The following is a 115343-nucleotide window of genomic DNA, read 5'->3' on the forward strand; positions in this document are numbered from 1 at the left end:
TCCCAAAATCATATTCAATAGAATAAGTTTGATAGGTTGGTGTCAATGTGATGTTAGGAGATTTTGTAAAGTTTGTCCAAAATTTGTCTTCTGATATTTTTTGCGAAAATACCAGCGGTTTGATTGATAATAAAATCAGTAAAATCAAAGTGGTTCTTTTGTTACATAAAAATTTTTTTATTGTTTTCATAAATTAAATTTTTGAAGATTATTGAATACCATTAAGACAGATGCCCCTAGTTTTAAATAGAAGAGAATTTTGAGTAATAAAGATGGAAAATATAGGTGGGTTAAAGTCTATTGGAAGATATATCAAACAATAGTTTTGACTCCTGTACTTATGAAAGCAAGGAAGGAGGAGAAGTCGAAAGGTCTATTTGAAAAACTTATGGTGGGGGAGTAACTTAGAACTAAGATAAGTTATAAGAAGCTATAAGTCAATAATTTAATAAAGAAAATGCCTCTAATAAGCATTTCTTATGCTTATTAGAGGCACAACTGCACTTAAAAGGTTTTACTTACAGCACTCCTTGCAGAACCTCCCAAACGTTATTCGCCAGGATTTTCTGCCCGGCCGAGGTGGGGTGGACGCCATCGGGTTGGTTAAGGGACCGGATGCCGGCTACGCCTTCCAGCAGGAAAGGAATGAGGGCCATGTTATTTTCCTCGGCCAACTGCCGGAAGATCACCCGGAACTCGCTGGCGTATTTGCCGCCCATGTTGGGTGGTACCTCCATGCCTGCCATCACCAGTTTAGCCTCTGGGTACTTGGCTTTCACTTTGTCTACAATGGCCTGCAGGTTTTTCTTCGTCTCTGACGGCGGAATGCCACGCAGTCCGTCGTTGGCGCCTAGTTCAAGCACAAACACATCTACCGGCTGCCGCAGGAGCCAGTCAATCCGGTTTTTGCCCCCCGCCGAGGTTTCTCCGCTCAAGCCCGCGTTAATGGCTTTGTAGCCCAGGTCCAGCGAATCTATTTTCTTCTGGATAAGCGCCGGGAACGACTCTGAAGGATTGAGGCCGTATCCGGCGGTGAGGCTATTGCCAAAAAAGAGAATGTTTTTCATAGGTTGGGGGGCCTTGTTAGCTGCTTCTTTGTCTTTTCCGGGGGAAGCTTCGTCTTTACCGCCGTTTCCGGAGCAGCCGGAAATGAGCCAAACAAAGAGCAACAGGTAAATGAATGATTGCTTATACATACGGGTTAGGTTTCTTTTTCACCTGCAAAGAAAGTACTTATACCTTGTTTAGGGCGTTTGGGGTTTAAACAATGGAATTTAAATCCTGTTCTGTAATTTACCGTTTGCTAATACGGCACCAGCACCAAACCTTCCTTATCTAACCAAGCGCCTTGACACCAATTCTGCACATCCAGGATCTTACCAAAACATACCAAAGTACCGGCCAAACCCTTACGGTGCTGGACAACATCAACTTCACCCTAGAGGAAGGCTCCACCAATGCCATCATCGGTCCCTCAGGAAGCGGGAAAACCACGCTGCTGGGCCTTTGCGCCGGTCTGGACCGCTCCAGTTCCGGGTTGGTGGAGCTGAACGGCATCAGGCTGGATACCCTTAATGAGGATGCCCGGGCCCAGGTAAGAAACCAATACGTGGGATTTATCTTCCAGAACTTTCAGCTCCTGCCCACGCTCACGGCTCTGGAGAACGTGATGGTGCCCCTGGAGCTCCGGGGCGAGAGACACATCAAACAACAGGCAATGGAACTGCTGGACAAAGTAGGCCTCGCCGATCGGTCGCACCATTACCCCACGCAGTTATCAGGGGGTGAGCAGCAGCGCGTGTCCCTGGCCCGCGCCTTCTCTAACCGACCCAAAATCCTGTTCGCTGATGAACCCACCGGAAACCTGGATGCCGAAACAAGCGAGAAAGTAGTCAAACTCATCTTCGACCTGAACCGTGAGGCGGGCACTACCCTGGTCCTGGTCACCCACGATGCTGAATTAGCCGGGAAGACCCAGCGCATCATCAGGATGAAAGGCGGCAAAATCATCGGAGATGATGTAATGTGCTAATTGTTTAATGTGCTAATGTGTCAATGTGCTGATGTGCTAATGTTTTTTAGGGATGGATGTCGGGGTTATAGCAACGATTAGCATCACCCAGTTCTTGAGGTTTTTGTTATTGATCAAAAAAAGCATTTACACATTAAGCCATTAATGTACTCGCGCATCAACCAATTAGCACCTTACCGCATTTGCACTTTAAAACCAGCACATTAACACATTAGCACATTAAAAAATGGATAAACTCAACTTCCCGTGGTTGGTGCAGATGGCGTGGCGAGACAGCCGCCGGAACCGCTCGCGGTTGTTTCTTTTCATTTCCTCCATTATCCTGGGGATTGCGGCGCTGGTGGCCATCTTCTCTTTTGGGTACAACCTGCGGCAGGACATTGACGGGCAGGCTATGGAACTGATCGGGGCTGATCTGGTGATCACCAGTAACCGGCCGGTGGAGCCTAAGATGCTGCCGCTGCTGGATTCTCTGGGTAATCGGCGGTCAAAGGAGCGGAGTTTTGCCTCCATGATCCTGTTTCCCAAAAGCCAGGGCACCCGATTGGTGCAGATCCGGGCGCTGGAAGGGCAGTTCCCTTACTACGGTGCCCTGGAAACTGTACCTAAAGCGGCGGCGCAAGGCTTCAGGGATGGTCAGCAGGCGCTGGTAGACAAAACCCTCATGCTGCAGTTCGATGCCCGGGTAGGTGATTCCATAAAAGTAGGGGAGGTCACTTTTCAGATTGCGGGGATTCTGAACAAAGCGCCCGGGCAGACGGGTATCTCGGCCACGGTGGCGCCAGCGGTGTACATCCCGCTCCGATTTCTGCCGCAAACCGGCCTGGAAAAGAAGGGAAGCCGCATCAATTACCTCTTCTATTACAAGTTCAATCAGAAAACCGATGTAAAAAAGCTGGTGGAGCGTTTAGAGCCCCGTTTGGAAAAAGAGGCCCTAAACACCGAGACCATTGAGACACAGCGCGAGGACATGGGCCGGTCTTTCAAGGATCTGACCAGTTTCCTGGCGTTGGTGGGCTTCATTGCCTTGCTGTTGGGCAGTATTGGGGTGGCCAGTGCCATTCATGTGTACATCAGGGAGAAGCTGCGTTCCATTGCCATTCTGCGCTGCCTGGGCGTGAGTGCCACGCAGGCCTTTCTCATTTACGTTATTCAGATCTTGGGCATCGGGTTGCTGGGTTCTATCATCGGGGCAGCTTTGGGCACGGTGGTGCAGCAGTTGCTGCCGCAGGTCTTTGAGGATTTGCTGCCCGTGGAGATTACCGTGGGCATCTCCTGGCTGGCCATTTTCCAGGGTATTGGTTTGGGGCTGATTATCTCCCTGCTGTTCGCGCTGTTGCCGCTGGTGAGTATCCGGAACGTCTCTCCGCTTAATACCCTGCGCATTTCCTTGGAAAGCACCAGCCTGTTTAGAGATCCGTTGAAATGGGGGGTGTACGCGCTCATTCTGCTGTTCATCTTCGGGTTCACTTATCTGCAGACCGAAAAATGGAAAGAAGCGGCTTATTTCACATTAGGCGTTCTGGTAGGCTTTCTGGTGCTGGCCGGCATAGCCTGGGCCCTGATGTGGGCTGTGCGGCGTTTCTTCCCCGATACGCTAGGATATGTCTGGCGCCAGGGACTGGCAAACCTTTTCCGGCCCAATAACCAGACGCTCATCCTCATCGTCTCCATAGGGCTGGGAACGGCTTTCATCTCCACGCTCTACTTTGTGCAGACCATTCTGCTGAACCAGGTGACCCTTTCGGCAAGCGAGAACCAGCCCAACATGGTCTTGTTCGACATCCAGGAAGGGCAGCGGCAGGCAGTGGCCCAACTCACGAAACAGCAAGGTTTACCTGTGATCCAGCAGGTGCCTATTGTGACTATGCGCATAGAGGAAATCAACGGGAGAACCGCTGAGGACGTGAAGGAAGACAGTACTCTGGGCGTTTCTCCCCGAGCGTTCCAGCGCGAGATCCGGTCTACGTTCAGAAGCGCTTTGTCAGATTCCGAGAAGATTATTGAAGGCACCTGGCAAGGGAAAGTGGCCTCGCCCAGTGATACGGTATATGTCTCGTTGGATGATCGTTACGCCGAGTGGATTAAAGTGAAGGTAGGCGATGAGATCGTGTTCAACGTGCAGGGCGCGCTCATCCCCACGGTGGTGGGTAGCCTGCGGGAAGTAGACTGGAACCGCATCCAGACGAACTTCAGGGTAGTGTTCCCGGAAGGGGTGTTGGAGGCGGCGCCGCAGTTCCATGTGTTATTGACCAGGGTAGAAGCAGCCCAGACCTCGGCCAGATTCCAGCAGGCTGTGGTACGGCAGTTCCCCAACATCTCCATCATTGACCTGGAACTGATCTTGAGCGTGATGGACGAGCTTTTGGACAAGATTGGGTTTGTAATCAGGTTCATGGCAGCCTTCAGCATCATTACGGGGCTCGTGGTGCTCATTTCCTCAGTGCTCATCAGCAAGTACCAGCGCATGCAGGAAAGCGTATTGCTGAGAACATTAGGCGCCAACCGCAAACAGATTTATGCCATCACGGCCCTGGAGTATTTCTTCCTGGGTGCTTTGGCCGCCGGCACTGGCATTGTCTTGTCACTGGCAGGTAGCTGGGCCTTGGCCAAGTACTCCTTTGAAACCAAATTCACACCGCAGCTTCTGCCTGTTCTGGTGCTCTTTATCATCATCTCTTCACTCACCGTGGTCATAGGCTTGTTCAACAGCCGGGCCGTGGTGAACCAATCACCGCTGGAAGTATTGCGGGCAGAAGGGTAGAAGTCTGTTATAAAAGCAATGCGAACGTCGTTACGGTGTAACGACGCTACAGACAAATATGTAGCGTCGTTGCATTGCAACGACGTCAACCGGCAGGTTGAAAGGGTGCGGTCCTCCAAAGTGAATATGGTGCAAAAACACCTTCTAGACGTGGGAATTCTTTACTCAAAAATCACCTTTCCCTAATTAGGGCCTGTTTGCTTGAAAACAGGCCCTAAACAATTAACCAAAGTCGTTTCCTTCAAGGCAAGGCTTACAACGCTTTCTTAGCAGAAGTTTCCACCACTTTATACCAGACCTCGCTTTTCTTGCCCTGCTTCTGCGTATAGGCCACCAGGATTTTAGACGAACCAAGTCCCATCACCACCGGATGGGTAGCGCTGGTAGAGTCTGAGGTAAGATACGTTTGCTGCACGGTTTTCCCCGAGGCATCCCTCACCTGTAACCCAATCCGGCTGTTGAATAGCTTGGAGTTAGGCACCTGCTCATCCCACACCAACGCCAGTTGGTTCTCTCCGAAACTGGTGAGCTGCGGATGTTTGGCCGAGGGGAGCTGACTTACCTGCTCTCTGGGCGCAAAGGTGTTCTCTGAAGTTTTATGGCTATAGAACACACCGCTGCCACCGCCCATGGTGTACCAGGCTGCGTGCAGTCCGCTTTGGTTCCAGGCCAGGGTAGGACCGGTGTGCGGACAGCCTTTGATGGCCCAATTGTCTACGCTGATGCGTTCTCGGGGAGCGAAAGTTTGTCCGTTATCCGCGGAAACCAGGTGCATCATGTCCCGGATGCTGTCGTTCAGGATTGCCCGGTAAGCGGCGTGGAGTTTTCCGGTACCGTCCACAAACAGATCGGTGCGGCAGCACTGGCAGAGCTGCTGGTCAATGACTTTCTCGTAGGTGAACCCGTTTCGGCCGGAGGTACTGGAAAAGTAGAGGCTGGAACCTTCCTTGGGCGTGTTCTTGCGGGAATCGAGCCAAATGGCGGCAATTTCGCCGGTGGGCAGCAACGCGATATCAAAGTACCGCTCGTCAATGCTGTTTTCGGCATCCTGCGCAAGTTGTTTGGGCCCGGTCCAGGTTTTCCCGCCGTCAAACGATTGGCTGTATTTCACCAGACCGGCGTAGCTGTTTTCGGGGTTAGGGTTCTGCACGGCAAACATGGCCAGAATGTCGCCGTTTTTCTTGAACAGGATCTTGGACAGGTTTTCATCGTGCGGGTAAACGCCCTGGGAGGTAGAGACCGTTACGGGTTCTCCAAACGTTTTGCCGCCATCCTTTGAACGGGCGTACATCAGCAGGTAATTGCCCATTGTGTCCTGTGCCTGTACCCAACACAGCACCGGATTGCCTTGTTGGTCCTGGGTGAGGTAAGGGCAGGAGGCTTTCAGGTTTGCCAGGGAAATCCGGTTTTCTGGCGGTACCTCCTGCGCGGCTTTGGACTGACAACCTATCAGCCAAAGGAAGCACAAAATGGATAAAAGGGTAGTGAAGCGGTATGGGTATTTCATAAAGTCCATGCGAATAAAATATGTAAATGCGGATGCTTGATTATTGCTTACTTACTGTAAAACAGCTGTAAAACAAGCTTCAAATAAATTAAACTGGTAAGTAGGCTAGACTTGTTTTCAGCCTCCTTTTCCAATGAATTGATATCCCACGCCCACGTTGAAGGTGCGCGGCACGCCTTGCCGGTAACTCTTGCCATAGGAGTATTTATCTACCGTGGTGGCATAAAGTTTATCAGTGAGGTTAATGGCGTTGATCCAGGCTTCAAAGCCTTTGAAGGCGTAGCCCACACGCGCGTTGAACAGGTGATACCCGCCGTAATACTCAGAATTGACGGGGTCCATGTAGTATTTGCCTACGCGCTGCCACTCCAAACCTAGACGCAAACCTTTCAGGAAAGTCGGACGGTAGGTGACCTCGGCGTTGCCGATAAATCGGGGCGCAGTAGCCATTTCGTTGCCGGAATAATCTGCGCCGCGCTCCACGTAGGTGAGAAACCAGTGCCGGGCGTTGGTGCCGCTCACTCTAAAGGAGAGTGCCTCAGAAGGGGCATAGTTCAGGGTGTATTCAATGCCGCGGTGGCGGGTACGGCCGGCGTTCTGGTTCTGGTAGGAGCCATCTTCCAGCCGCACGGAGATGATTTCGTCTGTCCCGTCCATCTGGTACAAACTCACGTCCAGGTAGGCTTTGTGCTGCAGGAAACTCCACCAGCCGCCCACTTCGTAGCTTTTGAAATCAGAGGGTTGCAAGGTGGGTACTTTCACGCCGCGGTACAGCTCAGTGATCTGCGGCGGCGCGAAACCCAGGCTGTAGTTAGCGTAAATTCCCTGGCTTTTCCCAAAGTCATAGGTCAGCCCCAACTTGGGCGAGAATTGCCGGTAGCCGTTTTTATCATCGGGTGCGCCCGTGAACGCAGAGGGCGGCAGGTAATTGTCAAAGGTGTAGTCCATGCGGTCGTAACGCAGGGCGGCCACCAGTTTAAGGCGCTCCAGCGGGGAGATCTCGGTGTGGGCGTAAACGGCGGTGTTGAGCAGATCCACGGAGTAGTGGGTAAGAAGCGAATCTGAGGAGGTGTAGCCGGTGTACAGGCCTTTCTCGTCCCGATCTATGTCAATGAACCGGGCGGTGTAGGTGGCGGGGCTGTAATCGGCACTCACGCCGGCAATGAGGCTGGCGTTCAGGAACGAGAAAGACTTGCGATGCTGGGCAATGAGGCCGTAGCTGGAGAAGGCGTCTTCGTTGATCTCGCCCTTGGCTTTGCGGGCATTGCCCTGCACGTTCCCGATGGCATAGAACGGGTTCTGCCCGATGGCGTTGTTCCGGAAGAACAGGGTGGCCTGGGTTTGGTTGGAGGCATCCCAGGCATGTTCCAGGGTGCTCCTGAGGCGTAGGGCATTGACTTTGCGGTAGGTGAAGGTGTGTAGACTGCTGTATTCTTTCCGGAAGAATCGGGTGCTGTCCAAGCCGCCGGTCTGGTCGGTTTTATAGTCCACCAGGCTGCCCGAGGTGATCAGTTTGCTGCGGTCACTAATGCGGTAATCGGCCCGAAGAGTGAACGCCAACTTGTCAAAATCGCTGTGGCTGATAATGCCGTCCCGCTGCGCCGCGTAGTACCCCCCGGCAAAGATGCCCACCTTCCCGAAGGTATTAGACACGCTGAAATCGGTTCTGCGGTAGCCTTGGGTGCTGCCTTCCACTTGTAATTTGGCGGTGGGCACCGGAGCCGGAGCTTGCGTAATGAAATTGACCGCCCCGCCAATGGCTTCGCTCCCGTACAGCGAGGAGGCCGGACCTCTGATCACCTCGATGTTCTTCAAGGCCGCCATGTTGATCTCAATGAGCGCGTTGTGGTTGAAATCACCGGAGGTCCGGATAGGAATGCCGTCTTCCAGGTACAGGAAAAGGCTTTTGTAGCCAATGGGCTGCCGAATGGCCATGGTGTGCTGCTCATTGCCCAGGTTCACCATATACACGCCACTCACCTTGTTCAGGACCTGGTCCAGGGTGGTGGCTTTGGTTTCCTGCAGTACCCGGCTGGAGATCGTGCTGATGGCCACGGGCGCCTCGGTTCTGGTCTGGGCTTGCCGGCTAGCCGAGACAATGACCTGGTTTAGTTGGTTAGAGGTAGGAGCCAGCGACACCAGCATAAAATCGTCTTGGAAGGGTACCTGCCGGGCATTGTACCCTAGGTAGGAAACCAGCAGAGAGGTAGGTTTCTGCCCCGTTTGCAGGGTGAAACTGCCATCGCGCTCCGTGATGGTGCCCGTAGTACTCTGGGCCATTTGGATAGAAGCGCCCACCAGCGCCTCTTTGGTATACGCATCCAACACCCGACCTTTTACGGTGAATTGGGCACGGGCAAAGGGTGCCAGCATCAGGAGAAAGCAGATGCCGGCCAAACATATTTTTTGCATGGAAATTCAGTTACAGTCAGAAAAACGGTGATAGCAGCAACGCCGGGGAAGATTCCGGGTACGGGTATCCGCTTCGGTCAGTAAGACCGAAGTATTCTTAATCAGGCTGTGAACTTGGGTGGATGGAAGACGGAGACATGAACCCCAATCGGCCTTCCTACAGGAGCAGAAGTTGGCGAAAGTGTGGGTTGGAGGGTCTGGGTGGTGGTAGAAGCCACAATTGGCTGGTAATACAGGGTGATATCCTGCTTCTGTTTCTGGGTTTTGTTGTTGCCCTGGTTCTGGGTCTGCTCAGCCTTCTTGAGCTTTTTCATGAGGTAGCATTTCCCGTTACAGTGCATCTGGGGCTTCTCGCGGTTAATGCAAAGCACTTTGGAAATAAAGTCTTTGTTGGCCTCATAGTCCAGAACAATGAAAAACTTGCTGAATGCCTGGGTAAGCATCACCGATAGAAGCAATATGGCGGCAAGGTTTTTCAAGACGTGCAAATCGGGGCAAAGGTAAGGAAGCATCTGAAAACTTCTTGAACCAAGACGACCGAAATAACCGAATGGTGGCCTTGTCTTTAGAAGAAATTCGTTTTCAGGCAAAATCTTCTAAACAGGCCTTAAATCTACCCCAGCAGAGGTTAAAAACCACCGGCAGCACAGGCGTTTAGTACCTCAAACCTAACTTCTGGTAGATGAAGCTCAGGAGCCACACCGGCCCGATAAGCAGGAACTGAACGTCTTTCAGAAAAGAAGGCTTTTTGCCCTCTATCTTATGCCCGATGAATTGCCCTACCCATGCCACCGCGAAAATGATGAGGCACAGGGCCCAAAGCGGAAGACGTTGCACCTGGTCCAGTTGGTACACAATCCAGAGGAAAAACGAGGTTACTAACACCATACCCAAGGCCAGGCTGGGCGAGAGCATGAAGTAGTAGACCATACAAAGGAGCACAAAGAGAATACCCCAGTTGAAGAGGAAAGGCAGGTTCTCCAGAAAACCAGGGACGGGGATTGCCCAGATCAAACCCAACAAACTGATCATAATGGCCGGGACGCAGATCCAATGGATGAGTTTGTTTGTGCCATTACGGTGGCTCTCGGCGTACTCGTCTAACAGTTGGTGGATGGCAGCCATAGCGTTTTTTTACTTCAATGTACAAAATCTGCCCTAAGAAGTAAAGCTTTTATAGTGCCGCATATTGCGCTGCACCATAGGGATTATGGTATATTTTGCCTTCTTAAATGGTGCGATTATGTAAACCAATTAACAGTAGAAAAGCTCTGTGCGGTTTTTTACTGACCTATGGGACAGACCCTGTTGGCAAGGTTAGTTGTTTCAGGCCCTGATCGCCGTACAAGGTGGGGCAGGAGGTTAAAGGCTCTAACCTGAATTGCTTGAAAAATGAGGAAGGTGGCCGGTGACGCATCAACCAGGCGCGGTTGAAGATGGGGGCCTCAGGAGAATAATCCGTAAAGATAGGTTGCCGCTGTTGGCGAGCCTGGTTGATGGCCTTTGAAAGAATTTCAGGCGAAGCCCAACTTTCAAAAGCGTATGAATAGGACTGGCCCGTTTGGTAAAAGTAAAAGGAGGCAAAGGCATTCTTGTCCTGCAGCAGGAGCAAAGCCCGGGGATGCTTCTGTACTTCCTGGTAAACGCAGGTTTGGTTTGTGTAGGTGAAGGTGTGATTAGGCAGAACGCCATAGGCCATGTTCCAGAGGAAAAGCGCAGAACCAGCCAGCCACAGAGGCCAAGAAGTACTCAACCTATAGCAACCAATAAGGATAGCCACCAGGAAAGGCATCATGACCATAAACTCGGCATTGCCCACCGCATACCCGGCAAACAGCAACTGCAGCCCCAGAATGAGAAGGTGAACCCGGAAAATGGCTCTTTGGTGTAGCTGTGTCTTCTTGCGGAAGAGAACAACTCTTCTGGTAAGAACTGTTGCAATAATAAAGGTTATTATTGCAGGTATTATGTAAAATAATTTTGCCTTAGCCAAAAAGTACAGTCGGCCGTGCACCTCCAGAAAGGTCCTGATGAAAGAGATGAAGGTGAGGAGAAAGTTCTGGGAGGAAACTGAGGTATCTACGCTGCTTTTGTAGAAGTCCTGGAAAACGAAGCGGTGGGCCTGGGGGAAGGGGATGTCCTGCTGGTACATCACTATAGCGTATGCTAGCGGGACCACCAGGGCCGGAACCAGGTACGTCAGAACCATTTGTCCTCGTTTAGGCCCCGAAATCAGAAAACCGAGCCCTAAACCCAGCCACCAGAAGAAATGTACCTGGTGGTACAGGCAGGCAAAAGCCGCCCAGAAACTGCTCCAGGCAACATCCACCCATTTGCCTTGGTTTTGGTACCGCAGCCAGATATAAGAACCCAACAGCGAGAAGAAGATGGGCAGGAGGTAGGTTTCGTTCTCAGTGGCGTACCGCATGGTACCAAAAGAAGCGCCTGCGAGCAAGATCAATCCGGCCTGTACTTTGGTATCTTCCTGCAGGCGTGCCAGAATACGCCAGAGCACCAGCAGACATCCTGCCGCCGCCAGGCTGTTCAGAAACTTCAATGCTTCCAGCGGCTGTCCTTTAAATCCCAGAGCTTGGCAGAGGGTGTAAAATCCCGAGCCAGTCATGTTATAGAGCAGATGGTGCGGTCGCCAGAGATCAACCTGCCATTTCACGCTTGCGGCGTAGTCATAGGCGTCTGAGGTGGAGTTCTGGGTAGGAAACACGGCATACACCAGGAACAACGCCACTACCAAAAAGAAAGGAAGAAAACGGCTTTGCAAGAAAGAGGTAGTCCGGGGCTCCATGCAGATGATTGGGGCAGAAGGTGTGGCTCCTGCCGGTTCCTTTTGGCTTTAAAGGTATTTCTTTCTGCCGGTTTTTTAATGCACGCTGCTGCTATGTTACCCTGACAAAGCGCATATCCGGCAGAAAAGAAAATCGTTTTAAGGCCGTTTTCCGGAAAATAGGGCCTAAACTAGGAAAAGGCAACTTTGAACGGCCTAACGGACCGGTTTTTGCCTGCCAGTTCCTAATTCCTTACTTTTAAAGGATCAAACCCCAGAAAATAACATGAAGAAAACACCTATAGCCGTATCTGCGTTGCTGCTGGCCTCTTTGCTGGCCGGCAGCTGCGGCAAGAAAACCACAGCTACCTCTTCGCCGGCCATGATGCCGGGAGAGGCCAGCGTGGTTAAAAACCAGGAAATTGGCCCTATCTCCCGCACTTCGCCGCCGCAGGTCATCGTGGAGGATTCCGCCTTCAAATACGTCTCAGAGCAATTCGCTGACCTGCGCATCCTGCGGTACCGGGTACCGGGTTTCGAGAACCTGACTGCTAAGCAGAAGGAGTTGCTGTATTACCTCTACGAAGCCGCCTTATCCGGCAGGGACATCATCTATGACCAGAACTACAAGCACAACCTGCGCATCCGGCGCACACTGGATGCCCTGGTGCAGAACAAGCGCGACCGCTCCACTTCGCCTGATTGGGAGAAGTTAATGGAATACACCAAGCGCGTGTGGTTCTCCAACGGTATCCACCACCATTACTCGGCCAACAAGATCATGCCTGAGTTCAGCCAGGAGTTCCTAGCCGCCTCCATCCGGAAGGTACCGGCAAACCAATTGCCACTGCAGCCCGGCGAGAACGTGGAGACCTTCATCAAATGGCTTACCCCCATCTTGTTCGACCCGAACCTGGATGCGAAGCAAGTAAACAAAGCCGCCGGTCAGGACCTGATCAAGACCTCGGCGGTGAATTTCTATGAGGGTCTCACTCAGAAAGAAGTGGAGGCTTTCTATGCCAAAAAGGACAACAAGAACGATCCGCGCCCGGTGTCACATGGCCTCAACTCCAAGGTGGTGAAAGAGAACGGCCAGGTGGTGGAGAAACCTTGGAAAGTGGGCGGCATGTACGGCCCGGCCATTGAGCGCATCGTGTTCTGGTTGGATAAGGCCGTGACCGTGGCCGAGAATGACAAGCAGCGTCTGGCCTTGCAGAAACTGTCCGAGTTCTACCGAACCGGTGACCTGAAGGTGTTTGACGAGTACAACATTGCCTGGGTCAAAGATGTGGATTCGCAGATTGACGTGGTAAACGGATTCATTGAGGTGTACGACGACCCATTGGGCATCAAAGGCTCCTATGAATCAGTGGTGTCTTTTAAAGATGTGGAGGCAACCAAACGCATTAAAGCCATAGGTGACCAGGCCCAGTGGTTTGAAGACAACTCGCCGCTTTTGCCGCAGCACAAGAAAAAGAACGTGGTGGGCATCACGGCCAAAGTCATCACCACGGTGGTGGAAGGCGGTGACGCGGCCCCGGCCACGCCCATCGGGATCAACCTGCCCAACGCCAACTGGATCAGAAAAGAGCACGGCTCCAAATCGGTGAACCTAGGCAATATTGTACATGCTTACACCGAGTCAGCTAACACGGGCGGAAGCGCCTTGAGTGAGTTCGCCTTCAGCCAGGAAGAGATTGACCGCGGTAAAAAATACGCCTCCCTGGCCGGCGACCTCCATACCGATATGCACGAGGTGATCGGGCATGCCTCCGGGCAGATCAACCCGGGAGTGGGCACGCCCAAGCAGACCCTGAAGAACTACGCCAGCACCATGGAAGAAGGCCGAGCCGACTTGGTGGCCCTGTACTACGTGATGGATCCCAAACTGGTGGAGATTGGCGTGATGCCTTCTTTGGAGGTGGGTAAAGCCGAGTATGATGCCTACATCCGTAACGGCCTCATGACGCAGCTCTCGCGTCTGGCACCCGGCGAGAAGATTGAGGAAGACCACATGCGCAACCGCCAGATGGTGGCCGCCTGGGCTTTTGAGAAAGGGAAAAAGGACAATGTGATTGAGCGCGTGAGCCGCCAGGGCAAAACCTACTTCAAGATCAATGACTACCAGAAATTGCGGGACCTGTTTGGCCAACTGCTGCGCGAGACCCAACGCATCACCTCCGAGGGTGATTTCAAAGCCGCCCAGAAACTGGTGGAGACCTACGGCGTGCAGGTAGACAAAGCCCTCCACCAGGAAGTACTGCAGCGTTACGGCAAGCTGAACATTTCCCCTTACCAAGGCTTTATCCAGCCTAAACTAACCCCGGTGGTGAAGGACGGTAAGATTGTGGACGTGCTATTGGTGTACCCAGACAATTTCACGCAGCAGATGCTGGAATACGGCGAGGTGTACAACATTCTGCCTAACTACAACTAATCTGCGTTGTGAACTTTTTTATAATTAATACAGCCCCTAAACAGAAAATGCCTGACTCAGTTCAGGCATTTTCTGTTTTAAGACTAGGGTAGCGGGAAGCGTATGTCATTGCCTTTACCTGAGCACCCCGGCCTGCAGGATTCTGGCGGTGACCAGCAGTTGGCCCACGTGCCGTTGGGTGTGCTCCGCGGCATGAAAGAGCAGTCCACCCACGGTGGAGGGAAGCTGCGCGCGGCCAACGCCTCTGAACTGGGTGAGGGTCTCCGGATCAGTTTGCTTTATCTGTTGCAGGGTGTTTTCTACCTGTTTCTCAAAAAGGAGTCGCAAATCCTCTGCGGTGGTGCCTTCTGCCGGGGGAGTTCCTTCTGCTTTCAGGTACGCGAGTCCAGCCTCAGATAAGGCTTCACCGCGGGCGTAGGTACAGAGGCGGTCCAGAACCCCAGTGAGGTGCTGCAGGTGAAAGCCCACTGAGGCCAGCCCTGCGGGTCTTTCCCACAGCAGATGATCGGGGAACCCGTGGAGGTATCTCTGCACTTCCTCCCGAGCCTGGAGCAGGGCATGGGCCACCGGTTGCAGCAAGGCTGGAACCTCTGGCAGGGGGCCGCACAGCCAGACTTCTGGTTTCTGTTCTTTTTCCATTGTTTTCAGAAATTTAGGCCTAAAATAAAAATGCCCAGCCAAACGGCTGGGCATTTTCTAGCTTTTAATTAAGCCAATCTTCCATTACTGGATGAAGAGGCGGAACTCAGCGCGGCGGTTTCTGGCACGGCCGGCGTTGGTGGTGTTTGGTGCTACTGGACGCTCTTCGCCGAATCCTTCGGTGATGATACGATCAGAGGCTACTCCTTTTTGGTTCGTCAGGTAAGACTTAGCGGCGTCTGCTCTGCGAACAGAAAGCTCTTGGTTGTACTCGTTTGAACCAATGTGGTCAGCGTGGCCAGAGATACGCAGGTTGTAGTGCGGATATTTAGCCAGCATGCTTGACATTCTGTCCAGGGTTGGGTAAGAAGTTCTCTTCAGTACAGCTCTGTTGAACTCAAACTCAATCTTAGGAACACGGGCCATGTAGGTGCTGTCTTCCACATCTAAGCCTGGGCAACCCATGTTAGCGGCAGAACCGGCAACATCTGGGCAACGGTCAACATCATCGTTTACACCGTCATTGTCACGGTCAACTACCACTGGGCAACCACTGGCGTCTACACGAGTACCGGCTGGGGTGTTAGGGCAAGTATCGTTTTTGTCAGCTACACCGTCACCGTCTGCATCTGGGCAACCTCTGGTTGCAGCAGGACCAGCTTGGTCTGGGCACTCATCTTCTGAGTCACGCACACCGTCACCGTCTTTGTCTGGGCAGCCTTCCAAAGCGGCAGTACCGGCTTCAGTAGGACATTTATCCTGGTAATCTGGAACACCGTCAGCGTCGCCGTCAAGTGGGCAACCGGTTTTGTCTACCTGTACACCAGCTGGAGTGTCTGGGCACTTATCGCGGCGGTCAGAAACACCGTCACCGTCTGTGTCAGTGGCTTTTCCTAAACCAAAGGTAAGACCGAATTGGTGCTGCAGATAACGGTCGTTCAACTCATCTGAGTTGGCAGGAGAGATACCATCCAGCAGGTTAGTGGTTGGGTAGTTGAGGGTAGACTGGGCAAACAAGCTGATACCCTCAGTGATTCTGAACCCGATACCGGCACCACCCATGTAGTTCATGCGCAGCAGACCTTCATCGTACTTGAACTCGTTTGTTCCGCCTGGTCTGGCTACTGGCAGGTAGGCTTCCACGCTGGCGTACTGAGCACCGATACCGGCAATCAGGTAAGGCTGCAGGAAAGCAGTCTCGCTCAGGATCTTGCCGTTGTTCAGCTTCAGTTTCAAGCCAAGGTTAGCGGTTCCAACCTCGTCATCAAATCTGCCCGGTCCAAAACCAGTTACGTTGTAGGTAACGTTGTTGGCATCTTGCTTCAAGTTGAAATAGTTCAACTGCAAGGCCACATCAAAGGACGGAGACAGATACCGGTTAATGCCTAGACCACCACCCCATGAGGAATTGCTCATATCCCAGATATCATTTCTCATGTTGGTCCGGGCCTGGTTGGCGCTACCGTAGAGCGATAAGCCCCAAGGTCTGTCGGCAGACTGCGCTATTGTTTCTGATGGAGCAACCATAGACAGCAGCCACGCGCCGAGTACAGAAGCTTTAAGTAAGGTTTTTTTCATAGTTTTAGAGAGTTGTAATATAGTATTCTGCACATATTTACAGGATTTACGCCAAAATGTTTCCTTTTATCAATAAAAAGGAATTCTAATATTTAGTAAGTCCCATATAATGAGACGATTAATTTTTATAAAAGTTATTTTTATTCTAATTCTTATACTAAAAGCAAACCAATAATCGTTGCAGGGAGCATTTGGAAGGGAGAAGATTATAAAGAAAAAATGTATAAAAAAAGGGGAGCAGTCTGCTCCCCTTTTTTTATACATTACTGGATATCAATTAAACATTGAATCTGAAGTGCATGATGTCGCCGTCCTGTACCACGTAGTCTTTCCCTTCCAGCGCCATTTTGCCGGCCTCCTTGATCTTGGCTTCGGTCTTATACTCTGTATAATCCTTGAGTTTGATCACCTCTGCGCGAATAAAGCCTTTCTCGAAGTCAGTGTGGATGACACCGGCCGCCTGCGGGGCTTTCCAGCCTTTTCTAATGGTCCAGGCTCTCACTTCTTTTGGTCCGGCGGTAAAATAAGTAACCAGGTCCAATAGGGCATAAGAAGCTCTGATTAACTGGTTAAGGCCAGATTCCTTCAAGCCGTACTCAGCCAGGAACATCTCTTTTTCCTCGGGCTCGGTGAAATCTGCGATCTGGGCTTCAATACCGGCGGAGATCACTACTACCTGGGCCTTCTCGTCTTTTACGTGCTCTTTCAAAGCCTCCAGGAACTTGTTACCGGTCTGGATGGAGTCCTCGTCCACGTTGGCCACGTAGATCACCGGCTTAATGGTGAGCAGTTGCAGGTCTTCTACCGCCTCCAGGTCCTCTGGGGTATAATCTAAGGAGCGGGCGTTTTTGCCGCTTTCCAGGTGCTCTTTGAAGCGCTGCAAGCTGGCGAATTCCTTTTTGGCCTTGGCATCACCGGATTTAGCGGTGCGTTCTACCTTGGCTATTTTCTTGTCAATGGACTCCAGGTCTTTGATCTGCAGCTCGGTGTCAATCACGTCTTTGTCAAACACGGGATCCACGCCGCCGGCCACGTGCACAATGTTGGGATCGTCAAAGCAGCGCACCACATGGATAATGGCGTCTACTTCGCGGATGTTGGCCAGGAACTTGTTTCCCAAACCCTCGCCTTTGCTGGCGCCTTTCACCAGACCGGCAATGTCCACAAATTCCATCACGGTAGGCAGTACCCGCTCTGGGTGCACCAGTTCTTCCAGAACCTGCAGGCGCTCATCTGGCACCGTGATCACGCCCACGTTGGGCTCAATGGTACAGAAAGGGTAGTTAGCCGATTCGGCTTTGGCGTTTGACAAGGCATTGAACAGCGTAGATTTACCCACGTTTGGCAAACCCACTATTCCACAACGAAGTCCCATAAAGATAGATTGGTCTTAAATCAAAGTTGATGTATGTGCCTCCGGCCAAAGGACTTAAAACTGTTTTAAGGCTCATTTTCAGAAGCGGGTGCAAATATACGCATTCCTTTGGGGACTACCGTTAAAATAGTAAACGCCTTGGTTTTCAGTAAAAACACTAACCGCTGTAATACGACTCTTTATATAGAGCCTTTCCGATTCTCTAGTGCTGCAAAAATTTAATCAGTGTGTCACATATCTGCCGGCAGGTTGGGCTCTCTGTTTGTAGGCCGATTTCCTGATTCCGGGTTAATACCAATAATAGATTTCAGGCAGAGGGTACCCCATTCCAGAATGCCTCGTAAAGTAAAAGCTAATCATGGTTTAAAGTTTAACCAAAGTTTGAGGTTGATCAGGCTACTCCTTTATGACACCAGAGACAAGCAATGCAGTATTAAGTGGCAAACGGATTTTAGTCACCGGCGGCTCTACCGGGCTGGGGTTCGCCATGGCCAAAGCCTTAGCGGAGGCCGGAGCGAGCGTGCTGATTACAGCCCGTTCTGAGGAAAACATCTCCAAAGCGGTAAAACAACTTCAGGGCTTGCCGGGCGAAGTATTCGGGATTGCCATGGATGTGCGCGATGAGGATTCCATTGCCCAGGCGGTGTCCTGGGTCCAGAATCAGTGGGGTACCTTAGATGTACTGGTGAACAATGCCGGCATTGGCATGCGCACCGTGAACCCAGATTTCCTTTCTCAGCCCAGGCCCTTCTATGAAGTCACCGCCCAAGGTTTCCGGGATCTGATTGACACCAACCTGACAGGGTACTTTCTGGTGGCCAAAGCGTTTGTGCCTTTGTTTCTGCAAAACGGGAGAGGAAAGATCGTGAATATCTCCATGAACCATGAAACCATGAAGCGGAAAGGTTTTGTGCCTTATGGTCCTTCCCGGGCCGGAGCAGAATCCCTTTCCTACATCATGGCCGAGGACCTGATGGAAAGCCGGATTGACGTGAATATGCTGCTGCCCGGCGGCGCCACAGAGACGGAGATGATTCCAGACCATTATAAAAGCAATTTAAAAGAGAAAGGCTTTCTGCTGAGCCCCGAGGTCATGGGAGAGCCCATCGTGTTCCTGGCCTCAGACCAAAGCTCCGGCCTGACCGGGCAGCGGATTGTGGCCAAGGATTTTACAACCTGGAAACAGAAGTATCTACAGAAGTAAAAACAACTGCACTATGGAAAAAAGAAAATTAGGAAACCAAGGGTTAAGCGTCTCGGCACTAGGGCTGGGGTGCATGGGCATGTCAGACTTTTACAGCAACCGCGATGACAACGAGTCTATTGCCACCATCCATTACGCACTGGACCTCGGCATTGACTTCCTGGACACCGCCGATATGTACGGCGTGGGCGCGAACGAAGAACTAGTGGGCCGGGCCATCAAAGACAGGAGAGACCAGGTGATTCTTGCCACCAAATTCGGGAACGTGCGCGATGAGCAGGGCAATTTCCTGGGCATCAACGGCTCACCCGAGTACGTGCGCAAAGCCTGCGAGGCCAGCCTGAAGCGCTTGGGTACCGACTATATTGACCTTTACTACCAGCACCGGGTAGACAAACAGACACCCATTGAGGAAACTGTTGGTGCCATGGCCGAGCTGGTGAAAGAAGGAAAGGTGCGGTACCTGGGCTTGTCAGAGGCCTCTGCGGCCACCCTTAGAAAAGCTAGCAGTGTGCACCCCATCAGCGCCCTGCAAACGGAGTACTCGCTCTGGAGCCGCGATGTGGAAGATGAGATTCTGCCCGCCTGCCGTGAATTGGGGATCGGGTTTGTACCGTACAGTCCGCTGGGCCGGGGATTCTTAACCGGGCAGTTTAAAACCCTGGAAGACATTCCGGAAGATGATTACCGGCGGCATTCGCCAAGGTTCCAGGGCGAGAACTTCCAGAAAAACCTGGACCTGGTGCAGAAAATAGAGGAGATGGCTAGCAAGAAAGGCTGCTCCGCAAGTCAGTTGGCTTTGGCGTGGCTCTTGGCGCAAGGCGAGGACATCGTACCTATTCCCGGCACCAAAAGAAGAAAGTACCTGGAGGAAAACGTAGGGGCACTTCAGGTTTCTTTAACCATGGAGGAGCTGGAGGAGATTGAGTTTATTGCGCCTAAAGGAGTGGCTGCCGGTCAGCGCTACGCCGCCCCGCAAATGGGCAACCTGAACGTGTAACATTATCCACCTGAAATCCCTGTTGCCATTTATAAGCAGCAGGGATTTTCTATACCCAAAGCCTATGCCCGAAGGACCCGAAATGGTCTTCCTTAAAGAACAGACCGAACAATTCATCGGTCAGGTTGTAGTGGAGGTGAAAGGAAAAACCAGGAACATCCCGTTTGAATTGGTGAAAGGGCAGGAGCTAACCCAGATCAGGACATTCGGCAAGGAGATCCTGTTTTGCTTTCAAGACAACGTGGTACGCGTTCACCTGATGTTTTTCGGGAAATACGCCATAAATGGGGAAGTCAACAGACCCCTGGAGTTGGGGCTTTCCTTTGAAGACGGCGACCTTAACTTCTACGCCTGCGATTGCCGGTTCCTGCAGGAACCCCAGGAACTCCTGGAAGCCGTGTATGACTGGAGTGCCGATGTGATGAGTGAATCCTTTGACCAGGAGCAAGCCCTGCAGAAACTTCTGCGCCAACCCACCCAACTTATCTGTGACGCGCTGCTGGACCAGAGCATATTGGCCGGGGTAGGCAACGGAATCAAGAATGAAGTGCTGTTCAGGGCCCGGTTGCACCCGGAAAGCCAGGTAGATCAGATCCCCATAGCTATCCTCAAAAACCTTATCCAGGAATGCGTTACACAGAGCTTCCGTTACTTGGACAGCAAACGGGAGGGCACCGTGAAAGAACACTGGCTTGTGTATCAGCAAAAGGAATGTCCCCGGGACCACATTCCCTTATGCAAGGAGAAAGTAGGGAAGGGGCAAAGGTCTGGGTACTTCTGCGAGAAGTGCCAGGTCTTGTTTCATCCGGTTACTGGGTAGTAAATCCAAGCAGAAACCTTTAGTTGGAATTCCAAAGGCAGTACTTTTTAGACAAACTGCAATAGTCTCAAGCCTTGTTATTTCAGCGATTTGAAGTGTTTGGAGGAGGAACCTTCGCTTAGAAAACAGGACAAGGATTTCAAGGCAGTTTTAAGTAAAACGGCTTGGAAACGAGCGTAAGCATAAAAAAAGCTCACGCGAGGCATGAGCTTGAGGAGAATTAAGTGGAAGCTATTCCCACTTCAGTTCTTCATCCACCGCAGCTTCTGATTGAGCGTGGTCTAAACGCTCAAGTTCCGCCAGTGCCTCTTCAGACAATAACTCACCTTTTACATGGTTAACGGTATCCTGCAACGCTTCCATGAACTTGGCAAAGTCTTCTTTGTACAAGAAAATCTTGTGCTTCTCGTAAGAGTAGTTGTCGTCCTTGAATTTCCGCTTGCTCTCTGTGATTGTCAGATAATAATCATTTGAGCGGGTTGATTTCACATCAAAGAAATAGGTGCGCTTTCCTGCCCTTACTCTCTGCGAGTAGATTTCTGCTTTGTCGTTGTTCTCTTCCACCATAACTTGAAGGTTCCTTATTTATTTGAAGTAGCCAATTTAAAGCAACAGATTCACATCTAAAAATTTTTAAGATTAATTTTAATAGGTAAATTCGAATGTACTAATGTTTGTAAGAAACAAAACTACATGAGAATAAAGCAATTCTGTCTTTTCCTCTGCCTGCTGCCATGGACAAGTTTCGCCGAAACCTCGCCGCAGAAAGGGAATGCCGCCTTCTACGCTTCCTCTCATTCAGGGCACAGAACCACCAGCGGAGAACGCTACAACCCGCAGGAACTCACCGCCGCCCACGCTACCTTGCCTATCCATTCTTACGTACAGGTTCATAATCTGGAGAACAGCCGCAGCGTTGTAGTAAGGATTAATGACCGCATGAGCCGCAAGTCACGTTTAGTGATTGGCCTTTCCCGCAAAGCCGCCGTGCAACTGGGCATCATTGGGGCCGGAAGGGGAAAGGTGAAGCTCATTAAAATAGATAAGGAAACCGCCCTGGTCCTTGGCCAAAAGGAGAACAAAGCCGCATGAGTAGAATAAACGTTGATTTAGACAGTGTCCGGAACATCCAGAACCTTGAGTTTCTGGCAAAGCGGTTGGTAGAAGGGTTTATCACGGGCCTGCATAAATCACCGTACCACGGCTTCTCGGTGGAGTTCTCTGAGCACCGGCTCTACAATTCCGGCGAGAGCACCCGGCACATGGACTGGAAAGTCTTCGCGCGCACCGAGAAGCTCTTCGTGAAGCGCTACGAGGAGGAAACCAACCTGCGCTGCCAGCTCCTCCTGGATGTGTCCGGGTCTATGTATTACCCCACCAACAATTACGGCAAACTTTCCTACGCAGTGCTGAGCGCCGCTGCGCTGGCTACGCTCCTGCAAAGACAGCGCGATGCGGTGGGCCTTACTACTTTCGCTGACGGGATTGAGCTGCAGACACCCATTAAATCCACCGGGGCTCACCTGCACACGCTCTTGCTGGCGCTGCAACAGCAACTGCAGAAACCGGCGCCGCCGCAGAAGGAAACCCGGGTAGCGGCCATGCTACACCACGTGGCCCAGCAGTTGCCCAAACGCTCCCTGGTAATTCTGTTCAGCGACTTACTGAGCCAGTACGAACAGCTGGACGAGATTTTCCTGGCCCTGCAGCACCTTAGGCACCAGCAGCATGAAGTCTTGCTGTTCCATATCACTCACGCCGAAACCGAAGAGGAATTCCATTTCCCCGATAAGCCTTTCATGTTTCAGGGACTAGAGAACGGCGAGAAAATCAAAGTGCAGCCCGCAGAGATCAGAGACGCCTACGTGAAGGCCATGAAGCAATTCAAGAACGAACTGAAGCTGCGCTGCGGCCAGTACCGTATTGACCTGGTCTCCGTGGACCTCAGCGAGCCCATCGACAAAGTCCTGCAGGCCTACCTGGTCAAGCGCCAGAAAGTGCGTTAAACTGTTTGGAGCTGAATTTTCAAAAGCAGCCTCAAAACAACTCAGGACTCAGAACTCAAAATTCAGAACTTTATTTCTGGGACTCAGAACTCACCTCCGGCATATTGTTCAGCGACTGCCACAGGTACCGGCAAGCCAGCGTACGGTGCGGTCGCCAGGAAAGGGAGAGTTCCAGCATTCTGGCTCGGGCTTGTTTGTGGGGGGGCTCCAGGCCGTACAGACGTTTCATGGCGTTATAAATTCCCAAGTCATCCACTGGCATGACATCAGGCCGATGCAGCGCGAACATCAGGATCATCTCTGCCGTCCAGCGTCCTATTCCCTTGATGTGCACCAGTTGGGTAATCAGTTCCTCATCCGGCAGGTGTGCCAGTTGGTCATCTTCCAGTTTTCCGGCAGCCTTGTGCTCCGCGATGTTCTGCAGATAGCCAATCTTCTGCCGTGACAAACCCACCGCCCGCATCTGCTCCACGGGCAGCGAAAGTACCAGGGCTGGATCGGGGTAATTTTTCGGAAATAAGGCCAGAAACCGCGCTTTAATGGTAGCCGCCGCCTTCACTGATAGTTGCTGAGAAATGACTGAGCTGAACAGGGCATCGTAAATAGGCCGGGGTTCACCGGAAACTACGATCTCAGGTGTCTGCAGCACCAGTCTGTACAGGAGTTCGTCTTGCTGGAAAAGGGAGGCGTGAGCGTTGGCCATGGTATCAGGAGGTAGGTTTCAGGCGGGCTGTCATCGGCACCGCCGGTGCAAAATAAGCGTTGTGCCCGGTTATCCGTATGCAAGGGCAAATATTCTAGAGCAAAGCTGTCGCCAAACCGCGCCACATTGACTAAACTTGTTCCATGAAAATAATTGAGTGTCCCCGTGATGCCATGCAGGGCTTGTCCCAGTTTGTGCCTACCCAGCAAAAGGTAAAGTATCTGCAAATCCTGCTGGAGGTGGGCTTCGATTCCCTTGATTTCGGGTCTTTTGTCTCACCCAAGGCCATCCCGCAGATGGCCGATACCGCCGAGGTGCTGGCCCAACTGGATATCTCTGTTTCGAAAACCAAACTGCTGGCCATTGTGGCTAACCTGCGCGGAGCCCAGCAGGCGGTAGAGCAGGCGCAGATTCGGTACATCGGGTTTCCTTTGTCTTTGTCTGAGGAATTCCAGCGGCGCAACACCAATAAGAGCATCGCTGAGGCTCTGGAAGAAGTGGCGCAGATGCAGGAACTGTGCGTAAAGTATGGCAAAGAACTGGTGCTGTACCTGTCCATGGGTTTCGGGAACCCCTACGGGGAACCCTGGGAGCCTGCTCTGGCGGGGGAGATGATCCAGAAACTGGCGGCCATGGATATCAGGATTATCTCGCTGTCAGACACCATTGGGGTCTCTGATCCGGGTACCATTCAGGATTTATTTTCTACGCTTATTCCGGCCTTCCCGCAGATTGAGTTCGGGGCGCACCTGCATACGAGTCCCACTACCTGGCGCGAGAAAGTGGAAGCCGCCTACGCCAGCGGCTGCCGCCGCATGGACGGCGCATTGCTGGGATACGGCGGTTGCCCGATGGCCAAAGATGATCTGGTAGGCAACATGCCCACCGAGAAAATGCTCTCTTATTTACAGGAGAAAGACGTACCTTTGAACTTGAACCAAGCGGCGCTGGACCGGTCTCTGGCCCAAGCGTCCCACGTATTCCAATTGCATTAATCCAGATGGCACAGCCGGTAGTTGATATATTTATTCCCTGTTTCATAGACCAACTGTTTCCGCAGACGGCTTGGAATATGGTGAAACTGTTAGAGTCTTTGGGGTGTACTGTGCGTTACAACACCAACCAGACCTGCTGCGGCCAACCCGCCTACAACGCTGGTTTCCAGAAAGAGTGCCGCCAGGTGGCCGACAAGTTCCTGGAGGATTTCTCCTCAGAAGACAGCGACTACATTGTGGCTCCTTCGGCCTCCTGCGTGGGCATGATCCGGAACGCCTACGCCAACATCTTCATGACCTCCTCTAACTTCGTGCGGTACCGTGCCATGGAGCGCAAAGTTCTGGAGTTAACTGAGTTCCTCACAGATGTGCTGCAAGTACAGGAAATCCCGGGCGCCCGGCTGGATGCCAAAGTTACTTACCATGATTCCTGCAGTGCCCTCCGCGAGTGTGGCATCAAAGAAGGCCCGCGCCGGTTGCTGGGCATGGTACAAGGCCTGGAATTGACTGAGATGCAAGAGACCGAAACCTGCTGCGGCTTCGGGGGGACTTTCGCGGCTAAGTTTGAGTCCATCTCCGTGGCCATGGCCGAGCAGAAAGTGGAAAACGCCCTCAGCACCGGCGCCGAGTACATCGTGTCTACAGATACCAGCTGTCTCATGCACCTGGATGCCTACAGCCGCAAACAAGGCAAACCCATCAAAGTCCTCCACATCGCTGATGTTTTGACGATTGGGTGGTAGATAGACCCCTAATCCCTCAAATTTGTCATCCTGAAAGGATTTTGTGGGCGAATTAGGTCTGCTTTGCCTAAACCGAAGGCCCCAAAATAATCTGTCCGTTTAGGGGTTGTTTTGATCAAAACAACCCCTAAACGGACAGATTATTTTATAGCGAAATTGCAGCTATATAGCGGCTTTTAATTCGGCAGGTAAAACCCACCCCAACCCCTCCCAGGAGGAGATTTCCTTTATTACAGATTGCTACTGGCGATTCTTTGATTCTGCGCTGCGGGGAAACTTTAAAACGTTTGCTTCAATAAGGCGCGGAAGTTACTTCCGTGCCTAGAAGAGGATTTGCCGTTCGTTGAAATTCCTTTCAGGAGGACTTATAACTGGATTTCGTTTTGCCTGTTTGTAGCCTTATATCCCTTACAAAAGCTTCTAACTTCTCCCTTAATTGGTCTCTGTTCCAGACAATTCTCAAGTGGAAAATTATCATGAATACAGCCCAAGAGCACAGAATGGCAGCCACCGTTAACCAATTGGTATGTAGTATCAGGCCGATGGTTGAGAGCAGGCTGAGAAAAAACGTTAAGAAGTATAGCCCACAAATGTTCCCTTTGTAGTAAGGGATTATCTCAGCATCTATTCGAGTGCTCAACCTGTCCTGATTGTTATTGAGGGAAATCACAATCCTCCCTGTTGTTGGTATAGTGATCTCTATTAAATAATCTCCTTTGATGCTGACTTGGCTGAAGTCGAGAGGAAAGGCGGTGAGCATGTCTAGGAAGCTTTTCTGCCGGTTCTTTTGGTGTGAGATATACTCCAGAATCAGTCTCTTCGGCTGTTTAATTTCGAAGTTGAATTGCCTGTGGTAAGTTCTGAATAATCTTCTCACGGCCTGAATCTACGCTACTTAACCGCCTTTACAAACGTCACCAACGCAGGTATAAGCGGTGCGGCAAGCGGTAGAGTAGGATTGGAATAGGTGCTGATGTTGGCGTTCCGGTCGGAGGTGGTTTCTTTGAGCACGTGGTTCATGTTCTCAACAGTAACCAGTTTGCCTTTGGCTGCCGCACCAACAAGATAATTGGCATCCTGCACGCTCACCTGCAGATCAGCCGTTCCCTGGACAACCAATACCGGAATCTTCAGTTTGGCTATCTCTGTCTGCGGGTCATACCTGAACCAAGAGATGAGATACGGCTGCACACTGGGCCGGAACAAGGCTGCCAGCATGGGGTTAACCTCCGGCACGGCTTTTCCTTGGGCAAGTTGGTCCAGGATAGGGAAAGCGGCCTCTTTTACCATGGGTGGTTGTCCCTGTAATTGCTGCCGGATGACTTTATCAGCGGATTGGCCGGCACCGGCGATGGAGATAAAAGCATCGGCCTGGGCTTGGCGGGCAGCGATCATGCCAATCAAAGAGCCTTCGCTGTGGCCTAGTACCACTACTTTGCTGAATCGGGTATCTGCCTTCAGTTTCTGTATACAGGCGGCGGCATCCTGCACGTAATGGTCAAACCGGAGATCGAACTCAGACATGGCGGCCTCTTTGCTGGCTGCAATGCCGCGTTTGTCAAACCGCACTGAGGCAATTCCCTGGGCATAAAGTGCCTCGGCCACCATTTTCAGGCTGTTATTTTTCATGGCGGGGTTGTTGCCATCGCGGTCGGTGGGGCCGGAGCCGGAAAGGAGAAGCACTACAGGTACTTTCCCGTCAGATGCCGGAGAGAGCAGCGTGCCCTTGATGGTGCCTTTTTGGGTATTCAGTTCGATAGGCACCCCGGCTGCCGGCGCTTCTGTTTGGGCATAGGTTTTCACCAGTAACAAAAAGAGCAGAAGCGCCAGCAGCAGGGTGTTTTTCATCAGTTTATCTAAATCTAGGCTTAAAACAGTCTTAGCCTAAAAGCGGAGCGGCGGCAGCCTGCACGCGTTCCACCAGGCTGGCAGAAGCAGGGGCCAGGGGCAGGCGTACGAAGGGCTCGCAGATACCCGCTTCCTTCAGGGCCAGTTTAATGCCCACAGGGTTGGCTTCCTCGTACATGAGCGGGTTGATTTTCCCGAAGGAGCGTTGCAGGACGCCGGCCTCGGTGAAGTTACCTTCCAAGGCCAGGCGCGTCATGCGGCTGAAACGGGCCGGAAAAGCATTGCCCAGAACCGAGATAATGCCATCGCCGCCCACTGAGATCAACGGCACGGTGTGCATGTCATCACCGGAGATCACTAGGAACCCCTCAGGTCTTGCCTCCAGAATGGTCATGTACTGTTCCATGTTGGCGCTGGCGTCTTTAGTGCCAATGATGTTGGGGTGCTGGGCCAGGCGCAGGGTGGTAGCCGCCGAGATGTTGATGCCAGTTCTGCCGGGCACGTTGTATAAAATCACCGGCACCGGAGAGGCATCGGCGATGGAGGTGTAATGCAGGAAAACTCCTTCCTGCGAGGGCTTGTTATAGTAAGGGCAAACGGAAAGGATGGCATCTACGCCGGTGAAATCTATCTTCTTAAGTTGCTCCAGCACATAGTTGGTGTCATTGCTGCCCAGGCCGTACACCAGTGGTTTGCGGCCCGCAATCTGTTCCTTCGCGAAAGCCAGCAACTGGGTTTTTTCCTCCGGGGAAGTGGTCACCGATTCACCGGTGGTACCGTTCACCACCAGGTAATCCACGCCATTGTCAAGGTTGAAATCAATCAGTCTACCGAAGGCTTCTATGTCAACGGAAAGATCGGCTTTGAAAGGAGTTACCAAGGCCACACCTGTTCCTCTTAATGCTTGCATGTCTGTATGTTTGTTCAATTTTTAAACCGGGCAAAGATACAGGATTGCATCGGTAATTAGTATGCTCTACGAACGTTTGTTCTGGAGCAAGGGGAGAGATGTTTTAGGGCTGTTTTCAGGAAAAGGCGCCCAATACAATTTCCAGTAAATTCAAGCAAAAAGGGCCATGGAAAGTAGAGTTCAAGCCAGAGTCCTTCTTCTGGCGCAAGCGTCCGCTTGTGACCAGGCGCATTTTTGATCTGGATTGCGTGCGGACACAAGCGGACGCTTGCGCCAGAATGTGCTATGATAAAAGGGCAGTTGGCTCCAGGTCTGTTTTATTCTGAACCCATTCTGTTCTCCTTGGCAAAAGCACTGTTTAACTTGATCAACAAAGCCCTCTCCTGAGGCTGTCGCCCCACTGCAGTTGCAAACTACAGACCATGGTAGGTCCAAGTTGAAAACTTGAACCAGAGAAGTAGAAGAAAGAAACAACCTTGCGTTTAGAGCCTCTATTTAGGAAAATACACCCCAAACGCGCCCGTCGCTACAAGTTCTTGCTCTCTACCCAACGCATAAAAACCTCTTTGTAACTGTCCCCGATGGGGATTTCTTGGTTCCTTATTTTGAGGCGGCCTTTCTCAATACTCTCAATGTGCGCCAGCGACACGATGTAGGAACGATGCACCCGCGCAAACTCTAGCTCGGGCAGTTTTTCCATGATCTTGTTCATGGATAAGAGGGTGATGATCTTCCGGGTTACGGTGTGGATGATCACGTAGTCCTTGAGGCCTTCTATGAAGAGAATGTCTTTGAGGTTTACCCGTAGGGTCTTGTAATCTGCCTTCACGAAGATGAAGTCCTCGCTGTCTGTCGGGGCCTGAACCGGCTGCGGAAGAACGGGAGCGGCGGGTTGCAGCTGGGTGCGCTCATAGACTTTGTTCACCGCCTTGAAGAACCGGTCAAAGGGGATAGGTTTGAGCAGGTAATCCACCGCATCCAGGGTGAAACCATCCAGGGCGTACTGCGGATAGGCGGTGGTGAAGATGACGGCCGGACGGTGGGAGAGCGACTGCACAAACTGTACGCCGGTGATCTCGGGCATCTCAATATCCAGGAACAACAGGTCTACCGGTTGTCGCTGCAAAACCGCCATGGCCTCCAGGGCGCTGGAACACGTCTGGACGAGCTGCAGGAACGGGATCTTCCCAATGTAAGAGCGCATGATGTCCAGCGCGAGCGGTTCATCGTCAATGGCGAGGCAGGTCAGTTGCATCTGGTGAAGGTAGTGGTTTAGGAAAGTCTGGTCAAGGTGAGTTCCGCGATAAAATCCTGGTCCTCCTGGCGGCAAGAGAAGGTGTGGGCTCCTGGGTACAGGAGCTCCAGGCGCCGTTTCAGGTTCTGCAAGCCAATCCCGCCGTAGTTTTCCGAGGTACCGCCCAGGGTTTTGATCCGGTTTCTGGTGGTGAAGGTCAGCGTTCCGCCTTGGGTACATACCTGCACCTGCATGGGGGCCGTGGAAAGTCCGTGCTTGAACATGTTCTCCACCAAGGGCATCAAGAGCATGGGCGGCAGTGAAAGCCCAGAAACGTCTCCATGGACCTCCAGCGTGAGCAACTCTGGTTGCGTTAACCGGAGGCGGTGCAGGTCCAAGAGGTGTTCAACGTGCTCCAACTCGCGGGCCAGTGGCACCACGGGCGTGTTGGTTTCATAGAGTTGGTAGCGGAGCAGGAGGGAAAGCTTTAGAATGGCATCCGGGGTGGATGGCGCGTTCTGGTAAGCGAGTGAGTAGATGTTGTTTAACGTGTTGAACAGAAAGTGCGGGTTTACCTGGGCCTTGAGCAAGTCAAGCTCTGTGGTGGTATGCTGCAGTTCCAGTTCCTGGCGCCGCCGTTCGGTGCGGAGGTAGTCGCCGGTGACTTTGAGGGCAGAGCACAGGAAGATGTTCATCAGGCCCATCACGCCCAGCTGGATCATGTGGGTCTTATAGTCCAGCATGCTGGGGTGTTTGGCAATCTGCTCCGCTATCTTTGGGGTGATGCTCGCTTCCTGGGTGATCTGGAAAACCTCAATAGGACTGCGAACCGCCGCAAATAAGGCCAAGGTAGCCGCCACCGCCAGCGCGTAGCCTAGCACGTTGCCTTTGGCCAGAATCCGGAGCAGCACAAACCAGTTGAAGTAAAATAGCGCCAGGTGAAACGCGAAGGTCTGCGCCACATCCATGGCTACCCAGGACAAGGGCAGATCCAGTTGGTCAATCCCGAAGTGAACCCAGAGGGAAAGCCCCAGCAAACCAAGCCACAGCAAGAGGTGCAACAAAAGCGGAAGCTGTTTTTTCATCTTTTTCTTAGAAACAAGCCCAAAACTAACCATTCAGCGGAGCTTATCCCGCATAAATCCCAAGAACTATACCAAGCGCGGTTTTGTATCGACGAACGGGTTGAGGGGGAAAATCATGGGGTTGGTCCCAGCTATGGGGCCGTTGGTATAGTTTAGTTGCGGCAAGTGAAGAGAAGGTGTTCTTTTGGACCATCCAACCCGGCTGACCATGAAAGAACCGCTCATATCCACCCATCAACTCAGTTGCCGCTACGGCTCCCTTGAGATCCTCAAAGACCTGCACCTGGAAATCCCGCAAGGCAGCATCTACGGCTTCCTGGGACCCAACGGCGCCGGCAAAACCACCACCATCCGCTTGCTCCTAGGCCTTATAAAACCTACTGCGGGCAGCATCCGGTTGTTCGGGCAGGAACTGGAACGGCATCGGGTGCAGGTTCTGCAGAGGGTTGGGGCCCTGATTGAGACACCCAGCCTGTATAAGCACCTTTCGGGGAGAGACAATCTGGAGGTCATGCGCAGGATGGTGGGCCTGAAGAAAAGCCGGGTAGACGAGGTGCTGGAGATTGTACGGCTGCGGCAAGACGCCCACCGGCCGGTGAAACAGTATTCCCTGGGCATGTGCCAGCGGCTGGGCATCGCGCTGGCTTTGCTCTCAGACCCAGAGTTGTTGATCCTGGATGAGCCCACGAACGGCTTGGATCCCAGCGGCATCCGGGAGATGCGGGAACTGCTCAAAGAACTGAACCAGGAGCACGGCAAGACCATTTTCCTGTCCAGCCATCTGCTCAGCGAAATCGAGAAAACGGTAACCCACGTGGGCATTCTCCACCAGGGGCAGTTACGATTCCAGGGTTGGGTGCAGGAACTGCAGAAAGCCACGCAGAGAGCCAGTACCGTTGAGGTGGAAGTGGGTAATGTGTTGCTGGCAAATGAGATATTGCTAGGGATTGGGCATGCAGTAGAAACCCTGGATGCCCAAAGGCTGAGGGTAGCGGTGCAGGAAAAAGAAGAGGCTGCGGCTCTGAACCATTTTCTAGTAGAGGGCGGCGTGGCGGTTTACAACCTCGCTTTTACCGCGCAAAGCCTGGAGGAGGTCTTCCTTTCCATGACCGAGGCTCCCGTCCTTGAATCCTCAGCCAAAACCCAACTTCAACCTGTCCTGCAAACCTGATGACAACTACCGCAATCCTCTATGTCCGTCGAGGCCTTTCGGCGGAGGCCTTGAAAATAAAACATACTTGGGCCCTTAGGCTGGCGATGCTGGCGCCGCTCTCCGTAGTGGGCATGACTTTCCTGGTGTTTTTCTTCAAGGGGCACCTGATTCTGAAGCCTGGCTCTGATCCGTGGTTTGCCTGGGCGGGCAACAATTTCATGGCGACGGCGCAGTTGCTGGTGCCTTTGTTTTTGGCCTTGCTCACCGCCCTGGTAAACGGCACCGAGCACCAATCCGGGGGTTGGAAGCAGTTGTACGCCTTGCCGGTGCCTCGGTGGTCGGTGTTTCTGAACAAGTACCTGCTGCTGCTGGCGCTGGTGAGTCTGGCTTATGTCACGTTTGGGTTGGGCATGCTGGGCGGCGGATACCTGTTGGGCTGGCTCCGGCCTGATTTGGGTTTCCAGAACTACTACCACGTGCAGAGCATCAGCCTGGGCGCCTTCCGGATTTTTGTGGGCTCGCTCTTCATCTTCACACTGCAGTTTTGCCTCAGTTTCAGGTTCAGGAGCATCGGGATGAGTATTGGCCTGGGCATTCTGTTCACGCTGGCATTCCTGATCGGGTCGCGATGGGAGCACATCGGGTACTATCCGTACAGTTGGCCCACTTTCTCGGCGATAGCTTTCCAGGCTAAAAGTGCGACATGGTTCGTTCCGCAGATGTGGTATAGCCTGGGCAGCAGCGGCTTGCTTTTCCTGGTTGGGTTATGGGATTCCTGCCGCCGCGAGATCCTGTAGTTTATGCCTCATTTTCTTAAAACACCTTCAAAACAGACTATATGAAAGTATTATTTACGCTTGGGGTAGGAGTGGCAATTGGTTGGGCTTCTGCGTTGTTTGATGCAGCTGGGCAGTTGGCCCTAGAGCAGCACCAGGAAAAGGTAAATGAACTAATTTACCAGGCGTCCGCCCCGGAGAAAGTAGAGGAGGCCCAGAACAGCAGGTTTTTCTCCTTCATCTGGCCATGAGGCATTGCTTTCTGGCCTAACTTAAGGTGTAGAACGGCTCTTTTTCTTTGTCGTGCATCCTTATCTGGCCTTGCAGCACCATGTACACCAACAGGCGCTTGGCTCTTTGTTTTGACAAATTGGCCATGTGCATGAAATCCTTGATGGTGAGTTTGCGATATCTTTTGAGCAACTCCAGGATGCGCTGCTGCTGGTGGTCCACGATATTTTCTATGGTTTCGGTGGCGGGTTCCAGCGTGAGTGATTTCTCCACCAGTTTGCTTGTCTGCACGCTCTCGTCTTTCACCCTGATGTAGCTGCGCCAGTCATCTTCCTTCACCTTGGCTAAATGCGGTTTGGTCTCGCTCTCCGGGATGATCACCCTCAGGATGGTGCCCTCGTCCATGTCTACTTCTTCGTAAATCACGTGCACCGGCGGTTCGCAGAAAGAATGAATGGCCTTGTCAAGCGTGTATTTCTCCTCTTCGGGGTCGGCGCCGCAGATGGTACCGTTGTCCTGCACGCCCACCAGGATCTGGCCGCCGCGGGTATTGGCGAAGGAGACCAGGGTGCGCGCGATGCGGGCCGGGTGGGTGATGGTTTTCTTGAACTCCAACTTCTCGCCTTCCCCCTGAAGAATCAACAGATACATTTCCTGCATGTAACGGACGTGTTGTTTTAGCGGTGATTTCTCAAAAACAGCCTAAAAACCGGTTTGTTCCGCGCTGATGTCCCACAGGCGGCGGGCCACGTGGGCATTGTTTGAATCTGCGGCGGATTTCACCTGTTTGCTGTTTTTGAAGTACTTACCGCTTACAAACTTTAGATACGGAGAAGTGGCCAGATAAATTGTGGTCTGGGCGCCTTTCTCGGGTGATTTCATGAAAAGCCGGCTAAACCGGAAAAGGCTCCTGATGAAAAAATTGCTGTTGCTCCCGAAATTGGTGGCCACCACGCCCGGGTGCAGGCAGTTGACGGTTAGGTTAGTGAACTCGGTGCGCCGGGCCAGCTCATAGGTGAAATGGATGTTGGCCAGCTTAGAGTCTGCATATGCCGTGATGGAGCTGTACTTCACGGGCTTGCCGGCGTGTTCAAAATCTATCTGCCCCAGGCGGTGGGCCTCTGAGGTCACGTTGATCACCCGGCCCTGCTCGGCGGCCAGCAGGGAGTCCATGAGCAGGTTGGTGAGCAGGAACGGCGCCAAGTGGTTTGTGGCCCAGGCCATTTCCCAGCCGTCTACGGTTGTTTCCTGGTGGCCGGGAATAAGGCCGGCGTTGTTGATGAGCACGTCAATAACCGGGTAGTTCTCCTTCAGTTCCTGGGCCAGGCGCCTCACTTCTGTTAAAGAGGAGAGGTCTGCCAGGTAGAGTTTCAGGCAGGCATCGGGCACCTTCTTTTTGATATCGGCCATGGCCTGCTGGCCCTTCTGCTCGTTGCGGCAGACCATCACCACGTGGGCGCCTTCTTTGGCCAATGCCTCTGCGGTGGCCTTTCCAATACCGGAGCTTGCCCCGGTGACTACCATTACCTTTGCTTCTTTGTCTGTTGCCATGTGCGCTGCTGCTCCAGTTTCCCTGGATAATGGGCACTACGGAAAAACGCTGCTTTTCGCTGTCTTCCGGTGCAGGATTCCTGTGGGCATAAAAAATGCGGCCTTGTTAGGGCCGCATTCTATAAGGTCTAAGGAAAAATCAAACTTAGAAAGGAAGATCGTTGTCCATGTCATCGCTGATGAAAGACGAGCTGGATTTAACCGGCTGCTGCTGGGCATAAGGGTTTCCTGATGCTTGCGGCTGGGCGGCGCTTCCGGCGTGCTCTACTCTCCAGGCCTGCAGGTTGGTGAAGTACATGGTGGTACCGTTCTTGGTGAATGGTTTACCGCTCAGGTTGAAAGCAACCTTCACTTCATCGCCTGTTTTGTAGTTGTCAAGAATACCGCACTTGTCTTGGGTAAGCTGAAACTTGGCATATTGCGTATAAGAGCCGTCTGGGATCTCCAAAACGAATTCGCGTTTACGGAATTTTTCGCTCACTTGGGTTTCGTCAAAGATTTCGTGCAATCTTCCCTGTACATCAAAAGACATAGGTGATAGTTTTAATAGATTAGTAAAGTAAACTCTACAAATATACAAAGAATAGAGGGTTAAGATTCCCCCAACCGGACTTAAATTTATCAACCTTCGCGGGCTAATCAGAAGAGTCGCCCGGGGCTGTAAAGCACCTATAGGGCCGGTCTTAATCTTAACTGTCTGAAATAAAGGACACCATAATTATGGAGAACAAGCAAAGATTTGCCCTTGCCCTGCACGGCGGCGCCGGAACCATCACCAGAGCCTCATTAACCCTGCAAATGGATCAGGAATACCGCCTGGCCCTGCACCAGGCTCTGGAGATTGGCCATGCCATTCTGGAGAAGGGAGGATCTGCTCTGGCGGCGGTGGAAGCCACCGTGGTATCATTGGAAGATTGCCCCTTGTTCAACGCCGGGCGGGGTTCTGTGTTCAACAAGCGCGGTACCCATGAAATGGACGCCGCCATCATGGACGGTAAGACCCTGGGCGCCGGGGCGATTACCGGGGTGCGGAACGTGCGCAACCCTATTAAACTGGCCAGCGAGGTCATGCGTCACTCAGACCACGTGCTGCTGTGCCAGCAAGGGGCCGAGGAGTTTGCCCGGAACCAAGGCATCGCCTTTGAGCCGGATGATTATTTCTTTACCCAGCAGCGCTATGACCAGTGGCAGGCCCTTCGGGACTCAGACGTGTACATGCTGGATCACTCCCTGGCAAAGGAAAAGAAGTTCGGGACGGTAGGGGCAGTGGCGGTGGACCTGGAGGGTAACCTGGCGGCGGCTACTTCTACCGGCGGCATGACCAATAAGAACTTCAACCGCATTGGTGACACCCCCATTATAGGAGCGGGAACCTACGCTAATAACCGCACCTGCGCTGTCTCCTGCACCGGCCACGGCGAGTTCTTCATGCGCAGTGTGGTGGCCTATGACATTTCCTGCCTCATGGAATACAAAGGGCTGTCGTTAACCCAGGCCTCTGACTTAGTAGTGATGGACAAACTGAAAAAGCTGGGCGGCGAAGGCGGCCTCATTGCGGTGGATGCCCAGGGGAACGTGGCATTGCCATTCAATTCTGAGGGCATGTACCGGGGCAGCTGGGTAGCAGGGCAGGAGCCAGTGGTAGCTATCTACCAGGACTAAACCCTATTTCTATGCCAATTTCAGCAAATTGGCCCTAAAACCAGGCGGTGCTTATTCTGTTTCTTTGGCCAGCTGCTTGGCGCCCACGCAGAAACGGCGTTCCCGGATGTCATAGTAATTCCCGAAGGCGAGCACGTGCATCCGGAAGTTCTCAATGGAGAGCGGGGTGCCCGGGGCGGCGTAGGAGGTGTTGTTGTGCTTGATGTGGTGCCCGTCCACCACAATCACCAGGTTAGACCCTATGGTCTCAATGACATTGCCCTGGGTAATCATGACGCCGGTGTCCTCACCCAACCCGATACCTATCTTGAACGGGTGCGTAGCCACCGCTTCCATGAGCCGCCCAAATCTGCCCCTTTTTACAAAATGCGAGTCAAAAATGACGTTTTCCTGAAAGGCCAGTCCGCGGTCCAGTTTCACTGATCCTTTTAAAAGGGACCGCTGGCTGCTGCCGCCTTTGATCATGATATCAGACATGGCCATGGCGCCCGCGCTGGTTCCCGCAATGACAAAGCCATTCTCATGGTGGTACCGGTGCAGCAGAATGTGGTGAAAAGCGGTGCCCGAGAAAATCCTGAACAGCCTTGACTGGTCGCCGCCGGTGAACATGACCCCGCTGGCCTTCTTCAGCCGCTCCAGGTACTCGGGCTTCTGGGCGTCATTTTCATCCCGTATATCCATCACGCTCACTTTTTTGCAGCCCAGAACCTCAAACGCGTGCAGGTACAACGCACCCAATTCCTCGGGGATCATAGACGCAGTGGTGATGACTTCCACCTGGGCCTCGTTACCGCCCATGGCATCAATAATGCGCTTCAGAATGCCCAGTTCAAAGAAATTAAGGTGAAACTGCTTTTTATCCCGGGGGTAGGTGCCTTTGTCTTCGTTTCCGCCTACGGCGATGAGAATGCCTTTGGGGGCTAGCTCAAGTTTGGTCATGTATGCTACTGTTTTACCTGTAATGTTTTGATGCCTGCTTATACGGTGTTCTGTTGGTAACGGACCATCTGGTTTAAAGTGCATAAATAAGCCCAGATTCTTCGGTAAACCCTTGAACTACCCTCTTTCAGGACCGTATAAAAATGACACGCTTGATTTTTCAACTAAATAAAAGAGCTATGAAATTAACATCCTTGAATGACTTGTTCATCCACCAGATGAAGGATCTCTATAACGCTGAGCAGCAACTGTTGAAAGCGATGCCAGAAATGATGGAAATGGTTTCCAGCCCCGAGCTGGCTACTGCCCTGGAGACCCACATGCGGGAAACAGAGCAGCAGATAGCCCGGTTAGAGGAGTGTTTCAGAATTCTGGGCATTAGTGGAGGCGGCGAGAAATGCATGGCCATGGAGGGTATCATCAAAGAAGCCCGTGAGTTCATGAAGCATGACGCTGACCAGGAGGTAATGGATGCTGGTATCATTGCCTGCGCCCAGCGCGTGGAGCACTATGAGATTGCCGGTTACGGAACCGCCTGTACCTACGCCAAATTCCTGGGTCACACCGAGGTCCTGAACCACCTGAAGGAAATCCTGAACGAGGAGAAAATGACCGATGAGAAGCTCACCATGATTGCGGAAACCGCCGTGAACCGGAGAGCCGAGAACCACTAATCATCCTTTACACACCAAAGACACCCCACCAAACAGCGCAGCCCGCCGGAACAGGTCCCGCGGGCTGCGCTGTTTTTGTCTCAGGGAGTCTGCAGCAGCAAAGCATCAAGGGAGCTGGTGGAAACTGAGTGGTAGTTGGGGCGCGCCTTCCGGTAAATCTCCCCGGCCAAACCAGTGCCTTCTTCTGTCTCCAGCAAAGCCTTGTACAGCGGCAACAGGAACTTGCGTCGGCCAACCCGCACCAGGAATGCCTCCAGCGCCGGATAAGCTTCTTTGTACCCGTGCCAGATACTGTGTTTGAGCCATTCGGCCTGGATCTCGGCGTTGCCCGAGGCGGTGAAGCCAAAAGCCTCGTCCAGTTCCTGCATCTGAATCAGGTTAAGGTTCTTAGGTAGGTTGCTCAGGAAATACAGCCATTCATGGGTGCTCCAGTTTTCGGTGGCGAGCTGGTGGGCCGGGGTTCTGCTTTCCCATCTTTGCAGTTCAGCGGCCACTTTCTCAAACAGCCTGGCTTTTTGCGGAGCAATACCTTCCGGGATTCCCGGCGAATGAATCCAGGCAGAGGCGTTGACCTTTTGCTTCAGTTCCTCATCTCCGTTTATCAGCTCTTTTTCCAGAAACTGCTCAAAACGGGCCGTGTCCATTGATGTGAACTGGAAGGTACTGAAGTATTCGTTCACAAAGGCATCAAAACCGGAACGGCCCACCAGCGACTCCAGGCGACAAAGGAACAGGTTGCCTTTCTCATAGGCGATCTCGGTCAGGCCTTCGTCTGGGTCGCGGTTCTCAAGGTTCAGTTGGAGGAAGGTGTCCTGCGGTTTTGCGCTCAGTTCCTCCAGGGTATGGCGTAAATCCTGGTAGCCCAGCCAATGAAGCATCTGGGCATAATCTTGGCCGTACAGCGCTTCCATGATGCGGCGCTCAAAGTACACCGTGAAGCCCTCATTAAGCCAGAAGTCGTTCCAGGTGGCGTTGGTCACCAGGTTCCCCGACCATGAATGGGCCAATTCATGTGCCACCAGACTCGTAAGCGAACGGTCTCCGGCGATGATGGTAGGTGTGGCGAAGGTGAGCTTAGGGTTCTCCATCCCCCCAAAAGGGAAGCTGGGCGGAAGCACCAGCAGGTCATAGCGGCCCCAACGGTAAGGTCCATACAGGTTCTCGGCGGCCAGCAGCATCTGTTCCGTTTCGGCGAACTCATAGGCGGCAGCTTCCAGGCTGGAGGGCTCAGCGTACACCCCGCACCGCTCGCCTAATGGAGCGAAAGCCAAATCACCTACCGCCAAGGACAACAAGTAAGACGGAATAGGCTGGTCCATCCGGAAAAAGTACGCGCCACTGCTGTTCTGCTCCTGCGGATTTTCTGCACTCATGAGGGGCAACAAGTGGGGCGGGACCTGCACCCTGGCGGTGTAAGTGAACCTCACGCTGGGACTGTCCTGACAGGGGAGCCAGGTTTTGGCCAAAATAGCCTGGGACTGGGTGAACAGAAAAGGCTCCGTTTTGCCGGCAGTCTGTTCAGGTTCCAGCCACTGCAAGGCCCCAGATGCTGGGGTAGTCTCAAACGCAAGCCTGATTTTCTGCGTGCCTGGTTTAAGCGGGATTTGCAAACCCTGGCCCAGAAACGGCTTTTCACCCGTGAAGGTAAATTCTTCGGGTTGCTCCTCATCGTCTAGCCAGGCGCCTATGATCCTTAGGTGGTGCACGTCCAACACAATTTCCGGGGCTTGCTGATGGCGGATGTGGTACACACCTGAGCCGGAGATCTTTTTCTGATCGAAGTCAACTTTTAAGTCCCAATCCACGTGGTGCACATTGGCAAGGTTAGGGTTTGAAAAACTGTGCGGGTCTTTGGAGAAAGTGTATGCTTGATTGTTGTTAAAATCCATTTTCAACGGTTTTGTTCATGGTTGGCATTGTCAATGCTATGCTTTACCCAGAATTAAAAGCCTATTCTTACATAAACACAAGGATAATAGCGGAAGCGCTTTGGTGTTCTATATTATTACGTGTCAATCTGCCTTTAGGGCTTTAGGCGTAAATATCTGCTGCTTCTTATATGTAAGTACCGCTTTATTATTTTTATCCAATTTTATTAGGTTTCTGACGTCTAACTTTTCTGGCCTGGGCAAGTATAAGTACTACAATTCAATGATAGGAACAACCCTTATGAAATCAAATAGACCTTTCATGCCTCTTTTCCTGTTTTTCCTCATTGGCCTGATGGTGATGACCGCCTGTGCCAAATCAGGGGATAAGCAGCAAAAGAAGGTAGCCCTGGCGGCGGCCAAAGACTTTCCGCAGCAGACCGATAGTGTATACGTGGTGACTTTCACCAAAAGTGACCAGGAATTCAAGAAACATCTGGACCTGATGAAGCTTTTTTACCGGGAGCGGCAGTACCGCTTTGCCTGGTTTAAAGACGGCCAGTTGGTGCCCCAGGCCTACAAATTTGTGGAGGTCCTGAACAAAGCCCACGAAGAAGGCTTGAACCCGCAGGACTACGCCAGAAAAGACCTGAAGCAGATGTTCCAGAACCTGGAGCAGGCCAAGAATGACTCGGTGCGGCACAAACTCCAGGAAGAACTGGATGTGACCCTCACGGCCTCTTATTTCACCTATGCCAGCGATTTCTACCGCGGCACGGTTGACCCCCGCAGCATGGATAATATTGAATGGGAGGTAAAGAAAAATAAGATCAAGCTCCATAAGGCTTTGCAAACCATTCTGAAGGAACGCGAGAGCCGTTACCCATACTATGAGTTTGAGGCTTTGCACCCAGACTACATCCGCTTGCGCGAGGCCTTGAAGCAATACCGGCAGGTGAAGCAGCAAGGTGGCTGGCCCAAAATCCAGTTGGCTAGTAAAATGATCAAACCCGGTGACTCAGCGGTGGCGGTCCTGACGCTTCGGCACAGAATCCTGGGTAAACCAGCCGAGAACACTCCCCAGAACAGAATGTATGACAATGCCCTGGCTACCGCGGTGAAGAACTTCCAGATCCGGCATGGTTTAAAACCAGACGCGGTGGTAGGAGGGGAGACCCTGCGCGTCATGAACATTCCTATTGAGGAAAGAATTGACCAGATCATTGTGAACATGGAACGGTGGCGCTGGGTACCCAAGCGTTTCGAGGACCGCTATCTTTTCATCAACATTCCCGAGTACATGCTGCACGTGGTGGAGAAAGGGAAGGAAGTCATGAACATGAAAGTGGTAGTAGGAAAGGAGATGCACGCCACGCCCGTCTTCAGTGATAAACTTGAGTATATTGTGTTCTACCCTTACTGGAACATCACCCCTCAGATTTTGGAGGAAGAGATAGCCCCGGCCCAGGCGAACAACCCTAATTACTTAGCCCGAAATGATATGGAGTTGGTGAAGGACATCGGGAACAACAAAGTTGAGGTGATGTCACCTTCCTCGGTAGACTGGTATTCTGTTGACAAAGACTTCAAGTACCGCGTGCGGCAACGGCCGGGCAAGAAGAACCCGCTGGGCTTTGTGAAATTCATCTTCCCTAACGAACACAACGTGTACCTGCACGACACCCCTTCTGACCATTTGTTCAACCAGACGGAGCGCGGGTTCAGCCACGGATGTATCCGGATAGAAAAACCATTTGAACTGGCCCAGTACCTGTTGAAGGATCAGAAGCAATGGACACCCTCAGCCATCAATGCCGCCATGCATGGGGGGCAGGAGAAATACGTGAACTTATCGGCCAAAGTGCCGGTGTACATTGTGTACTTTACTGCCTGGGTTGATGATAAAGGAGTTGTGAATTTTCGGGATGATATCTACGGACATGACCGCGATTTGGAAATGGCTTACTTTAGATAATCTAAAGAAAGCCTGACCAGAAGAAAGGCTATACCAAGAAGCCCCGGGGCTGCTCAAAGTTTGAGCAGCCCCGGGGCTTCTTCTTTTTGTTTTTGGTGTTAAATACGAAAGTATTACTTAAATGCAATTAAATTAAATTGTATATCTTATATGAGTTCTTTGTTGCTTTTGAGTCATGTGAAAAAGAACATGAAAGATTCTTCAACCTTTTAGACCACCTACCTTTAGGATGTAGGAAGTTCCTGTTAGTGATTTTCCCAATTATACAGAAGTAGTCCCCGGAGGAAAGAGTGTGCCAGGTTGGCAGTTAAGGATGATAACTCAGGAGAGAAGGAAACTGCTGGTGTGTTATTGATCCAATTAGTGAAAAGTTGGGCGTAAGTATGCAATTTAACAAAATTAAACCCAGTTTACATTTGTAAAACAAATGTAAACTGGGTTTAATTTTGTTAAATTGCATTTCAGTTACAAGCATGTTTTGTGGGTATTAAATTTGTAAAACATTAACTTTGAGAGTGGTGTGTGCTTGAAATAAATTAACGGTTTAGATAAAGAGGCTTACTAATCAACAATCAGTATCAGGAAGATCTATGCCGCTAAGCACCTTCAACAAACCAACGGAGATCAATAAAAAATAAAGGCGTGTCAGAATTACTGCCCAGGATTACAGAAATATTAAGCTGGAGTTCATTAGGTCCGGCCGCTTTCGCAGATGAAATTGGCCTGGCAAGACCCGTGCTGAGCCATATTCTCTCTTCCAGAAACAAAGCCAGTTTGGAAGTTGTACAGAAAATTCTGACCAGGTTTCCTGAAATCAGCCCAAGTTGGCTTTTGCTGGGTCAGGGCGAAATGCTAAGCAAATTAGGAGAGACTAAGAAGTCTCATGCGCCAGGAACCTCACTTTCGGAAACGCCAGCTAACCTAAAACCACAAGAGGCTTTACCTGCTGGTCTTTCTAAAGTGCAAACAGGTAATCTGGAAGGTAAGGCCCCTGAGAAATCAAAAACAGGGATACAGCGCCAACTTACCAAAGTATTGCTGTTTTATTCAGACGGTACTTTTGAAAGCTTTGACCCGAAGTAATTGTGAAAATAGAATGAAATAGTATCTAGAAAGTGTAAACCTGGTTACTCACTTCAGCTGCTTTAGAATTGTATTAATGCTGTTTGCTGAAACTGCATTTCATGGCTGCGGTCTGAAGGGGTAAAGATTAGAATTTGCAGAACTTAGGTTTTAAACCTCTTTTGGTAAAAGCAGGCATAAAACAGAAACACGTACCTTCTCTAGTTCATAAACCGGTGGCAAGATTTTATTCTTGACTCATATATAGGAAAAGGCCCCTCGGAAGAATGCCGTACTTCAAAGGGTTTTTAAGTTAATGCACCGGTAGTCCTTTGTTAAAAGGATGACAACCTTCTGTATCCTCTCACTTTCCTCTGTTAGAATTTTTGGTTTGGCGATTACCATCGGGATGGAAATGTCACCTATTCCTCCTCAAGCAGCATTTGTCTCTTAAAAGAAGCTTTAACCACAGGTTTCAAAACCATTATGGTTGAAATAAAGGGTTCTGTTCAGGCTGCTCTGAAACCTTATACCTAGAGTTTCACCGGGTAATCAATGTCTCCTGCTTTTAGCATATTATTAAAAAAGTTAAACAAAAGGGCAGGTTCTTAGAGGTACTTATAAAAGTTGAGTTCAGGACATATATAGATTTTGTAAAAACCAGGTGTAAATTTTACCTAATCAAAAATTTAATGGCAGTAAAAATTTGGTAATTATAATTTTATAAGTATCTTTTGGTATTGTTTTGAAAAGCCATTTCAATTTTGGCTTCCCCCATCCTATATAGAGAGAACTTCTGGTGTTTATACAATAGAGTAGTATAAACAGATACCGCTCCCTGTAACCGCTCTGGTTAACCTATCTCTTCTCCTGCCTAGTCTTCCAAAACCTGTTTTCCCATGAAAAATGGTTTACTTTTTTTGGTAATAATTCTTTTCATCCCTTTTGGTGTTTTAGCACAGGGCGTCACTGTCACTGGTAAAGTAGTGGATGAAAGCTCTGAACCCTTGATTGGAGTAACGGTACTGGTGAAAGGCTCTACCCTTAGCACCGCTACGGGGGCAAATGGAGATTTCACTTTAAGGGTTCCTGATCCTAACGCAACGCTGGTCTTCTCATTCATCAGTTACACCACCCAGGAGGTACCCCTCAACGGCCAGACTTCCATTAACGTCACCCTAAAAACCGATGTCCAAACCTTGGGTGAGGTAGTGGTGGTGGGGTATACCTCCTCCAGAAAAGAGGAATTGACTGGTTCAGTGGCAATTGTGGAAATGGCCCCCATCAAAACCGCCAGTGTGAGTACGGGTAATCCCATGCAAGCCATGCAGGGCCGGGTGGCAGGCCTTTACATTGAGAAAACGGGAACTCCGTCTGGGGAGAACAGCCGTATTTTGGTGCGGGGTGTCAACACGCTGGGCAACACAGACCCTCTGTATATCATTGACGGGGTGCCTACCAAGCGGACACAGGTTTTCCAGAGTATCAGCCCCAGTGCCATTACTTCGGTGCAGGTCCTGAAAGATGCCTCCTCGGCCTCCATTTACGGGGCCCGGGCCTCCAACGGCGTTATTATTGTGACCACCAGCAACGGGGGCAATACAGACGGGAAGATCAACGTGAACTTCAACACCAGCATCTCGGCGCAATCTGAGAATTCCCAGCGCTTTGAGATGCTGAATGCCGTGGAAAGGGGCAGGGCGCTCTGGCAAGCCTCCGTCAACGACCGCGTGGATCCTGAATCGGGGTACGGCGAGATCTATGATTTTGACTGGAACGGTGATTTCAATAACCCGGTGCTGAACAGCGTTACCGTCAAACCCTTTGTGGGTGGAAACCAGCAGGTACCTGTGGGGGATACAGACTGGCAGGATGTGATGTACGATGTGGGCTGGGTGAACAACAACGATCTTACCTTGTCCGGTGGCACGCCCAATTCCTCGGTTCTGATCAACCTGGGGTACATACACAATTCAGGCATGCTGGCCTTTACCAATTACCACCGGTACAGCGGCCGCCTCAATGCCAACACCAGCATGTTTGACGGTAAGTTCATGATGGGAGTCAATGCCCAGGTGGCAAGTTCAAAGGAAACCCTGGCCACCCAGGACCTGGGAAGCGCCTGGACTCCGGGTACCGCCATCACGCTTGCGCCCACCATCCCCGTCTATACCACCGATGGCCGCTACGCCGGCCCCCTGGGTTCTGGTTACTCAGACCGGAACAACCCCTTGCACATGCAGGACATCAACCAGGATGATTTCACCCGCCGTTCCTTTATCTTCGGGAATGTCTTTGCCGAACTGGAGCCGGTAAACCAATTGATTCTGAGAACGTCTGTTGGCGGCGATTTTGCGCAAAACAAGGTCAGAAACATTGAGAAATCCTTCACTGAAGGGTTTATTGCCAGGTCCCTGAACAGTTTGTCTCTGGCCACCACCAACTTCTCCAGCATCACCTGGTCCAATACCGCCCGGTACATGTTGGAACTGGGCCAGAACCGCTTCAATTTCCTGGCCGGTGTTGAAGCCATTTGGGACAACGGCGATGACGTGACTGCCTACCGCGAGAACTTCGCCAACCAAAACGTAAATTACTTTGTACTGAACGCCGGTTCTGGTAACACCAATGCTATTGGGGGCTCCACCGGGAGCAGGCTTTTGTCCCAGTTCGGGCGTATTGATTACGCCTTTGGGGAGAAATACCTGGCTGCGGTGACGCTGCGCAGAGACGGCTCCTCCCGTTTTGGCGTGGAAAACCGCTTCGGGTTTTTCCCGGCCTTTTCCATCGGGTGGCGCATTGACCAAGAACCTTTCATGCAAGGGGTGCCGCTGATCAGTGGCCTGAAACTAAGGGCCGGTATTGGCCGGATCGGGAACCAGGACATCGGGGATTTGGCGCGTTTTGGGTTGTTTGAGCCTAGGTATGGGGCTAGAGCCTCTGAGGTGCCCGGTGGGCACAATGATTTCTTTGACCGGTATTGGAACGTAGGAACCGCCTATGATTTGAATGGCACCAACACGGGGGCGTTGCCCTCTGGTTTCGTCTCCATTCAGGCCGAGAATCCTGCCCTGAAATGGGAGGAAACCGATGAACTGAACCTGGGCCTGGACTTTTCCTTCCTGGATGGAAGTATCACCGGTTCCTTTGATTATTTCACCCGAGAGACCCGAGACATCCTGATTCAGCCACCCGTGGCCTCTGCAGTGGGTGAAGGCCAGTTGAAGTATGTTAACGGCGCCACCAAAACAAACAAAGGCTGGGAGATATCGGCCGCTTACACCAGCCCCGCCGACAAGCCCTTCAAGTACACCCTTTCCGGCAATGTTTTCCGTTTCCGGGACAAAATCACAGAACTGCCCGAAGAAGTTCGGTCTGCTTTCCCGGGCAACGCCGTGACTACCATTCTGGGTAGGTCTCAATTGGATTTGTTTGGCTACCGCACTGACGGCATTTTCCAGAACCAACAGGAAGTGGATGCGCATGCCAGTCAGGTAGGCGCCGCTCCGGGCCGTATCCGATATGTGGACCTGAACGATGACGGGAAAATTGATGACCTGGACCAGGAGTTCTTCGGGACGCTGCTGCCTTCCTTCAGCTATGGCCTTCGGGTGGACGTGGGCTATAAGAACTTTGACCTATCCCTGTTCGGGGCCGGGGTGGCCGGCCGTACCGGCAATGACCCCTATACCTTCTACAATGACTTCATCAGGGGTCGTGATAACGTGGGAACCGGGGTGTTCAGGGCCTGGACTCCGCAGAACCCGGGTTCATCTGTACCCGCCCTTACCCTAGCAGATGCCAACAACGAGACCAGAAGCTCAGATTACCTGTTGGTAAATACCTCCTATTTCAAGCTGCGCAATGCCCAAATAGGCTATAGTTTGCCCACTACCTCCATTAACCGGTTCATAGGCTTGCAGCAGCTGCGGGTGTTTTTCATGGTAGATAACGTCTTCTGGATCAAAAGCAATGAATTTCAGGGCCCTGACCCTGAGCGGACCAGCATTGATGTGATTCCCGTTCCCCGGACATTCTCTTTTGGTGTAAACGTATCGCTTTAACCCTTTAGAAGCTGTGAGTCATGACAAAACGATGGATTTATATCACCTTGGCAGCGAGTCTGGGCTTTTTAGGGGCTTGCGAAGATATGCTGGACTACGAGCCGAAAGGGGCCCTTACCGCGGGCGATGTCACCACGCCTGAGAACGCCGAGGCCCTGGTCAACGCGGCCTATGCCGGGGTGGGAAACGATGACATGATTGGGCCTATGACCAGTATGTGGGTCTATGGCAGCGTGCGGTCCGATGACGCCTACAAAGGCGGTGGCGGGGTGGCCGACGTGGCAGAGGTGAATTTCTATGAACAGTACAACCTCACCCAGGCCAACCTGAATTTTATGCACCCCAACACCTGGGAAAACTTCTACCGGGCCATTTCCCGAGCGAATTTGGCAATCAGGACCATAAACAACATCTCTGATGCAGATTTTCCCATGAAGAACACCCGGCTTGGCGAGCTCAGGTTCCTGAGGGGACATTCCTATTTCATGCTGAAGATTCTCTTCAAGTACATTCCGTATGTGGATGAAACCATGACCGCCGAGCAGATTCTGCAAACTTCTAATAGGGTGTACTCTAATGACGAACTATGGAGTAAGATAGGAGAGGATTTTGAGTTCGCCATGGACAACTTGCCCGAAAACCAACCCCAGGTGGGAAGGGCCAACAAGTTTGCTGCGGCGGCTTACCTGGCTAAGTTGCGGCTGTACCAGGCATATGAACAGAACGAGCAGCACCAGGTGGTGAACATCAATTCCGCCCGGTTGCAGGAGGTAGTGGACCTCACGCAGATGGTCATCAGCTCGGGGAAATATGCTCTGCAACCAGACTTCGCGGAGAACTTCCTCTACGGCTATGACAACGGTCCCGAGTCAATCTTCGCCATTCAGTACTCCATCAATGACGGTACTTCTTTGGGGAGGATCAGCACGGTGACCGGCTTGAATTATCCGCACGGGGCGCCACAGTACGGCTGCTGCGGGTTCCACCAGCCCAGCCAGAACCTGGCCAACGCCTTCGGGACCGATGCCAACGGCCTGCCCAAGTTTGACACGTTCAACAATGGCATTATCAACTTTGCCACGGCCACGGTAGACCCAAGGGTAGACCACACCATCGGTATTGACGGGCACCCCTATAAATACAATCCGGCCATTCCGTTCAGTAACAGCTGGGTAAGGGACCCCGGGGTGTACGGGTTTTTCCAAAGCATGAAGGAGCAGCAGCTCGCTGACTGCCCCTGCTACAAGAAGGAAGGCCCTTTCATTGGCACGGCCAAAAACATTGACATCATCCGGTACGCCGATGTGTTGCTGTGGCAGGCCGAGGCATACATTGAATTGGGGCAACAGGATCTGGCATTGCCGTTGATTAACCAGATCAGGCAAAGGGCGGCCCAAAGCACCGGCCGGACCAAAAAAGCCGATGGAACCGATCCTTCCAATTACCTGATCAGGCCCTATCCCGCCACCAACTGGACCCAGGACTACGCCCGCCAGGCCTTGCAGTGGGAACGGCGGCTGGAGTTTGCCATGGAGAGTCCGCGTTTCTTTGACCTGGTGCGCTGGGGAATAGCCGAACCAACCTTGAACGCCTACCTGGCGGTAGAGAAAACCCGTAGAACGTTCCTGAATAATGCCCGTTTTACGGCCGGCAGAGATGAATACCTGCCCATTCCGCAAAGGGAAATCACATTCACTAAAGGGTTGTATCAGCAGAACCCAGGTTTTTGAGGCGTTTCCCCGAAAATACCTCAAAAACGGGAATTTAGAAATTTCGGTACGGCAGCGATTTTCTTCTTAGTTTAACCTTATCAACCTGAACATCAGCTCGCCGGAATGAATTAGTGATCCGATTGATTACCGGTTCTCTCCACGAGGCTACCTTAATCCTTGGAAAATATGTCAAGCAGAAAAGTATTTTTTTGGTCGGTGGTGGTAGCCTTGGGAGGCTTTTTGTTCGGCTTTGACACGGCCGTTATCTCGGGGGCCGAAAAGGCGATCCAGCAGCTCTGGAGTCTTAGTGTGTTTGAGCACGGACTCACGGTGGCCATCGCGCTGATAGGAACGGTCTTCGGGGCCTTGTTTGGGGGCTGGCCCTCTGATAAGTTCGGGCGGAAAGCCACCCTGTACGGCATTGCTTTGCTATACCTGCTGTCCTCGCTGGGCACTGCTTTGGCGCCTAATTGGTACTTCTTTCTGGTGTTCCGGTTTCTGGGCGGCATTGGGGTGGGCGTTTCCTCGGTGACTGCGCCGCTGTATATCTCTGAGATTGCCCCGGCCAAAGACCGCGGGAGGCTGGTGGGGTTGTTTCAGTTCAATGTGGTGCTGGGGATTTTGATTGCGTATGTCTCCAATTACCTCTTTGGCGGTGCCGGTGATCAGGACTGGCGCTGGATGCTGGGGGTGCAGGCGTTTCCCTCTTTCCTGTTTCTAGTGGCCATCTTCTTCGTGCCCGAAAGTCCGCGCTGGCTTATCATCAAGCGCAACCGGGTGGAAGAGGCGAAAGGTACCCTGGCCATCGCCAACCCCGGCGCCAACATTGACCAGATGGTGCATGAGATACAGCATTCCGCGGAAGACGAGCATGGCGGAAAAGACAAGACGCCTTTGTTCTCCAGGAAGTATTCGCTGCCGGTGACCCTGGCTGTGCTGTTTGCCTTTTTCAACCAGGCCTCTGGGATTAATGCCATCATCTACTACGCGCCGCGCATCTTTGAAATGGTGGGGCTGGGGAAAAGCTCGGCTTTGCTTTCTTCGGCCGGCATCGGGTTTATCAATTTCGTGTTTACCCTGCTGGCCATCAATTTCATTGACCGGTTTGGCCGGAGGGTGCTCATGCTGGTGGGGTCCTGCGGCCTGATCATCACCCTGGCCCTGGTAGCCAAGGCGTTCTACCGGGAGGAGTTCAACAGCATTGCCGTGCCTATTTACCTGTTTGTGTACATTGCCTTTTTCGCGTTCTCGCAAGGGGCGGTGATCTGGGTGTTTATCTCCGAGATCTTTCCCAACCAGGTGCGGGCACAGGGACAGGCCTTGGGCAGTTTCACCCATTGGTTTATGGCGGCGCTTATCGCGTTTACGTTCCCGTACATCGCGGAGACTCTGGGCGGGGGCAATACCTTCCTGATCTTTAGTTTTATGATGCTGCTGCAGCTGCTGTTTGTCTGGCGCATGATGCCCGAGACCAAGGGAACTTCCCTAGAGAAACTGGAGCAGAAAGTTGTTTTTCATTGATTTTTGGGAAATCGGCCTGAAAACGAAGTTCAATTAACCTGATCTCACCTCTATGGAACAAAGCATCATCTGTTTTGGGGAAACGCTCTGGGACGTGCTACCCTCCGGGAAAATGCCGGGCGGGGCCCCCATGAATGTCGCCATTCATCTTACCTACCACGGGTATTCGCCCCTGGTGATCAGCCGGGTGGGGAACGATGATTTGGGGCGCGAGCTGCTGACGTTTCTGGAGGAGAAGAAGGTTTCCACCCTGTACATCCAAACGGGGCAGACGCATTTGACCGGCGTGGTGAAAGCCAACATCAGCAACAAAAATGAGGTCACCTATAAGATAGTGGAGCCCGTGGCCTGGGACTACATCCAATATGACGAGGAGGTAGCCAGACTGGTAGCCCACAGCGATGTTTTCATCTACGGCAGCCTGGCTGCCCGGAACCCTACCACCCAGGAGACTCTGCTGAAATATTTACCCTTTGCGAAGCTTCGGGTCTTTGATGTCAACCTTCGGCCGCCCTATTACAACCAGGAGCGGATAGGGCTTCTGCTTCAATTTGCTGACATCGTGAAGATGAATCACCAGGAACTGGCCGAGATCACCGAATGGTTCGGGCTGCAGGAGGGTGGGGAGCAGGAGCAGATGCAGGCGGTGAAAGAGAAATTCGGGTTGCTGTTGGTGATTGTGACCCGGGGAGAAAACGGCGCCGCCGCGCTTACTGAAGAGGGCTATCTTGAGCATCCGGGCTTCAAAGTGGAGGTGGCCGATACCATTGGGAGCGGAGATGCCTTTCTGGCCACGTTTCTGAGCAATTATCTTCAGCAGCAACCCATCCAGGAAACCCTGAAACGAGCAAGCGCGGTGGGTGCTTTTGTAGCTACCCGGCCCGGGGCAACCCCAGAATATTCCACCTCTGATCCTGAAAGCCTACTGATTCTTAACAATGCTCCCAAAGCATAAACCCGTCATCCCATGAAACTCCGATACCCGTTTTACCTATGGATATTTTTACTCCTTGGCACCGCTTGTAAGGAAAGCAAGAAAGAGGAAACCCATGTTCAGGCCGTTACCTCCGCGGATGAGAATTCCTACAATGAAACTCACCGGCCGCAGTTCCACTTCTCGCCACCCGCCAAATGGATGAATGACCCCAACGGCATGGTGTACCACAACGGCGAGTTTCACTTGTTTTACCAACACCACCCCGATAGCTCCGTCTGGGGACCTATGCACTGGGGCCATGCCGTGAGCAAAGACCTGGTGCGTTGGGAGAACCTGCCCATTGCCCTCTACCCGGATAGTCTGGGGACTATTTTCTCGGGCAGCGCCGTGTTTGACCAGCAGAATACCTCCGGCCTGGGCACCGCCAGTAATCCGCCCCTGGTCGCCATTTACACCTACCATCTTACCGCCGGGGAGAAGGCCGGCCGTAAAGATTTCCAGACCCAGGGAATTGCCTTTAGCACTGATAATGGCCGAACCTGGAAAAAATACCCCAAAAACCCGGTGCTACCCAACCCCGGCCAAAAGGACTTCCGGGACCCAAAAGTTTCCTGGCACAATGCCTCCAAGCAATGGGTGATGGCCTTGGCAGTGGGAGACCACATTGAATTCTACGGCTCCAAAAACCTGACCAGCTGGCAAAAGCTTAGCCAGTTTGGGGGCAAGGGAATAGGGCACCACGGCGGCGTCTGGGAGTGCCCGGACCTGTTTCCGTTGACCGTGGATGGCCAGCAAAAGTGGGTACTTTTCGTGAGTATCAATCCCGGTGGGCCGCAGGGCGGTTCTGCCACGCAGTATTTCGTGGGAAACTTCAACGGCAAGGAATTCCAGTGGGACCGGAAGCCGGCCACGCCGCAGTGGGTAGATGAGGGAGCCGATAATTATGCCGGGGTCACCTGGTCAAATGTGCCTGCCACTGACGGCCGGCGGTTGTTTTTGGGCTGGATGAGCAACTGGCAGTACGCTGAGGTTGTGCCTACCGAGGCCTGGCGAAGTGCCATGACCATTCCCCGTGAATTGAAGTTGGTAAGCAGACCGGCAGGGTATAGGCTCACCAGTACACCCGTGAAGGAATTGCAGACCCTTCGCTCTAAAACGGTGGCCCTAAAAGCCCAGCAGCTCACAAATCAACTGGACCTGGACCAGGCAGCCGGGTTGGATAGTCCTTTGCTGGAGCTGGAGCTGAACCTGGACATGGCCGCCTCTGATGAGGTAACGCTTCGGTTCTCCAACAGGAAAGGCGAGCACCTGGACGTGGGGTATTCTAAAAAAGCGCAGCAACTCTTCATTGACCGGTCAAAAGCCGGTAAAGCCAGCTTCAAACCCGAGTTTGCCGCCCGGCACACGGCACCACTTCCGCTGGACAACAACCAACTCCGGCTCCATCTTTTCCTGGATGTGGCCTCCGTAGAAGTCTTTGCCAACAACGGCATAGGCGTAATGACCGACATCTTTTTCCCAACGGAGAATTTTACCCAAGTGGCGATGATTTCCAAAGGCGCCAGGGTGCTGGACGGAAGTAAGGTGCACGTGCTCCGGTCTATCTGGCGGTGACAGCGCATTCAGTAAATGATCTATTTATAATAGGAGTAGCCTTCTGGGTAAAGAAGGAGGAAAAGGCTTTTTCTTGATCTTTCAGAAATGGACTACAAAGCCATCTTCCTTGATGTAGACGGAACGGTCTTAACTGATGACCTTACCATTGCCCCAGGTTCTATCAAAATACTGGGTAGCCTCGCGCAGCGGGGGGTGCTGGTCTGCGTAGTAACGGCCAGGCCACCGGCTGCCTCTTTGTTTATTTACGACCAGCTGGGTATTCCGCAAAACCCTATCATCTGCTTTAACGGGGCATTGATCCTGCAAGAGAACAGAATCTTACACGAAGAAACCATCGCCACGCCTCAGGTGCTCCAGATTCTGGAGGAAGTGAAAGGTTATGTGGTGCGCCCCAGTCTTTACCGGCACCATGATTGGTTGACCGAGGAAGTGGACCGATGGGTGCACCAGGAAATGGAGATAACGCAAACCACCCCAACGCAGACTGAATTCAAATATCTTTTATCCGCTGATTTCCGGCCAAACAAAATCCTCTGCATGGGAGAATCTCCGGAAATAGATGCCTTGGAACTTCATTTAAAGCAGATGGACTTGCCTGATCTGAACATCCATAAATCAAAGCCCACGTACCTGGAGATCATGAACCGGCGTGCTTCAAAAAGCAAAGGGATTGAGAAGGTGATTTCAGCGAGGCAGATCAAACGGGAGGAGATTATTGCCATAGGGGACAACTTCAACGATCTGGATATGCTGCGATACGCCGGCACCAGTGTTGCGATGGGCAACGCGCCAGACGAGGTGAAAAACTCAGCTACCTTCGTCACGGATTCCAACAACCAGGAAGGTATTCTGAAAGCTTTGGAGAAGCTGATTCCTTTGTAAAGAGGGAAGGTGTTTGAATTGAATGGCTGAAACGCTGCCAATACCAATATAATTTTGCAGGTTGTTTGGCTAGAACTGCTTCTGACAGGGCAATAACAGGGAAAGGGGAGAAAATAGTGCGGAACCTGATAACGAAAACCCCTTAAAACGAAAAAGCCTCTCATTTCTGAGAGGCTTTTTGCGGTCCGGACGGGACTCGAACCCGCGACCTCCGCCGTGACAGGGCGGCATTCTAACCAACTGAACTACCGGACCAACATCTTCTGGAGACCTGCTGTCCCCGTTTGATGCTGCAAATATGTAGGTTTAATTTTTACGATGCAAACAAAAGTGTTCAAAACAGTGAAAATTATCGATCTCATTCTGCCGGTCGTTTTGCAGGCCTTTTCCAAAAAAGAGGCTTGAAAAGCGTAGACTAACTGATATCTGATTCTTTACCAAAAGGTTTGGGCTTTGTAGAAAGCGCAAGCTAAGTCCTTTATCGGGTCTGAATATTTAAAAAGCCTCTCAGTCAACACACCTGAATATTTTTATTTCACCATTTTATAAATGGCAGAAGGCTGGTATATTGAAGAAACAGGTAACACAGAATCTGCTTAGAAGCAATAGCTGGTGAAAAGGTGAATAGACTGAAGCCCTTTAAATTGGTGGTGTTTAGTGAAGGAGGGATATTGGCGATCTAATTCTAATTTTAAAATTAGAATGTATCTGGTTCCTCGGTAAGTTCTGCCAAAGCGGTTTCCTTCAGGAAGAAGGTGATCACAGACTTAGTGAATGCAAGGCCTTCTTCCACCTCTTCGTTCTCAATCTGCTTTTTGGCGAACTCAAGTTTCATGATGCAGTAGTTGATCACGTGGCTGGGTTGTTCCTGGGTGTACCCATTCCGGAACATGTATCTGAATACATCCAGTGCGTTGTGAAGATGCCCCAGCAGCAGAGAAGCTGTTTCCTCCAAACCAACTTCCAATAAATTCAGCTTCCCCAGAATCTGTTGTAACTCCTCTAAGCTTTTCTCCTGTGTTTCCATTCTATGTGCCTTTCTGTTTTGAGGCTATTTATTAAAGATCATAACCTAACCTGACAGGCTAAGTGAGGGATTGATCGGCAAGTACTTGGGGGAGAAGAGATGCTGATTTATTGTTAACAAAGATAGGCTTATTTATCAGTTTCCATGGGCTGGGCAGGAGTTTTAATTACATCCTGGTGAAAAGAGGTATTTCTTGAAAGCATACCTAATGTCAGCCTTTTGAGAAAAGGTGCTTTATCTTGTCCATCCATTTCGGCTCTTCCACGTCATCCTCCAGCAAAAAGCCATAGGGGTGCAGTTTGGGCACGTGGTCACAAATGATTCTGATTATGGCGAAGAGCGGTTCAAAAAGGATCATACCGGGTATGCCCCAGATCAATTCACCCAAAACAATGGCAAAGATGGTCATGATGGGGCTGATGTTCAGCTTAGACCCCATCACGATAGGCTCTATAAGGTTGTTGTCAATGACCTGGGCAACCACCAGAACGCCTATGACAGGCAGGACCATTCCCGTGGAGCCGCTGACAAAAGCCATCAAGATAGGGAATGCCCCTCCAATGATGGAGCCCACATAAGGGATAATGGTAGGCAGAACCGCAATGAGGCTGATGAGCAATGCGTTTTCTATGCCAATAATAGAGAACCCTATAGCGTAGCAAATAGCTAGGAAAAACATGGAGATAAGCCTACCCGTCAGATACTGGGCAGCCACCTTGTTTATCTGCTGCAGGGTCTCCTTGGTCACTGGTTTCTCATCACCTGAAAAGACCCACAGGAAAAAAGCCTCATACTTTTCTCGTTTCCACATCAGGAAGAAAAGGTAAAGAACCACCAGGGCAAAGGAAGTGATGAGGCCCATGGCTCCTTTCACCCAGGATGTTAGAAACTTGTTGGCCGACTGTGAGAACTTAGAGATCTGCTCTTGCACAAACGCAATCTGCTCTTGTGGGGCCACCCCATATTTCTGCTGGATCCACTGCTGTACCTGGGTAATGGTCTGCGATAACTTGCGCTGAATCTGCGGCAGGTCTTCTGAGAAACTGACAGCCTGCAGCGATATGGCCAATAGAATGCCCCCAATGAACAGCAGGAGCATAAGGATGCAAAGCAGCGTTGCCGGAATGCGGCTTATTCCCTTTGCCTCCAGCCATCGGCTCACCGGGGTTAAAAGCATGGCTAAGATGATGGCAAAGGAAAGGGGGATGAAAAAAACTTTCCCATAGTACAAGGCCACCACAAACAATATCCCGAAAAGTAAAAAGGCGTTTACCCGGTGAAGTGAGATTTCTTTCATATGGATTTTTGATTTTGCGTTAAACCGCACCTTTTCCTTATACGGCTCATGTGAGCAAGATAAAAGGTCTATAATTATATAAAAGAATGAGTAGGCAGGTTTTGGTAACTTTTCTAACCCAGGCACTATATACTTAAGAAAACTAAAAACAAGCCATGAAAGCCATCATTCTCCAGGGCACCTTAAAAAAGGAAGGCCTGTCTAACACCCAGGCGTTATCTGAGTTCCTGTCTGGCGTTCTCCGCAAGCACCAGGTGGAATGCCAAATCATAAAGCTGGTGGAGCATAATATACTGGCAGGAACTTACAGCGACATGGGGCAGGGAGATGAGTGGCCTGCCATCCTGGAACAACTGCTCGCCGCCGACATTCTTATTTTTGCCACCCCAATCTGGTGGAATAACCAATCCTCTGAAATTCAAAGGGTGATTGAAAGGCTGGATGAATTGCATGACGAGGTATTGGCCGGCAAGCCCTCCAGGCTGGAGGGCAAGGTAGGCGGAATCGTCATCACAGGCGACTCAGACGGAGCCCAGCACGTGATCGCTAACATCAGTAACTTCTTCAACGCTATTGGCATTACTCTGCCTCCGTATGCTACGCTGTCGGTGCTGTGGGAGAAACAAGCCAAGGGCGTAAAGACCAGCCGGGAGGAGTTGTTTGAGAAGTACGAGAAAGAGTATGGCAAAACAGCCGAAACGATGGTAGCGCAACTCATTAATTTTCTGCCCAAAAAGTAACCAGACCAAAGATAACGAGGGTAATAAGGTGCGATCTACCGGCAGTTGTGGTTTTTACGATGTTTTATCTTGTTCCGGTAACAAATACGGAGGAGGCCCGGTAAAATGAAGGGTTATCTTAATATAAGGTAATAAGCATTGTTCCACTTTATTTCAAACAAATCCTGATTTTGAAAAACCGCCGCTAAAACAGAAAGGCAGGCTAAAGCTGATTTTTAAAGGAAACCTCTGTAAAGTTTGGTCCTGTTTTAGGGCTAGTTTTTTGAAATCAGGCTTAAAACACAGGACTCCTGCGGCAGAAAGGTGCAGAAATGGAGGGAGCTGTTCTTAATAAAAGTTTATAAGAAAACTCAAAACGAATTTAAGATGGGAAACAGATTAGAAGGCAAAGTAGCCATTGTCACCGGCGGCGGAGCCGGAATAGGAGAGGCCATTAGTAAGAAATTCGCCCGGGAGGGCGCCAGCGTAGTAGTGGCCGGCTTACCAGAAGACCCGGTAGAGCAGGTAGCCAAAGAGATCATGGAAGAAGACGGTACGGCCATTCATTTTACTGGAGACCTTTCTATATGGCCGGTGGCCCAGAGCTGCGTTGAGTTGGCGGTGAAACAATACGGCAAACTTGATATTCTCATCAACAACGCGGGAGTTTTCGTGGAAACCAATTTCCTCACTGATTATACCGAGGAGGCCTTTGACTACATGATGAAGAACAACGTGAAAACCACCTTCCTGATGTCTAAGGCGGCCCTGCCGGAATTGCAGAAAACCAAAGGCAACATCGTCTCCGCGGGCTCTGAGGCAGGGGTGCTGGGCATACCGCAGAACGCGCCTTACGGCGGCACTAAGGGCTTTGTCATCGCGTTCACCAAAGGCTTGGCAGCCGAACAGGCTGCTTACGGGGTGCGTTGCAACGTAGTAGGGCCTGGCCCGATTGATACCGCCTGGACTCACAAGGAACTAGGCCCCATGGACGCCAAGATGGAGAAACTGAACAAGCAGGCCAACCTCACTGGCCGCCGTGGCACACCTGAGGAAGTGGCCAACGTGTACCTGTTCCTCGCCTCAGAAGAGGCCTCATTTGTGACCGGTGCCCTCTACATGGTGGATGGCGGCATTACCATTGCCAAAGGCCCTGCGGGAGAAGAGGCGGATTCTTCCTTCAAACAGGAGCCCGAGAGTGATCTGAATCTTCGGCATTCCATGGACGGACACACCTCCATCCGTCAAGAATCCTGACATCGGGAAAGAGCAGTAGAGGAAGGCATGTAAAAGCAAAAAGCCCTGTAAGAATATTCTTACAGGGCTTTTCTGTTAACTGCGGTCCGGACGGGACTCGAACCCGCGACCTCCGCCGTGACAGGGCGGCATTCTAACCAACTGAACTACCGGACCAACTTCTTCCGGAGACCTGCTGTCCCCGTTTGATGATGCAAATATGGGGGGCAGATTGTTACCGCACAACAGGCAATCCTAAAAAAGAGCAAAAGAAAACGGCTACGGAAGGTAACGGGTTCATTTTCAAACCGAAAAAATTCATTAAAACTTGAAAAAACTGGTGCTACTAAACTTTGCAAGTTTCGTTTACCTTTGTAGTCACACTTTAGCTAAACGTAAGGGGCATTACTATGCTGTTAGATTTTGAACAACCTATTGCTTCTCTGGAAGGGAAACTAGCCGAAATGAAAAAACTGGCCTCTGAAAGCCAGGTAGACGTAAGCGAGGCAGTTGTAGCTCTGGAGGAAAAAATAAAGTCTCTGAAGAAAGAAACCTACGCCAACCTTACCCGCTGGCAACGGGTGCAGCTTTCCCGCCACGTAGAAAGACCCTACACCCTGGATTACATCAAGGGTTTGTCTTCTACCTTCATTGAACTGCACGGCGACCGCAACGTACGCGATGACAAAGCCATGGTAGGCGGTTTTGGCGAGATCAACGGCAAAACCGTGATGTTCATTGGCCAGCAGAAAGGTCGGAATACGAAAGAGCGCCAATACCGCAACTTCGGGATGGCCAACCCGGAAGGGTACCGCAAGGCGCTGCGCCTCATGAAACTTGCCGAGAAATTCAACAAACCCATCGTTACTTTCATTGACACGCCCGGCGCTTTTCCAGGGCTGGAAGCCGAGGAAAGAGGACAGGGGGAGGCTATCGCCCGCAATTTGAAAGAGATGTTCATGCTCAAAGTGCCGGTGATCTGCATTGTCATTGGCGAAGGCGCCTCGGGCGGAGCTTTGGGCATTGGCATCGGGGACCGAGTATACATGCTGGAGAATACCTGGTACTCGGTGATTTCCCCTGAAAACTGCTCTACTATCCTTTGGAGAAGCTGGAACTACAAAGAGCAGGCTGCGGAAGCCATGAAGCTAACGGCTAAGGATATGCTGGGCAACAAACTGATTGATGGCATCATCAAAGAGCCGCTGGGTGGTGCGCACGTGAACCCAGAGAAGATGATCAAAACCATGCAGAAAAAGATCCTTTCCACTTTGGAAGAACTGGAAGCCTTTACACCGGAAGAACGCATCATGCAACGCATTGAGAAGTTCGGGGAGATGGGCGTGGTGACTGAGTAATTCTGTTTCCGGGCTCTTTTCTTAAAAACAGGCTTAAAACAACCTTTCATGGCATTGACCCTTCACCCTATCCATACCGGTAATTTCAAATTAGACGGCGGCGCCATGTTTGGGGTGGTGCCAAAATCCATCTGGCAGCGCACGAACCCGGCAGACGAAAACAATCTCTGCTCCTGGGCCATGCGCTGCCTTTTGGTGGAGAGCGGTGACCGCCTGGTCTTGATTGACAATGGCATAGGGGACAAGCAGGACGCCAAGTTCTTCAGCCACTATTACCTGCACGGCGATTATTCGCTGGAAAAGTCTTTGAAGGATACCGGTTTTGGGTTTTCAGACATCACCGATGTTTTCCTCACGCACCTGCATTTTGACCATTGCGGCGGATCGGTGAGGTACGGCAAAGACGCCAGTTCCCTGGAAACGGTTTTCCCCAAGGCCCGCTACTGGAGCAACCAGGACCATTGGCTTTGGGCTACCCAGCCCAACCCGCGGGAAAAGGCGAGTTTCATCAAGGAGAACATTCTGCCAATTCAGGAGAGCGGCCAATTGGAGTTTCTGTCTTTAGGTCAGGAGCAGTTCATTCCAGATTTTGACGTGCTGTACGCCGATGGCCACACCGACAAGATGATGCTCCCCAAGATCCAATACAAAGGCCATACCCTGGTTTTTGTGGCCGATCTGCTGCCCTCAGTGGGGCACCTGCCGTTGCCTTATGTCATGGGTTATGACACCCGGCCGCTCCTGACGCTGCAGGAAAAAGAAGCTTTCCTGAAGCAGGCCGCCGATAAAAAGTGGGTTTTATTTTTTGAGCACGATGTCCAAAACGAGTGCTGCACCGTACAGCATACCGACAAAGGAGTTAGGGTAGACCAGGTTTTCCCTTTGTCGGCTTTGTAACCGATGCACACATTAGGACTATGTTTGTCTGGCGGGGCCGCCAGAGGAGTAGCCCATCTAGGGGTTTTGCAGGCGTTAAAGGAAATGGGAATTCCCATCCACGCCATATCAGGAGTTAGCTCCGGCGCCATCGTCGGGGCTTTTTTTGCGGCCGGTTACACACCGGAGGAAGTGCTGGAACTGGTTTGCGGTTTGCCCTTGCCCAAACTCCTCAGGCCAGCCCTGAACCGGGGAATTTTGCATACGCATGCTTTGCACAAGATTTTTGAGGAGCACCTGAAGGAACGGACCTTTGAAGAACTGCCCATTAAACTCACCATCTCTGCCCTGGACCTGGTAGAAGGAAGCACCGTGTATTTCACACAGGGTTCTTTGGTGGAGGCCTTGAAAGCGTCTTCGGCGGTGCCGGTTTTGTTTAAGCCCATGCAAATGGAGAAAAGACTGCTGGTAGATGGTGGCATCGTCAATAACCTGCCGGTGGAATGCATTACCGGGGAGTGCGACAAAATCATAGGGGTACACGTAAACCCAACCCCGCACAACGCTGAGATCAACAGCATCCGGCAGGTAACTGAACGCATTTTTCACCTGGCGCTGCATGCCAACATCCAGAGCCGAATTGCCCTTTGCGACCTGCTGCTGGAGCCTCCCAAACTCACCGAGTACCATATTTATGACCTGAAAAGGGCCAAGGAAATGTACAAAGTAGGGTATGAATACACATTAGGCTTATCCCTTGAAATTGAGGCGCTTCTGGATAATAAAAAATAGTTTCACTATATTTTAAAAGTCCTATAAGATAGTTTGAAAAGTGAACTTTCTTGCAGAAGCTCCTTCGTAATAGTCAAAATAAAGGTCATGCTCACCCGTTCTAAGGTTTTACGTTCCACCTTATTTGACTCTATGAAAAAGTTGCTCTACCTCATTGCTTTCCTTTTGGTATTCACCCACGCCAAAGCCCAGGAAAACCGGGGGACTTTGGTTCCCGCCAAGATCTTTCAACGTTCCGTCATGGTGGGTGGCAGCGTATCTGGTTCCTACAAGCGCATCAACATCACCAGTAGCAGTGAACCCATTACGGGGCACCGTCAGCAGTATGATATGGATGCGAAAGTAGGTTACTTTGTGCTGAGTGATTTTGCAGTGGGCCTGAAAGGTTCTGTCTACCATTACAAAGAGAAGATGGCTGACCAGATTCCCACCCAGGCTACCAACATCCTCGCAGGTCCGTTCGTGCGTTATTACCTTAACAATGGTGTTTTTGGAGAAGCCAGCGCTGCTGTAGGGATCAACAATCGGCCCAACGCTGCCAAAACCGATCTCATGGAATACAGGGGCGGAGTTGGGTATGCCATTTTCATCAACCCTAAAATAGCCGTGGAGCCAGCCCTCATGTTTTCTTATTATCAGGAGAAACGTCCCGCTGAGGGCAACCGCAAATTGACGGAATGGGGACCATCAGTGAACGTAGGCTTACAGGTGTATTTGTTCAGGGAGCGTAAATTCCAGTTAACCCGGTAACCGGTAAACATAATATGAAGGAAAACCAGCTGAACGGCTGGTTTTTTTGTAATATTGTTGTTGGATTCACTTATAAGTTATGTTTGGAAAGGCTTTAGCAAAGGTCATATTTAAAATTGCCGGTTGGAAGTTGAACGGAGCCATGCCTCCGGGGGTAAAGCAAGCCATCATGGTGGCCGCCCCGCACACCAGTAATTGGGATTTTGTTTACGCCCGCGCTGCTTTTTACCTCATGGATGTGCCCGTAAAGCTCACTATCAAAAAGGAGGCTTTCTTTTTCCCGATGGGCGCTTTGCTCAAGTCCATGGGCGCCGTACCCGTAGACCGGAAAAAGAACAACAACCTGGTAGCCGCCATGATTGACATCTTTAAACAAAACGAAGAGATGGTGATGCTGGTAACGCCTGAGGGAACCCGCAAATACCAACCCCGCTGGAAAAAAGGCTTCTACCACACGGCAGTTGGCGCCGGGGTTCCTATTGTCTTAGGTTACCTTGATTACGCCAAGAAAGAAGCCGGCATAGGCCCCACCATTTACCCTACCGGAGACTTTGACGCCGATATGCAAAAGATCCTGGCTTTCTACCGTACTGTCACTCCCAAATTCCCGAGCCAGGGAGTTAGGTAGTTTTTTATAGAAGAACAAAAGAAGTGTTTAGAGGCTGTTTTTCTGAAAGCAGCCTCCAAACACTTCTTTTGTTTTAGAAGCAGGATAACCAGGATTGTTCATGATTATGAGGAATCTTTAAAGAAGATTTTTAAATACACCTCCTGTTAGAAGACAAAAACAAACCATTTAATGTATAGACCAGGCACTGCCTTGTCTCCACAGTAGCAGATAAAGGTAGGGGCAATCCCTTGTGGTTGCCCTTGCGTTTGCCGCCGCCGTTTAAGTTGTTGGTGACAACACCAACAACGGGTCTCTGTCGACAGGAATCACCAGCAACGGGTCTATCACCGTTAACTTGGTCACTACCAGCTACTAGTCCACAAACCCAAAGCAGATTCCTCTTTTTTGTCATCCTGAAAGGATCTTGGTGGCACACAGTATTAGCAATAATTCTAGGTTTTTCAAGTTCGCCCACAAGATCTTTCCAAGATGACAAAGAAGGAAAGGACAATGAGGGAAAGGGCAAGATGAAAAGGAGGGAACGTGTAAATGACGAAGATGAAAACGCATGACGTAAAAAACAATGCCTAACCCTGAACTCCTTCATCAAAAATGTGTGAGCCGTTTAGAGCCTGTTTTCAAAAAACAGGCTCTAAACGGCTCACACATTTTAATCTATCCTATTAACTTAAGCAGACATAGCCGCTTCTGTCACTGGTTCCGGAGCCAGGTCTCTCAGATCAACCGGGATGACCCTGGATACACCCACTTCCAACATGGTGATGCCGTAGATCACATCAGTGGAGACCATGGTGCGTTTGTTGTGCGTTACCACAATGAACTGAGAGTCATTGGAGAACTTCTTCACGATGTTGTTGAACTTGTCAATGTTGGCATCGTCCAACGGGGCGTCTACCTCATCGAAAATACAGAAAGGCGCGGGCTTGAGCAGGTAGATGGCGAACAGCAGCGAGATGGCCGTCAGCGTTTTCTCCCCGCCAGACAACTGGTTGATGGTCAACGGGCGCTTGCCTTTCGGGCGGGCCATGATCTCGATCTTTGACTCCAGCGGGTTGCTTGGGTCTGCGATGTACAGGTCACAGGTGTCTTCATCTGAGAAGAGCGACCGGAACACGCGCATGAAGTTTTCCTTGATCTGGTCAAAGGCCGCAAGGTATTTCTCCTTGGCCACGGTGTCAATCTCCGCGATGGTGTCCATCAGCTGGGACTTGGCATCCAGCAGGTCGTTTTTCTGGGTAAGGATGAATTGGTTTCGGGTATCGATTTCCTGGTAAGCCTCGGCGGCCATAGGGTTCACCGGACCGATGTTCTCAAGTTTCTGCTTCACCGTGTGCACCTGCTGGCTCAGTTCCTCGTTGCTGATGTCCAGTTTCTCGGTAGGGGCTTCGGCCAGGTCTTCGGGGTTCATATTGAATTCCGCCGACAAGCGCTCAATCACAGACACCAACTTGATGCGGGTATCGGTGATGGCCTGGTTCATGGACTGGAAAACCTCATCGGTGTTCTGCTTTTTGCGCTGCAGCTCCCGGATGCTCTTTTCCTTTTCGTCAATCTCGCCGCGCAGCGTAAAATAGGCTTTCTCAATCTCCTCCAGTTCACGGGCCATTTCCTTGCGGGCCACCATGCCTTCTTCCAGTAGATGGTTCTGGTCTTCCACAAACTGGTCCAGAGAAACGGTCTCGTCCTCGGCGCGGTTCAGCTCGTCCTGCAGTTGCACCAGGCGCTCCTGGTGGTTCATTACGGTCTTCTGCTTGTAGGCCAATTCCTGCTGGATGCTCTGCAGGCGGTTCTTCAATTGGTGGAACTTGATGTTCTCCTGGTTGAAGATGCCACTGACCTCGGTGATGATTTCGTTCTGTTTTTCTAAAACCTGGCTTAAACCAGAAAGCTCCTGTTCATAGCTTTTCAGGGCCAGGTTCTTGCTTTCGGCCTCCGGCATCAGGTCGGCTAACTTGTCACCCAGGTCCTGGATTTTCTCGAAAAGCTCGTCTTTTTTGCTGGCCTGGTTCTGCTGGTTCAGGAGGAACTGCTCATAGCGCACTTTGTGGCTTACCAGTTCCTGCTGCAGGTTATTGATGTCGCGCTCCTGCAAACGGATCTGTTCCTGTTGGGTAGATTCCTTCTGGTTCTGCAACACCTGCTGCAGCGTAGTGATCTTCAACTTGATCTTTTCCTGCTCTTCCTGCAGTTCCTCCAGTTCCTCGGCTAGCTGTTCTAGGTTCTGCTTGCGGCCCAGGCGGTTTCCGTCAAACAGTCCCACAGATCCGCCGGCCAGACTCAGTGGCTTTTTAATCGCGGAGCCATCAGTGAGGATGTAGGTGCGGCCGTCATTCAGGTAGAGTTCCGTTTCAGCGGAATCGGTGAGGTAGACCTCGCTGAGCATGAAGCGCAGGAGGGAGTGGTATTTCTCCTCAGCGGCAACTACCTCCAGGGCGGCTTTGTATTTGGGGGTGCTGATGGTATCCGGGATCTCCATTTCCTCAATCTCCGAGAGGATGATGAAGCTGGCGCGGCCCTTGTTCTGCTCCTTCAAGAGTTCAATGGCTTCCACGGCTTCCTCCGGCGAGTCCACCACGAAGAAGTTCATGTACGGCTCCAGGTACGTCTCAATGAGGTTCTTGTACTCCGGGTCGCAGGAGATGATGTCTGAGAGGAGTGGGGCGGGTTTCTCCCAGTTTTCAGATTTATAGAGGAATTTAATGGCCTCGGGGAAACCTTCCAAGTTGTCCACCAGAGACTTCATCAGGTTGTACTGGTTTTTCTTCGCGTCGTGCTCGCGGTTGAGATCAATGAGGTGCTGCCGATGCTCGTGCAGGGTTTCCTCGGTTTGGGCCATCTCGGCCCGAAGCTGGTTTTCCGCTTCCTGTAGCTCAGACAGGTTTTCCTGGGCCTCTTCCAGCAACATTTTGGTTTCAGCCAGGGATGCTTCGTGCTGTTGCGCGATTTCGTTTTCGTGGCCTTCCATTTCCTGCAGGCGCTCCAATTCCAACCGGTGGCTCTGCATTTGCACCTGCGTGATCTCGATGCTTTTGTTCACCGTGAAAGCCTCGTTCTGCACCTGACGCTGGGCCATGGTTTTCTCCTGCAACTGGCGGTTCAGATCGGCTTTCTGGTGGGTTACGTGCTCCAGCTCTTTTTTGGTGAGGCCCAGCTGTTCCTCAGAAATGAGTAGTTCTTCCTGAATCTGCTCTAGGTCGTTCTGCAGTTGGCCCAGGCTGTGCTCGGTTTGCGTGATGCTGGCAGTGTCAAGATTGATCTGCATGTGCAAGGTTTTCACCCGGTCCTGCAGGTACAGGTTGCGCTCGCTTTTCAACTTGATGTCGTTCTCCTGTTGGCGAAGCTGAGCAGTATGCTCGTGCACCTCTTTTTGCTTGTTCTGCAGATTCAGCTGGGTGCGGTCCAACAGGGTTTTCTGCTCCTGCAGGGCATCCTCCAATTGAACAAGTTCCTCAGAGTAGGAGCCTTTGCGTTCGGTTTCTTTCTGAAGTTCGTTCTCCAACCGCTCCAGCGCCTCCTGGTGGTGACCTATGTTGCGGCGGGCGTACTCCAGGCTCAGTTTCTTGTATTCGTCTTTGAGGTTGAGGTAACGCTCGGCGGTTTTGGCCTGGCGCTCCAGGCTCTTGAGGTTTTTGCCTATCTCAAACAGCACGTCTTCCACGCGCTCCAGGTCGGCATCGGTCTCCTCCAGTTTCTTCAACGTCTGCTTTTTCCGCACCTTGAACTTGGAGATCCCGGCGGCTTCCTCAAACAGGTTCCTGCGCGAGTTGTCCTTGTCGGTGAGGATGTCGTCCACCATCTTCAGCTCGATGATGGCGTAGGAGTCAGAGCCGATCCCGGTGTCCAGGAACAGGTCGTTGATGTCTTTGAGGCGGCAGGTGACGTTGTTGAGCAGGTACTCGCTCTCCCCGGACCGGTAGTAGCGGCGGGTGATGGTCACCTGCGAATACTCGGTGGGCAGGATGCCCTTGTTGTTGTTGAACGTGAGCGACACCTCGGCCATCTGCTGCGGCTTCCGGTTCTTGGTCCCGTTGAAAATCACGCTCTCCATTTTATCGGAGCGCAGGTTCCGGGTCTTCTGCTCGCCCAGCACCCACCGGATGGCGTCCACGATGTTGGACTTGCCGCAGCCGTTGGGGCCCACAATACCAGTAATACCGCTGTCAAAGTTAATGGTGACTTTGTCGCCGAAACTCTTGAAGCCTTTGATCTCTAATCTTGCTAATTCCATACGCATCGGCCAGAAAACCCGACCCCAACTTCAAAAATACAAAAAAGAGCGTTGAGTTAAACAATTCAGGAGCTGGATTGAGGAGGATGTTTGTTTTAGGGCCGTTTCCTGGAAAAGGGCCCGTAATCATAACCCGTTTTTCTCGCCAAAAGCCTATCCAAAGCCACGAATGCACCACCTTATATATGCCCCTGTTCTGGAAGGCATAACCCTTGGATAGGAAAAAGTGTTCATCCTTGTGGCGCCTGCTAGACCGAATAAACCGCAACTACTAGATTATGACCGGTTTAAAGAAGCCGCTTAAATAACTGTAGGTACATTACCCCGTATAGAAGACGAAGAATTCCCGGAGATAAACCCAGAGCGAAAGATGTGCATTCTCGTTTTCTAACCATTTATATAAAATTATGGCAAACGTAAATTTAGCGGTGATCTATTACAGCGCTACCGGTACCAACTACCAACTGGCCCAATGGGCGGCCGAAAGTGCCAAAGCCGCCGGCGCGGAAGCAAAAATTCTGAGGGTTCAGGAGTTAGCCCCACCAGAAGCGATTGAGCGTAACCCGGCCTGGAAAGCGCACACCGAGGCCGTAAAAGATGTGCCGGTGGTTTCATTGGCTGACCTGGAGTGGGCCGATGCCATTATTTTCAGTATGCCAACCCGCTACGGGAACGTACCCGCGCAGTTGAAAGAGTTTCTGGACAGTACCGGTGGATTGTGGTTCCAGGGCAAACTGGCCAATAAGGTGGTAAGCGCCATGACCACGGCCCAGAACCCGCACGGCGGACAGGAGGCTACCACGCTAGCGCTGTATACCACCATGTACCACTGGGGCGCCATCATCGCCGCCCCTGGCTACACTGATCAATCGTTGTTCCCGGCAGGCGGTAATCCTTACGGCACCAGCGTAAGCGTGGGCCAGGATGGCAGCATTTCACCAGACGCCCGCGGCGCAGTGGAACACCAGGCCAGACGCACCGTAATGGTTGCCTCATGGGTTAAACAAGGTTTAGGTCAAGGGGTAGCGCAAGGGTAATTGCCAACGCATATATAAGAAAAAGGGCTGGTTGCTTTATGCAGCCAGCCCTTTTTGATGGGGTGAGTTTAATGGCCATTTTTCACTTAAAGTCAATAAAATAGAGAGTAGCTTTAAATGGATGGTAGATAAGAAAATATCTTAAAAATTAGTCAACGCATAAGAGATCAAGTTGGCGCCCATGCGCAGGGCCGCCTGGTGCTTTTCTACTGGGTCATTGTGTACCGATTGATCTTCCCATCCGTTGCCTAAATCACACTCATAGGAATAGAAACACACCAGCCGTCCCTGGTAGATGATCCCGAAACCCTGCGGCGGTTTGTTGTCGTGCTCGTGGATTTTGGGTAAGCCGCGGGGAAAATCAAACTTCTGGTGGTACACGGGGTGGTTAAAAGGCAGCTCTATGAAATCAAGCTCCGGAAAAACTTTCTTCATCTCGCGCCGAGCGAATTTGTCAAGGCCGTAGTTGTCATCAATGTGCAGGAAACCGCCGCCGGTGAGGTACTTTCTCAGGTTCTGGACCTCGGCCTCGGTAAAGATCACGTTGCCGTGGCCCGTCATGTGCACAAAGGGGTAGTCCAGCAACTCGGGGCTGCCGGGCTCAACGGTCTCTTCCTGCGGCGCGATGTTGGCCTTCAGTTCCTGGTTACAGAAAGCGATGAGGTTGGGTAGCGAGGTTTTGTTAGCGTACCAATCGCCACCGCCGCCGTACTTGAGCCGGGCAATCCGGAAGCTAGGCCGCTGGGCCCAAGCCGAGCCAGTACCCAATATGATAAGCAAACACCAGAGAAGAAGCCGTTTTTGCATGGTTTTTCAGAAAAGAAGCTTAAAACGTTAAACGTCTAATAGTACGTGAATGGTATGGCAGGCGGCCAATGCAGCGGTCTCGGTCCGGAGCCGACTCTGGCCTAAGGTAACGGGTTTATAGCCCGCCTGCAAAGCCTGTGTCACTTCCTCCGGACTGAAATCTCCCTCCGGTCCGATCAGGATGGTGTACGTATCCTCACCGGAAATGCTTTTAGCCAGCGAGTGCCGTTCCTGACCTTCCACCAGATGCGCAATGAACCGCTGACCGGTGGCGGGCTGTTGCAGAAAATCCGCATAACGGGTCAAAGGGTGCAGGGTAGGCAAATACGCTTTCACTGATTGCTTCATGGCGCTTACCGCAATTTTTTCTATGCGGTCCAGGTTAAGGTTTTTACGTTCAGAGCGGGCGCACTGCAGGAAGGTGATCTCGTCAATGCCCATCTCCACAGCCTTCTCCACAAACCACTCCATACGGTCCATGTTCTTGGTGGGCGCCACCGCCACATGAATTCTGTAGCCCCGCTTCTGATACTCTGGGTGATGATGTAAGATGATTATTTTCAGCTTCTTAGGGTTTGCCTCTGCAATCTCCGCTTCATATAAACCGCCCCGGCCATCTACCAGCGTCACCGCATCGCCCTTGCCTAACCTTAACACCCGGGCGCAGTGCTTGGACTCCTCCTCAGATAAGGTGTAAGACGCGTCATTGGGTTGCAGGTCAGGGGTGAAGAAGAGGTGCATGGGGTGTAAGTTTAAAAGCCGATTTCCCAAAAATACGGCAAAAACGCTCAGGGTGGCGGGGTAAATAAAAAAAGCCTTCCATAGGATGGAAGGCTTTAATAAGGTGAAGGAAATAATTAAAATTTTAGGCTTCAACAGCAATCTCAGGGGCTCCGGCCAGGATCTCCTGGTTCGCGTAGTCGGCGTATTTGTTGAAGTTTTTGACGAAGGCTTTGGCCAAGTCGTTGGCTTTATGGTCGTAGGCATCTTTGTCGGCCCAGGTATTGCGCGGGTCAAGGATGTCTGAAGGTACGTTGGGGCAGGTAGTAGGCATCTCCACACCAAACACCGGGTGCTTTTTGAAGGACACGTCCAGCAGGTCGCCGTTGAGGGCAGCGGTGATCATGGCCCGGGTGTAGCTAAGCTTCATTCTGGAGCCCACGCCGTACACGCCGCCTGTCCAGCCGGTGTTCACCAGCCAAACGTTCACGTTGTGGTCCGTCATCTTCTTGCCCAGCATCTCGGCATAGGTGGTGGGGTGCAAAGGCAGGAACGCCGCCCCAAAGCAAGCCGAAAAAGTGGTCTGCGGCTCGGTTACGCCCACCTCGGTACCGGCTACCTTGGCGGTATAACCTGAGATGAAATGGTACATGGCCTGGCACTTGTTCAGGCGCGAGATAGGAGGCAGTACCCCGAAGGCATCGGCGGTAAGGAAGAAGATGTTCTTGGGAATATCTGCTCTGGAAGGTTCTACCGCGTTGTCAATATGGTTTATGGGGTAGGCGGTGCGGGTGTTCTCGGTAACGGATTTGTTTGTATAGTCAACGGTGCGGGTGCCGGGTTTAAAGCGTGTATTCTCCACAATGGCCCCAAACCGGATAGCATCCCAGATCTGCGGCTCTTTCTCACGGGTAAGGTCAATGACTTTGGCGTAGCAGCCTCCCTCAAAGTTGAAGACGCTGTCCTCGGTCCAGCCGTGCTCATCGTCCCCAATCAGGCCGCGGTTGGGATCAGCGGAAAGCGTGGTCTTGCCGGTTCCGGACAGTCCGAAGAAGATGGCGGTGTCGCCGCCTTTGCCTACGTTGGCCGAGCAGTGCATGGACAGGGTGTTGCGCTTGTGCGGCAGCAGGTAATTGAGCACTGAGAAAATACCTTTCTTCATTTCGCCGGCATAGCCCGTGCCACCCAACAAGATCATCTTGCGGCTGAAGTTGATGATGGCGAAGTTGCTTTGGCGGGTACCATCCACGGCCGGATCAGCGAAGAAATCAGGGGCGTTGATGATGGTGAAGTCAGGGGTATGGTGCTCAAGTTCTTCTTCACTCAGCCGCAGGAACATGTTATGGCAGAAAAGGTTGTGCCAGGCCAGGGTGTTGACAATTCGGAGGTTAAGACGGTACTCTGGGTGGGCACCCGCGTAGGCATCGCGTACGTATAACCTGCGGCCTTCCAGGTGGGCCAGCATTTTCTGGTGAAGGGCATCAAATTTGGCTGGGTCAAAGGCTATGTTTACATCGCCCCACCATACAGAATTCTCTGTTTCCGCATCGCGTACCACAAACCGGTCTTTGGGGGAACGGCCGGTAAAAGTGCCGGTGTCGCACATCAATGCCCCGTTGTCTGTGAGATAGCCTTCCCCGTTTTTCAGAGCTTCTTCCACTAACTCTGCGGGGGACAGGTTCCAGAGGACCTCTTTAGCTTGCACAATCCCTACGCCTGATAATTCCATGGTGCCTGACTTTTTGCCAATTTCTTTCATAAAGGAAGGTTTATTTTTTAAATTTTCAAAACGGAAGAGTAGATAAGAATTTTGATTTTCAAAATTATAAAAAAACTAACGTATGTTATCTTTTTTACAAAATTAATTGAAATGGCATCAGGCCTTGGTGGAGGTTTGCCCTTTCGGCCTGATTATGGTATATTTACCTTTTTGGTAAAACCCTCTTTTAAACAAACAATACTTTAATCCTTACTTTATGTCTCAAAGAGTTCATCCGCTTAATGACCAAGTCAGTAAGCATAACATTCCCTACGGAGAGCATCCCGTGGAAATTGAGAGCGGGCACCCTCCCGGGTTGTTTGTGCTCTTCTTTACCGAGATGTGGGAGCGCTTTAGTTATTATGGAATGCGGGCGCTTTTCGTGCTCTTTCTTACGTCTACTATTGCCAATGGGGGCTGGGCCTGGCAGCGCGATGAGGCCTTGCAGCTTTATGGTATCTATACCGGTCTGGTGTACCTGACCCCAATTGCAGGTGGTTTCATCGCCGACCGATTTCTGGGTTACCGAAAATCCATCATATTCGGAGCCCTGCTCATGACCTTGGGCCACGCCAGTATGGCCATGGAATCTGAGATGTTCTTTTACCTTGGTTTAGGGCTTATCATTCTGGGGAACGGGTTGTTTAAACCCAATATCTCTTCTATGGTGGGTCAGTTGTACGCTAAGAACCCGGCTAAGAAAGATGCCGCTTACACCATCTTCTATATGGGTATCAACTCCGGGGCCTTCCTGGGAATCTTGCTTTGCGGTTACATAGGGGAGAAAGTAGGCTGGAGCTGGGGCTTTGGTCTGGCTGGTGTCTTCATGCTGTTTGGCATGCTGCAGTTCGCCTTCTCTAAAAAGCTGTTCGGGAACATTGGCTTGGCCACTAAAAACCAGATTGACACTGGAGCCGAAACTGAGGTGAAAGCCCCTGAGGAGCCAGCACACGTAGTGAGAGACAGGATCATTGTTATTTCGGTACTGGCATTCTTTGTAATCTTCTTCTGGATGGCGTTTGAGCAGGCGGGTGGTTCTATGACCATTTTTGCCGCAGATTACACGAATAGGGTATTGGTAGGCAGTAGCGGAACCATCTTCAAGTGGGCCAACGCAACCTTGGTGGTGGTGCCTATGTTGATTTTAACCTTTGTGCTGGGTAACCTCTTCAAACAAACCTATAAAAGCATTCCTTTTTCCAACCTGTTCCTGGGCCTAAGTTTCGTGATTATCTGGGGAATCATCATCTGGATGCTGCAACGTGAATTCAGTTCAGATGCCACAGAGGTGCCTGCTTCCTGGTTCCAGATTCTGAACTCGTTCTTTATCATTTCCTGCGCACCTATCTTCTCCAAAATATGGGAAAGCCGTTTCAACCCATCCGGTCCGGTGAAGTTCGCGATTGGCTTGTTTCTGTTAGGACTTGGTTTCGGGATTCTGGCCTATGGTGGTCTTTCTATTCCGCAGGGTGCCAAGACTGCCTCAGTGAGCATGATCTGGCTGATTCTGGCTTATTTTTTCCATACCATGGGCGAACTGTGTATCTCTCCGGTGGGCTTGTCTTACGTGAGTAAGCTGTCTCCGCCTAGATTGGTAGGCTTGATGTTTGGGATCTGGTTTATCGCCAACTTCGTGGCCAACTACCTGGCTGGATTGACCGGTTCATTCATTGACCCAATCATTGAGAACTATTCCATCACCGTCTTCTTCCTCATATTCACCATTCTTCCAATGCTGGCCGGACTGGTTATGCTAGGACTGAACGGAACCCTGAAAAATAAAATGCACGGTATCCAATAAACAGGATTTACATTATTCTGAAAGCCTTTGCCGCCAAAAGCGGTAAAGGCTTTTTTGTTGGACACCGTTTTGGTTTAAAAGAATTGGTAAATTTGTAGAGAGAAGAAGGCAGCACCTACCGCTTTTCACCCTTGTAGGAAATAAATTTAAAGAACCCGTGCCCCCACGTAAACGACCCGCAAAAGCAACTACCCGCAAGAAACAGGCGCCTACCGGTACCTGGTGGAAGCCGCTGTCCTTGGGGGTTGGGGCCTTTCTTTTGCTGTGCCTGGGCATTGAATACTTCAAGGAAGGTGGACGCCTGGCTTTCCTGCGCCATAAAGTGGAGGAGGCTACCCAGACCAATACCATTTCCACTTTCAGCCCGGCCGGGTACGAAGTCACCGGACTTGATATATCACACCACCAGCAGCAGATTGACTGGAAAGCCGTCAAATCCCAGAAGATCAAATTTGCCTTCATCAAGGCCACTGAGGGCATTACGCACCAGGACCGGTATTTTGCCAGGCACTGGCGCCAGGCCAAGAAGCACGATGTGCTCCGGGGCGCTTACCATTTCTTTCTGCCCGCCCGTGATGCCGAGGAACAGGCCAGAAGCTTTCTTAAAAGAGTGAAGCTGGAGGCCGGGGATTTACCGCCTGTGCTGGATGTGGAGGTCACGAACCACCAATCAGATGAGGAGATCCGCGCCGGGGTGCAGCTCTGGCTGGATATGGTGGAGGAGAAATACGACCTCAAGCCCATCATCTACACAAACTACGCTTTCTATGAGAAGCACCTGGCAGGCCATTTCGATGATTACCCTCTATGGATTGCCCATTACAATCCTGACAAGAGCCACCAGGTGGCCGACCACAAGTGGGTTTTCTGGCAGCACACAGAACGGGGCAAGCTGAAAGGAGTGAAGGGCAACCTGGACCTGAATGTTTTCAACGGCACCATGGAGGACCTGTACAATATGTGCTATGAGCCAGAAAGCATGTAACCTATCTTTCCTTATATTTCATTTAAACCTGAAACTTAGGGAAGTTTAAATAAAACCGAACTATCTGGCTTTAGATGCGGTTGCGCTTGCATAAATTGCGACAACCTATCTAAACCCATGAAATCCTTTATTACCAAAGTGCCATTGCTGCTGGCAATGCCTTTCCTGCTTTTGTCCTGTGAAGAAGTTGAAGATGCTGTAAAACCCCAGAACCCCGAAGTAGAAGAAGGCACCACCTACGTGATCAACCCGGGTGGGCATGAAACGACCAATCCACTCAAACTGGTCACCGCCAACTCCATGAAATTTGAAGTGGCCTTCGATTCTACCGCGATCTACAGCACCAAGAATCCCAATAACCAGGCCGACATCAACAAACTGTACGGCATGTCAGACTGCGGTACCTTTCACCATGAGAACAGTGCCCGTTTTGGCTGGCGCTGGTATAAAAACAAACTGGAGCTGCACGCTTATTCCTACAAAGGCGGCAAAAACACTTCCACCTTTATCACGGCCATCGACCTCAAGAAAACCTACACCTGCGAGCTAACCCTTACAGATACCAAGTACATCTACAAGGTGGGAGACAAGACGGTGGAGCATGAGCGGGCCTGTACCGGGGAAGGGAAAGGTTATCAACTATACCCATACTTTGGGGGAGATGAGACTGCGCCGCATGAAATCAAGATCAAGATCAAAGTCTTGAAGTAAGCAGCCGTTTTAGGGCCGTTTTAGTTAAATAGCTCTAAAACACCCATCCAAAGAAAAGGCCCCGGTTCATGAACCGGGGCCTTTCTTATATTATTCAGCGTGCGCTGAGGGGCAGATTACATCATGCCACCCATGCCGCCCATACCGCCTGGCATTCCGCCACCGGCTGCAGCACCACCTTCTTCAGGCTCGTCAGCAATTACACACTCAGTAGTCAGCAACAGGGAAGCTACGGAAGCAGCGTTCTCCAGGGCCAGACGGGTAACTTTGGTTGGGTCAATGATACCAGCGGCGAACATGTTCTCGAACTTGTCGTCGCGAGCGTTGTAACCGAAGTCAGCTTTACCGGCACGTACCTGGTTCACGATCACAGAACCTTCGCCACCGGCGTTGGCTACAATCGTTCTCAGTGGAGACTCCAAAGCGGTGCGGATGATCTGCACACCAGTTTTCTCGTCTTCGTTGCGAGTATCTACGTCATCCAAAGCATCCAGGGCGCGGATGAGGGCAACACCACCACCAGCTACGATACCTTCTTCTACGGCAGCTCTTGTAGCGTGCAAGGCATCATCTACACGGTCTTTCTTCTCTTTCATTTCTACCTCGGTAGAGGCACCAATGTAAAGGATAGCCACACCGCCAGACAGTTTAGCCAAACGCTCTTGCAGTTTTTCTTTGTCGTAGTCAGAAGTGGTTTTCTCAATCTGCGCTTTGATCTCGTTCACGCGAGCCACGATACCGTCTTTGGTACCACGTCCGTTCACGATGGTAGTGTTGTCTTTGTCAATGATCACGCGCTCAGCCTGGCCAAGGTACTCCAAGGTAGCGTTGTCCAGTTTGTAGCCGCGCTCTTCAGAAATAACAGTACCACCAGTCAGGATAGCGATGTCTTCCAGCATTGCCTTACGACGGTCACCGAAACCTGGGGCTTTCACCGCCGCAATTTTCAATGAACCACGCAGTTTGTTTACTACCAGGGTAGCAAGGGCTTCGCCGTCAACATCTTCAGAGATGATCACCAATGGCTTGCCGGTTTGTACCACTTGCTCCAGAACCGGAAGCAATTCTTTCATTGTAGAAACTTTCTTGTCGTAGATCAGGATGTAAGGGTTGTCAAACTCCGCTTCCATTTTCTCTGGGTTGGTCACGAAGTAAGGAGACAGGTAACCGCGGTCAAACTGCATACCTTCTACAGTCTTCACTTCGGTCTCAGTACCTTTGGCCTCTTCAACGGTGATCACGCCGTCTTTTCCAACTTTGTCCATGGCATCGGCAATCATTTGTCCGATCTCGGTGTCGTTGTTGGCAGAGATAGTACCTACCTGGGCAATCTCAGAAGAGTTCTCAATTTTCTTAGACTGAGCTTTCAGGTTCTCAACCACTTTGTGAACCGCTTTGTCAATACCGCGCTTCAGGTCCATTGGGTTAGCACCAGCAGCCACGTTTTTAGAACCAGCCACGTAGATGGCCTGGGCCAAAACAGTAGCGGTAGTAGTACCGTCACCGGCCATGTCAGCGGTTTTAGAGGCTACTTCTTTCACTAACTGAGCGCCCATGTTCTCCACGGCGTCTTTCAGTTCAATTTCTTTGGCAACAGTAACACCGTCTTTGGTGATGCTAGGCGCACCAAATTTTTTGTCGATGATTACGTTGCGGCCTTTAGGGCCTAAAGTTACTTTCACGGCGTTGGCCAGCGTATCAACGCCTTTCTTGATCTTATTGCGCGCGTCTACGTCGAAAGTGATGTTTTTAGATGCCATAGTTTCTTATGATAGATTATGGTTGATGATAGGAATTTGTAAGATTAAAGAACCGCCAGGATGTCTGACTCTTTCATGATCAGGTAGTCTGATCCGTCCAGAGAAATTTCAGTGCCTGCATATTTACCATAAAGAACCTCGTCACCAGTTTTAACGGTTGGCTTCTTTCCTTCTCCGTCTTCAGCGGAGATCGCCACTACCGTACCTTTCTGGGGTTTCTCTTTGGCAGTGTCTGGGATGTACAGGCCAGAAGCAGTTTTTTCTACCGCAGGAGCCGGTTCTACAATAACTCTGTTTGCAGTTCCAGCAATTGGTTTGATGTTTAATGCCATAGGTTGTTATGATATTAGGTTAAGTTAACGAATATGCCCGGCAGTTCTGGGCCGGTGACGCAATGCCTAATAGCGATTCCTGTGCCAACTCCACATTTCTGCCAAACTTGGCACATTTTGTCAGTTCAACGACTGTCAGAGCCGGATGATGACTGACAACGCCACCTGGCAGGGCTTAAGTTTTGTCAGGTTTAAGACTGCCACTTTTTGTTTTTTGCCTGTTTTAATAAAACTAGCCACAAAACACCGGAAATGAAAAGAGCCCGAACCAAGGAAGGGTCGGGCTCCAATAAAGGGTTGTCAGTATCGGCTTTGTTATTGGTTTGCCGAGTCTCCAGCTGGGGCAGTGGCCGGGGCCGGAGTAGCAGTTCCCGGTGTAGCGTTTTGCTGCGGGATTGCTGGAGCGGCAGGAGCAGGGGCTGGGGCCGCCTGGCCGGCACGCTGCTCGTTAATGGTGCGGTTATCAACTCCGCCGCCATCATTAACAATAGTATGGGAAGCCAAGGTCAATACAATGATCCCGATCGCGAAACCCCAGGTAAGCTTCTCCAGAAGGTCACCGGTACGTTTAACACCCATCAATTGGCTGGTGCCGCCGCCGCCAAACTGGCTGGATAATCCGCCGCCTTTGGAGTTCTGGGACAATACCACCAAAACCAACAGCACGCACAGGAAAATAATAACGCTGATCAGAGCAAGGTACATAATTGGACTATTCGTTTCTTAATTTTTCAATTTGTTCAGCAAAGTAACTCTTTTTTTCGGGAAACTTCACTATAAGTTGTTCATAAATTTTGATGGCTTTCTTGCCTTTTCCCTGTTTAACGAGAATTAGGGCAAGGTTTTCAGACACCAGGTTTTTTTTGATCTTGGAGCTCTTGGCAGACAGATCCTCCTGCGGCTCTTGACTTAGCTGGGCGTTGGCCAGGGTTTTCCGTTTGGGCGTAGCCTTCAAGAACTGGTTGATGATATCCAGTTGCATATCCAGCTTGGCAGTTGGGCTTACCTCAGGTGCCGGCGCTGGGGCGTTCTTTTCCTTCACGTGCTCCATGATCAACTCCGGCTGAAAGTAGAACGGAGTCTGGGAGGTGAGGTCGTCCTTAAGTTGGATACTTTCGCCCAAGCGGCTGGAGCCCATCCAATAAGCCAGATTGTTCTGGGTGAAGATGGAAAGGTAAGGGTCCTGGTTCTCCTGGGTGGCTGGGTTCTGGTTAACCTCGGGCAGCTTTAAGGTAGGGAACTCGTAGCCTGAGGTATCATACAAAGAGTCAAGTTCAGCAATCTCCAAATAAGCGCTCAGGCCTTTGTCTTCTTCTTTACCGGTGAGGGCCACGCCGTGCGGAGGTAAGGTGGAGGCCAGTAAAGCCGTCTCTTCTTCGGTATAGGTGGTTTCACCGGGTGAGGTTAGCTCGGATACAATCTCCTCATGCGAGAGATTTACACTGGGAATGGGTGCGCTGAAAGAGGTAAGGCTGCTGATCTGGATCAGCTCCAGCAACTCGTCCAGGTTGTCTTCTTCCTCGGAAAGCGAGAGGTCAATATCAACCTCAACCTCTAATTCTTCATCCACCACCTCTGCAAGAACTGCCTTATCAGGGGTATCTAACACCGCTTCTGGTTCCTCAACAAAAGGCAACTCAATCGATGCAGATTCTTCAGCCTGGTAATCTTCTACCACCGCCTGTTCAGGCTCAGTAGTTTCCGTCTCAAGAACAGGTGTCTCAAGCGTAGACTCAATTTCCTCAGGAGGGGTTTCTACTGCTTCTTCGGTGACTGGCTCTTCTTCCACCTGAGCAGAAAGGGGCTCCTCCTCTGCCAATGGAAGTTCTATCACCGGTTGTTCCTCTTCTAATGGTGAATAGAAGGCCTCGTTTTCTGTTTCTGTGTTTTCCTGGATTTCGTAACCGGCTGCTGTTTCTATTGCTTCGGTTTCCGGTTCGGCAAACAGAACTGGGTCTTCCTCATCAAAGGCATGCAATTCATTTTGCGGCTCTCTTGCAGAAACCGGCTCATAAACGGTTTGGATGATGGTTTCCTCTTCCTCCGCTGCGAGGAAAGGCTCTTCTTCTTCGGCTGGGGTGGCGTACACCAGTTGTTTGAGTAACTGCCGGTTTGAGACGTGGGCGGCGGCTCTTCTCAGTTTCTGGGTAGAGAGCATACTGCCTCGGTCATAGGCCGCTTTTGCCAGCAGAACATGGGCGGTCTGGCAGTACGGAAAAGACACCACCAACCGTTCCAGGTCATCAACTTCCTGGTCCTGGATGGGGGCAACCTGCCGGACAATATTTAAAAACGCCGCTTTGTTCATGGAACTCGTGAATGCATTGCCGTTGGATAGGCAAGCTCAAATTACTAGTTATTAGGGAAATACAGGAGAAAGGCACTGAAATTTATGTTTTCAGTGCCTTTTTGATCCTGCAAAGATACTTACCAATTTGCTACCGTTTTGGTAAAAACGCTGTAAATAATGCGTTCTGTGATCTGTCTGATCTGCGCCTGGCTTATCTGGTTGATATCCAGAGAGGGAGGGAAATCGGCGAAACCGGAGAAACTTTGGTCAAAGTTGTTGGCGGGGTTCTTGGTGTCTGTGTAGTTGATCTGCACCACAATAGTCAAACGGTTAGCCCCGGCCTGGTCCAGCCCGATGTTGCTGCCCGTGGGGATGTCGCTGCGCTGGATAGCCGCCGGGCTGAAGGTATAGCTCAGGATCTGGCCCTCAATCTGCAAATCCCCGGCCTGCGGCAGGATGCGCAGGTTGGTGTTCCGTTGGAAGTAATCCTTGAAGTCTTCGGTGACAAACTGTTGTAAATTAGCCGGTCCCTGACCAGAGGCGTTGTTGAAGTTGGTAATGGAAATGCTTTTCACGTCCGGCGAAATGTTGGTGCCGGTAAAGGAATAGCAACCGCTCAGCAGCAGAGGAAGGCAGAGCAGCAAAAGGTACTTCAATGGGTTATAGGTCTTCAAGGTCGTATTGTTTTAATTTCCGGTACAAGGTACGTTCTGAGATGCCCAGGTCTTTGGCTGCGTATTTCCGTTTGTTCCCGTGCTTCTTTAACGCTTTTAGGATCATTTCCTTTTCCTTATGCTCCAAAGAAAGACTTTCTTCTTCGGTCTCATGGGAAATGTCTTCTACTTTGTCCTCGTATTCCTCTGGTTCGTCCACAGAGAGCATGTAGCCGTCGCGGCGGTCTGGGGCGCGGTAGACGGGCTGCTGCTCGTAGGGGCTCATCTCCTCAAACAAATGCCGATTGTTCTTAAGAAGTTCCGCGTCTTCCTGCTGGTGCGATAGCAGATCAAATACTACCTGCTTGAGGTCGTTCATGTCTTTGCGCATGTCAAAGAGCACTTTGTAGAGCAGGTCTCGCTCTGAGATGCCGCCGGGACCATCGGCCGGTGCGTTGGGGTGGAAGAGGGCGGGCAATTGGTTCTGCTGCTCCTGGGGAAGGTACTTGCGCAGGGTGGCGGCGTTAATCTCGCGCTCATACTCCAGCACCGAGATCTGCTCCACAATGTTCTTCAGCTGCCGGATGTTGCCTGGGAAGCGGTAGCGCAGCAGTTCCTGCACCGCATCGGGCAGTAAGGTGATGGGCTTCACATGGTAGCGCTCTGAGAAATCACTGGCAAACTTTCTAAACAGAAGGTGCGTGTCTTCGCCGCGCTCGCGCAAAGGCGGCACCGTGATAGGCACTGTGTTGAGGCGGTAATATAGGTCCTCGCGGAACTGTCCACGCTCCACTGCCTGCATCAGGTTTACGTTGGTGGCCGCTACCACGCGCACATCGGTCTTCTGCACTTTGGAGGAACCTACCTTGATGAACTCGCCGTTTTCCAGCACGCGCAGCAGGCGGGCCTGCGTACCAAGGGGCATTTCCCCGATCTCGTCCAAAAAGATGGTACCGCCGTTCGTGACCTCAAAATACCCTTTGCGGGCTTCGGCGGCGCCGGTGAAGGAGCCTTTCTCGTGCCCGAACAATTCTGAGTCAATGGTGCCCTCTGGAATGGCGCCGCAGTTTATGGCAATGAACTGGCCGTGCTTGCGCGGGCTCAGGTGATGGATGATCTTGGAGAAGGATTCTTTTCCGCTACCGCTTTCACCGGTAATGAGCACGGTCATATCAGTAGGGGCCACCTGCACCGCCACCTGAATGGCGTAGTTCAGCAAAGGCGAGTTCCCGATGATGCCAAACCGCTGCTTCACCGACTGTATCTCTATATCACGCATGAAGTAGATTTGAAGATTAGAAAATGTGGAGATTTGGAAATGGATGAAGGGGAGATCGAATTTTCAAATCTCCTCATCTCCAAATTTTCTCATTATAAAACGGGTTCCCCGAACAAGGTGCCTACGGAGCAGTCTGTGATGAGCACGTTGACGTAGTCGCCTTTCTTGAAGTGCATCTTGGGGAAGATCACTACTTTGTTCTGGTCGTTACGGCCGCTGAGCATCTCGTCTGAGCGCTTGGAGAAGTTTTCTACTAGCACTTTTGACACTTTGCCCACGTCCAGTTTATTCCGCTCCAGGGAGTAGTAGCGTTGTTTGTCAATGATTTCCTGCAGGCGGCGCTTCTTCGTCTCCAAAGGAACATCGTCTTTCAGTTTGCGGGCCGCCAGGGTGCCAGGGCGCTCAGAGTAGAAGAACATGTACGCGTAATCATACTGCACGTAATCAATGAGCGACAGGGTGTCCTGGTGCTCTTCCTCGGTTTCGGAGCAGAAGCCAGCGATCATGTCAGTGGAGATACCGCATTCCACACCCAGAATCCGGCGGATGGCGTCTACGCGCTCCATGTACCAGGCGCGGTCATAGGTGCGGTTCATGAGTTCCAGCACGCGCGAGTTGCCGCTCTGGGCCGGCAGGTGGATGTATTTGCAGATGTTGTCGTACTTTTTCATGGTGTACAGCACGTCATCTGTGATGTCTTTAGGGTGGGAGGTAGAGAACCTTACCCGCAGATCCGGGCTGATCAAGGCCACCATCTCAAGGAGTTGGGCAAAGTTCACGCGCTCCAACCCGTCTTCCGAAGCCCATTTATAGGAGTCCACGTTCTGGCCCAGCAACGTCACTTCTTTGTAGCCCTGGTTTACCAGTTCCTGCGCCTCACGCACGATGGAATGGGCATCTCTGGAACGCTCGCGGCCACGGGTGAACGGTACCACGCAGAAAGAGCACATGTTGTCGCAGCCCCGCATGATGGACACGAAGGCGCTCACACCGTTGCTGTTCAAACGGATCGGGTTGATGTCGGCGTAGGTTTCCTCGCGGGAGAGCAGTACGTTCACCGCTTTCTGGCCGCCGTCTACCTCATTGATGAGCGAGGGAAGGTCGCGGTACGCATCCGGGCCAACCACCAGGTCCACCATTTTCTCTTCTTCCAGCAGGTTCTTTTTCAGACGCTCAGCCATACAGCCCAGCACACCCACTACCAGACCGGGTTTCTTTTTCTTTAAATGCTGCAACTGCGTAAGGCGGTGCCGCACGGTCTGCTCGGCCTTCTCCCGGATGGAGCAGGTGTTCAGCAATACCAGATCAGCGTTCGTTACTTCTGACGTTGTGTCAAAGCCGGCCTCAAACAAAATGGAGGAAACAATCTCACTGTCAGAGAAATTCATCTGGCAGCCATAGCTCTCAATGTAGAGCTTGCGCTGACGTCCGGTGTTGGAGTCAACGGTAACTTTGGTGTCACACGCGGCTGCCTGCTCCGGCGTGCGGTTATCAATGAAGTCTAAGTCCAGAATGGGTGCGTGCATAGCTTGCAAGTAAAAACACAAAGATAAGCATTATCATGCGTTTATGACAGAATGGCAGATAATATTTTAAAGCATAAAGTGCCAGTTTCTTGAAAAACAGGCCCTAAATAAAAGACTTGAAAGTCTCAGGCGAGAGCAAAAAAAAAAGTCCAAACTGGCTTTAAAGGTTCTCCAGCACGTTTCTGATAGCCGCTGCTTTCAAGAGACATTCTTGGTACTCCTGGTCCGGGTCTGAGTCATAGGTGATGGCGCTGCCCACCTCAAAAGAAAGATATCCTGTCTGGGCGTTATACTGCAGGCTACGGATAACCACATTGAAGTCAAAATCCCCGGTGGGCAGGAAATACCCGAAGGAACCGGAGTAAAGGCCACGCCTGATTTTTTCGTACTGCTCAATCAGTTCCAGCGCCCTGATCTTCGGGGCCCCTGTCATGCTACCCATCGGGAAGGTCGCTTTGAGAACTTCCACGGCATTCACGTCTGCTGAGATCTGGCCAGCCACGGTGGAGATCATCTGCCAGACGTATTGGAACCCGTACATGCCAAACAGTTCCTCTACCTGAACGGTACCGGTCTGGGCCACCCGATTCAGGTCATTCCGCACCAGGTCCACGATCATCATGTTCTCGGCCTGTTCCTTCTCGCTCGTCGCCAGAAGGGTTCTCTGGCGTTGGTCGTCAGCAGGAGTGGAGCCACGGCGGATGGTGCCTTTGATAGGCTGGGAAATGAGCAGGTTGTTTTTCTTCTTTAAGAATCTTTCCGGGCTGGCACAGAGCAAGTAACGATCATCTAGTTTAAGAAAGCCTGCGAATGGGGTAGGTGAAGCTGCGTTCAGTTTCCAGAAGAGGGGGAGTGGGTTCAAGGAAACATTTTCGGCGTAGAACTCCTGGCAATAATTCACCTCATACACATTCCCTTCAAGGATGTGCTGGCGCAGACTTTCCACGTCATGCAGGTAATTCTCCCGGGAAACCCGCGGTTGCGTTCTGATGCTGTTTTGGGAAAAAGTGCCGGAAAACGGAGTGCGTCCGATGGCTTTGGCAATGGCCTCCGGTTCCTCTACGCTGGAGTGAATGGTCACGGAATCCTCGCCCCAGAGAAGCCAGGTCTCTGGATGGAAAAAGTACAGTTCCGGAAATCCTACGTAATCTGGGTGCTGGCTGTGCAGTTGCTCCAATCCGTTTTTCAGATCGTAGGTCAGGAACCCGAATAACGGGGTATCTCTCTCCTGACTAAGATTTTCCTGCAGCGCAACCCAGGATGTGATATCCCCGGGACTTTTATGCCGGCGCATGCCCAGCATGTTTGCAAAAGCGCCGTGCCGATAAGGTATGTTGTTGGGTTCATAGTAGGCCACTACCTCATGCTGCCGGGTTGTCCAGGCCAGGGCTTGCTGTTTCCATTGGAGAACAGAAACCGGGAGTGAGGCAAAAAGCAAAGTCAACTGGTGCATGGTGGCAACGGAAAAGAAATAAGGCGACAAATATAAGAATATTCTCCGTGGTGGTTTGCTGCCTGCTTTGGTGCCAAACCAACCTTAATCCTGTTTAAAGGCGGTTTTCGGGAAAACAGGGCACAAACGCAGCATTGAATAAATACACCATTTGCCTGGAGAGAATTGGAAAGAGAGCATAAAAAAAGGATGGTAGTCACACCATCCTTTTCACTATATAAACCAATTTGTCTGTTTACACGATAGCTTTCTGCTCCACATCGGCCAGGATACGGCCGCAGTGCTCACATACAGTAATCTTTTTGTGGGCAGCAATGTCAGACTGACGCTGTGGGGGAACGGTGTTGAAGCATCCGCCGCAGGCATCGCGCTTCACGGTTACCACGGCCAGGCCGTTACGTACGTTCTTCCGGATCCGGTTGTAGGCGAAAAGAAGGCGCTCTTCAATATGCTTCATGGCCTCTTCCTTCTCCTCATTGAGCTTGCGCTCATCTTCCTCGCTCTCGTTCACCATCACCTGCAGCTCGGCATTCTTGGTGTTGAGGTCTTTCTGGCGCTCTTCCAGGCGGTTTTTGGTTTCCTGGATTTCCTGGTTTTTCTGCTCTATCTGGAAATTAGCCTCGCGGATTTTTTTCTCGTTGATCTGGATTTCCAGTTTCTGAAGTTCAATCTCTTTGGTGATGGCGTCAAACTCGCGGTTGTTACGCACATTCTCCTGTTGCTCTTCGTATTTCTTGATCAGTTTCTCAGCGTCTTTGATGCCTTGTTTGCGGTTGGCAATTGCTTGGTGCAACTCAGCGATCTCGTCATCAAATTTGCTTACGCGTACTTGGTAGCCGGCAATCTCATCTTCCAGGTCACGAACCTCTTCCGGTAGGTCGCCTCTAATTTGTAGAATCTTGTCCAATTGAGAATCTAAGCTCTGAAGTCTTAGAAGTGCATCTAACTTACTTGCTACAGTACTTTCCATGTATAATTTAGCTGTGTCTTACGGGATTTGTGTCAGTGTATGACAAATCAACCGCAAAATTAGGAAAAGATTTTGTAAGTATATCATAAAAAAGCTCCTTCGTATAAACTTCGCTTTCGTAGTGTCCCACGTCTACCAAAGCCATTTGGTCGGTGGCTTCAAAGAACTCATGGTACTTCAGGTCGGCGGTGAGGAAAATATCAGCATTAGCTGCTTTGGCCTGGCGGATGAGGAAACTGCCGGCCCCGCCGCAGACTGCCACCCGCTTGATGGGCTTCTGCGGCCAGGCGGTATGCCGGAAAGTTCTAATATTCAACTTCTCTTTCACGTGCCGCACTAATTCCTCAGGGGATAGCGCTTCTTCCAGTTCACCCACCATGCCGGCGCCTACTTCCTGGTTCTCGTTCTGAAGCGTGACTAGGTAATGCGCCACTTCCTCATAGGGGTGCGCCTTCAGAAGGGCCCGCATGATCTGGTTTTGCTTGAAGGTGGGGAAGATCACCTCAATTTTGTTTTCAATGGTTTCCTCGGTTTTACAAGGCTCCCCAATGTGCGGATTGGCCTGCGCCGAGGGTGTGAACCGGCCCGTACCCGTGATCCGGAAGCTGCAGTCGGTGTACTCTCCAATCTGGCCTGCCCCGGCCTGGTGTAGCGCGTCCAAGACTTTCTCGGTGTCATCAAGGGGCACGTAGGTCTCCAGTTTGGTCAGGAGCTGGGTTTTGGGCGAAAGCACTTTGGGGTTCAGGATGCCCAGTTTCTCACAGAGTTTGGCGTTGACGCCGTTGTGCACGTGATCCAGGTTAGTGTGGCAGGCGAAAATAGCCACCTGGTGTTGCAAAGCCTTGAGCAGGATGCGTTCTACCGGGGTTTTGCCGGTGAGGCTTTTAAGCGGTTTGAAGATAACGGGGTGGTGGGCCACGATGAGGTTACAGCCGCGGTCTACGGCCTCCTGCACTACTTCCAGTGTACAATCCAAGGTTAACAGTACGCCCGTCACGGTTGCCTCTGGGTCCCCGATTTGCAGCAAGGCGTTGTCATAAGATTCCTGATAGGCGGGGGGCGCATACCGCTCCAGCACCTGCACCACTTCTTTTATCTTCGTCATTCTTTAGGTTTAAAGCCGTTGAGGGCAAAGAAAGGCAAAATTCATGTACTTTTGTTCCTTATGCCCGCTATACCGCACCTGCTTCCTTTCCTGCTTTCTCCGTTCGCGATGGTGTACGGGGGCGTTGTGCGGCTGCGTAACCTGCTATACGATAAGGAGGTGTTCGCTGTCTATGAGGCACCCATCCCAGTGATCTGCGTGGGTAACCTGAGCGTGGGCGGCACGGGTAAAACCCCGCAGGTAGAGTACCTGGCCCGCCTGCTGCAACCCCGCAAGATTGCCATCCTTAGCCGGGGCTACAAACGCACCACCAAAGGGTTTGTATTGGCAGACGCCAAGGCCACGGCCACTACCTTGGGCGATGAACCTTTCCAGTACACCCAAAGCCTGCCGGGCGTCATTGTAGCGGTTTGCGAGAAAAGGAAAGTGGGCATTCAACGTTTGTTGGAGCTTTTCCCTGATCTGGAAGTGATTTTACTAGATGATGCTTTCCAGCACCGGGCGGTGAAGGCCTCCAGGTATCTGCTGCTGACGGATTACAACCGGCTTTTCACCCAGGATTACTTGCTACCCGTAGGGCGTTTGCGGGAACCCAGAACCGGAGCTTATCGGGCTCATGCCGTGGTAGTGACCAAATGCCCGGAGGTGGTTACCCAGGAGCGACAAGCCCAAATCCGGAGGCACATTCAGCGTTATACCTCTCAAGAGACACCTGTCTTTTTCTCGCAAATAGTCTACGGTGCGGCTGTACCTGTTGGGCCTGTAAAAACGTTAGGGAAAAGGTTGATCCTGGTAACCGGCATTGCTAATGCCCGGCCGCTGGTGCAGCACCTGTCCCAATCTGGTTATGAACTGGTGCGGCACTTTGAATGGGCAGACCACGCGGCCGTTACCCGGGAACGGGTAGAAGAGGTGGTGGCTTATTACCAAACTTTGCAGGACCCGCAGGTAAGTATCTTGATGACGCAGAAAGATGCCGTGAAATGGCAGGCGCCGGAACTGGAAACCCTCTGGCACGAGCTTCCGGTTTTCTACCTGCCTATCACCAATACGTTTGCCGCGCAGGAACCCTCGTTTGATGAAACCATGAGCGGATGGGTACTTCCATCTGGTTCAGATTTTAATTCTTAATTTTGGACGTGACTTATAAGAAACTCTTAGCTGCGGCTTTTCTGGTTTGGCTGGGTACCTATTTCCCGGCATCTGCGCAAATCCTCAATGATTCTACCAAAGCCATCTATGGCTCGGCAACCACCAATGTGATCTATGAGGCAGATATTTTCAAGGGGAATCTCAAACCATCTCGCATTGACACGTCCTTAACCAACCTGCAGAACTTCCGGCATTGGTACTATGACACCACCCTGCAGCAGAACCTGGGCAACGTGGGCACGGCCTCGCAGCCACTTTTCTGGCGCATGCCCACCAAATTGGGTAACCGGTTAGGCCGGAACGCCTTTGATCCCTACGTGGTAAACCCTTACACCTTGCCCTATTATGACACCAAGTCTCCGTTCACGTTCCTGAATTATATGCAAGGGAGCCTGGGTGAGTCAATCTTCAGGGCCAAGCACACGCGTAACGTTACAGCCAACTGGAACGTGGGCATTGGCTATGAGCGGGTAGGGACAGAGCGTCAGATTGGTGCTTTCAGCAACCGCAACGGCATGATCAGTCATTACGGCATTCAGGCTTTTACGCACTACTTCAGTAAGAATGAACGATACCGCCTCATGGCCAACTTCAACCAGACCAGCCATGAGCAGATTGAAAGCGGCGGCATCAGGCCGCAAGTAGGTGATAGTGTAGAAAACCTCTTCGACTATACCGATGAACCGGTTTGGCTGCAGAAAGCCGCTACAAACGAAAAACGCGCCGATTTCCACGCCACACAGTGGTACAAGCTCCTGGGAGCCGGGCTGCAGCTGTACCATACGGTGGATGTGAATTCCCAGAACAATGATTACTCTGACCAGGAGTTACCCTATGACACTGAAGGAAACAATCGGGTCTTGAAGTTTTATCCCCAAACCCTGAGGGATTCCACCCGCACCTATGATGATTCCTACTTCAAGCAACTGGAGAACACCTTTGGGGTGATGGGCAGCACCAAATATTTTGTGTACCGTGCCTACGCCAAACGCCGCGACGGTTCCTATAAAGTCACCGCAGAAGGTGGTGATTATATTGATCAGCCCAATGGTGAGGATAATTGGGTTTATTACTTGGACCAGGAGAAAAGAACCATTGCGGATAACTTCATTGGCGGCGATGCTCAGTTCCGGCTCAAAAACGACATCTATGTTACTACGGATGCCGAGTTCCAGATTGGCGGAGGGGATTACCGCCTCAACGCCCAGGCCCGTTACAAATTCCTGACCCTGCGCCAGACCCGCACTTCTTACTCCCCATCGCTTCTGCAGCGCGTGTTCATCAGCAACCATTTTGAGTGGTTCAGAGATTTTGAGAATACCCAAGCTACCCAAACCGCAGCTTCTCTGGAGGCGGGCTACAAGGGCCATTACCTCAATGCGCAGCTGCAGTACACCAACCTGCAGAATTACGTTTACTACCAGGATTCTTTGCAGGGCGGGAAAACGGTTTGGGCCACGCCGGCCCAGGAGACCAGCGGGATCAACCTGGTGCAGGCTAGCGTGCGCTATAAATTCAATGTGAAATCCTTCGTACTGGACAACACCGTCTACTACAACAAAGTATCGGGGCCCGATGTCATCCGGATGCCGGAATGGTACGTCAACTCCAAGGCCTATGTGCAGGGACCGCTTTTCAAAGGCGCCATCAATGTGCAGACCGGGGTGGAGATGAACTGGCACTCCAGCTATTACGCCGAGGGGTACATGCCGGTGACCCAGCAGTTCCACCTGCAGAACACTTTCCTGGTTACTCGTTACCCCACCCTGGACCTGTTCCTGAACACCGACATTAAAACCGTCAACCTCTTCCTGAAACTGAGCAACCTCAACACCGTGACCAGCGCCTGGGAACAAGGCTACTTCACCACGCCTTACTACCCAGCCAACCCCTTCAGCTTCATCTTCGGTCTGCAGTGGAATTTTTACGACTAAGTTTTTCAGATTTGAAGATTGGGCAATTGGGAGATGTGGAGATTAGAAGATTTGAAGATGTGGAAATAATTAGATGGCTTTTTCTAACCTAAATCCGTCTGGCCTAGCTTTGTTTTTGAGCCGTTTATATAAAATATGCTTTAAAACATCAGGCCTTCATAATTTAACTTCTGATCCGAGAAACAAACACATTTGAGTTAACCAATCATCCTGCATCTTCTAATTTCCAAATCTTCTAATTTTCAAATCAACCAAAGTGGCCAAGTCAATCCTTAAACTTCAACTACCCACCGATCCCCGCTGGGTGAACATCGCGGAGATGAACATCCAGGATATTCTGGTGGACCATGCGTATTGTGAGCAGAAAGCCGCCACCTCAGGCATTTCCCTTATTGTAAAGTACCCCGATAAAACCAAACTGGTGGAGGAGATGACTGCCCTGGTGGCCGAGGAGTGGAGCCACTTTGAGCGGGTGCTGGAGGAGCTGAAAAAACGCGGCTTTGAACTGGGCCGCAACCGCCCCGATGAGTACGTGGTGCAATTGAGCAAACACATCAGGAAGGGAGACAAACGGGAACGTCAGCTCATGGACCACCTGTTGGTTAACGCCCTGATTGAGGCCCGTTCCTGCGAGCGTTTCAAGCTGCTGTGGAAGAATCTTAAAGACGAGGACCTGCAAAAGTTTTATTATGAACTCATGGTCTCAGAAGCCGGCCATTACGTGAGCTTTGTGAAACTGGCCAAAGAATACATGCCGAAAGAAGTAGTAGACGCCCGCCTGCAGGAACTACTGCAAATTGAAGCAGACATCATCGCCAACCTGGAGCACCGCCCAGACAGGATTCATTAAACCAGATCCGGGGGAAGAACCGGAGATGATTTTATTAAAAAACTTGGCAGTTTTGATGACTAATAGGGGCAAGCCGTTGTAAAATTGTTTCTATATTTGCCAGCACACCATTAGCCACCTCCTACAGATGTAATAAAAAATTTCTTTCAGAAGTGTGAAAGCCACCAACTGCTTAGCGGTTTAGGGGGCTGTTTTTACCATTTAAGAAAGAAATCATGTTGATTTTACAGAACATCTCCTACACTCATCCCAATAAGGATTTACTGTTTTCTGATATAAATCTGACAGTAAATGCCCACCAGAAAATCGCTTTAATCGGGAATAACGGCTCAGGGAAGTCTACGTTGCTGCGGATTATCGCGCAAGAACTAAAGCCTTCAGGCGGACAGGTACAGGTGGAGGCTGAGCCATACTATGTGCCTCAGGTATTCGGGCAGTTCAACCAACTCACCGTCGCTCAGGCATTAAGGATAGAACCCAAATTGAAGGCCTTACACGAAATCCTGGAAGGGAACACGTCTGAAGAAAATTTCCATCTGCTGAACGATGACTGGACGGTTGAAGACCGATGCCGGGAAGCGCTGGATTCCTGGCAGCTTCATGAGGTGGAATTATGCCAACCAATGGAAACCCTGAGTGGTGGGCAGAAAACCAAGGTCTTTCTGGCAGGTATTTCCATCCATCAACCCGAACTGGTTTTATTGGATGAACCCAGCAACCACCTGGATGTGGCCGGCCGTGAACTTCTCTACAACTTTGTGCAATCCACCAAAAGCACCTTGCTCATAGTAAGCCATGACCGGAAACTCCTGAACCTCCTGGACACTGTATGTGAATTAAGTAAGCACGGGATTAAGGTGTACGGCGGTAACTATGATTTCTATGCCGACCAGAAGCAAATAGAAAGCCAGGCGCTGGGACACGACATCCAAAGCAAAGAGAAAGCCCTGCGAAAAGCCAAAGAGAAGGAACGCGAAACCTTGGAGCGGCAGCAAAAACTGGACAACCGGGGGAAAGGAAAGCAGGAAAAAGCCGGAGTGGCTCGCATCATGATGAACACCCTCCGGAACAACGCCGAAAACAGCTCCTCCAGATTGAAAAGCGTGCATGCGGAGAAAATTGGCGGTATATCCCAGGAATTACACGAGTTGCGTGCTGCCTTACCCGATATAGACAAAATGAAGTTCGGCTTTGACGCTTCGGGGCTGCACAAAGGCAAAGTCCTGTTTTCCGCAGAAAACCTTAATTTCAGCTACGGCCAAAAGCCGCTTTGGCGAGACAACCTTCAATTTCAGATTACCAGTGGTGAACGGATAACCCTAAATGGGCAAAACGGCTCGGGAAAAACAACTTTGATTAACCTGATTTTGGGGAATTTAACTGCTCAAACCGGTAACGTTTTCAGGGCGGTGAACAAAGCCATTTACATTGACCAGGATTATTCTTTGCTCAATGACAAACTCAAAGTTTACGAACAGGCCCAACAATTCAATACCACTGCCTTACAGGAACATGAAATTAAGATAAGACTAAACCGTTTTCTGTTTACCAAAGAAGACTGGGAAAAGCCCTGTGGTGCCTTAAGCGGGGGAGAAAGAATGCGGCTGATGCTTTGTTGCCTGACCATCAGCAGCCAATCACCGGACCTGATCATTTTGGATGAACCCACCAACAACCTGGACATCCAGAACATTGAAATCCTAACCGCCGCCATAAACGAGTACCAGGGAACCCTTCTGGTTGTGTCCCACGATACTTATTTCCTGGAGCAGATCCACATTGAGAGAACAATCAACCTTTAGAAAAGCAAAGATGTAATTACTGTCTCCATTAAATGCCTGAGGGGTTTAGAAGCCATTTTCAAAAAACGGCTTCCAAACCCCTCAATCATTTCTCAATCTTCACATCTTCAAACCTTCAAATCTCCAAATATATTAGGTTTTCTGTTTCTTCTTTTTGGCGGCCGGGAACAGGATATTGTTCAAGATCAACCGGTAGCCGGGGGAATTGGGGTAAAGGGAAAGATCGGTGGGTTCCTCTTCCACGAAGTGCTGGTAGTCCTCTGGGTCGTGGCCACCATAAAAGGTCCAGGTGCCTTTCCCAAAGGTGCCGTGGATGTAGCGAGCCTCGTCTATGGACTTGGTTTCGCCCATGATCACCACCTCAGATTTAATCAGCTTTTTCTTGAAACCAGTGGTTAAGCCCATGAACCCTTTTATGGTTTTCTCGTGGTTCTGGGTGAGCATGGTAGGTATGGGATCCCACTTGGCGGAGTAGGTGAAAAGCTGGAAAAAGTCGTTATTCTCGCGTAGGCCCCGTTCCAGTTGGGAGTTGTCAATGTTGGAGAACTCAGGGTGGTAGGGGTCTCTGATGAGGGCGAAGTCTTTGAAGGCAAAGGTGTTGGAGAAATTCAGCTTCTGCTGGGCTTGAGGATCGGCGGGGTCACCGTCAAACATGTTCTCGGTGATATCTAGACCAACGGCGGCCAGTGCGATGTCATAGGTATCGGTGGCGGAACACATGGCAAACATAAAGCCGCCACCCGCGCAGAAGTCCCGGATGCGCTGGGCCACGGCGCTTTTCAACTGCGGCACTTTGGCAAACCCGAACCTTTTGGCAATGGCCTCAGATTCCCGTTTCTGCTCAATGTACCAGGGAGCGTTCCGGAAGGCGGTATAGAATTTCCCGTACTGACCGGTGAAGTCCTCGTGGTGCAGGTGCAGCCAGTCGTACTTGGGCAGTTTGTCTTCCAGAATCTCGGGGTCATAGATGATGTCGTAGGGGATCTCGGCGTAGGTGAGAACCAGGGTCACAGCATCGTCCCAGGGTTGCTTGGACTTGGGCGAGTACACCGCAATTTTGGGCGCCTTCTCAAGTTTCATCACGTCCATGTTAGACTCCGGCGCTGCAATCTCGGAAAGAATCTGGCTGTACTGCGCGTCTGAGATGGTCTGGTAACTGATGCCCCGCACCACCAATTCATTTTCCAAGGCGGTGGCCTGCTTCATAGCAAAGGCACCGCCTTTGTAGTTCAGGAGCCATTCAACCTCTACTTGCCGCTGCAGGGCCCAATAGGCAACTCCATAGGATTTTAAGTGGTTCTTCTGCGTCTTGTCCATGGGCAGGAGCAGGTAAGAAGCCCAACTGGCTGGCGCCATGGCCATCAGCAGGAGCAGAAGAAATAAATTCCGGCACAAATTCTTCATTAGTAATCGGTTTGGAACGAATTTAAGAAAATAGGGCAATAAACGGGAAAACCATTACTTTTATATCAGTAAGAAAGCGCTCAGTTGTACGACAGATAGTAGACTGGGTACTGGTTACAGAGAAAACATGGATCTTGTAGAAAACACGAAAGAAGGCTTCCGCTCCATCCAGGGCAACTTGCTCAGGACGGTGCTCACTGCCCTGATCATCTCCATTGGCATTATGTCTTTGGTAGGTATTCTAACGGCAATTGAGGGCATCAAGTATTCCGTTTCCAGCACATTTTCTACGTTGGGGGCCAATTCTTTTGATATAGAGAAAAAATGGGACGGGGGCGGACAGCGGGGCGGCCGCCAGAACAAAGTGTATCCCAACATCACCGAGTTCCAGGCCCGGCAATACAAAGAACTTATGGCCGATAAAGCCCGGGTGAGTTTGTCTACCTGGGTGAGCGGGAACGTCTCTGTGAAGGCGGGAAGCATTAAAACCAACCCCAACATGAGTTTGATTGGGGGAGATGAGAATTACCTGGTGAACGAGAACTATGACCTGGAACTGGGCCGGCCTTTCTCTAACCTGGAGATTGAAAGCGGCGCCCCGGTGGCCATCATTGGCGAGGAAGTAGCCGACAAGCTGTTCCCCAAACAAAGCCCCGAGGGCAAGAGCATGGTGCTGATGGGCCGGAGGTTCAAGGTCATTGGCAAAATCAAAAGCACTGGCGGCGGCCTGGGCGGGGGCGGAAGCAATCGCCGGATCATCATCCCCCTGGAAACCGCCACCCAGATTCCCACCCCAGAACCATTAACGTATGAGATCAAATCTGCTATCCTGAACGGGAGCAGCCTGGCATTTGCCATGGAGGAGGCAACCGGTATTATGCGCAAAGTACGGCAGGACCGGCTAGGTCAGGAAGATTCCTTCAGGATCACCCGCAGCGACTCTGTGGAGCAGGAGTTAAACAAAATCACGGGTTACCTAAAAACCGGCGGCTTTCTGGTGGGTTTTATCACCTTGCTGGGCGCCTCCATCGGGTTGATGAACATCATGATGGTGAGCGTAACCGAGCGGACCCGTGAAATAGGTATCAGAAAGGCTTTGGGCGCCACTATAAAGCAGATAAGGCTGCAGTTCCTCATCGAGGCCATTGTTATCTGTGTGCTGGGGGGGATTGTAGGCATAGTCTTGGGCATTCTCATGGGCAATGGCATTGCCATGCTCATAGGCAAGGGTGACTTCTTTGTGCCCTGGCTTTGGATGATTGTGGGTATGGCCATCTGTATCACCGTAGGGCTGGTTTCTGGTTACTATCCGGCTTACAAAGCCTCTAAACTGGACCCCATTGAATCTTTAAGATACGAATAGCAAAAACCAGCCTTGGGGTAAGGACATTACAAAGAAGCTGGTGCCTTTTTCCTTTCTGCCGCAAGTGGAATAGCCGGACCTGGGAGGGAGAAGCAATTGAAGTAGTATGACTTTTTTCAAGAAGCCGGTATTCTCCTTTTTCTCTTTCTCCGGGCGTTCTTTTCCCCTGGATTTTTACCTTAATTCAAAATACCTGTTCCGCTGGCTGGGTCTGGCTTTGCTGGTGGGCGTAATGGCCGGCAGCGCCTCGGCCTTGTTTCTGGTCTTGCTGGATTGGGTAACCCATTACCGCGAAACCCATACCTGGATCATCTGGCTTTTGCCCGTGGGTGGCTATTTGGTGGGCTGGTCCTACCACCAGTGGGGCCGCGAGGCAGAGGGCGGCAATAACCTGCTTTTGCAGTCCATTCAAACGCCTTCCTCCAATAAGATCCCCTTGGTTATGGCACCATTGGTGCTTTTTGGCACAGTACTTACGCACTTGGTGGGTGGCTCGGCGGGCCGGGAGGGAACAGCCGTGCAGATGGGCGGCGCCCTGGCAGATCAACTCTCGCCCATATTCAGGCTTCGGCCACGGGACCGTAAAATGCTTTTGATCTGCGGGGTGAGTGCCGGTTTTGCCTCGGTATTCGGGACGCCGTTGGCGGGAGCGGTATTTGCTTTGGAGGTTTTCCTGTTGGGGCAACTCCGTTACAATGCGCTGCTGCCTTCTTTTCTGGCTGCCGTTATCGCCAATGCGGTTACCTCAGCATGGGGTGTTGGGCATACAGTTTACCCGGTAGTGGAGGTTCCACCCATGACCGTCTGGACTTTAAGCGCGACCTTGCTGGCTGGCATCTGTTTTGCATTGGCGGCCCGGCTTTTCTCGCTAGCCTCCCATGCCGTGGGTAGCACCTTCAGCAAATATGTATCTTATCCGCCCCTACGGCCGGTGCTTGGAGGTGTGATACTTGCGGTGGTCATCTGGGCTTTGGGTACTACCAAATACATCGGGTTAGGGATTCCTACCATTTTGGCGTCCTTTTCAACACCGCTGCCTACCTATGATTTCCTGGTGAAGCTGGCGCTTACTGCTTTTACGCTGGGCTGCGGCTTTAAGGGTGGGGAGGTAACGCCTTTGTTCTTCATTGGGGCTACTTTGGGGAACGCGCTTTTCCCCTGGCTTCCTTTGCCGTTGGAGTTGCTGGCGGCTATGGGTTTTGTGGCCGTATTTGCGGGCGCGGCCAATACGCCGCTGGCCTGCCTGCTTATGGCCATGGAATTATTTGGGGGCAGCTGTGGCCTCTATGCCGGATTGGCCTGTGTGGTGGCTTACCTCTTCTCGGGCCACACCGGTATCTATGCGGCACAGGTGGTGAAGAACAGCAAACACCCGTACTACGCCAGAGAGGCAGGAACCCGATTGGCGGGGATCAAGCGCCGCCTTTTCTGAGCCGTTTTTCTAAAAAAGAGTTAAAAAAAAGCCTGACCGAAGCCAGGCTTTTCTATCTCAACCCTTTTAAAAGATTATTTCTTTGTTCCGGGTTTGTTTGCTTTGTAATCTTCGTTGAGGCCCTTAACGGTCTCATCTGTGATGTCAAGGGAAGCATCTCCGTAAAGGATGGCGCTGTTACCGCGGGTATAGGTCAGGACCATTTTGTAGCCTTTCTCCTTGCTTATTTTCATGAGGTGCGCCTCTACTTTCTCGTAGATCTTCTTCATCTCATCGTTCTCGTCCTTGGCCAGTTGGTTTCCGGAGGTCTGCTGCTGAGCGGCTAGTTGTTGCTCTTTCTGGGCCAGGCGCTGCTCAGTGGCGGCCCGTTGTTCCTGGGTCATACCAGCACCGGTCTGGCGGTACTGCTCCACTTCCTTCTGGAAACTGGAGGCTTTGCCTCTAAGGTCAGATTCCATTCTTTTGCCTTTGGCTTCCAGGCGGGCTTTCACGTCTTTAAAGTACTGGTATCTGTTCAGAAGGGTATCTGAGTTCACAAACACTATCTCGGCAGCCGGCGAAGCTACGGCAGGAGCATCCTCATCTTCTTCCGCGGCGGTAGTGGCGGCGGCTGGAGTGGTCTCCGTGGTAGCGGCAGTGGTAGGTTTAGATGCCTTGTCGTTGTTGCAGGCGGCAAAGGAAGCTGAAATGACAGCCAGTAAAATAAGCTTTTTAGATACGCTCACAGTCTATAATTAATTGATGTAAAATGGGTTGAACATGGGCCACGATTTGGTTTTCGCGGCCCATGTTCATGGGTTAAGGCCTCAATTTAAGAAAATTAATTGTAAGCCGGAGAAAGTGCAGGTCAAGAGATTAATTTCCACCGGCCCGGTTCACCTCATCCAGGTTGCCGTTGCGGCGTTTCATTTCAAATTTCTCGCCTTTGTTGAAGCGGTACCGCAGGTTCAAACGCACGCTCTGGCCAAACTGGTACATGTTGATATGGTTGATGTTGCCGTTTACCTCAGAGGTACCTTTCATTCGCTGGGTCCGGAAGATATCCGTCACGGCCAGGTTCACTTCCAGTTGGTCTTTCAGGAAAGAGCGTTTCACCGCTACGTCTACCCAGCCGGCAGGATCTGTCTTGTACACGTTGAACACCCCTTTGCCACGGTAAGAACCGTTCACCTCCATCTTGAAGTTGTTGGGCAACATGATGTTGTGGCTGGTTTGGGCCATAACCATGGTTTGGGCATTACGGATGGTTCTCTCGTCTACTATGGTGTTGAAGATCTGGTAAGAGAGGGTCAGGTTGTTGTTCATGTTCCATTTAGAGGTGATGGTCACCGGGGCTACCAGGGTGGCGTTCCAGGCTTCGCTTTCCACGTTCCGCTGCTGGAACACCATAGTGTTGGTCTCAGGGTAGAAGGCGGGCACCTCAGAAATATCGTCTTTGGTGTGGGCGTACCCAAAGATCAGGTTGTAGTTCTGTCTGAAGGTCTGGGTCACCTGGAAAGAGTTGGTGTACTCAGGTTTCAGGTACGGGTTGCCCTGGGCGTAGGTGTTGGCGTCAATGTAGAACCGGAAGGGGTTCAGGTTGCTGTAGCGCGGACGGTAGATGCGGCGGCTGTAGTTATACCCAATGGTGTAGTTATCTGAGATTTTCTGCTGCACAAACACGCTGGGGAAAAGATCCAGGTAAGAGCGGGGTGTTACTTTCTGCTCTGGGATGGAGTTGCCTTCAGAGTCGGTGTACTCGGCGCGTAGACCGGCCTGCAGGGTCACTTTGGAGGTAAGGGTGGCGCTGAAGTTGGAGTAGGCGGCGTAGATGTTCTCGTCATAGATGAAGTGGTCGCCTTTGCGTTTGGCATCTGGTATGCGCTGGCTTCCTTCCAGGGTGTAGAAATCTATCTGGTTGTCAGACTCCACGTAGCTGGCCTTGGCGCCCAGTTCCAGCTTGCCTTTGATAGACGGGAAAGGTCTCACATAGTCCATTTTGGCCGAGTAGATATGGTAAGAGGTAGGGTTGAGGGTCTCAAAGTACTCAGATTCAATGGCGCCGGTTGCAGCGTGGGTCTTATAGTTCAGGAAATCGCTGGGGCTGGTGTCTTTGATGCGTGCCACATCAAAATCAGCAGACAAGGTGGTGCCCAGGGTATCCAGTTTGCCTACGTAGTGGGCGTTGAGAGAGGCGCTGGAGAATTTGCCTCTGTTGTGGGTGGTGGTCTGGTTGTAGATGGGGCCGGCCTCGGTGGGGTCCAGGAGGGTAGAGTTGGTGTTCACGCCGGAATTGGTGCGGGAGCTGGACAAGCTCACGGTAGCGCCCACGCTGTGGTTTTTGTTCAGGTCATAGTCGGTGGTGAGGCGGGCCGAGGGGGCGAAGGTGGTGCCTTCTTCTTTGCCGGACTGGTTCAGGTAAGAATTCTCGCCTTCCTGCTCAAAGGTGCGGTTCATGCTGAAGGTTCTTTTGCGGGGACGCTGGGCCAGGTCCAGGGTGGCGGAGGAGCTCCATTTACCTTGTTTCAGGTTAAGGTTCACGCCGCCGTTGGCTGTGGTTTTGGTGTTGTACTGGTAACCGCCGTACACACTGCCGTTCAGGCCATTCAGGTTGTTTTTCTTCAGGTTGATGTTGATAATCCCGGCGGTACCCTCGGCATCGAACTTAGAGCTTGGGTTGGCGATGATTTCCAGGTTCTTCAGGTTGTCGGCGGGCATGCCCTGTAACATGGTTTGCAATTGTTTGCCGTCCAGGTAGGTCAGTTTTCCGTCTATCATCACCTTCACGCCCTGTTTGCCATTCAACTGGATGTTACCGTCCTGGTCTATCCACACGCCCGGCGATTTTGCCAGCACCTCGTAGGCGGTATTGCCAGCGGCCATGGCGGTTCCTTCCACACTCACTACCATCTTATCGGCCTGCACATCCACTGCTGGGCGCAGGTTGTTCACGGTCACTTCCTTCAACACCTTACTGTCCTGTTTCAGGGCTATTTTTCCGAAATCATGTGAAAAACCGGCACCATTCACTTCCACAACTGGCAGGTCCTGGTTGGCGAAGCCCATCGCGCTGATGCGCACCAGGTATTTCCCTGGGGACGGGGTTTTCATTTTAAAGGTTCCGTCCAGTTCAATAGCTGCGCCGGAAAGGAGGGAAGCATCGGCGGCTTTTAGCAGGGCCACAGTTCCGTAAGGAAGCGGTTGGCCTTTATCATCCACCACCAAACCGGTGATAGCGCCAGGGGTTTGGGCCAGGGCGGCCTGGGTCAGGAAGGCCAGGGCGGCTAATAAGAGGAGGAAGTGATAGAACTTTTTCATAATGGTATGTGGTATGGATTTGAAGAGGTGGTTACTTTATAGTACTGGGTAATGCAAGGTACATGTAGAAAAAAAAAGCCTCAGGGGCTACAGCTGGAAAGGTCCAGGGGCGGTGAATGCCTTTTTATGGCGAGATGCTCCATGACCTGACAACAGGAACACATAGGCGAAAACCAAGGCTGTGAAGGAGCCTAGGAAGAACAATACCTGAAAGAGAAGCTGAAAGACGGTCAAAGTTTCCATGGCTATTAAATGATTTAGTTGGATTTTTCTCTAAGGATGGAACAAAGATATAATAAGGTACTATGTAAAGCAAGGTACTGTTTCATTTTTTTTTGAAATTAATTTTATCTCCTGCCAAATTGTGCCTTTCTAGCGTTTACAGGGCGTTTTCTTTAAATCAGGTCTAAAACTGTTCTCTGTGAAAAGAGCGTTTAGCCTCCTTTTTCCTCGCCAAAGCCGTGGTTGCGCCATTACTTAGCGCCAATACAAGAAGCGGTGAGATGCTTTACCCGAAAGATGCACAGCCTTACAAAAGAGTTGCCTGAGCAAGGCAGAATTTCTTTGGACCAGACTAAAAAAATCCCAGACCCAAAAAGAAGCCCGATCCTGTCTCTATTTATTAGATCAAAAACTTTACCCCCGAAATCCGTACTCCTATTTTTGGGCTGAATCATAAAAAAGAGGCTTGAATCAGTTTTTGAAAGCAAACCTGATTTTGGGCTGGAGGAATAGTTTTGAATACTGAAAACAACGGAGTAGCCCTGGTGCCCGTGCGGGAGCGGGGAAGTAAGTTCTTGAAACGCCTGGGACTGGACAACTTTCTGCTGGCGCTTCTGGCCATGATTCTGCTGGCCTACCTTTGGCCCCACATAGGAGAGGAGAACGGGCCTTTGCCCCTGGAAGAGATCACCACCTACGGCGTTTCGCTCATTTTCTTTTTCTATGGTATGCGCCTGAGCCCCGCCAAACTAAAAGCCGGCCTCAGCGACTGGCGCCTGCACCTGGTGGTGCAGCTGAGTACGTTTTTGCTGTTTCCCTTGCTGGTATTTCTGGCGAATGTGCTGTTGGGCGGAGAAGAAAACCAGTTGTTATGGCTGGGCGTGTTCTACGTGGCGGCCCTGCCGTCTACGGTTTCTTCCTCGGTGGTGATGGTCTCTATTGCGGGAGGCAACCTTCCGGGGGCTATCTTCAACGCCAGCATCTCAAGTTTGATTGGGGTCTTTATGACTCCGCTTTGGATGGGCCTTTTCATGAGCACCAGCTCGGCGGCCGAGATGGACTTGGGTAGCATTATCCTCAAGCTCATGTTGCAGGTGCTCTTGCCGGTGACGCTGGGGGTGCTGCTGAACAAACGGTTCGGGGAGTTTGCCGAGCGGCAGAAGGCCCGGCTACGCCTGTTTGACCAAACCATAATCCTGCTCATCGTGTACTCCTCTTTCTGTGATTCCTTCGCAAGGGAGATGTTCAAAGGCTTCAGTGCTTTGGAATTACTTTTGTTGGGAGGGGCTATGGTGGCGCTGTTCTTCCTGGTTTTTGGGTTGATTCACCTGCTGGGCAATCTGCTGGGATTCTCGCGTGAGAACCGGATCACGGCCATTTTCTGCGGTTCCAAGAAATCCTTGGTGCACGGCACGGTCATGTCAAAAGTCATCTTTCCCGATGCCAATATCGTGGGCATTATTCTTCTGCCGCTCATGTTGTACCACGCTTTGCAATTGATTGCCGCCAGTATTCTGGCCCAGCGCATGGCCCGGCAGGGGACTAGCCTTGAAGTGTCGGCTTAAGCCTTCACCTTTACTGCTTACCTTATTTTTTTCTAAACCCATAGACAGAAATGCCCTGCCTAGTTCATCCAACAGGGCATTTCTGTTTATAATAAATACAGCTTGTTTAGTGTGCCAGTATCCCTTGTTGTGCGGAGAGTTAGCGACAGCGCTCTCCGCACCATTGAACTGCCAATCTCCTGATTGGCGTATAATTGCCCAAAATAGAAACGCTTTTAAAAGCCATTACCCCTGCCCACAAGATCCTTTCAGGATAACAAAAGAGAGAAGACGATTTTACATTCTTATAAAACTAAAAGGTCCAGCTATGTCATGCATAACTGGACCTTTTGCTTTTCTTGGGCCTTTATAAAAATGATATTCTACTGCTCTTTCTAATGCGCCAGCATTTCGTGGTATGTTTCTTCGGCTTCCATCAATCCGGCCGAAGTGATGTTCGTGAGCCGGACGTGTTTCTGCTCGTTCACCAGCACGGGATCATATTTGGCCACCACGCGCACGTAGTTCTCAGTGAAGCCTTCCATATAGCCATCGGTAATATCAGCTTCAAACAAGACGCGGCCTTCGTACCCGATCTGGCTTTCGTAGAAAGCGCGTTTCTTCTTCTCAGACAGGATGCGCAGCATATCGGCGCGGCGGTTACGCTCTTTCTGCGGAACAACTCCAGGCAGGTCCAAGGCCAGGGTGTTGGCGCGCTCAGAGTACGGGAACACGTGCAGGTAGCTGATGTCTAATCCGTTCAGGAAGTTGTAGGTCTCCAGGAAATCTTCCTCCGTCTCGCCGGGGAAGCCCACAATTACGTCCACCCCGATGCATGCGTGCGGCATGGCAGTCTTGATCCATTCTACCCGCTGGGCGTACAGTTCCCGCAGGTAACGGCGGCGCATGAGCTTCAAAATTTTGTTACTACCCGACTGCAACGGAACGTGGAAGTGCGGCATAAAGCGTTGAGAACCCGCTACGAACCTGATGATCTCTTCACTCAAAAGATTAGGTTCAATAGACGAAATCCGGAAGCGGCTCACGTTCTCCACCTGGTCCAGTTCCTGCACCAATTGGAAGAAATTCTCCACGCGAACGCCTTCCTGCAACCCAAAATCGCCGGTGTTCACCCCGGTAAGCACAATTTCCTTCACGCCGGAGTCGCCTATGGTGCGGGCCTCGGATACTACTTTCTCAATGGTGTTGCTGCGGCTTTTGCCCCGGGCCTGCGGAATGGTGCAGAAGGTGCAGGAGTAGTCGCAGCCGTCCTGTACTTTCAGGAACGTGCGGGTGCGGTCTCCGAAGGAGTAGGCGTTCACGAAGGTGTTGGCCTCAGATACCGGGCTGGCATGCACCTGCGGGGCGTCTTTCTTCTCAAACGTCTCCAGAATGTCTACCAACTGAAACTTCTCGGCGGCACCCAAAACGGCATCCACACCGGGGATCTCGGAAATCTCCTTTGGTTTGAGCTGGGCATAGCAGCCCACAATGGTGATGAACGCGTTAGGCGAGTGCTTGAGCGCTTCCTTCACCACTTTCCGGCATTTCTTGTCGGCATTGTCGGTGACGGAGCACGTGTTGATGACGTAAATATCGGGGGTGTCTGTAAACTCCACCTTCTCAAACCCTCGTTCCTGGAAAATCCGGGAGAGGGTAGAAGTCTCTGAGAAGTTGAGCTTACAGCCTAGTGTATAGAATGCTACCTTTTTCATAATCAAGGCACAAAGGTACGGAGAAACCGGAAATAGTTAATAGTGTTTAGTTGTTAGTGATTAGTGTTTGATCTCTAGAGTTTTGAGGTTGTTTTAAGAAATAAAGCTTAAAACGGGATTTCGGTTAATGATCTGGTGGGTAACTCCCCAAGCATTATGGATACGTTTAACAAAGGAAAAGGGCACCCACAAGAGGTGCCCCTACAATGATCGCTTAACCAAGAGCAAAACTCCGGTAAATGTTTTAGGGCTCCTTTTCAGAAAACAACCCAAGAACAACTAAACACTAATCACCAATAACTACTTCTTAAGGAAATCCCCGAAACTGGTTTGCATGTAGGCTTTGCCTTGTTCTACCTGTTTGTCGGTAACTCCGGGGGCGCGGAGGATAGGTTTTTGCGAAACGTTGTCAAAGGTTACGGCACCTTGCGGCGAGACCATCCCGAAGCCATCGTTGAAGACGTAGAATGCGAAAGGGGTGGCATTGGCGTCCAAGAGGTTCTTGCTCCAGGCAAACTGGTGGGTGGGTTGTCCCATCTGCTGCAGGAGGGTAGGCACTAGATCGGTTTGGGAGCCTATGTTGGTCACCACCGTGTCTTTCACGGCCAGGGCGCCGCCAGTCATCAGGAGCGGAATCCGGAACTTGCTGGGTGCATCGTTCTGGTCGCGGCCGGGGAAATGGTGCCCGTGGTCGGCTACCAGCACAACCAGCGTATTCTGCCACCAGGGCATCTTCTTCGCGGCAGAGATGAATCGGCCTAAAGCATAATCTGTGTAGTAGAAGGCGTTCTTGAAACTGGTTTCCTCATCTGTGCCCGGGAATTTCGCCGGAATAGGAATGTCATACGGCTCATGGCTGCTGAGGGTATATACCGTAGTAAAGAACGGCTGTTTGGGGTTTTGGTGCTCAGCCAGTACGCGGTCAAACAGGATGTGGTCATGCACGCCCCATTTTGAGTTGTAATCCTCGCTAGAGAAATCAGACTTCTCAAGCAGTTTGTCATACTGCCCGTTGATGAGGTAAGACTTGATGTTGGCAAAGGCCAATTCCCCGCCATAATAGTAGCTGGTGGCGTAGCCTAATCTTTTCAGCTCCGAGGCCAATTGGGGCAGGCGCTCCGTTTTCTTCGGGGTTTTGATGATAGAGGTGGTGGTCTGCACGGGATAGCCGCTCAGCAGCGCCACCATGCCTTTTTCGCTTCGGTCTCCGGCGGCGTAGATGTTCTGGAACAGGATGCCTTCTTTGGCCAGTGCATTGAAGTTAGGCGTCACCTCGGCCGGGCCACCCAGCGCTCCAATGAACTTGGCGGTGTAGCTTTCCAGGATGATAAATAGCACGTTAGGCCTTTTCACCCGAAGCAAAGAAGGAACAGAATCGCTCTTGGGCTGGTACAACTCCTGCACCATGGCCTGCGCCTGTTTCTCGTCCAGGTACTGGTAGGGGTTCTTGGTATTGTGGTTCTTTTTAAGCAAGGAATGCATGACGTTCCAGGGCACATTCACGCCGGCGTGGTTCGCGAAAAGCTTGGAAGAGAAGTAAACATCGCTTTGGTTCAGGGGAATCTGTTGCCAACCGCCCCGGATAGGCAGCACCAGCAAAGCCACCAGGAAAAGACTGAGCAAAAGTTCACCGGATAATTGTTTTACGCCTCTTTTTGGAGAAACAGACCAATTCCGGCTGATGAACCTAAAGCCCAATATGCCTATGACCAACAGCAAGAGGTAAAGGAGCGCCAAAAGCCAAACCGGAGCCGAGGCCGTGGAAGCCAGCATCTCGGCGGGCGTGTTGAGGTATTGCAGGGGAGTGGAGTCCAGCCTAAAGCCCCAGGCCGAGTACAGTTCCAGGTCAATGGTCACCAACAGCACCAGGATGGGCAGCAGTACATAGGTGAAAACAGAGACAATTTTCAGGAAGACCCTTTTCCTGAAGGCCACCTCGTTCAAAAAGAGCAGAAACGGGATCACGCTCAGGTAAGCGGCGAAGGATAGATCCATCCGGAGACCGTACCAGAACACTTTCCCAATCTCAGAAGAGGTTAAGGCATAGGTTTTGGTAGAATGGTAGAGGAGGAAAACGGCCCGACATATCTCAAAGAAGAGGGTCCAGAAGAAAAAAAACCCGAAGGCTTTGAATAGTATTCTTTTCACAGGTCAAATATACCGCATAAAGGGCATCCTCAAAAAAGAGACACTTTGTAGAAGACTATGTGTTTTGAGGGGGTATGTAGGAAAATCCAATGCTTGTTTGGAAAAATGGGTATCAAAATAGAGGGGTATTCTCTTGAAAGTAGTTAGTAAATTTAAAAAAGTGGTTCAAAAAATTAGGGGTAATGCTTGAAAGTAAGATTTTCTGCCCTACATTTGATCCATCTTTTAAAAACAAACAAATTTCATGGCCATTCTTCGTTTTAAGGCGCTTGAGTTGGTAAACCAACGCACGCCAGTAGAGGTGAAGCTACCTTCTGACAAAATCTCTGATTATTATGGAAGTAACGTATTTGGTTTAGAGGCCATGCGCGCTACTTTGGCTGGAGATTATTTCAAACGCCTGCAGTTTGCCATTAAGACCGGCAGCAAAGTAGACCGTAACCTAGCCGATGCCGTGGCGGGAGCCATGAAGACCTGGGCTCTTAGCCGCGGAGCTACCCACTACACCCACTGGTTTCAGCCGTTGACCGGTGAGACCGCCGAGAAACACGACTCTTTCTTTGACCTGAGCTCAGACGGACGCGCCATTGAGGTATTTAAAGGCAGCGCCCTGGTACAACAGGAGCCAGATGCCTCTTCTTTCCCAAGCGGCGGTATCCGTAACACCTTTGAGGCCCGCGGTTATACCGCCTGGGACCCAACCTCTCCGGCCTTCATCATTGAAAACGCCGGCGCCAAAACCCTTTGTATCCCTACCATCTTCGTTTCCTATACCGGTGAGGCCCTTGACTACAAAGCGCCTTTGCTGAAAAGCCTTGGCCTGGTTGAGAAAGCCGCCGTTGACGTTTGCCAGTACTTTGACAAAGACGTTACCAAGGTAACCGCCACGTTGGGTATTGAGCAGGAGTACTTTCTGGTGGACCGTGCTTTGTATGAAGCCCGTCCAGACCTGGTGATGACCGGCAGAACCGTATTCGGGCATGAGCCGGCCAAAGGCCAGCAGCTGGAAGACCACTACTTCGGGGCTATTCCGTCAAGAGTGCACGCCTTCATGATTGACTTCGAGGCCGAGTCGCACAAGCTGGGTATTCCTTTGCGTACCCGCCACAACGAGGTGGCGCCAAACCAGTTTGAGTGCGCTCCTACCTTTGAAGAGGCTAACCTGGCAGTTGACCATAACCAATTGTTAATGGACCTGTTAGACCGCGTTGCCGAGAAGCACCACTTTAAGGTATTACTGCATGAGAAGCCTTACAAAGGCGTGAACGGAAGCGGCAAGCACAACAACTGGGCCCTGAGCACCGACACCGGCGTAAACCTTTTTGCGCCGGGCCGTCGTCCTAAAGAAAACCTGCAGTTCCTTACTTTCTTCATCACCACCGTGAAAGCGGTGCACCGCTATGCGGATTTGCTGCGCGCCAGCATCGCCTCTGCAAGCAATGATCACCGCCTGGGCGCAAACGAAGCACCACCGGCTATCATGTCTGTGTTCATCGGTAAGAAACTGACAGAGGTGCTGGATGAGTTGGAGCGTACCGCCAAGTTACCGTTAGACAAAGGCGACAACGTGTACCTGAAACTGGGCATCGACAAGATCCCTGAAATCCTACTGGACAACACTGACCGTAACCGTACTTCGCCTTTCGCCTTCACTGGTAACAAGTTTGAGTTCCGCGCGGTAGGTTCCTCGGCCAACAGCTCCAACGCCATGACCACCCTCAACGCCATTGTCGCTGATCAACTGATCGACTTCAAGAACAGCGTGGATGCTTTAATGGCCCAGGGCAAGAAAAAAGAAGTAGCCATTATTGATGTGCTGCGTGAGTATGTGATCTCTTCCAAAGCTGTGCGTTTTGAAGGAAACGGTTACTCAAAAGAGTGGGAAGAAGAAGCAGAGCGCCGTGGGTTGAGCAACATCCGCAAGACGCCACAGGCTTTGGACAAACTGGTAGATGAAACTGCTATGGAGATCTTTACCAAGCACAACATTTTCAGCCCCCGTGAGTTACACGCCCGTCATGACATTCTGCTTGAAGACTATATCAAGCGCGTACAGATTGAGGCCCGCGTGATGGGTGACCTGGCCATGAATCACATCATCCCTACCGCCATCGCTTACCAGACTACTCTGGTGGAGAACATCAAAGGTCTCCGTGACATCGGGTTGGAGGACAATGAGTACACACAGACCACGCTGGACACCATCAAAACCATCTCCGGTCACCTGACTACCATCAAGACGAACGTAGATGCCATGATTGAGAAGCGCAAGGTGGCCAACAAGATTGAAGACACCCGTGAGCGGGCCATCATGTACACAGATGAAGTACTTTCTTTCTTTGACACCATCCGTTACAGCGTTGACAAGCTTGAGCTGATCGTTGCCGATGAGCAATGGCCATTGGTGAAATACCGCGAGATGATGTTCCGTCATTAATAGGACCTTTCTCCATAAACAAAAAGCCCCTGCCGGTGCGCAGGGGCTTTTTGTTTATACGCTGTTTAAGGCTCTGTTTTCTAGAATCAGCCTTGAAACGGAATTTTGGTCAGGTACTTTTATCAAATAAACAGCGGCTGGTCATTAGAGGGGTTGGTGCGGTTAGGGGAGAAGCTTTGCCCCAGTTCCTTGATCCTTGATTTAATTTGGCTGATGGTAGGCATCTGCTCGCGCCATTCCTGTTCCCGCCACCAGGCCTGCATTTTGGGATTCTGCCTGGCCAGGTCAAAGATGCGCTTCAGCACGAAGGGCAGGATGAGGGTGGCAATATTGGTGGCCATCGCGCTTTTGATGCCCAGGTGCAACATGAGCCTTACCAGCAGCATGTCCTTCAGTTTATCAAACAGCAGTTTAGGGCCTTTCTCCTGCACATGGCCTTTCAGAACCTCCAGCACTTGCTGGGCATTGCCGCTTTCCATCTCTTTCTGCAGCCATTGCTCCACGGTTTCGCGGGTGACCTGAATGGCCTGCGGAATCTGGGTGGCCTTTAAACCGGCTTTGTGCAACAATTGCGCCGCAAAGGCATGACTTCTCTGTAGAAACGGAACGGGCATAGATGGTTTTATAAAGTTTTCTTGGGGCTACGGCCATAAAGGCAAATGTTTTTATGCAGGACTTAACTCAGGGCAGGATAACACGTATCCGGTCTACGAGTGTGCCATCAAAAAACACCTACTATGGACTTTGATATCCCTGAATTCAAGAAACGGTTAGACCACGAACGCTTGAAAGGAACCCAGCCCGAAACCATCATCCAGCATGAGATCCGACAGGCCGAAGAGGTCAAAGAGGGCCTCTCGGAGGAAAATGACCACGCCAGCGAGTTCGTCTCTGAGGCCATTAACCGCATTGACACCTATATTTTCCAGCTCCATGAACTGGCCCTAGAGTTCAACCCTGCAGAATTCGACCTTGACCAGCAGACCTATCTGCAGGATGACCGCGTTCACGACCGGATCGCTAACCGGATTGACCGCCTGAAAGAACAAGGAGAGGCCAATGCCTCCACTGAGGACCCTTTGTTAAGGCAGGGAGAAGCGGAGCAGGAATAAACAAAGTCGGTTTACAGGTGAAGAAAGCACTGAACCTTTTTATAGCCTCTTTTTCCTGAAACGGCTTTAAAACAGACGCTAGTCTTTAAGCGAACGCGCCGTTTTCAGAAGACTGGTTACCGGAAAAGGATTTCCCCACCGTTCTTATTTTTGACCTGATATCTTCTTTGCTGGGGAGATGTTTGCGCAGGTCCAGGTTGTCCCACCAATTCTTGAACATGGGATTTTTCTGGAGCAGCTCTACCATGGCCTTCAGAATGAAAGGCAAAATCACCGATGCGGTTTTGGAAGCGGCATCATAGGCCATGCCCATGCGCATTATGTACTTGGCCACTACCACATCCTTCAGTTCATCAAACAAAAGCTGGGAGTCTTTTTCCAGGCATTCACCTTTCACCATCTGGAACACCAACGGCAGGTTGCCCTGCTCCATTTCCTGGTAAAGCCAGTTCTCGGCAGTCTCGCGGGTGGTCTGGATGGTGTTGGGGATATTGATGTTGTCCATGCCTGCTTTCCGGAGCAAGGCAGTTACCTGGCGTTGGCTTTGGGATAAAAACAGTAGAGACATAGCTGCAGTTAGTTTAGCATAATATTGTACGCCTTATTTAACATAGGTGTTTTCTGTTCACTGCAATTAGATGCCGGCCACTTAAGGCATAGTGGCCAAATAAACCAGGCATCACACGCCAAGAGAGCACCTTAGAGTGGCTTAATGCTTTATTACTAAGTAGTTAAAGTAAATAAAAAAATTTAATGTGCCTGTTTATGATTTCTGGCTTACCTAAAAAGAAATTGACCACCTATACGGTTTTGTAAAGGAGAAAACTGTCTAGAGTACATGCAGGCAGACCCATAGCTGCGCAGGTCAAAAAAACGTCGTACTTTTACAAATGCTACGCTGAACAATCTGGTTTAGCCGTTGGTTAAAGAAATATGGAAACATCATTTCCCATGAATACAGAATCCCTTTCCCTGGGCGGAATCTATTGTCCTAGCCTTACTGATTATACCCGCCGCCTGAGCCGCGAAGTGCGTATTGGTGACCTGGCAATGGGGGGCGAGAACCCCATCAGGGTACAGTCCATGACCACCGTAGACACCATGGATACGCTGGGTTCAGTTGAGCAGGTGATCAGGATGGTGGAGGCCGGCTGTGAGTACGTGCGTATTACCGCACCCAGCGTGAAAGAGGCCGAGAACCTGGGCAACATCAAGAAAGAACTTCGGGCCCGCGGCTATAACGTTCCGCTCATCGCTGATATCCATTTCACTCCCAATGCTGCCGAGCTGGCCGCCCGTCTGGTAGAGAAAGTGCGTGTGAACCCCGGGAACTACGCCGATAAAAAGAAATTCCAGACCATTGAATATACCGATGCCACTTACCAGGCAGAGTTGGACCGTATCAGGGAGCGCTTCACGCCTTTGGTGAACATCTGCAAGGAGTACGGCACGGCCATGCGCATAGGCACCAATCACGGTTCTTTGTCTGATCGCATCCTGAGCCGCTACGGTGATACCCCACTGGGCATGGTGGAGAGCGCGCTGGAGTTCCTGCGCATTTGCGAAGACCTCAACTACTATGACGTGGTGCTTTCCATGAAGGCGAGCAATACTCAGGTAATGGTGCAGGCCTACCGGTTGCTCGTGCAGAAACTGAAAGAAGAAAAGCTGCAGCCTTACCCGCTGCACCTGGGCGTGACCGAGGCCGGCGAAGGCGAGGACGGTCGCGTGAAATCTGCGGTGGGGATCGGTACTTTGCTGGAAGACGGTTTAGGTGATACCGTGCGGGTTTCCCTCACGGAAGCCCCTGAGCTGGAAGCGCCGGTGGCCAAGATGCTCATTGATCGCTATACCACCCGGGCCGGGCACACGCCCATCAAACCCATCTGCAACCTGCCGTACAACCCGTTCCAGTACCACCGCCGCGAAACCCGCGAGGTCCTGAACCTGGGCGGCCACAACGTGCCCCGCGTGGTAGCCGACCTGAGCCGACTGGAAGAAATCACTTACGAGGATCTTCGGCCGGTGGGCCACATCTACTCGGCTGCACTGGACAAATTCCATATGTCTGACCAGGGCGCGGATTACGTGTACACCGGCAGTTCGCCCATCTCGTTCATGCTGCCCAACGGCTTAAAGGAGATAGTGGACTATACCGCCTGGCTGGAAGCCGAGCAGCGCGAGGAGCGATATCCTTTGTTTACTGCCGTGCAGTTTGAGACCGCCAGTAGCTGGCATCCGCAGTTGAACTTTGTGCAGGTGACGCTGGGCCAGTTAACGAACGATATTATAGAAACGCTGCATAATCGGCCGGATGTGGTTCTCATCCTGGAGACGCAGAATGAGCACGCCATGCCGGAGCAGCGCAAGGCTTTCATCCGCCTCATGAACCAGGGTCAGCCGGTACCGGTCATTATCAAGCGCTCCTATGAAGACCTCACCGATGAACAGGTGCAGCTCTACGCTGCCACTGATGTGGGCGGACTTTTAATTGATGGTTTCGGGGATGGCGTGCTGCTCAGCACCCAAGACCTAAGCCACCGCAGCAAAGAAGACTGGCTCTTCACCCTGGAAAGTCTGAACAAACTCTCCTTCGGCATTCTACAGGCGGCCCGCACACGCATGAGCAAAACCGAGTACATCAGCTGCCCTAGCTGCGGCCGTACCCTGTTCGACCTGCAGGAAACCACCGCCATGATCCGTAAGCGCACCGATCACCTAAAGGGCGTGAAAATCGGTATCATGGGCTGCATAGTGAACGGCCCCGGCGAGATGGCCGATGCCGATTACGGCTACGTGGGCGTGGGCAAAGGCAAGATCGCGTTGTACCGCGGACAGCAGGTGATCAAGAAATCAGTGCCGGAGGAACGCGCCGTAGACGAGCTCATTGAACTCATCAGGGAAGACGGAAACTGGAATGAGCCGGTAGGGGTAGAGGCCTAAATATATTTGCCCACAGGTAAATCATTCCTGGCCTGAGATTGTTCTAATTATATACAGAAGCACACTTAACAGCAGATATAAACCTATATGAAAGGCCTATTTGATTTCACCGAAGTGGCAACCTACTTCTTCCGCAAGAAGGACCCAAACCGCAAAACCAATTTCAACCTGCGCACCATGCACACCATCAACAAGGTGTCAATGATCATGTTCCTATGCGGGTTGATCTACCTGGTGTTCAAACTGATGACCCGTTCCTGATTTCCCCGCGATATAGATATATTCCCATTTAGGAGGCGATTTTAGAAAGTAGCCCCTAAATGGGAATTTTCATTTCAGGAAAGCGCTAAACCTTGAATTCCATCTGGGATATGCACATGTTGCCTGGCATCAAGAAAGATATTCCGGCGCTGCTGGCCAGCGTGAGGCTAAACGAAGAAAACCAGTAGGCCGACTTCAATCTTTCTTTGGTAAAGTGGCGACCTACGGAATTGGAGGGCTGATTGCTGGTGAGGTGTTAGACAAAGTTGGTATCCTGGCCTTCGTGGCCAAGTTCTATTAAGTGATTCTGCTGACCGGCGTTAAGTTCTGGAAGCTGATTGCCCTGGCCCTTGTAGCTTTGTTCAGCGGCTTAAAAAGGTTCTTCAGTTTTAAAAAAGAATCTGAATCTCACGTTGCTTTTGCTAAAGAAGGTGCAGAATCAGGCTTGGAAGCATCACAAATCTTTGAACACATCATCGCCAATGAGCAGGAGCCAGTGACCGCGCAAGCAGAAGAGGCAGCTTATGAAATGGAAACCAAAGCGTAATCTTTTATAGAAGTTACAATAAATAGAAGAGCCGCTTTCCCTCTTTGGGAAGGGGGCTCTTTTTATTACCTTCAGGCCCTATGAACATAGAGGATTTAAGAGAGTATTGCCTAAGCAAACCGCACGTAGAGGAAACCCTTCCCTTTGACCAGGACACGCTGGTCTTCAAAGTGGCCGGTAAAATGTTTGCCCTTTGCAGCCTGTCTGACTACGCCGCTGGCGTTGCCCTGAAATGTGACCCGGAGCGGGCGGTTGAATTAAGAGAACAGTACCCCGCCATAAAGGAAGGTTACCACATGAGCAAGAAACACTGGAACACCGTCCTCCCTGAGGCTTTCCTGCCTATGGGTTTAATGACCGAACTCATTGACCACTCTTATGATCTGGTGGTGGCCGGAATGACGAAGAAGGTGAGAGCGGAGTTAGGGCTGTAAAGGAAACCGGAACTAATCAGCTTACCCTGGAGACTCTTCTTCGGTTTCTTCCAGCCACCCCAAAAAGGATCAACCCAAGGCCAAGGGTAGCGACTCCGGCAGTAGAGCCAGCCTCATAGTTAAAGTGCCATTCTACCCGCCATTTGGCTTTATTCTCAAAGCCTGCATAAACTACTTTGCTGACTTCTTCGCCCGAGGTGATATGAAAATACCTGTTCTGGTTGAAGAAGTAGCCGGTTGCTACGGCCGCTAACAAGGCTAAGCCCAGGAGAATATCATAGCGTTTGTTCATGGACGTAAAATTTAATGTTGTATAGGTATGAAATTTTATGGAATGCAAGGAAGGATAGCATCCTTTTTTTGAACTGCATTTTACAAAATGATACTAAAAACTACTGCTACACTCTTAATTATCCTATCTGTTTTTCTTTCCTCCGGGAGTACCTTGGGGCAAAAAAAGCAAACGGAGCAGTCAACCATCCAGAAGGCAAAAGGGGAAGTAACAGATACACTGTTCTGTATTTTTCCAATTGAACAACTGCCAGAATACAAACATGGTGGGCTGCCTTCCATGTTAAAGTTTATGCAAAGTAATTTAAGATATAAGGAGTGTGTGGAGGGGATGGTAGTAGTGCAGTTTGTAATTGATACCACTGGTCAGGTAATTGCCCATCAGGTATGTTTTACCCATTTGGTTTGGGGTGGTTAAGGGAAACCAGAAGAAGTAAGACGGTGTATGTGAACAGAAAAGGCCAGCTACAGTAGCTGGCCTTTTCTGTTTTAAAGGTAATTTTAGGAAATAAGGCAAAAACCCTAGATCACCACGTTCACGATTTTACCCGGAACCACGATCACCTTTTTCACCGGTTTGCCTTCCAGAAGTTTCTGCACCTGTTCGGAGGCAAGTACTTCTTTCTCCACTTCCTCTTTAGAGGTTTTCAGGTCAAAGGTGAGTTTGGTCTTCACCTTTCCATTCACCGAGATTGGGTAGTCAAAGGTGCTTTCGGTGAGGAATTCCTCTTTCCATTCTGGGTAAGTGGCGTAGGTGATGCTTTCGCTATGGCCTAATCTGCTCCAAAGTTCCTCCGCAATGTGCGGTGCGAAAGGGGCCAGTACCACGGCCAAAGGCTCCAGGATGGCACGCTTCTTTGTTTTCAGAGAAGTGAGTTCGTTTACGCAGATCATGAACTGGCTCACGCTGGTCCCAAAGGAGAAACGTTCAATGTCTTCCTCCACCTTCTTGATGGTCTTGTGCAACGACTTTAGCTCGGCCGGAGTTGGTGCCTCCTCGGTTAGGGCCCAGTTGCCTTGTTCATCAAAGAACAGCTTCCAGAAACGCCGCAGGAACTTGTACACCCCGTCCATGCCGTTGGTGTTCCAGGGCTTGAACTGCTCCAATGGCCCCAGGAACATTTCGTACATGCGCAGGGTATCGGCACCGTATTCCTCCACCAGCACATCGGGGTTCACTACGTTGTGCTTGGATTTGGACATCTTCTCAATTTCCACTCCTACCACGTATTTGCCATCCTCCAGAATAAACTCCGCATCTGCGAAGTCAGGTCTCCAGGCTTTGAATCGCTCCAGATCCAGTACATCATTCTCCACTATGTTCACGTCCACGTGCAGGGCAGTGGTTTCATGCTGGTCTTTCAAGCCAAATGAAACAAACGTGTTGGAATCCTTGATGCGGTATACGAAGTTAGACCGACCCTGGATCATGCCCTGGTTGATGAGCTTCTTGAACGGCTCCTCTTGATTTACCAGCCCCAGGTCAAAGAGGAACTTGTTCCAGAAGCGGGAGTAGAGGAGGTGACCGGTGGCGTGCTCAGAACCACCAATGTAAAGGTCCACGTTCTGCCAGTAGTCGATGGCTTCTTTGCTGGCGAATTCCTTTTCGTTCTGAGGGTCCATGTAGCGGTACCAGTACCAGCTGGAGCCGGCCCAACCGGGCATGGTGCTCAGTTCGTACTCAAACTCCCCGCGGTATTTCCAATCGTGGGCGCGGCCCAAAGGCGGTTCTCCGGTCTCGGTGGGCAGGTACGCGTCTACCTCAGGCAACACCAAAGGCAGTTCACTTTCCTCCAGCAGGTCAGGAATTCCGTCTTTGTAATAAACGGGCACCGGCTCGCCCCAATAACGCTGACGACCGAACACGGCATCGCGCATGCGGTAGTTCACGCGGGCTTTGCCCACGCCCAGTTCCTCTGCTCGCTGGATTCCCACTTTAATAGCGTCTTTCACCTCCAGGCCGTTCAGGAAGTCTGAGTTGATGATTATCCCTTCTTTGGCCGCGTAAGCTTCTTTAGAAAGATCACCACCGGCCACCACTTCCGGAATAGGCAGGTTGAATTTCTTCGCGAAGGCGTAGTCGCGGGTATCGTGGCCGGGAACGGCCATTACGGCACCAGTTCCGTAGCCCGCCAACACGTAATCAGCGATCCATACCGGGATTTTCTCTCCTGAGATCGGGTTAATGGCATAAGAACCTGTGAAAGTTCCGGTCACGTGCTTCACATCAGACATGCGGTCGCGCTCTGAGCGGTTCTTGGCCCAGGTCACGTATTCCTCTACCTCGGCGCGTTGCTCCGGTGTGGTGATTTCCTCTACGTACTCGTGCTCAGGCGCCAAGACCACAAAGCTCGCCCCGAAAATGGTGTCAATGCGGGTGGTGAACACGGTGATGTGCTTGTGCTCGTGGCCGTCCAGTTGGAAATGCAATTCTGCCCCCACGGATTTCCCGATCCAGTTGCGTTGCATATCTTTTACTGGCTCAGGCCAGTCAATGGTGTCCAGGCCTTGGAGTAGGCGCTCTGCGTAGGCGGTGATGCGCATCATCCATTGCTTCATCAACTTCCGTTCCACCGGATAGCCGCCGCGCTCGGATACGCCGTCTTTCACCTCATCGTTCGCCAGAACGGTTCCTAGCTGGGGGCACCAGTTCACCACGGCTTCGGAAAGGAAAGTCAGGCGGTATTTGAGCAGAAAGTCCTGTTGTTCTTTCTCAGATAAGCGGGCCCAGGCATCAGCGGTCACGTGCGGGGTGTCCTCATCGCAGGCGGCGTTCACGTGGGTGTTGCCGCGCATTTTGAACTCGGCTACCAGCGTGTCAATTGGCTCGGCTTTGTCGGTATCGTAATTGTACCAGCTGTTGAAGAGCTGCATGAAAATCCATTGAGTCCACTTATAGTAATCTGGGTCTGAGGTACGCACCTCCCTGTCCCAGTCAAAGGAGAAGCCAAGGTTGTTCAGCTGCTCAATATAACGCTCAATGTTCTGTTTGGTGGTCACGGCCGGGTGCTGTCCGGTCTGGATGGCGTACTGCTCGGCCGGCAAACCAAATGAGTCGAAGCCCATTGGATGCAGCACATTGAAGCCTTTGAGGCGCTTGTACCGGCTCACGATGTCAGAGGCGATGTAGCCCAGCGGGTGCCCTACGTGCAGACCAGCCCCGGACGGGTACGGGAACATATCCAACGAGTAGAACTTGGGTTTACTTGGGTTGATATCGGTCTTGAACGTCTTGTTCTCACTCCAGAAGCGCTGCCACTTCTGCTCAATATTCCGGTAATCGTACTCTGACATCAGTTTTTATGGTTGTTTGCTGTAGGAGCAGGGTTTAGGTACACTGTTTTTCTTTGCCGCAAGGGCTATCTGCAAAAGTAAGGAATTTCTTTTAAGCCTGTTCTATGCGATTAGGGGCCGTTTTAGTGAAAGATGCTCAAAAGTATTTGTCTACAGTGGAGAGAAAGTAGAACTACTGAAGGAAAATGTGAAATATAAAAGTAAAATTGAAAAAAAGGATAACTGGTGACTATTTTACTTGCTATTGGTTAAAGAATAAACTGAAAGGGAGCAAAAAGGTAGGAGTTCCTTTAGTGGAATTTAGAGACTAGTAAAAAGTTCTAAGTTGGATTGTTAAATTGTGGTTAAACGTCTAGCTTTA

The 115343-nt window shown here is 51.3% G+C and carries 96 protein-coding genes and 2 tRNA genes (1 of these 98 only partly in view); 49 read left to right on the forward strand and 49 right to left on the reverse strand.

From position 1 onward, the window contains the following. Together J3P34_RS10805 and J3P34_RS10810 are read right to left on the reverse strand one after the other, a co-directional pair. Positions 1–190: the beginning of a hypothetical protein gene (locus tag J3P34_RS10805; RefSeq protein ID WP_210488626.1), read on the reverse strand. 842 nt of this gene lie to the left of the window's left edge; only the first 190 of its 1032 coding nucleotides appear in the window; its start codon is at positions 188–190; its stop codon lies beyond the left edge, outside the window. A gap of 328 nt (positions 191–518) precedes the next feature. Then, positions 519–1196: an arylesterase gene (locus J3P34_RS10810; protein ID WP_210464691.1), complete on the reverse strand. Its 678-nt coding sequence runs from the start codon at positions 1194–1196 to the stop codon at positions 519–521. 152 nt (positions 1197–1348) lie between these two features. On the opposite strand from J3P34_RS10810, the gene J3P34_RS10815 reads away from it, so the two are divergent. Both J3P34_RS10815 and J3P34_RS10820 read left to right on the forward strand, forming a co-directional pair. After that, complete coding sequence (locus J3P34_RS10815) at positions 1349–2032, forward strand: ABC transporter ATP-binding protein (protein ID WP_210464692.1); 684 nt, start codon at positions 1349–1351, stop codon at positions 2030–2032. Positions 2033–2258: 226 nt separating this feature from the next. Then, positions 2259–4796 (forward strand): ABC transporter permease, encoded by a 2538-nt coding sequence (locus J3P34_RS10820; RefSeq protein WP_246853679.1) that lies wholly within the window; start codon positions 2259–2261, stop codon positions 4794–4796. 253 nt (positions 4797–5049) lie between these two features. Here the strand turns inward: J3P34_RS10820 and J3P34_RS10825 are convergent, their stop codons facing one another. From J3P34_RS10825 to J3P34_RS10845, 5 genes are all read right to left on the reverse strand, one after another. Continuing rightward, entirely contained in the window at positions 5050–6303 is a 1254-nt protein-coding gene (locus tag J3P34_RS10825; RefSeq protein WP_210488628.1) for a sialidase family protein, read from the reverse strand. Positions 6304–6420: 117 nt separating this feature from the next. Further along, entirely contained in the window at positions 6421–8715 is a 2295-nt protein-coding gene (locus J3P34_RS10830; RefSeq protein WP_210488630.1) for a TonB-dependent receptor, read from the reverse strand. A 101-nt stretch (positions 8716–8816) separates the two neighbouring features. Then, positions 8817–9227 (reverse strand): hypothetical protein, encoded by a 411-nt coding sequence (locus J3P34_RS10835; protein ID WP_210488632.1) that lies wholly within the window; start codon positions 9225–9227, stop codon positions 8817–8819. 142 nt (positions 9228–9369) lie between these two features. After that, positions 9370–9840 (reverse strand): Mpo1 family 2-hydroxy fatty acid dioxygenase, encoded by a 471-nt coding sequence (locus J3P34_RS10840; RefSeq protein ID WP_210464696.1) that lies wholly within the window; start codon positions 9838–9840, stop codon positions 9370–9372. 166 nt (positions 9841–10006) lie between these two features. Then, positions 10007–11518 (reverse strand): hypothetical protein, encoded by a 1512-nt coding sequence (locus tag J3P34_RS10845; protein WP_210488634.1) that lies wholly within the window; start codon positions 11516–11518, stop codon positions 10007–10009. Between the two features lie 265 nt (positions 11519–11783). On the opposite strand from J3P34_RS10845, the gene J3P34_RS10850 reads away from it, so the two are divergent. Further along, positions 11784–13934: a dipeptidyl-peptidase 3 family protein gene (locus J3P34_RS10850; RefSeq protein ID WP_246853680.1), complete on the forward strand. Its 2151-nt coding sequence runs from the start codon at positions 11784–11786 to the stop codon at positions 13932–13934. A gap of 114 nt (positions 13935–14048) precedes the next feature. Here the strand turns inward: J3P34_RS10850 and J3P34_RS10855 are convergent, their stop codons facing one another. From J3P34_RS10855 to ychF, 3 genes are all read right to left on the reverse strand, one after another. Further along, positions 14049–14573, reverse strand: a complete 525-nt coding sequence (locus J3P34_RS10855; protein ID WP_210488636.1) for a DinB family protein — start codon at positions 14571–14573, stop codon at positions 14049–14051. 84 nt (positions 14574–14657) lie between these two features. Further along, positions 14658–16151, reverse strand: a complete 1494-nt coding sequence (locus J3P34_RS22225) for an OmpA family protein (protein ID WP_210464699.1) — start codon at positions 16149–16151, stop codon at positions 14658–14660. Positions 16152–16428: 277 nt separating this feature from the next. Beyond that, positions 16429–17526: a redox-regulated ATPase YchF gene (gene ychF / locus J3P34_RS10865; protein WP_210488638.1), complete on the reverse strand. Its 1098-nt coding sequence runs from the start codon at positions 17524–17526 to the stop codon at positions 16429–16431. Positions 17527–17932: 406 nt separating this feature from the next. Between ychF and J3P34_RS10870 the strand changes: the two genes are divergently transcribed. From J3P34_RS10870 to J3P34_RS10880, 3 genes are all read left to right on the forward strand, one after another. Further along, a complete protein-coding gene (locus J3P34_RS10870; protein ID WP_210488640.1) occupies positions 17933–18730 on the forward strand; it encodes an SDR family NAD(P)-dependent oxidoreductase in 798 nt (265 codons plus the stop codon). Between the two features lie 13 nt (positions 18731–18743). Further along, positions 18744–19730, forward strand: a complete 987-nt coding sequence (locus J3P34_RS10875; RefSeq protein ID WP_210488642.1) for an aldo/keto reductase — start codon at positions 18744–18746, stop codon at positions 19728–19730. A 64-nt stretch (positions 19731–19794) separates the two neighbouring features. Further along, positions 19795–20550, forward strand: a complete 756-nt coding sequence (locus J3P34_RS10880) for a DNA-formamidopyrimidine glycosylase family protein (RefSeq protein WP_210488644.1) — start codon at positions 19795–19797, stop codon at positions 20548–20550. Between the two features lie 231 nt (positions 20551–20781). Here J3P34_RS10880 and J3P34_RS10885 read toward each other — a convergent pair whose 3' ends face one another. After that, the gene (locus J3P34_RS10885) at positions 20782–21114 is read right to left on the reverse strand and encodes a DUF3276 family protein (RefSeq protein WP_149091948.1); all 333 of its coding nucleotides are present in this window, start codon (positions 21112–21114) and stop codon (positions 20782–20784) included. 129 nt (positions 21115–21243) lie between these two features. On the opposite strand from J3P34_RS10885, the gene J3P34_RS10890 reads away from it, so the two are divergent. Beyond that, positions 21244–21642: a septal ring lytic transglycosylase RlpA family protein gene (locus J3P34_RS10890; RefSeq protein ID WP_210488646.1), complete on the forward strand. Its 399-nt coding sequence runs from the start codon at positions 21244–21246 to the stop codon at positions 21640–21642. Further along, positions 21639–22556, forward strand: coding sequence for a DUF58 domain-containing protein (locus J3P34_RS10895; protein ID WP_210488648.1), 918 nt, complete (start codon positions 21639–21641; stop codon positions 22554–22556). Before J3P34_RS10890 ends, J3P34_RS10895 begins: the two co-directional genes overlap by 4 nt. A 70-nt stretch (positions 22557–22626) precedes the next feature. Here the strand turns inward: J3P34_RS10895 and J3P34_RS10900 are convergent, their stop codons facing one another. Beyond that, the gene (locus J3P34_RS10900; protein WP_210488650.1) at positions 22627–23259 is read right to left on the reverse strand and encodes a DNA-3-methyladenine glycosylase family protein; all 633 of its coding nucleotides are present in this window, start codon (positions 23257–23259) and stop codon (positions 22627–22629) included. Between the two features lie 143 nt (positions 23260–23402). On the opposite strand from J3P34_RS10900, the gene J3P34_RS10905 reads away from it, so the two are divergent. Beyond that, positions 23403–24254 (forward strand): hydroxymethylglutaryl-CoA lyase, encoded by an 852-nt coding sequence (locus tag J3P34_RS10905; RefSeq protein WP_210488652.1) that lies wholly within the window; start codon positions 23403–23405, stop codon positions 24252–24254. Positions 24255–24331: 77 nt separating this feature from the next. Further along, positions 24332–24997, forward strand: coding sequence for a (Fe-S)-binding protein (locus J3P34_RS10910; protein WP_246853681.1), 666 nt, complete (start codon positions 24332–24334; stop codon positions 24995–24997). A 355-nt stretch (positions 24998–25352) separates the two neighbouring features. Here the strand turns inward: J3P34_RS10910 and J3P34_RS10915 are convergent, their stop codons facing one another. The 5 genes from J3P34_RS10915 to J3P34_RS10935 all read right to left on the reverse strand — a co-directional run bounded on the left by J3P34_RS10915 (position 25353) and on the right by J3P34_RS10935 (position 30074). Then, positions 25353–25874 carry a hypothetical protein gene (locus J3P34_RS10915; RefSeq protein WP_210488656.1) on the reverse strand — a complete coding sequence of 174 codons (522 nt, stop codon included), beginning with the start codon at positions 25872–25874 and terminating at the stop codon, positions 25353–25355. Between the two features lie 14 nt (positions 25875–25888). Next, a complete protein-coding gene (locus J3P34_RS10920) occupies positions 25889–26845 on the reverse strand; it encodes an alpha/beta hydrolase (RefSeq protein ID WP_210488658.1) in 957 nt (318 codons plus the stop codon). A gap of 31 nt (positions 26846–26876) precedes the next feature. Then, entirely contained in the window at positions 26877–27755 is an 879-nt protein-coding gene (gene dapA, locus J3P34_RS10925) for a 4-hydroxy-tetrahydrodipicolinate synthase (RefSeq protein WP_210488660.1), read from the reverse strand. A 526-nt stretch (positions 27756–28281) separates the two neighbouring features. After that, entirely contained in the window at positions 28282–29010 is a 729-nt protein-coding gene (locus tag J3P34_RS10930; protein WP_210488662.1) for a LytR/AlgR family response regulator transcription factor, read from the reverse strand. 17 nt (positions 29011–29027) lie between these two features. Continuing rightward, complete coding sequence (locus J3P34_RS10935) at positions 29028–30074, reverse strand: sensor histidine kinase (protein WP_210488664.1); 1047 nt, start codon at positions 30072–30074, stop codon at positions 29028–29030. Between the two features lie 208 nt (positions 30075–30282). On the opposite strand from J3P34_RS10935, the gene J3P34_RS10940 reads away from it, so the two are divergent. The 3 genes from J3P34_RS10940 to J3P34_RS10950 are packed head-to-tail and all read left to right on the forward strand — an operon-like array spanning position 30283 to position 32254. After that, the gene (locus J3P34_RS10940) at positions 30283–31245 is read left to right on the forward strand and encodes an ABC transporter ATP-binding protein (RefSeq protein ID WP_210488666.1); all 963 of its coding nucleotides are present in this window, start codon (positions 30283–30285) and stop codon (positions 31243–31245) included. After that, positions 31245–32024: an ABC transporter permease gene (locus J3P34_RS10945; RefSeq protein WP_210488668.1), complete on the forward strand. Its 780-nt coding sequence runs from the start codon at positions 31245–31247 to the stop codon at positions 32022–32024. Before J3P34_RS10940 ends, J3P34_RS10945 begins: the two co-directional genes overlap by 1 nt. 41 nt (positions 32025–32065) lie before the next feature. Continuing rightward, on the forward strand, positions 32066–32254 hold the full coding sequence (locus tag J3P34_RS10950) for a hypothetical protein (RefSeq protein WP_210488670.1): 189 nt from the start codon (positions 32066–32068) through the stop codon (positions 32252–32254). Between the two features lie 16 nt (positions 32255–32270). Here the strand turns inward: J3P34_RS10950 and J3P34_RS10955 are convergent, their stop codons facing one another. The 3 genes from J3P34_RS10955 to J3P34_RS10965 form a co-directional block, all read right to left on the reverse strand. Then, positions 32271–32894: an AlbA family DNA-binding domain-containing protein gene (locus J3P34_RS10955; protein WP_210488672.1), complete on the reverse strand. Its 624-nt coding sequence runs from the start codon at positions 32892–32894 to the stop codon at positions 32271–32273. Between the two features lie 42 nt (positions 32895–32936). After that, positions 32937–33785, reverse strand: coding sequence for an SDR family oxidoreductase (locus J3P34_RS10960; protein WP_210488674.1), 849 nt, complete (start codon positions 33783–33785; stop codon positions 32937–32939). 145 nt (positions 33786–33930) lie between these two features. Continuing rightward, on the reverse strand, positions 33931–34317 hold the full coding sequence (locus J3P34_RS10965) for a DUF3127 domain-containing protein (RefSeq protein ID WP_210464718.1): 387 nt from the start codon (positions 34315–34317) through the stop codon (positions 33931–33933). Positions 34318–34505: 188 nt separating this feature from the next. Here J3P34_RS10965 and J3P34_RS10970 point away from each other — a divergent pair, with 188 nt between their 5' ends. After that, positions 34506–35447 (forward strand): isoaspartyl peptidase/L-asparaginase family protein, encoded by a 942-nt coding sequence (locus J3P34_RS10970; protein WP_210488677.1) that lies wholly within the window; start codon positions 34506–34508, stop codon positions 35445–35447. A gap of 51 nt (positions 35448–35498) precedes the next feature. Here the strand turns inward: J3P34_RS10970 and J3P34_RS10975 are convergent, their stop codons facing one another. Next, positions 35499–36386, reverse strand: a complete 888-nt coding sequence (locus J3P34_RS10975; protein ID WP_210488679.1) for a cyanophycinase — start codon at positions 36384–36386, stop codon at positions 35499–35501. A 179-nt stretch (positions 36387–36565) separates the two neighbouring features. Here J3P34_RS10975 and J3P34_RS10980 point away from each other — a divergent pair, with 179 nt between their 5' ends. Next, on the forward strand, positions 36566–37060 hold the full coding sequence (locus tag J3P34_RS10980; protein WP_210464721.1) for a YciE/YciF ferroxidase family protein: 495 nt from the start codon (positions 36566–36568) through the stop codon (positions 37058–37060). A gap of 80 nt (positions 37061–37140) precedes the next feature. On the opposite strand, the gene J3P34_RS10985 is transcribed toward J3P34_RS10980, so the two are convergent. Next, on the reverse strand, positions 37141–38949 hold the full coding sequence (locus J3P34_RS10985; RefSeq protein ID WP_210488681.1) for a M1 family metallopeptidase: 1809 nt from the start codon (positions 38947–38949) through the stop codon (positions 37141–37143). 280 nt (positions 38950–39229) lie between these two features. On the opposite strand from J3P34_RS10985, the gene J3P34_RS10990 reads away from it, so the two are divergent. The 8 genes from J3P34_RS10990 to J3P34_RS11025 all read left to right on the forward strand — a co-directional run bounded on the left by J3P34_RS10990 (position 39230) and on the right by J3P34_RS11025 (position 52698). Next, entirely contained in the window at positions 39230–40903 is a 1674-nt protein-coding gene (locus tag J3P34_RS10990) for a L,D-transpeptidase family protein (RefSeq protein WP_210464723.1), read from the forward strand. Between the two features lie 642 nt (positions 40904–41545). Beyond that, on the forward strand, positions 41546–41986 hold the full coding sequence (locus J3P34_RS10995) for a helix-turn-helix domain-containing protein (protein ID WP_210488683.1): 441 nt from the start codon (positions 41546–41548) through the stop codon (positions 41984–41986). 899 nt (positions 41987–42885) lie between these two features. Continuing rightward, positions 42886–46029 carry a SusC/RagA family TonB-linked outer membrane protein gene (locus J3P34_RS11000; protein WP_345890351.1) on the forward strand — a complete coding sequence of 1048 codons (3144 nt, stop codon included), beginning with the start codon at positions 42886–42888 and terminating at the stop codon, positions 46027–46029. 20 nt (positions 46030–46049) lie between these two features. Next, complete coding sequence (locus tag J3P34_RS11005) at positions 46050–47759, forward strand: RagB/SusD family nutrient uptake outer membrane protein (RefSeq protein WP_210488687.1); 1710 nt, start codon at positions 46050–46052, stop codon at positions 47757–47759. A gap of 168 nt (positions 47760–47927) precedes the next feature. Beyond that, the gene (locus J3P34_RS11010) at positions 47928–49262 is read left to right on the forward strand and encodes a sugar porter family MFS transporter (RefSeq protein ID WP_210488690.1); all 1335 of its coding nucleotides are present in this window, start codon (positions 47928–47930) and stop codon (positions 49260–49262) included. 52 nt (positions 49263–49314) lie between these two features. Continuing rightward, positions 49315–50217, forward strand: coding sequence for a carbohydrate kinase family protein (locus J3P34_RS11015; protein ID WP_210488692.1), 903 nt, complete (start codon positions 49315–49317; stop codon positions 50215–50217). Positions 50218–50229: 12 nt separating this feature from the next. Continuing rightward, a complete protein-coding gene (locus J3P34_RS11020; RefSeq protein ID WP_210488695.1) occupies positions 50230–51813 on the forward strand; it encodes a glycoside hydrolase family 32 protein in 1584 nt (527 codons plus the stop codon). Between the two features lie 87 nt (positions 51814–51900). Beyond that, entirely contained in the window at positions 51901–52698 is a 798-nt protein-coding gene (locus tag J3P34_RS11025) for a Cof-type HAD-IIB family hydrolase (RefSeq protein WP_210488698.1), read from the forward strand. A gap of 181 nt (positions 52699–52879) precedes the next feature. Here the strand turns inward: J3P34_RS11025 and J3P34_RS11030 are convergent. The 3 genes from J3P34_RS11030 to J3P34_RS11040 form a co-directional block, all read right to left on the reverse strand. Next, positions 52880–52953: transfer RNA gene (locus J3P34_RS11030), tRNA-Asp, on the reverse strand. A 442-nt stretch (positions 52954–53395) separates the two neighbouring features. Next, positions 53396–53725 (reverse strand): hypothetical protein, encoded by a 330-nt coding sequence (locus J3P34_RS11035; protein ID WP_210488700.1) that lies wholly within the window; start codon positions 53723–53725, stop codon positions 53396–53398. 211 nt (positions 53726–53936) lie between these two features. Beyond that, positions 53937–55022 (reverse strand): AI-2E family transporter, encoded by a 1086-nt coding sequence (locus J3P34_RS11040; RefSeq protein ID WP_210488702.1) that lies wholly within the window; start codon positions 55020–55022, stop codon positions 53937–53939. A gap of 155 nt (positions 55023–55177) precedes the next feature. Between J3P34_RS11040 and J3P34_RS11045 the strand changes: the two genes are divergently transcribed. Together J3P34_RS11045 and J3P34_RS11050 are read left to right on the forward strand one after the other, a co-directional pair. Then, on the forward strand, positions 55178–55762 hold the full coding sequence (locus J3P34_RS11045; RefSeq protein WP_210488704.1) for a flavodoxin family protein: 585 nt from the start codon (positions 55178–55180) through the stop codon (positions 55760–55762). 366 nt (positions 55763–56128) lie between these two features. After that, entirely contained in the window at positions 56129–56998 is an 870-nt protein-coding gene (locus J3P34_RS11050) for an SDR family NAD(P)-dependent oxidoreductase (RefSeq protein WP_210488706.1), read from the forward strand. An 82-nt stretch (positions 56999–57080) separates the two neighbouring features. On the opposite strand, the gene J3P34_RS11055 is transcribed toward J3P34_RS11050, so the two are convergent. Beyond that, a tRNA-Asp gene (locus J3P34_RS11055) sits at positions 57081–57154 on the reverse strand. Between the two features lie 233 nt (positions 57155–57387). On the opposite strand from J3P34_RS11055, the gene J3P34_RS11060 reads away from it, so the two are divergent. From J3P34_RS11060 to J3P34_RS11080, 5 genes are all read left to right on the forward strand, one after another. Beyond that, complete coding sequence (locus J3P34_RS11060; protein ID WP_210488708.1) at positions 57388–58335, forward strand: acetyl-CoA carboxylase carboxyltransferase subunit alpha; 948 nt, start codon at positions 57388–57390, stop codon at positions 58333–58335. A 54-nt stretch (positions 58336–58389) separates the two neighbouring features. Further along, the gene (locus J3P34_RS11065) at positions 58390–59232 is read left to right on the forward strand and encodes an MBL fold metallo-hydrolase (RefSeq protein WP_210489428.1); all 843 of its coding nucleotides are present in this window, start codon (positions 58390–58392) and stop codon (positions 59230–59232) included. A gap of 3 nt (positions 59233–59235) precedes the next feature. Beyond that, complete coding sequence (locus tag J3P34_RS11070) at positions 59236–60003, forward strand: patatin-like phospholipase family protein (RefSeq protein WP_210488710.1); 768 nt, start codon at positions 59236–59238, stop codon at positions 60001–60003. A gap of 132 nt (positions 60004–60135) precedes the next feature. Then, positions 60136–60753: a hypothetical protein gene (locus J3P34_RS11075; protein ID WP_210488712.1), complete on the forward strand. Its 618-nt coding sequence runs from the start codon at positions 60136–60138 to the stop codon at positions 60751–60753. 142 nt (positions 60754–60895) lie between these two features. Further along, the gene (locus tag J3P34_RS11080) at positions 60896–61381 is read left to right on the forward strand and encodes a 1-acyl-sn-glycerol-3-phosphate acyltransferase (protein ID WP_345890352.1); all 486 of its coding nucleotides are present in this window, start codon (positions 60896–60898) and stop codon (positions 61379–61381) included. Between the two features lie 670 nt (positions 61382–62051). Here the strand turns inward: J3P34_RS11080 and smc are convergent. Next, complete coding sequence (gene smc, locus J3P34_RS11085; RefSeq protein ID WP_210488716.1) at positions 62052–65612, reverse strand: chromosome segregation protein SMC; 3561 nt, start codon at positions 65610–65612, stop codon at positions 62052–62054. A gap of 407 nt (positions 65613–66019) precedes the next feature. Between smc and wrbA the strand changes: the two genes are divergently transcribed. Further along, the gene (gene wrbA, locus J3P34_RS11090) at positions 66020–66649 is read left to right on the forward strand and encodes an NAD(P)H:quinone oxidoreductase (protein WP_210488719.1); all 630 of its coding nucleotides are present in this window, start codon (positions 66020–66022) and stop codon (positions 66647–66649) included. A gap of 141 nt (positions 66650–66790) precedes the next feature. On the opposite strand, the gene J3P34_RS11095 is transcribed toward wrbA, so the two are convergent. The 3 genes from J3P34_RS11095 to pckA form a co-directional block, all read right to left on the reverse strand. After that, positions 66791–67456: a DUF4159 domain-containing protein gene (locus J3P34_RS11095; protein ID WP_210488722.1), complete on the reverse strand. Its 666-nt coding sequence runs from the start codon at positions 67454–67456 to the stop codon at positions 66791–66793. A gap of 27 nt (positions 67457–67483) precedes the next feature. Beyond that, on the reverse strand, positions 67484–68197 hold the full coding sequence (locus J3P34_RS11100; protein ID WP_210488724.1) for a 16S rRNA (uracil(1498)-N(3))-methyltransferase: 714 nt from the start codon (positions 68195–68197) through the stop codon (positions 67484–67486). A 124-nt stretch (positions 68198–68321) separates the two neighbouring features. Continuing rightward, complete coding sequence (gene pckA, locus J3P34_RS11105) at positions 68322–69935, reverse strand: phosphoenolpyruvate carboxykinase (ATP) (RefSeq protein ID WP_210488726.1); 1614 nt, start codon at positions 69933–69935, stop codon at positions 68322–68324. A 217-nt stretch (positions 69936–70152) separates the two neighbouring features. Here pckA and J3P34_RS11110 point away from each other — a divergent pair, with 217 nt between their 5' ends. The 3 genes from J3P34_RS11110 to J3P34_RS11120 all read left to right on the forward strand — a co-directional run bounded on the left by J3P34_RS11110 (position 70153) and on the right by J3P34_RS11120 (position 73432). After that, entirely contained in the window at positions 70153–71736 is a 1584-nt protein-coding gene (locus tag J3P34_RS11110) for a peptide MFS transporter (RefSeq protein WP_210488728.1), read from the forward strand. Positions 71737–71893: 157 nt separating this feature from the next. After that, the gene (locus J3P34_RS11115; RefSeq protein WP_210488730.1) at positions 71894–72721 is read left to right on the forward strand and encodes a glycoside hydrolase family 25 protein; all 828 of its coding nucleotides are present in this window, start codon (positions 71894–71896) and stop codon (positions 72719–72721) included. A gap of 117 nt (positions 72722–72838) precedes the next feature. Further along, positions 72839–73432, forward strand: a complete 594-nt coding sequence (locus J3P34_RS11120; RefSeq protein ID WP_246853682.1) for a hypothetical protein — start codon at positions 72839–72841, stop codon at positions 73430–73432. Positions 73433–73548: 116 nt separating this feature from the next. Here the strand turns inward: J3P34_RS11120 and groL are convergent, their stop codons facing one another. The 10 genes from groL to J3P34_RS11170 form a co-directional block, all read right to left on the reverse strand. Beyond that, positions 73549–75192, reverse strand: coding sequence for a chaperonin GroEL (groL, locus tag J3P34_RS11125; RefSeq protein WP_210464746.1), 1644 nt, complete (start codon positions 75190–75192; stop codon positions 73549–73551). A 44-nt stretch (positions 75193–75236) separates the two neighbouring features. After that, positions 75237–75524 carry a co-chaperone GroES gene (locus tag J3P34_RS11130; RefSeq protein WP_210464747.1) on the reverse strand — a complete coding sequence of 96 codons (288 nt, stop codon included), beginning with the start codon at positions 75522–75524 and terminating at the stop codon, positions 75237–75239. A gap of 315 nt (positions 75525–75839) precedes the next feature. Next, a complete protein-coding gene (gene secG, locus J3P34_RS11135; RefSeq protein WP_210464748.1) occupies positions 75840–76229 on the reverse strand; it encodes a preprotein translocase subunit SecG in 390 nt (129 codons plus the stop codon). Positions 76230–76236: 7 nt separating this feature from the next. Beyond that, the gene (locus tag J3P34_RS11140; protein WP_210488732.1) at positions 76237–77832 is read right to left on the reverse strand and encodes a hypothetical protein; all 1596 of its coding nucleotides are present in this window, start codon (positions 77830–77832) and stop codon (positions 76237–76239) included. A 119-nt stretch (positions 77833–77951) separates the two neighbouring features. After that, positions 77952–78488, reverse strand: a complete 537-nt coding sequence (locus J3P34_RS11145; protein ID WP_246853683.1) for an LptE family protein — start codon at positions 78486–78488, stop codon at positions 77952–77954. Continuing rightward, positions 78475–79746, reverse strand: coding sequence for a sigma-54 interaction domain-containing protein (locus J3P34_RS11150; protein WP_210488734.1), 1272 nt, complete (start codon positions 79744–79746; stop codon positions 78475–78477). The genes J3P34_RS11145 and J3P34_RS11150 overlap by 14 nt, the downstream gene beginning before the upstream one ends. A gap of 92 nt (positions 79747–79838) precedes the next feature. Then, positions 79839–81272 (reverse strand): tRNA (N6-isopentenyl adenosine(37)-C2)-methylthiotransferase MiaB, encoded by a 1434-nt coding sequence (gene miaB / locus J3P34_RS11155; RefSeq protein WP_210488736.1) that lies wholly within the window; start codon positions 81270–81272, stop codon positions 79839–79841. A 160-nt stretch (positions 81273–81432) separates the two neighbouring features. After that, positions 81433–82725 (reverse strand): anthranilate synthase component I family protein, encoded by a 1293-nt coding sequence (locus J3P34_RS11160; RefSeq protein ID WP_210488738.1) that lies wholly within the window; start codon positions 82723–82725, stop codon positions 81433–81435. Between the two features lie 235 nt (positions 82726–82960). Next, a complete protein-coding gene (locus tag J3P34_RS11165; protein WP_210464753.1) occupies positions 82961–83695 on the reverse strand; it encodes a zinc ribbon domain-containing protein in 735 nt (244 codons plus the stop codon). 7 nt (positions 83696–83702) lie between these two features. Continuing rightward, positions 83703–84800 (reverse strand): Nif3-like dinuclear metal center hexameric protein, encoded by a 1098-nt coding sequence (locus J3P34_RS11170; RefSeq protein WP_210488740.1) that lies wholly within the window; start codon positions 84798–84800, stop codon positions 83703–83705. A gap of 60 nt (positions 84801–84860) precedes the next feature. Here J3P34_RS11170 and lpxK point away from each other — a divergent pair, with 60 nt between their 5' ends. The 4 genes from lpxK to abc-f all read left to right on the forward strand — a co-directional run bounded on the left by lpxK (position 84861) and on the right by abc-f (position 90538). Continuing rightward, positions 84861–85931, forward strand: a complete 1071-nt coding sequence (gene lpxK, locus J3P34_RS11175) for a tetraacyldisaccharide 4'-kinase (protein WP_210488742.1) — start codon at positions 84861–84863, stop codon at positions 85929–85931. An 8-nt stretch (positions 85932–85939) separates the two neighbouring features. Then, entirely contained in the window at positions 85940–87886 is a 1947-nt protein-coding gene (locus tag J3P34_RS11180; protein ID WP_345890370.1) for a putative porin, read from the forward strand. Between the two features lie 256 nt (positions 87887–88142). Then, positions 88143–88736 carry a MiaE family protein gene (locus J3P34_RS11185; protein WP_345890353.1) on the forward strand — a complete coding sequence of 198 codons (594 nt, stop codon included), beginning with the start codon at positions 88143–88145 and terminating at the stop codon, positions 88734–88736. 215 nt (positions 88737–88951) lie between these two features. Then, positions 88952–90538 carry a ribosomal protection-like ABC-F family protein gene (gene abc-f / locus J3P34_RS11190; RefSeq protein ID WP_210488745.1) on the forward strand — a complete coding sequence of 529 codons (1587 nt, stop codon included), beginning with the start codon at positions 88952–88954 and terminating at the stop codon, positions 90536–90538. 132 nt (positions 90539–90670) lie between these two features. Here abc-f and J3P34_RS11195 read toward each other — a convergent pair whose 3' ends face one another. Further along, positions 90671–91942 carry an asparagine synthetase B gene (locus J3P34_RS11195; RefSeq protein WP_210488748.1) on the reverse strand — a complete coding sequence of 424 codons (1272 nt, stop codon included), beginning with the start codon at positions 91940–91942 and terminating at the stop codon, positions 90671–90673. Between the two features lie 127 nt (positions 91943–92069). Here J3P34_RS11195 and J3P34_RS11200 point away from each other — a divergent pair, with 127 nt between their 5' ends. Further along, on the forward strand, positions 92070–93305 hold the full coding sequence (locus J3P34_RS11200; protein ID WP_210464759.1) for an ABC transporter permease: 1236 nt from the start codon (positions 92070–92072) through the stop codon (positions 93303–93305). Positions 93306–93411: 106 nt separating this feature from the next. After that, complete coding sequence (locus J3P34_RS11205; RefSeq protein WP_210488750.1) at positions 93412–94737, forward strand: voltage-gated chloride channel family protein; 1326 nt, start codon at positions 93412–93414, stop codon at positions 94735–94737. A 74-nt stretch (positions 94738–94811) separates the two neighbouring features. Here the strand turns inward: J3P34_RS11205 and J3P34_RS11210 are convergent, their stop codons facing one another. Beyond that, positions 94812–95462 carry an OmpH/Skp family outer membrane protein gene (locus J3P34_RS11210; protein ID WP_345890354.1) on the reverse strand — a complete coding sequence of 217 codons (651 nt, stop codon included), beginning with the start codon at positions 95460–95462 and terminating at the stop codon, positions 94812–94814. Positions 95463–95592: 130 nt separating this feature from the next. Continuing rightward, complete coding sequence (locus J3P34_RS11215) at positions 95593–98034, reverse strand: outer membrane beta-barrel family protein (RefSeq protein ID WP_210488752.1); 2442 nt, start codon at positions 98032–98034, stop codon at positions 95593–95595. Between the two features lie 737 nt (positions 98035–98771). Here J3P34_RS11215 and J3P34_RS11220 point away from each other — a divergent pair. After that, positions 98772–99821 (forward strand): bile acid:sodium symporter family protein, encoded by a 1050-nt coding sequence (locus J3P34_RS11220; protein WP_282597081.1) that lies wholly within the window; start codon positions 98772–98774, stop codon positions 99819–99821. 374 nt (positions 99822–100195) lie between these two features. Here the strand turns inward: J3P34_RS11220 and mtaB are convergent, their stop codons facing one another. Both mtaB and J3P34_RS22375 read right to left on the reverse strand, forming a co-directional pair. Next, on the reverse strand, positions 100196–101515 hold the full coding sequence (mtaB, locus tag J3P34_RS11225) for a tRNA (N(6)-L-threonylcarbamoyladenosine(37)-C(2))-methylthiotransferase MtaB (protein WP_210488754.1): 1320 nt from the start codon (positions 101513–101515) through the stop codon (positions 100196–100198). A 300-nt stretch (positions 101516–101815) separates the two neighbouring features. After that, the gene (locus J3P34_RS22375) at positions 101816–103663 is read right to left on the reverse strand and encodes an LTA synthase family protein (protein ID WP_210488756.1); all 1848 of its coding nucleotides are present in this window, start codon (positions 103661–103663) and stop codon (positions 101816–101818) included. 244 nt (positions 103664–103907) lie between these two features. Here J3P34_RS22375 and J3P34_RS11235 point away from each other — a divergent pair, with 244 nt between their 5' ends. Then, complete coding sequence (locus tag J3P34_RS11235) at positions 103908–106100, forward strand: glutamine synthetase III family protein (protein WP_210464764.1); 2193 nt, start codon at positions 103908–103910, stop codon at positions 106098–106100. 122 nt (positions 106101–106222) lie between these two features. On the opposite strand, the gene J3P34_RS11240 is transcribed toward J3P34_RS11235, so the two are convergent. Next, positions 106223–106714 (reverse strand): hypothetical protein, encoded by a 492-nt coding sequence (locus tag J3P34_RS11240; protein ID WP_210464765.1) that lies wholly within the window; start codon positions 106712–106714, stop codon positions 106223–106225. A 123-nt stretch (positions 106715–106837) separates the two neighbouring features. Here J3P34_RS11240 and J3P34_RS11245 point away from each other — a divergent pair, with 123 nt between their 5' ends. Beyond that, positions 106838–107212 (forward strand): hypothetical protein, encoded by a 375-nt coding sequence (locus tag J3P34_RS11245; protein WP_210488758.1) that lies wholly within the window; start codon positions 106838–106840, stop codon positions 107210–107212. Positions 107213–107297: 85 nt separating this feature from the next. Here the strand turns inward: J3P34_RS11245 and J3P34_RS11250 are convergent, their stop codons facing one another. Then, positions 107298–107780 carry a hypothetical protein gene (locus J3P34_RS11250; protein WP_210464767.1) on the reverse strand — a complete coding sequence of 161 codons (483 nt, stop codon included), beginning with the start codon at positions 107778–107780 and terminating at the stop codon, positions 107298–107300. 383 nt (positions 107781–108163) lie between these two features. Between J3P34_RS11250 and ispG the strand changes: the two genes are divergently transcribed. From ispG to J3P34_RS11270, 5 genes are all read left to right on the forward strand, one after another. Beyond that, on the forward strand, positions 108164–110155 hold the full coding sequence (gene ispG, locus J3P34_RS11255) for a (E)-4-hydroxy-3-methylbut-2-enyl-diphosphate synthase (RefSeq protein ID WP_210488760.1): 1992 nt from the start codon (positions 108164–108166) through the stop codon (positions 110153–110155). 87 nt (positions 110156–110242) lie between these two features. Then, positions 110243–110416, forward strand: coding sequence for a DUF6728 family protein (locus tag J3P34_RS11260; protein ID WP_210464769.1), 174 nt, complete (start codon positions 110243–110245; stop codon positions 110414–110416). A 214-nt stretch (positions 110417–110630) separates the two neighbouring features. Beyond that, positions 110631–110717: a DUF2167 domain-containing protein gene (locus J3P34_RS22460; protein ID WP_428480474.1), complete on the forward strand. Its 87-nt coding sequence runs from the start codon at positions 110631–110633 to the stop codon at positions 110715–110717. Beyond that, entirely contained in the window at positions 110718–110963 is a 246-nt protein-coding gene (locus J3P34_RS11265) for a hypothetical protein (RefSeq protein WP_210488762.1), read from the forward strand. 80 nt (positions 110964–111043) lie between these two features. Continuing rightward, a complete protein-coding gene (locus J3P34_RS11270) occupies positions 111044–111397 on the forward strand; it encodes an MmcQ/YjbR family DNA-binding protein (protein ID WP_210488764.1) in 354 nt (117 codons plus the stop codon). A 16-nt stretch (positions 111398–111413) separates the two neighbouring features. Here J3P34_RS11270 and J3P34_RS11275 read toward each other — a convergent pair whose 3' ends face one another. Continuing rightward, positions 111414–111689 (reverse strand): hypothetical protein, encoded by a 276-nt coding sequence (locus J3P34_RS11275; protein ID WP_210488766.1) that lies wholly within the window; start codon positions 111687–111689, stop codon positions 111414–111416. Positions 111690–111776: 87 nt separating this feature from the next. Here J3P34_RS11275 and J3P34_RS11280 point away from each other — a divergent pair, with 87 nt between their 5' ends. Continuing rightward, a complete protein-coding gene (locus tag J3P34_RS11280; RefSeq protein ID WP_210488768.1) occupies positions 111777–112106 on the forward strand; it encodes a hypothetical protein in 330 nt (109 codons plus the stop codon). 104 nt (positions 112107–112210) lie between these two features. Here J3P34_RS11280 and leuS read toward each other — a convergent pair whose 3' ends face one another. Further along, positions 112211–114982: a leucine--tRNA ligase gene (leuS, locus tag J3P34_RS11285; RefSeq protein WP_210488770.1), complete on the reverse strand. Its 2772-nt coding sequence runs from the start codon at positions 114980–114982 to the stop codon at positions 112211–112213. Positions 114983–115343: the final 361 nt, after the last annotated feature.

It is taken from the genome of Rufibacter aurantiacus (assembly GCF_017916345.1).
Taxonomy (GTDB): domain Bacteria; phylum Bacteroidota; class Bacteroidia; order Cytophagales; family Hymenobacteraceae; genus Nibribacter; species Nibribacter roseolus.

Coding starts and splice junctions, on each gene's coding strand:
- J3P34_RS11060 (WP_210488708.1), top strand. CDS start 57,388: ATGCTGTTAGATTTTGAACAACCTATTGCTTCTCTGGAAGGGAAACTA.
- J3P34_RS11195 (WP_210488748.1), bottom strand. CDS start 91,942: ATGAAGAATTTGTGCCGGAATTTATTTCTTCTGCTCCTGCTGATGGCC.
- J3P34_RS10920 (WP_210488658.1), bottom strand. CDS start 26,845: ATGAAAAACACCCTGCTGCTGGCGCTTCTGCTCTTTTTGTTACTGGTG.
- J3P34_RS11275 (WP_210488766.1), bottom strand. CDS start 111,689: ATGAACAAACGCTATGATATTCTCCTGGGCTTAGCCTTGTTAGCGGCC.
- J3P34_RS11205 (WP_210488750.1), top strand. CDS start 93,412: ATGACTTTTTTCAAGAAGCCGGTATTCTCCTTTTTCTCTTTCTCCGGG.
- ychF (WP_210488638.1), bottom strand. CDS start 17,526: ATGGGACTTCGTTGTGGAATAGTGGGTTTGCCAAACGTGGGTAAATCT.
- miaB (WP_210488736.1), bottom strand. CDS start 81,272: ATGCACGCACCCATTCTGGACTTAGACTTCATTGATAACCGCACGCCG.
- lpxK (WP_210488742.1), top strand. CDS start 84,861: ATGCCCGCTATACCGCACCTGCTTCCTTTCCTGCTTTCTCCGTTCGCG.
- J3P34_RS11270 (WP_210488764.1), top strand. CDS start 111,044: ATGAACATAGAGGATTTAAGAGAGTATTGCCTAAGCAAACCGCACGTA.
- pckA (WP_210488726.1), bottom strand. CDS start 69,935: ATGAAAGAAATTGGCAAAAAGTCAGGCACCATGGAATTATCAGGCGTA.
- J3P34_RS10950 (WP_210488670.1), top strand. CDS start 32,066: ATGAAAGTATTATTTACGCTTGGGGTAGGAGTGGCAATTGGTTGGGCT.
- ispG (WP_210488760.1), top strand. CDS start 108,164: ATGAATACAGAATCCCTTTCCCTGGGCGGAATCTATTGTCCTAGCCTT.
- J3P34_RS10875 (WP_210488642.1), top strand. CDS start 18,744: ATGGAAAAAAGAAAATTAGGAAACCAAGGGTTAAGCGTCTCGGCACTA.
- J3P34_RS10985 (WP_210488681.1), bottom strand. CDS start 38,949: ATGGATTTTAACAACAATCAAGCATACACTTTCTCCAAAGACCCGCAC.
- smc (WP_210488716.1), bottom strand. CDS start 65,612: ATGGAATTAGCAAGATTAGAGATCAAAGGCTTCAAGAGTTTCGGCGAC.
- groL (WP_210464746.1), bottom strand. CDS start 75,192: ATGGCATCTAAAAACATCACTTTCGACGTAGACGCGCGCAATAAGATC.
- J3P34_RS11165 (WP_210464753.1), bottom strand. CDS start 83,695: ATGGAAAGTACTGTAGCAAGTAAGTTAGATGCACTTCTAAGACTTCAG.
- J3P34_RS11080 (WP_345890352.1), top strand. CDS start 60,896: ATGCCTCCGGGGGTAAAGCAAGCCATCATGGTGGCCGCCCCGCACACC.
- J3P34_RS11070 (WP_210488710.1), top strand. CDS start 59,236: ATGCACACATTAGGACTATGTTTGTCTGGCGGGGCCGCCAGAGGAGTA.
- J3P34_RS11025 (WP_210488698.1), top strand. CDS start 51,901: ATGGACTACAAAGCCATCTTCCTTGATGTAGACGGAACGGTCTTAACT.
- J3P34_RS10900 (WP_210488650.1), bottom strand. CDS start 23,259: ATGGCCAACGCTCACGCCTCCCTTTTCCAGCAAGACGAACTCCTGTAC.
- J3P34_RS10895 (WP_210488648.1), top strand. CDS start 21,639: ATGAGTAGAATAAACGTTGATTTAGACAGTGTCCGGAACATCCAGAAC.
- J3P34_RS11120 (WP_246853682.1), top strand. CDS start 72,839: ATGAAATCCTTTATTACCAAAGTGCCATTGCTGCTGGCAATGCCTTTC.
- J3P34_RS11215 (WP_210488752.1), bottom strand. CDS start 98,034: ATGAAAAAGTTCTATCACTTCCTCCTCTTATTAGCCGCCCTGGCCTTC.
- J3P34_RS11005 (WP_210488687.1), top strand. CDS start 46,050: ATGACAAAACGATGGATTTATATCACCTTGGCAGCGAGTCTGGGCTTT.
- leuS (WP_210488770.1), bottom strand. CDS start 114,982: ATGTCAGAGTACGATTACCGGAATATTGAGCAGAAGTGGCAGCGCTTC.
- J3P34_RS10980 (WP_210464721.1), top strand. CDS start 36,566: ATGAAATTAACATCCTTGAATGACTTGTTCATCCACCAGATGAAGGAT.
- J3P34_RS10840 (WP_210464696.1), bottom strand. CDS start 9,840: ATGGCTGCCATCCACCAACTGTTAGACGAGTACGCCGAGAGCCACCGT.
- J3P34_RS11100 (WP_210488724.1), bottom strand. CDS start 68,197: ATGCACCTCTTCTTCACCCCTGACCTGCAACCCAATGACGCGTCTTAC.
- J3P34_RS10855 (WP_210488636.1), bottom strand. CDS start 14,573: ATGGAAAAAGAACAGAAACCAGAAGTCTGGCTGTGCGGCCCCCTGCCA.
- J3P34_RS11260 (WP_210464769.1), top strand. CDS start 110,243: ATGAAAGGCCTATTTGATTTCACCGAAGTGGCAACCTACTTCTTCCGC.
- J3P34_RS10850 (WP_246853680.1), top strand. CDS start 11,784: ATGAAGAAAACACCTATAGCCGTATCTGCGTTGCTGCTGGCCTCTTTG.
- J3P34_RS11200 (WP_210464759.1), top strand. CDS start 92,070: ATGGATCTTGTAGAAAACACGAAAGAAGGCTTCCGCTCCATCCAGGGC.
- J3P34_RS11045 (WP_210488704.1), top strand. CDS start 55,178: ATGAAAGCCATCATTCTCCAGGGCACCTTAAAAAAGGAAGGCCTGTCT.
- J3P34_RS10935 (WP_210488664.1), bottom strand. CDS start 30,074: ATGAAAAAACAGCTTCCGCTTTTGTTGCACCTCTTGCTGTGGCTTGGT.
- J3P34_RS11160 (WP_210488738.1), bottom strand. CDS start 82,725: ATGCACCAGTTGACTTTGCTTTTTGCCTCACTCCCGGTTTCTGTTCTC.
- J3P34_RS10835 (WP_210488632.1), bottom strand. CDS start 9,227: ATGCTTCCTTACCTTTGCCCCGATTTGCACGTCTTGAAAAACCTTGCC.
- J3P34_RS11150 (WP_210488734.1), bottom strand. CDS start 79,746: ATGCGTGATATAGAGATACAGTCGGTGAAGCAGCGGTTTGGCATCATC.
- J3P34_RS10975 (WP_210488679.1), bottom strand. CDS start 36,386: ATGACCAAACTTGAGCTAGCCCCCAAAGGCATTCTCATCGCCGTAGGC.
- J3P34_RS11110 (WP_210488728.1), top strand. CDS start 70,153: ATGTCTCAAAGAGTTCATCCGCTTAATGACCAAGTCAGTAAGCATAAC.
- J3P34_RS10825 (WP_210488628.1), bottom strand. CDS start 6,303: ATGAAATACCCATACCGCTTCACTACCCTTTTATCCATTTTGTGCTTC.
- J3P34_RS11095 (WP_210488722.1), bottom strand. CDS start 67,456: ATGCAAAAACGGCTTCTTCTCTGGTGTTTGCTTATCATATTGGGTACT.
- J3P34_RS10930 (WP_210488662.1), bottom strand. CDS start 29,010: ATGCAACTGACCTGCCTCGCCATTGACGATGAACCGCTCGCGCTGGAC.
- J3P34_RS10880 (WP_210488644.1), top strand. CDS start 19,795: ATGCCCGAAGGACCCGAAATGGTCTTCCTTAAAGAACAGACCGAACAA.
- J3P34_RS11130 (WP_210464747.1), bottom strand. CDS start 75,524: ATGGCATTAAACATCAAACCAATTGCTGGAACTGCAAACAGAGTTATT.
- J3P34_RS11170 (WP_210488740.1), bottom strand. CDS start 84,800: ATGACGAAGATAAAAGAAGTGGTGCAGGTGCTGGAGCGGTATGCGCCC.
- J3P34_RS11250 (WP_210464767.1), bottom strand. CDS start 107,780: ATGTCTCTACTGTTTTTATCCCAAAGCCAACGCCAGGTAACTGCCTTG.
- J3P34_RS10810 (WP_210464691.1), bottom strand. CDS start 1,196: ATGTATAAGCAATCATTCATTTACCTGTTGCTCTTTGTTTGGCTCATT.
- J3P34_RS10870 (WP_210488640.1), top strand. CDS start 17,933: ATGACACCAGAGACAAGCAATGCAGTATTAAGTGGCAAACGGATTTTA.
- J3P34_RS11035 (WP_210488700.1), bottom strand. CDS start 53,725: ATGGAAACACAGGAGAAAAGCTTAGAGGAGTTACAACAGATTCTGGGG.
- J3P34_RS11235 (WP_210464764.1), top strand. CDS start 103,908: ATGGCCATTCTTCGTTTTAAGGCGCTTGAGTTGGTAAACCAACGCACG.
- abc-f (WP_210488745.1), top strand. CDS start 88,952: ATGTTGATTTTACAGAACATCTCCTACACTCATCCCAATAAGGATTTA.
- wrbA (WP_210488719.1), top strand. CDS start 66,020: ATGGCAAACGTAAATTTAGCGGTGATCTATTACAGCGCTACCGGTACC.
- J3P34_RS11240 (WP_210464765.1), bottom strand. CDS start 106,714: ATGCCCGTTCCGTTTCTACAGAGAAGTCATGCCTTTGCGGCGCAATTG.
- J3P34_RS11020 (WP_210488695.1), top strand. CDS start 50,230: ATGAAACTCCGATACCCGTTTTACCTATGGATATTTTTACTCCTTGGC.
- J3P34_RS10905 (WP_210488652.1), top strand. CDS start 23,403: ATGAAAATAATTGAGTGTCCCCGTGATGCCATGCAGGGCTTGTCCCAG.
- J3P34_RS22225 (WP_210464699.1), bottom strand. CDS start 16,151: ATGAAAAAAACCTTACTTAAAGCTTCTGTACTCGGCGCGTGGCTGCTG.
- J3P34_RS11010 (WP_210488690.1), top strand. CDS start 47,928: ATGTCAAGCAGAAAAGTATTTTTTTGGTCGGTGGTGGTAGCCTTGGGA.
- J3P34_RS10955 (WP_210488672.1), bottom strand. CDS start 32,894: ATGCAGGAAATGTATCTGTTGATTCTTCAGGGGGAAGGCGAGAAGTTG.
- dapA (WP_210488660.1), bottom strand. CDS start 27,755: ATGCAAGCATTAAGAGGAACAGGTGTGGCCTTGGTAACTCCTTTCAAA.
- J3P34_RS11050 (WP_210488706.1), top strand. CDS start 56,129: ATGGGAAACAGATTAGAAGGCAAAGTAGCCATTGTCACCGGCGGCGGA.
- J3P34_RS10830 (WP_210488630.1), bottom strand. CDS start 8,715: ATGCAAAAAATATGTTTGGCCGGCATCTGCTTTCTCCTGATGCTGGCA.
- J3P34_RS10820 (WP_246853679.1), top strand. CDS start 2,259: ATGGATAAACTCAACTTCCCGTGGTTGGTGCAGATGGCGTGGCGAGAC.
- J3P34_RS10910 (WP_246853681.1), top strand. CDS start 24,332: ATGGTGAAACTGTTAGAGTCTTTGGGGTGTACTGTGCGTTACAACACC.
- mtaB (WP_210488754.1), bottom strand. CDS start 101,515: ATGAAAAAGGTAGCATTCTATACACTAGGCTGTAAGCTCAACTTCTCA.
- J3P34_RS10960 (WP_210488674.1), bottom strand. CDS start 33,785: ATGGCAACAGACAAAGAAGCAAAGGTAATGGTAGTCACCGGGGCAAGC.
- J3P34_RS10990 (WP_210464723.1), top strand. CDS start 39,230: ATGAAATCAAATAGACCTTTCATGCCTCTTTTCCTGTTTTTCCTCATT.
- J3P34_RS11280 (WP_210488768.1), top strand. CDS start 111,777: ATGATACTAAAAACTACTGCTACACTCTTAATTATCCTATCTGTTTTT.
- secG (WP_210464748.1), bottom strand. CDS start 76,229: ATGTACCTTGCTCTGATCAGCGTTATTATTTTCCTGTGCGTGCTGTTG.
- J3P34_RS11075 (WP_210488712.1), top strand. CDS start 60,136: ATGAAAAAGTTGCTCTACCTCATTGCTTTCCTTTTGGTATTCACCCAC.
- J3P34_RS10940 (WP_210488666.1), top strand. CDS start 30,283: ATGAAAGAACCGCTCATATCCACCCATCAACTCAGTTGCCGCTACGGC.
- J3P34_RS10970 (WP_210488677.1), top strand. CDS start 34,506: ATGGAGAACAAGCAAAGATTTGCCCTTGCCCTGCACGGCGGCGCCGGA.
- J3P34_RS10890 (WP_210488646.1), top strand. CDS start 21,244: ATGAGAATAAAGCAATTCTGTCTTTTCCTCTGCCTGCTGCCATGGACA.
- J3P34_RS10965 (WP_210464718.1), bottom strand. CDS start 34,317: ATGTCTTTTGATGTACAGGGAAGATTGCACGAAATCTTTGACGAAACC.
- J3P34_RS10945 (WP_210488668.1), top strand. CDS start 31,245: ATGACAACTACCGCAATCCTCTATGTCCGTCGAGGCCTTTCGGCGGAG.
- J3P34_RS11015 (WP_210488692.1), top strand. CDS start 49,315: ATGGAACAAAGCATCATCTGTTTTGGGGAAACGCTCTGGGACGTGCTA.
- J3P34_RS11245 (WP_210488758.1), top strand. CDS start 106,838: ATGGACTTTGATATCCCTGAATTCAAGAAACGGTTAGACCACGAACGC.
- J3P34_RS11040 (WP_210488702.1), bottom strand. CDS start 55,022: ATGAAAGAAATCTCACTTCACCGGGTAAACGCCTTTTTACTTTTCGGG.
- J3P34_RS10845 (WP_210488634.1), bottom strand. CDS start 11,518: ATGGAGCCCCGGACTACCTCTTTCTTGCAAAGCCGTTTTCTTCCTTTC.
- J3P34_RS11140 (WP_210488732.1), bottom strand. CDS start 77,832: ATGAACAAAGCGGCGTTTTTAAATATTGTCCGGCAGGTTGCCCCCATC.